Below are 109991 nucleotides of genomic sequence, written 5' to 3'. Positions count from 1 at the left end.
GCCTCGAAGGAGGGCTCCAGAACCCAACCTGCTTTCTGGAGGTCTCCTTCGAGGCCCGCTGACGCGGGCAGCTCAGGATGAGGTGGCGGATGGCAAAGCCGCAACATTGATCATTCGGCCCAGACCTGCCGATAAAGCGCCTCGATTTCCGCCGCGCTCGGCTCGATGGGATTGTTGGCCGGCGAACCCGAAGCGAGGGCTTGGCGAGCCATCACCGGCACCAGGGTCTCCCAGCGGCCGGCGTCGATGCCGTAAGTACGAGGTGTCGGTACGTCGAGGTCGTCGTTGAGCTCGACGAGGGCCTTGACCAAGCGCTCGCAAGCCAGAGTGTCGCCTTCGGTCTCGGCGGCGATGCCCATGGCGCGCGCGCAGGCGGCGTAGCGGCCGGGCGAGGCCGGGACCGAGAAACGCGTCACCGCCGGCAGCAGCATCGCGTTGGAAAGGCCATGGGCGACGTGGAAATGGGCGCCGATCGGCCGGCTCATCCCGTGGACGAGGGCGACGGAGCTGTTGGAGAAGGCGATGCCGGCCTGACACGCTCCCATCATCATGGCCTCGCGTGCCGCCCGGTCGCCGGGATCAGTCCAGACCCGGCGCAGGTTCGGTGCGATCGACCGCATCGCCTGGAGGGCGAAGCCGTCCGAGAACGGGTTGGCCTTCCGCGAGACATAGGCCTCTATGGCGTGGGTGAGCGCATCGATGCCGGTATCGGCAGTGAGACGCCTCGGCTTCGACAGGGTGAGCTCGAAATCGACGAGGGCCGCCATCGGCAGATAGGCAAGGCCGATGCAGAGCATCTTCTCGTCGGTCTCGCCGTCGGTGATGATGGTGAAGCGCGTCGCCTCCGAGCCGGTGCCGGCGGTCGTGGGAATCGCGATGATCGGCAGGCCGGGCATGTCCTGCTGGTGCGGCGCCTTGTAGTCGCGCATCTGGCCGCCATGGCGCGCGAGCACCGCCACGGCCTTGGCGGTGTCCATCGGGCTGCCGCCGCCGAAGCCGACGACGCAATCGTGGTCGCCGCGCTGCAGGGCGGAAAGCGCCGCTTCGATCGAGGCGATCGTCGGATCCGGCACGGTGCCGGAGAAGACCGCCGCCGTCACGCCACGGGCCGCGAGGCGATCGACCATCCTGTCGACGAGACCGCTCCCGGCGAGATAGGCATCCGTGACCACGAAGGGCCGCGATAGGTCGAGCTCGGACAGGATCTCCGGCAGCAGCCCAAAGGCGCCGGCGCCGATGCGCATCAAACGGGGCAGGGCGATGGGGCTGACCATGGTCTCCTCCTGGTCTTCTTGAGCCTTGATGTAGGCGGCGAGCCTGCGGATGGGAACGGTCCTATCGCGAACCCGCGAACAAAGCCTGCGCGGCCTCGACCTCGCCGGCGATGAAAGCCGCGACCTCGCGGATCGGCGCGGCCTTCCGGTTGTCCTCGTGGATATTCATGTGGAAGGCGCGCATCAGTGAGACGGCGTCCCGAAGAACGGCAACGAGTCCCGGATAGGCCGAGGCGATGAAGTCGGGAAGGATGCACAGGCCTGCGCCGCCCAAAGTCGCATGGACCTGTGCGAGGAGATTGGTGCTGCGGATGCGGGCCGAGGCCTCTGGGTCGATCAGACTGAGATAATTCAGCTCCGACGTGAACAGCATGTCCTCGATGTAGCCGACGAAAGGATGTCTGGAGAGGTCGGTCTTGCTCAGGATTTGAGGAACGCGATTGAGGTAGATGGGCGAGGCGTAGATGCCGAGCCGATAATCGACGAGCCGCCGCGTCACCACTCGCGCCTGCTGCGGGCTCGACAGGCTGATCACGATGTCGGCCTCCCGCTTCGAGAGGCTGAAGATCCGCGCCGTGGCGACGATCTCGATTTCGAGCCCGGGATGCCGTTCGCAGAGCCGGTCCATCCTGGGCGCCAGGAAGACGCTGCCGAACCCGTCCGGGGCGCCGATCCGCACCGTCCCGGCGATCGGCTGCCCGGCGCTTCCCAGCGCCGCCGTGGCGCCGACGAAAGCGCTCTCCATCGCCTCGGCCGTCGCCAGAAGGTTCTCGCCCGCCTCGGTCAGGGCATAGCCGAGATGGCTCTTATGGAAGAGACGAAGGTGAAGGCTCTCCTCCAGGGCGAGGATGCGGCGGGCTACCGTAGTGTGTTCAGTCCCCGTCTCTGCCGCGGCGCCCGTCAGGGTACCGGCGCGCGCTACGGCGAGGAAAAAGCGTAGGTCGTCCCAGTTCCGCCCCGTCCTGCGCATGGTTTCGCACCTCATCCCATTTGTGCATCGATGCACAACGGATGGGAAGAGGGGCCGCTTTCCTGTGCGTGAAGCGCTGTTAACTTGCGCCTAAAATCGGAACAGCATTGCAGCCGGCTTCCGAACGAACATCAGGAGGAACGCGACCATGCGCAAGATCGGTCATTTCATCGGCGGTCGTCACGTCGAGGGTAAGAGCGGGCGCTTCGCCGATGTCTTCAAGCCGAGCACCGGCGAAGTTCAGGCGCAGGTCGCTCTCGCCAGCGCCGCCGAGTTGCGTGCCGCCGTCGAGAACGCCGCGCAAGCTCAGCCCGGCTGGGCCGCGCAGAACCCGCAGAAGCGCGCGCGGGTCATGATGCGCTTCCTCGAACTGATCCGCGGCTACAACGACGAGCTCGCCGAACTCCTCGCCTCAGAGCACGGCAAGACTGTGCCGGACGCCAAGGGCGACATTCAGCGCGGCGTGGAAGTGGTGGAATTCGCCACCGGCATCCCGCACCTCCTCAAGGGCGAGTACACCGAAGGGGCGGGCACCGGCATCGACGTCTACTCCCTGCGCCAGCCCCTTGGGGTCGTTGCCGGCATCACGCCGTTCAATTTCCCGGCCATGATCCCGCTGTGGAAATGCGCGCCCGCCATCGCCTGTGGAAACGCCTTCATCCTCAAGCCCTCCGAGCGCGATCCCTCCGTGCCGATGCGGATCGCCGAGATCTTCCTTGAGGCCGGTCTGCCTCCGGGCATCCTCAACATCGTCAATGGCGACAAGGTCGCGGTGGATGCGATCCTCGACGACGAGGACATCCGCGCCGTCGGCTTCGTCGGCTCCTCGCAGATCGCCGAGTACATCTACGTGCGCTCGGCCCAGACGGGAAAGCGCGCCCAGTGCTTTGGCGGCGCCAAGAACCACATGATCATCATGCCCGACGCCGACATGGGCCAAGCCGTCGATGCGCTCATCGGCGCCGGCTACGGCTCGGCCGGCGAGCGCTGCATGGCGATCTCGGTGGCGGTCCCGGTCGGCGAGGCGACCGCGGATCGCCTGATGGAGCGGCTGATCCCGCGGGTGGAGAGCCTCAAGATCGGTCCCTCCCATGACGGCTCGGCCGATTACGGTCCCCTGGTCACGGCTGAAGCCGTCGAGCGGGTGAAGGGCTACATTGACACCGGAATTCGAGAGGGCGCCGAGCTCGCCGTCGACGGGCGCGACTTCCGCCTCCAGGGCTACGAGAACGGCTTCTACATGGGCGGATCGCTGTTCGACCGCGTCACGCCCGACATGACCATCTACAAGGAGGAGATCTTCGGCCCCGTCCTCTCGGTGGTGCGGGCGAAGGATTACGAGGAGGCGCTGGCGCTGCCCTCGACCCACCAATACGGCAACGGCGTCGCGATCTTCACGCAGGACGGCGACGCGGCCCGCGATTTCACCGCGCGGGTCAATGTCGGCATGGTCGGCGTCAACGTACCGATCCCGGTGCCGATCGCCTACCACACCTTCGGCGGCTGGAAGCGCTCGGGCTTCGGCGACCTCAACCAGCATGGGCCGGATTCGATCCGCTTCTATACGAAGACCAAGACTGTCACCTCGCGCTGGCCGTCCGGCATCAAGAGCGGCGCCGAGTTCTCGATCCCGACCATGCGATAGGGGGACACGATGACGGCTCAGACGATCGGCTTCATCGGCCTCGGCAATATGGGCGGGCCGATGGCGGCCAATCTCGTCCGTGCCGGCTACCGCGTCCAGGGTTTTGACCTGAGCGCGGATTCCCTGACAATGGCGGCGGCCGAGGGCGTCGTTCCTGCGGGCTCGGCCCTCGCGGCGGCAGAAGGCGCTCATGCCGTCGTGACGATGCTGCCGGCGGGTGCGCATGTCCGGCGGGTCTGGTCGGATCTCGTCGAGGCCGTCACGCCCGGCACTCTGCTCATCGATTCCTCGACCATCGACGTCGAGAGTGCAAAGGTCGCTCACGCGTCGGCCGAAGCGCGCGGGTGCCTCGCCATCGATGCCCCGGTCTCCGGCGGCACAGGCGGGGCGAAGGCCGGCACGCTGACCTTCATGGCTGGCGGGACCGCCGAGGCCTTCGCCCGCGCCGAGTCGATCCTCAAGGCCATGGGCAGAAGCCTGTTCCATTGCGGCGAGGCCGGGGCTGGGCAGGCGGCCAAGATCTGCAACAACATGATCCTCGGGATCTCGATGATCGGGGTCTGCGAGGCTTTCGCACTCGGAGAGAAGCTTGGCCTGTCGCACCAGGCGCTGTTCGACGTCGCCTCGGTCTCCTCGGGTCAATGCTGGTCGCTGACGAGCTATTGCCCGGTACCGGGTCCGGTCCCTGCCTCGCCGGCCAATAACGGCTACCGGCCGGGCTTTTCGGCGGGGCTGATGCTCAAGGACCTGCGCCTCGCTCAAGCCGCAGCTGGCTCGGTCCATGCAACGACGCCGCTCGGCGCGGAGGCGGCGCAGCTCTACGCCCTGTTCGAGGGTCTCGGGCATGGCAGCGAGGATTTCTCCGCCATCATCGGCATGCTCCGTGGCCGCGCCAGCGGAGGCGAGACCCCATGAGCGAAGCGACGATCCTCTCCGAGACGCGCGGACGCGTCCTGCTGATCACCCTGAACCGGCCTAAAGCCTTGAACGCGATCAACGCCGAGCTCACCCGCGAGCTGATCGCGGCCTCGGGCGCGGCCGATGCAGATCCGGATATCGGCTGCATCGTCGTCACGGGCTCGGCAAGGGCGTTCGCGGCCGGCGCCGATATCAAGGAGATGCAGGAGGCGACCTACGGCGAGATGTATGCCAGCGACCGCTTCTCGGAATGGGAGCGGTTCACGGCGATCCGCACGCCGATCATCGCGGCGGTGGCGGGTTACGCGCTGGGCGGCGGCTGCGAACTCGCCATGATGTGCGACATCATCCTGGCCGCCGACACCGCCCAATTCGGCCAGCCCGAGATCAAGCTCGGCGTGATGCCGGGGATCGGCGGCAGCCAGCGCCTCGCCCGCTTCGTCGGCAAGGCCAAGGCGATGGAGATGTGCCTGACCGGCCGCACCATGGACGCGGCCGAGGCCGAGCGCGCCGGCCTTGTCTCGCGGATCGTGCCCGCCGACACGCTCCTCGACGAGGCGATGGCGACGGCTGCCACCATCGCTGGAATGTCCCTGCCGATCGCCATGATGACGAAGGAAGCGGTCAACCGCTCCTACGAGACCACGCTCACCGAGGGCGTCCGCTTCGAGCGCCGCGTCTTCCACGCGATGTTCGCGACGGATGACCAGAAGGAAGGCATGGCAGCCTTCGTCGAGAAGCGGCCGCCGAAGTTTCGGCATTCGTGAGGGGCGCTATCTGCTCCTCCCGCAAACCACCTCATTCTGAGGTGCAGCGTCAGCGGCCTTGAGGGAGGGTTCCAGCCATCATCGCAATCCTTGGACCGCTCCTTCGAGGCCGCTGATGCGGCACCTCAGGATGAGGGCGAGGATGGGATCAACGAAGGTGGCCCCGACGCTACAACGGCCGCTTCGCCCAGCGCGCGATCATCCCCACGATGCCCTCGCGGAACACCAGAACGCAGACGACGAACACCACGCCCTGGATGATCGTCACCCAGGCGCCGAAGGGGGCGAGATAGTTTTCCATCGTCACGATGACGAGGGCGCCGGCGATGGGCCCGAACACGGTGCCGAGGCCGCCGACCAGGGTGATCAGGACGACCTCGCCGGACATCGACCAATGCACATCGGTAAGCGAGGCGAGCTGGAAAACGATCGCCTTGGTCGCCCCGGCGAGGCCCGCAAGCGTCGTCGAGAGGACGAACAAGGCGAGCTTGTAGTGATGGGTACGGTAGCCGAGCGAGATCGCGCGGGGCTCGTTGTCGCGGATCGCCTTGAGCACCTGCCCGAAGGGCGAGTGGATGATCCGGTAGATCAGCAGCAGGCCGCCGAAGAAGATCGACGCCACGAGGACGTAGAGCACCCGGTCGTCGGCCAGACTCACGAGGCCGAACAGGTGCCCGCGCGGCACCGCCTGGATGCCGTCCTCGCCGCCGGTGAACTTCGATTGCAGGGCGAAGAAGAACACCATCTGGGCGAGCGCCAGGGTGATCATCGCGAAATAGATGCCCTGCCGCCGGATCGCGAGGGATCCGAAGACGAAGCCGAGGACACCCGCCGTGGCGGTGCCGCACAGGATCGCGAGTTCGGGCGTCAGGCCCCAGATCTTGGCTGAATAGGCGCTGAGATAGCTCGCCATCCCGAAATAGGCGGCGTGGCCGAAGCTGAGGAGGCCGCCGTAGCCGAGGAGCAGGTTGAAGGCGAGCGCGAACAGCGCGAAGCACAAAACCTTCATCAGGAAGACGGGGTAGAGCACGAAGGGCAGCACCACGAGCGCCACCGCAATGCCGACGAACACCATCCGGTGCAGGGCGCGCGCGTCCTTCGATTCCGGAAGCGTCGGGGCGATCGGGGCGGCCTCGATCGCCGGGGCTAGGGTATCGGCCATGGCGCGGTCCTCAGGCGGGTTTGCCGAACAGGCCGGCGGGCTTCACCAGCAGCACCAGCACCATGATGACGAAGATCGCCGTGGCCGAAGCCTCCGGGTAGAACACCTTGGTCAGCCCCTCGACGAGGCCCAGGGAGAAGCCGGTGATGATCGATCCGAGGATCGAACCCATGCCGCCGATGACGACGACGGCGAAGACCACGATGATGAGATCCGCCCCCATATTCGGGTTCACCGAATAGACCGGCGCGGCGAGGACGCCGGCGAGGGCGGCCAAAGCCACGCCGAAACCGTAGGTCAGTGTGAGGAGCAGGGGGACGTTGACGCCGAAGGCCTGGACCAGGGTCGGGTTCTCGGTGGCGGCTCTCAGATAGGCGCCGAGCTTGGTCTTCTCGATCACGAGCCAGGTCGCGAGGCAGATCACAAGAGAGAATACGACGATCCAGCCGCGGTAGTTCGGCAGGAACATGAAGGGCAGGCGCTGGCCGCCGGTGAGCTCGGCGGGAATGGCGTAGGGCAGGCCGGAGACGCCGTAATAGTTGCGGAACAGCCCCTGGATGATGAGGGCGAGGCCGAAGGTGAGAAGCAGGCCGTAGAGGTGGTCGAGCTTGTACAGACGGGCGATCAGCCCTCGCTCGATCAGGATGCCGAGGCCGCCGACGATGACGGGTGCCAGCACCAGCGCCCACCAATAGCCGAGACCCGTATAGTTCAGCAGCATCCAGGCGACGAAGGCGCCGACCATGTAGAAGGCGCCATGGGCGAAATTGATGATGTTGAGGAGCCCGAAGATGATGGCGAGCCCGAGCGAGAGCATCGCGTAGAACGAGCCGTTGATGAGGCCGAGCAGGAGTTGGCCGAACAGAGCCTGGCTCGGGATGCCGAAGATCGTCGTCATGGCTGGCCCGAACCCATGGCCGCACCTCGCGGCGTTCTTACGTGCATCCTGTCCTCCCGCAGGCGTGTCCGCCGGTCTCGCGCCGGCCTCGAACCTGGTATGTCACACGCCGAGATAGGCGTGCAGTTTCGCGATATTGGCGTCAAGCTCCGCGTTCGGGATCATGTCGACGACCCGGCCCTGCTCGACGACGAAATGCCGGTCCGCCACCGTCTGGGCAAAGCGGAAGTTCTGCTCGACCAGGAGGATGGTGTAGCCCTCGCCCTTCAGCTTCTGCAGTGTGCGGCCGATCTGCTGGACGATGACGGGGGCGAGCCCCTCGGTCGGCTCGTCGAGCAGGATCGTCTTGGCACCGGTGCGCAGGATGCGGCCGATGGCGAGCATCTGCTGCTCGCCGCCCGAGAGCTTGGTGCCCTGGCTCGCGGCCCGCTCCTTCAGGTTGGGGAACAGCGTGTAGACGTCCTCCACCGACAGCCCGCCGGGCTTCACCCGCGGCGGCAGCATGAGGTTCTCGTAGGTCGAGAGGCTGGAGAAGATGCCGCGCTCCTCGGGCACGTAGCCGATCCCGAGCCGGGCGATCCCGCGCGAGGTCATGCCGATGGTCTCGACCCCGTCGAACCGGATCGAGCCGCTGCGCTTGCCCAGGATGCCGATGATCGCCCTGAGCGTCGTGGTCTTTCCGGCGCCGTTGCGCCCGAGCAGCGTCACGACCTCGCCGCGGCGGATGTCGAAGCTCATGCCGTGGAGCACGTGGCTCTCGCCGTACCAGCCCTCCAGTCCCTCGACGGTGAGGCTGCCGGCGGCGGAATGCGGTGTCGTCTCGACCGTGGCGGCGCTCTCACGCATGACCGGCTCCGATATAGGCCTCGATCACCTGCGGGTCGCGCGACACCGTGGCGTAGTCGCCCTCCGCCAGGATACGCCCGCGGGCGAGCACGGTGATCCGATTCGAGAGCGAGGCGACGACCGAGAGATTGTGCTCGACCATCAGGATGGTCCGGCCCTCCGAGACGCGCCGGATCAGCGCCTCGGTGCGCTCGACATCCTCGCGACCCATGCCGGCCATCGGTTCATCGAGGAGCAGCATCTCGGGGCTGAGCGCCAGGGTGGTGGCGATCTCCAGCGCGCGCTTGCGCCCGTAGGAAAGCTCCGACGCGATCGTCTCGGCAAAGCTCGACAGCCCGACCGCCTCGACGAGTTCCAGCGCCTCGGAATCGAGGGCGTTGAGCACGCTCTGCGAGCGCCAGAAATCGAAGCTGTCGCCGCGGCGATGCCGCTGCAGGGCGATGCGGACGTTCTCCTTCACGGTGAGGTGCGGAAACACCGCCGAGATCTGGAACGAACGCACCAGCCCGAGCCGCGCCACGTCGGCCGGCTTCGTCCTGGTGATGTCGCGGCCGTTGAAGCGGATCGATCCCGCCGTAGGGGTCAGGAACTTCGTCAGGAGATTGAAGCAGGTGGTCTTGCCCGCGCCGTTCGGGCCGATCAGCGCATGGATGCTGCCGCGCGCGACTTTCAGCGCCACGTCGCTGACCGCGCGGAAGCCCTTGAACTCCATGGTCAGGCCGTCGGTCTCCAGCGCGAGATCACTCATCCATCCTCCCGATGTCATGCTCTTGGCGGTTCCGGCGCGCCGCGCCGGTGCCGCTTACCTTGGCGGATGCATGATGTCATCGATCCTCGCATTGTCGAGGAGGCACTGGACCACATCCACGCTCGATGTTCCGAGGCGTAAACCCGAACCGGTCGCCAAGGGCCCGAGGGTATGCTAGGCGCGTGGCCCGATCGAACGAGGCCGCCGGCCGGACGCGGTGCGGCATGAGACGACATGGCTGAGAACAACGAGTTCATTCGCGAGGTCAACGAGGACTATCGCCGGGATCAGGTCGCCGAGATCTGGCGCCGCTACAGCGGCGTGATCATCGCAATCGCGGTACTGGTAGTCGCCGCCGTTGGCGGCTGGCGCTATTGGCAGGCTGATCAAAAGAGCCGCGCCGAGACCGCATCCGAGTCGTTCGACAGCGCGAACAAACTCGCCCGCGACGGAAAAGCCGACGAGGCCGACAAGGCCTTCTTGGAGATCGAGAAACAGGGTCCTGCCGGCTACGCGCTCCTTGCCCGTTTCCGCTCGGCGACAGAAGCGGCGAAGCGCAATCCTGCCGCGGGCGCGGCCGAGTACGAAGCGCTCGGCGCCGATCCCAAACTCAGCAACGGCCTGCGCGACCTTGCTCGCCTACGGGCCGCCCTCCTGCGCATGGATCTGCCGAACCCCGATCCCGCGCTCGCGGTCCTGCAGGGGCTTGCCGCGCCGACCGGCGCCTTCCGCCACACCGCCCGCGAGATGCTCGGCCTCGCTGCGCTGAAGCGGGGCGATTATGACGGCGCCGGCCGCTGGTTCGACCAGCTCAGCGCCGATCCGCAGACGCCGCAGAACCTGCGCCAGCGCATCGAGGTCTATACCGCTCTCGTCGCCGGCGGTCCCGTGACCGTGACGGAGCCCGTGGCGCAGCCCGCCGCGCCGCCGCCGGCCACCCGCTGAGGACTGGCCTCGGCACTCCTTTTTTCTTAAGTGTCCTCAAGGCGGTGCCGGGTCCCGTGACCCTTCATCGCCCGATCTGCGTTTCCGTTCGCGGGACGCCCCAACCTGAACTGGCCCACCTCATGGATATGCCGACCGTCGCGATCATCGGACGGCCGAATGTCGGCAAGTCGACGCTGTTCAACCGGCTCGTCGGCAAGAAGCTCGCCCTCGTCGACGACCGCCCTGGCGTCACCCGCGACCGGCGCGAGGGCGACGTGAATTTCGGCGGCCTCGTGTTCCGCATCATCGACACCGCAGGCCTCGAAGAGGCGGATTCGGCTTCGCTCGCCGGTCGCATGCGCGCCCAGACCGAGGCCGCGATCATGGCGGCGGACGTCATCCTGTTCGTCATCGACGCCCGCGCCGGCGTGCTCCCGGCCGACCAGCCCTTTGCAGAGCTCGTCCGCCGCGCCGGCCGGCCGGTCATCCTCATCGCCAACAAGGCCGAGGGCGGCGTCGGCCTCGGCGGTGCCTACGAGGCGTTCTCGCTCGGGCTCGGCGATCCGATACCTTTCTCGGCCGAACACGGCGAAGGCATCGGCAGCTTGCACGACGCCCTTCTCGAAGCCCTGCCCGAGCAGGACGAGGAGGATGACGAGGAAGGCTCCGAGCGGTCTCTAAAAGTCGCCATCGTCGGCCGGCCCAATGCCGGCAAGTCGACCCTGATCAACAACATGCTCGGCGAGGACCGCCTCCTCGTCGGGCCTGAGGCCGGCATCACCCGCGATTCGATCTCGCTGGATTGGGAATGGCGCGGACGCCGGATCAAGCTGCACGACACCGCCGGCATGCGCCGCAAGGCACGCATCGACGACAAGCTCGAGAAGCTCGCGGTCTCCGACGGTCTGCGCGCCGTGCGCTTTGCCGAAGTCGTGGTGGTGCTTCTGGATGCGACGATCCCGTTCGAGAAGCAGGATCTGACCATCGTCGACCTCGTCGAGAGCGAGGGCAGGGCGCTGGTCATCGGCCTCAACAAGTGGGACCTCGTCGCCGACCAGAACGGTCTCTTGAAGACCCTGCGCGAGGATTGCACACGCCTGCTGCCGCAGGTGCGCGGCGTCTCGGTAATCCCGCTCTCGGGGCTCGCCGGCCAGGGCATCGACAAGCTGATGCAGGCGGTGGTGGACGCGGCCGAGGTCTGGAGCCGCCGCATCTCGACCTCGCGGATCAACGACTGGCTCAGCGAGGCGACGCAGCGGAACCCGCCGCCGGCGGTGGCGAGCCGGCGCATCAAGATCCGCTACGCCACCCAGGTGAAGGCGCGCCCGCCGCATTTCGCGCTGTTCGGCAACCAGCTCGACGGCCTGCCGAAATCCTACACCCGCTACCTCGTCAACAATTTGCGCGAGGCCTTCGATCTGCCCGGCACCCCGATCCGGCTGTCGCTGCGGACCTCGAAGAACCCATTCGACAAGGAGAACAAGGGCTGACGCCAGAAGCGCGAGCAAGCCGACGATCGCCCTCGCGGAAGGCCGTCAAGCGACGAAGGAACCGGCAGACGTTCGCGCCAGCCAATCCACGACGCCGTCGAGCGCCTGCCGGTTGCTGAGCCCCGCCTTTCGGCCTTCCTCGAACACGGCGATCTGACGGTCGGCGCTGGTCCCCTCGCGAAAGATTCGACGGGCGTTCTCGACCTCGGGGCCGCAGCCCAGCGCATCGGCATCCTGGTCGATCAGGCTCAGCAGCGCGTCGAGGGCATCCGCGAACGGGACGGCGTCTTCGCTGGCCTCGTCGATCAGCTCCGCCTCGGTGCCGCTGCGCTGCGCACGCCACAGATTCTCCTCGGTGAGCGCCCGCGAGATTCCATCGAGGCCGGCATTGAGATCGGGCCGGCGCACGACGAGGCGGACGAGGCAGCGGAACACGGCAGCGATGGTGAGCGCGTCCTCGAGCCGGGTGCAGGAATCGGCGATTCTCAATTCGAGGGTCGGGAACTTGATGGAGGGGCGCAGGCTCCACCACAGGAAGCTCGCATCCTCGATCGAGCCGGCTTTCTTCATGATGCGCAGGTAGCGCTCGTAGTCCTCTCGGCTCGCCACAAGCGGCGGCAGGCCGGTCCGCGGCAGTTCTCCGAAGGCGCTGAGGCGATAGGCGGTGAGCCCGGTCGGCTTACCCTGCCAGAAGGGTGAGGAGGCCGAGAGCGCCATCAGCAGGGGCTGATACGGCAGCAGCCGGTTCATCAGGTCGATGCGGGCGTCGGGGTCCGGCACCTCGACATGGACATGCATGCCGCAGATCAGGCTGCGGCGTCCGGCGAGCCCGACATCACGCAGGATGCCGCGGTAGCGCTCGCCTTTCGTCGGCAATTGCCGCGCCCAGTCCGCCACCGGGTGTGTGCCGGCGGCGAAGACAAGAAGCTCGTGCCGCGCCGCGAGTCGGCTGAGCTCGGATCGCTGGCTGTAAAGGACCTCGCGGGCCTGCGCAAAATCCGTCGACGGCGGCGTGCATACCTCGACCTGACATTGCAGGAGCTCGCGGCCGATCTCTGGCAAGCGCTCGCCGGCTTCCGTGTGGAACGGCTTCACGGAACGCCGCGGCGTCCCCCGCGTCTCGGCATCGGCCAAGAAATACTCTTCCTCGATGCCGAAGCGGTAGCTGTGTGCGGTCATGGTCGTTCTCTGCGGAGGGCGTGCCGCTCAACTCGCGGAGCATGACCTTTGTGCCCTGGGGAGCGATCGGTTCGGCCGACCTGACCCGGCGCCACAACGCCGAGGCGCACTCAGCCAACGCGAAGCCACTCGCAATGGGCATTCGAGCCTCAGCGCGAAGGCTAGGTGTCCGCCTGCGTCGTGGAGGGATCGTTGGTCAGAAGTGCCGCAAGGAACTGGTGTCGAGATGAACCCCCTTCCCTCGCCTTCGTCTCGCATCCGGCTGGCGAGCGCCCCTGCGTCCTCCGATAGCTCACACGAAACGACGCGGCGTTGCGCCGACCAGTCGAGAACGAGTGCCCTAATGGGGCGTCCGGCCTTCGCGACGGACCACAACCGGACGATCGGACCAATCTCCCGCGTGATCACGATTCTGTTGCCCGCCAGCGCAGGGTCGATGACGTCGGAGCGACGGCTCTCTTCGTCGGCGACATGTGCTCGCGCATTGACGTCATGAACGCGGCTGAGCTGCAGGATTGTCCAGCCGGGTCAGCCTCGCCGCAGCGCCCCACCCACCAGCCACGCCGGATCGAACCACCGGTCCGCCTCGCCATCGTAAGGCAAGCGAGTAATGTCCCAGTGCTGGATGTACTTGGCGTAGACGTTCCAGACCGAGATGCCGCCACCGACGAAGATACGCCTGCCCGGATAGCGCGAGAGCACCGCTTCCGGATCCTCGTGGCTGCGGATCACCTCGATGGTGCGGTCCTTGAAGGCGAATTCCGGCACGGAGGCCACGGTCTTCGGCCCCGCGATGAGGACGTGGCCCATGGTCAGCGCGAAGAACCGCGTCACGTCCTCGACGAAGAGCGGGTCGGTATTGCCCTCCCAGGGCAGCTGCCCGTTCAGGCCGAGCTGGCCGCGCAGGCCGATCGCGCAGATGCAGCGGACATCGATCATCCTGGCGTTCCTCGATGCGTCAGGCCGGGGCCTGCAAACCAACGACCTTGTCGGCCGGAAAATCGTAGATCCTGCCGGATTCCGTCCAATCCGGGCTCGCGAGGCGCAAGAAGGCGGGCGCGAGGTCTTCCGGCGTCTTCAGCGTGTCGGGGTCTTCGCCCGGCATTGCCGCCCGGCGCATGGAAGTACGTAATGGTCCCGGATTGAGGAGCATCGCGCGCACCGGGGTCGGTTCCGTTTCGGCCGCATAGGTGCGGACCAGGGCATCGAGGGCGGCCTTCGAGACCGCGTAAGGACCCCAGTAGGCCCGGCACTTCTGCGCCGCCGCCGAGGTCACGAAGACGGCGCGGCCTGCATCGGAGGCACGAAGGAGCGGATCGAGGGAACGGATCAGGCGCCAGTTCGCCGTCACGTTGATGGCCATCACCTGGTCCCAGACCTTCGGCGTCACGTGGCCGAGCGGGGTCAGGTTGCCGAGGATGCCTGCATTGCCGATGAGGATGTCGAGGCGCTTCCAGCGTTCGAAGATCGCCCCGCCAAGGCGGTCGATCCCCTCGTAATCTGTGAGGTCGAGGGGCACGAGGGTCGCGCTGGAGCCCGCTGCCTCGATGGCATCGTCGAGTTCCTCCAGCGCACCTTGGGTTCGGGCGACGGCGATGATGTGGGCGCCGGCGCCGGCCAAAGCCAGGGCCGCTGCCCGGCCGATGCCGCGCGATGCACCGGTGACGACGGCGACGCGACCGGCGAACGGCTTGTCGGGGGACGCGATCATAGAAGCCTCAATCCGCTTCGGCCAGCATGGCGAGGCGCCGCGGGCTGGCGATGGCGAGGTCGCTCAGGGCGGTCGGGTAGTCGCCGGTGAAGTAATGGTCGGTGTATTGCGGACAACCCGGATTGCGCGCCTCCTCGCCCATGGCGCGGTAGAGGCCTTCGATCGACAGGAACGCAAGGGTATCCGCGCCGATATAGCGGCGCATGCCTTCGAGATCGTGGGTCGCGGCGAGCAGCTTCTCGCGCTCGGGTGTGTCGATCCCGTAGAAGTCCGGATAGGTAATCGGCGGCGAGGCGATGCGGAAATGCACCTCGCGGGCGCCGGCCTCGCGCATCATCCTGACGATCTTCACCGAGGTGGTGCCGCGCACGAGGCTGTCGTCGACGAGGACGATGCTCTTGCCCTCAACCGCGGCGCGGTTGGCGGAGTGCTTCATGCGCACACCGAGTTCGCGTACCGACTGTGTCGGCTGGATGAAGGTGCGGCCGACATAGTGATTGCGGATGATGCCCATCTCGTAGGGCAGGCCGGTCTCCTGCGCGAAGCCGAGCGCCGCGGGCACCCCGGAATCGGGGACCGGGATCACGATGTCGGCCTTCGCTGGCGCCTCGCGCGCGAGTTCGACGCCGATATTCTTGCGCACCGCGTAGACGCTCTTGCCGTTCACGACGGAATCGGGTCGGGCGAAATAGATGTACTCGAAGATGCACGGCCGCATCGGCTGAGCCGGAGCGAAGCGGATCGATTCGACACCCTCTTCGGAGATCACGACGATCTCGCCGTTCTCGACGTCGCGGATGAACTTCGCACCGATGATGTCGAGGGCACAGGTCTCGGAACACAAGATGTAGCGACCATCGAGCTCGCCGAGCACCAGCGGGCGGATGCCAAGCGGGTCGCGGGCGCCGATCAGCTTCTTGTTGGTGAGGGCCACGATGGCGTAGGCGCCCTCTATCCGGCACAGGGCCTCGGTGAAGCGTTCGACGATGCGCGGAGCGCGCGAGCGGGCGGCGAGATGCAGGATGACCTCGGTGTCGGAGGTCGATTGCGTGATGGCCCCGTCGCGCACGAGGTCTCGGCGGATCGAGAGGGCGTTGGTGAGATTGCCGTTATGCGCCACCGCGAGTCCGCCGCTGGCGAGTTCGGCGAAGAGTGGCTGCACGTTCCTCAGGATCGTGCCTCCCGTCGTCGAGTAGCGCACGTGGCCGATGGCAGCGCTGCCTTCGAGGTGCTCGATCGTCGATCGGTCCGAGAACGAATCCCCGACGAGGCCTGGCCGGCGCTCGGAATGAAACACGGCGCCGTCGAAGGAGACGATGCCGGCCGCCTCCTGGCCTCTATGCTGGAGGGCGTGCAGCCCCAGCGCGACGATGGCGGAGGCGTCGGGATGCCCGAATATTCCGAAGACGCCGCATTCCTCGCGCAGGGTATCGCCGTCGCGGTCCATCCCGTCGGCGACCTCCAGGGAGGAGCGCTCGGTCACGCTACGTTTGGACATGGTGATGCCGTTCCCTCTCGGTCGCAGTCCCAAGCATAGAGACGAGCAACCGGCCTTACCGTCACGAAACGGTTATGTAATCGGCTGACGCGGTGCAACCAACCGCCGCCCAGCGCAGGTCAGCGCCGCTGCGCTGGCACGGCTTGCGCCGGGACCGGCTGAGGCGGCTTGACCGCGTCGCTGCGGCGCGCGGGCGCCTCGCCCTCGGTTGGCGGCTCAGCCGGCTCGGCGGACCCGTCGGTCTTGGGCTTCTTGAACTGTTTGAGGATGCCCTCCGGATTCTCGGGTAGTTGGGCCACCAGGGCGTCGCCGGATTTCTCCAGGAGCGGCCGGCTCTTCGCCTGCGAGGCCCAGTCCGGCATCTTGCCCTGGACGAGCCAGGCCAGGAACACCCAGCCGATCACGCAGATCAGGAACCCGCGCCCGGCTCCGAACAGCAGGCCGAGGGAGCGGTCGATGGCTCCGATCCGCGAATCGAGGATGATGTCGGAGATCTTCACGGTGATGATCGAAACGACGATCAGCGTGCCGAGGAAAATCGCCGCGATCGACGCGACGAGGGCCACCGTGGCGTTCGTCACATGCTGCCCGACCATGGGCAGAATTAGCGGGTAGAACTTCCAGGCAACTGCGGCCGCCGCGACCCATGCGATGATCGCCAGGACCTCACGCGTCGCCCCGCGAACAGCCGCGAGCAGGGCGGAGACCGCGATGATCCCCAGCACGACGAGGTCCAGAATCGAAAACGGCATTGAGGACGCGGATCACACGGGCAGAGCGGACGACGATCAGCGGGCTGCGCGGCTGCCCCTGGCCGCGCGGCCTGTATATCGTGCGGAATCCCGGGCGTCACCCTCACGCTCCGCATCGTCCTCATCCCAATCGTTTCGCCTCTCCGAACGGGCCGCAATCCCGGCCACGAGATCCGCGATGTGGCGCAAGGCTTCCGTCGGGAGCGCGCCGTCGCCGCCTTCGCCTCGCCCTTGCGGAGTCACCGCCTTGGCGAAACCGAGCTTGAGCGCCTCTTTCAGCCGCGCGGGCGCCTGGGCCACCGGGCGGATTGCGCCGGAGAGTCCGATCTCTCCGAAATACGCCGTCTCCGGCGGCAGGACGGAGCCCGACAGCGAAGAGACGAGGGCGGCCGCGACCGCAAGGTCGGCGGCCGGTTCGGTGATTCGCAATCCGCCGGCGACATTGAGGTAGACGTCGTGGGTGCCGAGCCGGATGCCGCCGTGAGCCTCCAAGACGGCCAGGACCATCGACAGCCGGTTCGGGTCCCAGCCGACCACGGCCCGGCGCGGCATTCCGAGGGAGGAGGGCGCCACCAGCGCCTGGATCTCGACGAGGAGCGGGCGCGTGCCCTCCATCCCGGCGAAGACCGCGGTGCCGGGCGCGGCGTGGTCGCGGCCGGCCAGGAACAGGGCGGAGGGGTTGGGCACCTCGGCGAGGCCACCGTCGGTCATTTCGAACACGCCGATCTCGTCGGTGGGACCGAAGCGGTTCTTCACCGCGCGCAGGATGCGGAAATGGTGGCCCTGGTCGCCCTCGAAGGAGGCGACGCAATCGACCATATGCTCGACGACCCGTGGGCCGGCGATCTGCCCATCCTTGGTCACGTGGCCGACGAGGATGACCGCAGTCCCCGATGTCTTTGCGAAGCGGATGAGGGCCTGGGCCGAGCTTCGCACCTGCGTGACCGTGCCGGGCGCCGATTCCACCGTCTCGGTCCACATCGTCTGGATCGAGTCGATGATGGCGAGGGCCGGCGGGCGACCCTGCGAAAGGGTCTCGACGATATCCTCGACATTGGTCTCGGCGGCGAGTTCGACCGGCTGGGCGGCGAGGCCGAGGCGCTCGGCGCGCAGGCGCACCTGCGCCACCGCCTCCTCGCCCGAGATATAGACGACACGCTCGCCGGTGCCCGCCATGGCGGCCGTGGCCTGCATCAGCAGGGTCGACTTGCCGATGCCGGGGTCGCCGCCGAGCAGGATCACCGAACCGCGCACGAAGCCGCCGCCTGTAACGCGGTCGAGCTCGCCGATGCCGGAGGGGATGCGCGGCGCCTCCCGCGCCTCGCCGGTCAGGCCTTCGAGCGGAAAGACGCGGCCGCGCGCCCGGCTCGGCCGCGTCGCCGCAGGCCCGGCTTGGGGACCGGCGGTACCGGTCTCCTCGACGATCGAGTTCCAGCCGTTGCAGGCCTCGCAGCGCCCGCGCCAGCGATTGTAGACCGCCCCGCAGGATTGGCAGACGAAGGTCTGATGTATCTTGGCCATCGCGGTTCCGGTGGAGCGGCCAGTTGGCCTCCAATCACCCTACATAATGGCGAACATAACGGGAACCCAAACTCGTCAGAATCTCGTAGCCGATCGTCCCGGCCGCCTTCCCGACGGTGTCGATATTCAGGGAGTCCCCAATGAGGACCGCCATCTCGCCGCGCGCTGCGGCAGGAGCCTCGGTGACGTCGAGGATGATCAGGTCCATCGAGATCAGGCCCACGATGGGGCAGAGGGCGCCGCCGACGAGAGCGTGTCCGCGGTTGCTCGCGGCACGGGGATAGCCGTCGGCGTAGCCGAGGGAGACAGTGGCGAGCCGCCGCGGCTCGGGTGCGGTCCAGCGCGCATTGTAGCCGGCGCTCTCGCCCGCCTCCACGTGGCGAACCTGCGCGATCGCCGCCTCCAGCCGCACCACCGGCCTCATGGCATTGGGCTGCCCCGGCTTCGGATTGCCGCCGAACATGGCATAGCCGGGTCGCAGCAGGTCGTTGTGGGAGCCGGGGCCGAGGAAGCAGCCGGAGGAGTTTGCGAGCGAGGCCGGGATGCCGGGGAAAGCTTTCCTTACCCGCGCGAAGGCACCGATCTGGCGGGCATTCACTGCCTCGTCCGGCAACTCCGCGCTGACGAGATGGCTCATCAGGAGGCCTATTCCTGCCGCCGCGACGACTGGATCTCCCGCCAGCGCAAGCGCCTCCGGTACTGTCAGGCCGAGCCGGCTCATGCCGGTGTCGACGTGCAGGGCGGAGGACCGACGTCCGGTCTCGGCCCATTCAACGAGTTCTTCGCGCGACCCGAGCACGGGGCGCAGATCGTGGGCGAGGAGGCTCGCTGCCGTACCGGGCAGGAGTCCGTTGAGCACGTAGATGGTGGCCTCCGGCAGGAGCGCGCGGGCCGCGATGCCCTCGCTCAGGTGGGCCACGAAGAAGGTCCGGCATCCGGTCTGCCAAAGGGCAGGCGCGACCGCGGCGAGGCCGCAGCCATAGGCATCGGCCTTCACCACCGCAGCGCAGGGAATGCTCGGAGCCTCGGCGCCGAGGCGCTGCCAGTTCTCGGCGATCGCGGACAGATCGATGGTCAGGCGAGCGCCGTGCCCGACCGAGGAAGCGTCTAGCGGTCCGATCATATCCTCCATCGACGAGTCGTCGTTTTGCCTCGCTGCACGGATCGCGCAGGCGGGTTCGCGAAACGATCCGTGGTGGCTTTCCCCATCCTTCGTGGCTTTCCTATGCACGATCGCGGCCGGAACCTGCCATTCGATTCCGCAAATGAAGCTGCTCGGATGACTTGGCCGGCGAGGTGGTCTATCCGCCGCTGCGGGGGACGTCGCACGGATCGGAAAGGGACCGGGCCGAATCGATGATTCGAAGTCTGACGAAGACATGGCGCCGGCTTCGTCCGGCTGCCGGAGGACCGACGACCCATCTCATCGACGGTCGCGATCTGGGTGAGCGGATCGCGTCCTTCCGAAGCCTCGGCGGGAACTGCGAATTCGGATTCGTACAGCGCTATTGCGGCATCGAGCCTTCGGGCCTGTTCCGGTTCGCCTACACTGATATCGAGCCACTGACCCATGCCATCGCGGGTGGGCTGGAGAGATACGGATCGCCGGGCGACCTCAGGCTCGAGGAGACCGAGAGCGGCATCTATTACTGCGTAAGCAGCTGTTACAACTTTTGGTACAACACTCAGCGCCGTGCGGACGAGGTCGATAAGAATCTTTTTCTCGAAGACCAATACGGCAAGGTCGCTCATCTCAAGGGAGCCTTCCTCCGCGACCTCGCGACGGGCGACAAGATCCTCGTCCGCAAGCCGCACCCGGGCGAGGCCAGGCCCGCCTTCATGGAGCTGGCGCAGGCGATCTGGCGCCACGGGCCCTCGACGATCCTGCGCGTGACCGAGGACGAGACGGGTCCGCCGGTCGTCCAAAGGACCTCCGAGCGGCTGCTGGAGGGCACCGTCAAGCGCTTCTCACCGCAGGAACGTAACTACGAGACCGATCTCGACTCCTGGATCGGGCTCTGCGATGCGGCTTACGCCGTCCACCATGGCCTTCCGCCTGATCATGCTCGACCGGTCCCGCCGCGAGCACGGCGCCGCGTGTCCCGACCGAAGCGCCACGGGACACGGCGGCCCGGATCGGTGCTCAATGCCTATACCGACCTCCTCGATACGAGCGCTTTCGATCCCGAAGCTGTCTATGTCTTCTCGGCCTGGGTCTGGCTCCCTGCCGAATTCTCGGCCTCGCGCCTTTTCGCCGTGGTGGGACGCGAGCGCCTGGGCTGGTGCGACGCCGACCTCGACCGTCGCGAATGCTGGCAGCGCGTCTGGGCGGCTGGCCGCGTGGCGGTGGAGGGGGCGGCCCGGCCAAGCGCCGGCCTTGGTGTCGTGGCCGAGCCGGGACAGCATTTCTGGTCCTGGGGTTCGGAGCTTCGCGAGGGACCGATCCCGTCGCCGTCCGAGGTCCCGACGGTATCGATCGAGGCGCCCTTCGTGCAGCGGCTGCTTCGCCGGTAGCGCGCCGTACGCCTCACACTCTACATCCGCGCTGGTATCCGATCGTCCGCGGCGAGGTTCGAGAAGCGGGTGATGTTGGCGTCGAATTGCAGTTCCACGGTGCCGGTCGGACCGTGGCGCTGCTTGCCCAGGATCACCTCGGCCTTGCCGTGGACGCGGTTCATCTCCGCCTCCCAGGCGAAGAATTCCTCGGTGCCTTCGCGCGGCTTCTTGTTGTTGACGTAGTACTCCTCGCGGAACACGAACATCACCACGTCGGCGTCCTGCTCGATCGAACCGGATTCGCGCAGGTCCGAGAGCTGCGGCCGCTTGTCGTCGCGGTTCTCCACCTGTCGCGACAGCTGCGACAGCGCGATGATCGGCACGCTGAGTTCCTTCGCCAGCGCCTTCATGCCGGTGGTGATCTCGGTCATCTCCTGCACGCGATTGTCGCTGCGCTTGCCCGATCCGGAGAGCAGCTGGAGGTAATCAACGATGAGCACGTCGAGTCCCTTCTGGCGCTTCAGGCGGCGGGCCCTCGCGGCAAGCTGCGCGATGGAGATGCCGCCGGTCTGGTCGATGTAGAACGGGATCGTCTGCATATCTCGCGCAGCGTCGGTGATCTTGTAGAAATCCTCCGGCCGGATGTCGCCGCGGCGGATCTTGTAGGAAGGCACGCCGGACTGCTCGGCGATGATGCGGGTGGCAAGCTGCTCGGCCGACATTTCGAGAGAGAAGAAGCCGACGATGCCGCCGTTCTTGGTCTCGATGCGCCCATCGGGCTGCTTCTCGCCCTGGTAGGCCTTGGCGATGTTGAAGGCGATGTTGGTGACGAGCGAGGTCTTGCCCATGGCCGGGCGCCCCGCGAGGATGATCAGATCGGAAGACTGCAGGCCGCCCATCTTGGCGTCGAGATCGGTGAGGCCGGTGGCGATGCCCGAGAGCTTCCCGTCGCGCTGGTAGGCCTTGGCGGCCATATCGACGGCGGCGGTCAGCGCTTCGGAGAACTTCTGGAAGCCGCCATCGTACTTGCCTGACTCGGCGAGCTCGTAGAGCCGACGCTCGGTCCCCTCGATCTGGTCGCGAGGTGAGGATTCGACCGGCGCCTCGTAGGCGCCGTTGACGAGGTCCTCGCCGATGGTGATGAGCCGGCGGCGGATGGCTAAGTCGTAGATCGTGCGGCCGTAATCGCCCGCATTGATGACCGTGGTCGCCTCCGCCGCGAGGCGGGCGAGGTACTGCATCACGGTCTGGCCGCCGAGATCCGCGTCGCCGAGATAGGTCTTGAGGGTGATCGGCGTCGCAAGCTTGCCCGCCTTGATCAGGGAGGCTGCGACCTCGAAAATCTTGCGGTGGACGTCCTCCATGAAGTGCTCGGGCAGGAGGAAATCCGAGATCCGGTAATAGGCGTCGTTGTTGACGAGGATCGCGCCGATAAGCGCCTGCTCCGCGTCGATGTTGTGCGGGGCGACGCGGAATTCCTGGGACACCTGTTGCAGGTTCGCCGTCAGGGCATTGGGCAGGGCCATGGGCTGACTCGAAGCTCCGACTCGTCAAAAACCGCGCGGCCGCCGCCGCGTCTCGTCACTAGCGGGCGACCATGACCCCGGCATGGTTAAGCGGAGCCTTCTTCGATGGCGAGCGCCCGGGACTCATGTCCGAGCCAGCCTCAGTCAAGATCATCGATACGAAAACGCCCGCCGATTCTCGCGAACCGGCAGGCGTCCATGCTGGAACAAATAAGGAACCAGTCAACCCCTTCGGTCGACGATCCCCGTTGTTCACTGTTCCGAGTCTTACTCGCGGTCGTCGCCGGCCTCGGCCAGGGCTGCTCCGACTTCGAGACCGAGATCGTCCAGGTTGAAGGCCTCGCGCTCGGTGGTCGACTCGCCGCGCGCCTGACGCTCGGCCTCCTCGGGGGAGCGGGCGACGTTGACGGTGACGGTGACTTCGACCTCGGGGTGCAGGACGACGGGCACGACATGCAGGCCGAGGGTCTTGATCGGCGCGTTGAGGGCGAACTGATCGCGCCCGACGCTGAAGCCTTCCGCCGTGACGACCTCGGCGAGATCGCGGGTGGAGACCGAGCCGTAGAGCACGCCGGTTTCGCCAGACTGGCGGATCAGCACGAAGTTCTTGCCCTCAAGCGTCTCGGCGACGGCCTGTGCCTCGGTCTTGCGCTCGAGGTTGCGGGCTTCGAGCTGCGCGCGCTGGGTCTCGAAATGCTTCTTGTTGTTGGAGGTGGCGCGCAGAGCCTTGCCGCGGGCGAGAAGGAAATTGCGGGCGTAACCCGGCTTCACGTTCACGGTCTCGCCCATCTGGCCGAGCTTGGCGACGCGCTCGAGGAGGATCACTTCCATGGTCTTCGTCCTTACTGTCTAGGGGTTGGTCAGCATCCGCCGCACCTCGCGGTTCTGCTGGGGTTCTCAGGTACGTCCTGCGCCCTCCGACGAGCGCCGCAGGTTGAGCACGGTGTCGGCGATGCCGAACAAGGTCAGCGCCACGAAGGCGACACCCTGGGTGAGGAACAGGATCAGGTAGAGACCGAAGAGCAGCGCGGTACGGCCTTTTCGCCCGCGGCTGCGGTCGTGGAACGCGGCGAGCCCCTGCAGGGCGAAGGCGGCGCTCAGCGCGCCAGACATCGCGACTCCGAGCACGCCGATATATCCCGGCGTCAGGGCCAGCAGGACGGCTGCAGTGAGGATGAACAGCACCCGTCGCGGCATCACGGTAGAGGGGATGTCCGGCCAGGGACGCGGCAGGCGCCCCGAGATCTGAACGATCCTTGCGGCGGCCCAAAGATAGAAGGTCAGGAGCAGCGCCAGTCCCTGCGCCGCGAGTCCGGGTGCGACCGCCGCGAGGGCGTCGGCAACCTCATTCTTTGCGTCCTTTGCGTCGGGAGGCGATGGTACGGCTTCCGGCTGCTGTGAACCAGGATTCTCGGCTGTCGGTGCCTCGACGCGGCTACCCGGCTGACGGGTGCTCACCTGTGCCTGCGTCGTCAGCATCGTGCGCGTCATTTCGCGCAAACGGGTCTGAAAGGTCTCGTAATTCGGCGAGGCGATCACCGCGATGGCGACGAAGGCCAGGGCTGCGGTACTCGCCGTCCAGGCGAGCAGCCGGCCGGTCGGGTACCATTCCATCGTGCCGTCCGCATTCGGCCGGCCGAGCAGCGCGAGATAGGCGAGCCACCAGGCGGGCAGCGCGAGATAGGCGAGGAATCCAAGGCCGAGGAACGGCGCGATCAGCAGGCCGAGGACAAGGCTACCCGTCGCGGCGGCAACGAGCGCGGCCTTGTGGCTCCAGCCGAGCCCGACGATGAGGATCGGCAGGGGTGCGAGGAGGTACAGCACGATGGCAAGCGCCGTCGCCTTCAGGAGCACTCCGAACAGGAGTGCCGAGACGAGGCCCGCGCCGATGCCGATTCCGAGATATTGTCTCATCAATCCCGCTGTCCCGCTGTCCCGAATAGGGCAGGGTTAGAGGCGAACCGCCCCAACGACTCCCGGCAGCGAACGCGCGACCGGTACGAAATTCAATCCCGCCGCTGCGGCGGCGGACGCCCTGGTCCGGCAAGGCCGGACCAGGGCAATATCGTTACTTGATCACGTAGGGCAGGAAGCCGAGGAAGCGGGCGCGCTTGATCGCCTGGGCGAGCTCACGCTGCTTCTTGGCCGAGACCGCGGTGATGCGCGACGGCACGATCTTTCCGCGCTCCGAGACGTAGCGGGAGAGCAGCTTGACGTCCTTGTAGTCGATCTTCGGGGCATTGACGCCCGAGAAGGGGCAGGTCTTCCGACGACGGAAGAACGGGCGGCGTCCACCGCCGCCGGCAGCACCACCGGCCGCGGGGGCCGCACCTGGTCCAGCACCGAATGCCATGATTAAGCCTCCCCGCCGAAGCTGCGCTCGGGCCTGTCGCCACGATCGCGGTCACCACCGAAACCACCACCGCCGAAACCGTCTTCGTCGCGGCGGCGTCCGCGCTCGCGATCCTTGCGGTCGTCGCGGTCGCGCTTCTGCATCATCGCGGACGGCTCGGATTCGAGCTCCTCGACGCGCACGGTCATGAACCGCAGCACGTCCTCGGAAATCTGCATCTGGCGTTCCATCTCCGTCAGCGCCGCCGGGGGGGCGTCGATGTTCAGGAGCGTGAAATGCGCCTTGCGGTTCTTCTTGATGCGGTAGGCGAGGGACTTCACGCCCCACATCTCGATCTTCTCGACCTTGCCGCCATTGGCTTCGATGACGCCCTTGTAGGTCTCGACCATGGTCTCGACCTGCTGGGACGTCACGTCCTGGCGCGCCAGGAAAACGTGTTCGTAAAGAGGCATTACGGGCCCTTCATATCAAAAGGGGCCCGACGGCACGGGTTTAGCGCGCTGGGAAGAAACGTCGGGCCGGCTCACACGCATTTGCCCGGCGCCAAGCCCTTCGAGCCGTATGAGAGGCCCGAGCGGTTGATCGAAGGCGGAGACACGGGACGCGAAGGGGAAACCCCGAACCGGACAAGCCGGCACCGTCCGTTCAGCCCCCAGCCGGAGCGAACGCGAGGTGCGGCGGATAAACGAGTTCGCGCAGGATGGCAAGGACTGACCGGTGCGATCCGGTTCCGGAACCTCAGCGGATCGATGCGGCAATGGCCTGCTGGATGGCCATGATGTCGGCGCCGCGCTTCAGCGTCTTCTGGATCGGCTCGGTCCGGCCCGAGACCCAGACCTTCAGCTCCGATTCGAGATCGAAACTGCCGGCATTCTCCACCGAGAACGAGGTGATCGCCCGATAGGGAACGGTGAGATACGAGACCTTGCGCCCGGTCAGCCCCTGCTTGTCGACGAGGATCATCCGGCGGTCGGTGAAGACGATGAGGTCACGGACCAGTTTGAATGCGACGGAGACGGTTTCGCCCGCCGTCAGGACGCCCTGCAACTGCGCATCGACATCCGAGGCGGAGAGGTCGCTTCCGTGTCCCAGAAGCCCATCGAGAAATCCCACGTGCCGTCCCCCATCCCCGCGGCCGAATGCCTACCCCATCTAATGGTGGCCGGACCCGTGCTTTTCCAGCACAAGGCCGCCTTGCCTGTTGGAGATGGTCGACGATGCAGAGCTCTTCCTTGCGCCTCGGCGTGAACATCGACCACGTCGCCACCGTCCGCAACGCCCGCGGCGGCCGGTACCCCGACCCGGTCAGGGCGGCGCTCATGGCTGTGGAAGCCGGCGCCGACGGGATCACGGCCCACCTGCGCGAGGATCGCCGCCACATTCGCGATGCCGACATGGAGGCGCTGAAAAGCGTGCTTCCCGTGCCCCTCAATTTCGAGATGGCCGCCACCGACGAGATGGTGGCCATGGCCATGAGGCTGCGCCCCCACGCCGCCTGCCTCGTGCCCGAGAAGCGCGAGGAGCGCACCACGGAGGGAGGCCTCGATATCGTCGGCGCCCGCGATCATCTCGCCCCACGCATCGCGGCGCTTTGTGAGGCGGGTATCCGAGTCTCGCTCTTCGTCGAACCGGATGAGCGCGTGATGGATATGGCGCGCCGGCTCGAAGCTCCCGTGGTCGAACTCCATACCGGCAGCTATTGCGAGGCGGTGGCCGAGGGCGATGCGGCACGTACCGCTCACGAACTCGCCCGTATCGCGAGGGCTGCCGAGTATGGCGCTGGCCTCGGCCTCGAGATCCATGCCGGCCATGGCCTTGCCCTCGACAGCGTGGCGCCCGTGGCGCGGCTGCCAGAGCTGGCCGAACTCAATATCGGGCACGCCCTCATCGGCGAGGCGATCTTCGTCGGCCTGGCCCAAGCGGTGCGCGACATGCGTGCGGCGATGGAGGCGGCGCGGGCATGATCCTCGGCATCGGCTCCGACCTCTGCGACATCCGCCGCATAGAGAAGTCTCTGGCGCGCTACGGCGACCGCTTCACGCACCGCATCTTTACAGAGGGTGAACGGACGAAGTCGGATGCACGGGCGGCACGCGCGCCATCCTATGCGAGGCGCTTCGCCGCGAAGGAGGCCTGTTCCAAGGCGCTCGGCACCGGCATGAGCCAGGGAGTATTCTGGAGGGACATGGAGGTCGTGAACCTGCCTGGCGGCCGGCCGACTTTGCGCCTTTCCGGCGGCGCCCTTGAGCGGTTGAATACGATGGCCCCACGAGGTCACGAGATCAGGATCCATGTCACGCTGACGGACGACCCGCCGCTTGCCCAGGCTTTCGTGATCATCGAGGCGGTGCCCACCGTCCCAGGCGCGAATGGATCGTGACCGGACCGAGCTGCGCGTTGCGGCACCCCCGCGCTTGGTCTAGACCGCCGGCTACCGCTGACACGCGCCGGATCTCGCGCGTCCGGCCGGAGGCAGCCGCGAGATGAAGCCAGTGCGCGTGGATCAAGAAACGAAACGCGATCTGAAAGTCGCGGAGACAGGGGCATGGGCGAGCATCAAGGAAACGCTGAAGGTCGGCATTCAGGCGCTGCTGATCGCCCTGGTCGTGCGGACGCTGCTGTTCCAGCCCTTCAACATACCCTCCGGCTCGCTCGTACCGACGCTGCTGATCGGCGATTATCTCTTCGTGTCTAAATACGCCTACGGCTATTCGAAATACTCACTTCCCATGAGCGAGTACCTGCCGTTCGAGGCCCAAGGCCGGGTCTGGGCGGCGGTGCCGAAGCGTGGGGATATCGCCGTCTTCAAACTGCCGAAAGACAATGCCACCGATTACATCAAGCGGGTGATCGGTCTCCCCGGCGACAAGATCCAGATGAAGGCGGGCCTGCTCTACATCAACGACGTCCCGGTCAAGCGCGAGAAGATAGCCCCGTTTGAGACGACCGGCCCATACGGCGAGCAGGCCAAGGCCGAGCAGTACCGGGAGACTCTGCCGGGCGGCGTCACTCACCTCGTGATCGAGCGTGACGGAGATAACGGCTACTGGGACAACACCGAGCCCTACATCGTTCCGGCCGGCAGGTTCTTCATGATGGGTGACAACCGCGACAACTCGACCGATTCGCGCGATCTCGCCAGCGTCGGGTTCGTGCCGTTCGAGAACCTCGTCGGACGGGCCGAGATGATCTTCTTCTCAATCGACGAAGGCACTCCGGCGTGGCAGATCTGGCAATGGCCGGCGAAGGTGCGCTGGAATCGCCTCTTCACGGCCATCAACTAGAGCATGACCGGAGCCGAGGAAGCCGCGCGCCCGTCCAGCAGGGCGCGGCGCGCGCAGCGCCCGCGGCCGGGACTGGACGCCCTTGAGGCGCGCATCGGACACGTCTTCACCGACAAGACGCTGATCGGCCGGGCGTTGACCCATGTCAGCAAGGCCGGCGGAAATGGCCGGGCCGGAAGCTACCAGCGTCTCGAATTCCTCGGTGACCGGGTCCTCGGCCTCGCCATCGCGGACCTCCTCTACGAGGCCTTCCCGCAGGCCGACGAGGGCGAACTGTCGCGCCGTCTTGCCGGCCTCGTCAGACGGGAGACCTGCGCCTCCATCGCTCAGAGCTGGGATGTCGGCCCGCATCTCGCGCTGGGTCCGGGCGAAGTCCAAGGCGGCGGACGCCGCAACCAGACGATTCTTGCCGATGCCTGCGAGGCAATCCTGGGCGCCGTGTTCCTCGACGCCGGCTACCCGGCCGCCAAGGTCATCGTCGAGGCCGCCTTCGCTCCGGCGAGGGAGACGGCTGCGCCGCGGGGGCGCGACGCGAAATCGTCGCTCCAGGAATGGGCGATGGCGCGCAGCCTCCCTATTCCCCTCTATGAGGTCGTTGAGCGATCAGGGCCGGACCATGCCCCGCGCTTCCGGATCGCCGTCCAGGTCAGCGGTATCGAACCGGGCCTCGGAGAGGGGCCCTCGAAGCGGCTCGCCGAGCAGGAAGCCGCCCGGATCGTCCTCGAACGAGAGGGCATCGGCGACACGCCAGGAACCTCGGAGACCCCGGAAAGGTCGACGAACAAGGATGAAGGACAAAGCCCCGATGCCTGATCAGGACGACGATTCGGGGGAACCGCACGGTGAGGTTGCCGCCAGGCTCACGATGCCGGCGGCCACGGAGGGGATGAGCGCGGGATTCGTCGCCCTCATCGGCGTGCCGAACGCCGGAAAGTCGACCCTCCTCAACAGCCTGGTCGGCACCAAGGTCTCTATCGTCTCCCGCAAGGTCCAGACGACGCGCGCGCTCGTGCGCGGTATCGTCATGGAGGGCGGCGCACAGATCATCCTCGTCGACACGCCAGGCATCTTCGCCCCGAAGCGCCGGCTGGACCGGGCCATGGTCCATTCCGCCTGGAGCGGTGCCGCCGATGCCGATGCCGTCGCTCTCCTTGTCGACGCTCGAAAGGGAATCGACGACGAGGTGGAGGGGATCCTCTCGCGGATGCCGGAGCTGAAGCGCCCGAAGATTCTCATCCTGAACAAGATCGATCTGATCCAGCGCGACAAGTTGCTGGCCCTCGCTGCGGCTCTCAACGAGCGGGTGCCGTTCGCCCACACCTTCATGATCTCGGCGCTCAAGGGAGACGGCATCGAAGCGCTGCGCAAGGCTCTCGCGGGGATGATGCCAGCCGGGCCATGGCTTTATCCGGAGGATCAGGTCTCCGACGCTCCGCTGCGGATGCTCGCCTCCGAGATCACGCGCGAAAAGATCTACGACCGTCTTCACGAGGAACTGCCCTACCGTTCCACGGTTGAAACGGACCAGTGGCAGGTCAAACCGGACGGTTCCGTGCGTATCGAGCAGACCATCTTCGTGGAACGTGAGAGCCAGCGCTCGATCGTCTTGGGCAAGGGTGGTCAGACCATCAAGGCGATTGGTCAGGCGGCTCGGATCGAGATCGCGGAAGTTGCCGAGACCAAAGTACATCTGTTCCTTCACGTGAAGGTCCGTGAGAATTGGGCAGATGATCCAGCCCGTTACCGTGAAATGGGTCTTGAGTTTCCACGTGGCTAGTAAAGTGAATTACAAGAATAATCTTCGGTGTTAGTAAGACGATCTGATGTGAGGCCTGTATAGTGCCCTTCAATTTTCGCGTCGCACCGTGTCCAAATAGGATTATTGCAGTGCGATCGAAATTATTTGGCGGAGAGCCAAGTCAACGACTTGACAGTATCTTTCCGCATGATTCTCTCGCGTCCATAAATATTTTGGGTGTTGCGAAGAAGATCTTTCATCTTGCGGCATCGCCGGCTACGTATCAGGAGCCGGACCCGATTCGAGTCGCGGCATCGCTCATCCTTTCTTCCCACGCCAGACCAATGAGGCGCGCTCCTGCGCGCCGGACGCGTCATGATATTGCCGATGCCCGCTCCTGATGCCGTCTACGGATCGCCGCCGCCTGATCTCGTCGAGGTCGCGGCGGATGCGGCCCAATTGTCGCCGCTCATCCCCGGCTCGGTCCGGCTCGAGGATCTCGATGCCGGCAGCCTGGATCGGGTCGTGATGGTGGCGCCCGCCGGGACGCTGGAGCGGCGCTACGCGCTGTCGCTGTCGCTCAGGGCGCTTCGCCCTGGCGGGCGGCTGACCGCCATGGCGCCGAAGGATCGCGGCGGTGCTCGCCTCGGGCGCGAACTCAAGGCATTCGGCTGCGAACCGGCCGAGATCGCCAAGCGCCATCACCGGATATGCGACGTCGCGCGGCCCCCATCCCTCATGGCCCTCGACGAGGTGATCCGCGATGGCGCGCCCCGCCACATCGACAACCTCGCCTTGTGCACCCAGCCGGGCGTCTTCTCCTGGGATCGGCTCGACCCTGGGACAGCCCTTCTCCTCGCCCACCTGCCGGCGCTATCGGGCAGGGGAGCCGATTTCGGCTGCGGCATCGGGGTGCTTGCCCGAGCGGTGCTGGCCTCCCCGGCCGTCACCGCCATGACCCTGGTCGACATCGACCGTCGCGCCGTGGAGATGGCCCGTCGCAACGTCGCGGACCCGCGTGCCGACATCCGCTGGGCCGATATCCGTGCGGCCGATTCCACTCCGGATCGGCTCGACTTCGTGGTGATGAACCCGCCCTTCCACGACGGCAGCGTCGAGGACCAGGCGCTCGGCCAGGTCTTCATCCGGCGTGCGGCAGAGGCTTTGCGGCCGGGAGGCACGCTCTGGCTCACGGCAAATGCGCATCTTCCCTACGAAGCGCCCCTCAAGGGTGCGTTCAAGAGCGCGACCCTCGTGGCCTCCTCGGGGGGCTACAAAATCTACGAAGCCCGGAAGTAACGCTGCAAGGCGGGGCCGCCGCCCCTCGCGTCCCGCTTGCTGAAGGCAGTGCGGCGGCTCCAGGTTAGCCGACGCTGCCGGCGCCGAGGGTTCCGTCACCGAAGGTGAGGCGCCCCTCATAGATGCCGAACTGCAGGTAATGGGTCATGGGGTCGATGCCGGCCGCTCGCACATCCGCATAGGCCGCGAGATAGGCCGAGCTGTCGAAGCCGGCCGAGGGATCGCGGCCCTCGCGGAAGCCGAATTGCGTGTAATGCGTCAGCGGATTGATCCCGGCTGCGGCGACGTCGTTATAACGGGCCAGGTAGGCGTCCGTGTCGAACACGGAGTTCGGGTCGCGGCCCTCGCGCGCACCGAGATTGCCGTAGTGGCTGCGGGCGAACGCGAAGCTGTCGCCGCCCGCGGTGATCGCCGCGCGCGCCACGTCGGCGTTGGCGAGCAAGTAGAACTCGGCATCGAAGCCGCGTGCGGCACCGATGTCGCTTGCCCGCCCGATCGCGGCGTTGATGGAACGGCCTTCGGCCTGGCCGAACTCGAGATAGTGGGCGAGCGGGTCGACGCCGGCAGCTCGCACGTCCGGATTGGCGGCGTAGTAGAACTCGTTGTCGAAGCTCGCTCCCGGATCGCGGCCTTCGCGAAAGCCATTGGTGTCGTAATGGTTGAGTGGATTCACGCCGGCGGCGCGCACATCCGGATTGGCGGCGAGGTACCCGGTCGTCGAGAAGAAGGCGTTCGGGTCGCGGCCCTCGCGGAAGCCGAACTCGGCATAATGCGCGTCCGCGTCTCTCCCTGACCGGAACACGTCCGGATTGTTGGCGAGATAGAACAAGTCGTCGACCAGTGGAGACCCGTCGTCGAGCGTGATGGCCGCATCGCTGAACACCACCCGCTCGAAGCCCGACACCGTGTCGGTACCTTCCTGACCGGTGACCGTGGTCTGGCCCCGGAGTTGCCCGACCTGAAGGTTCGCGAAGCTCGCATTGTAAACGAGCGTGTCGATTCCCGCGCCGCCGCGCAGGACGTCGTTACCGAGGCTTCCGGTGATGGTGTCGTTGCCGGCGAGGCCCGAGATCCGGTCGTTGCCGGCGGTCCCGGTCAGCGTATCGTTACCGGCGGTGCCGGTGAGCGAGATGCCGCCGCGGGTCACGACTTCATAGAGGGTCGTGGTGTTGCCGACCTCGTTGGCGCTGACGACGAGGGCAGTGCCGGTCGGGCTATCGGCGGCGCTGATGAAGGTGAGGACCTCGGGGCCGGCATCGGCGACGAGGGGACGCTCGTAGGTGACGAAGCGGGCATTGGCCGGATCAGTGACGTCGTAGACCATGACGCCTCCGGTCCGCTCCAGGCCGACGAATGCGTAGATGCGGCCGTCGACCGTGCCGATCGTGACGCCCTCGGGCTCCGGCCCCTTGTCGTCGGAGCGGTTATCGACCTGGCCGTTGCCCTGGTTCTGGTTGAAGATGTCGGGGCTAAGCGCCGCAGTGATCCGCTCGAACTCGCCGCCGGTCTCGCGCACCTTGGTGATGCTGCCGTCGGCCTCCTGGCGGAAGATGGTGATGCCGCGCCCGCCATAGGTGAAGAGTTGGTCGATGTCGCCGTCTCCGTCGGTGTCTCCGACCCGGGTCAGGACGTTGAGGCGGCCGAGATCGGAGTTCGCCTTCAGCGCCGCTGCGTTCGGGAAGGCCGTTGGGTCGAGGCGGACGCTCGCGCTGCTAAGCCGAGCGATGTCCTGCTCCTCGAGCCCGGTGCCGACGCGCCCGTCGCCCTCGTTCGCCGTGACAAAGTAGGTCGCGCCGCCCACGGAGAAGGAGGCGATCGCGTCCGGCTGGAGAAGGCCGGTCACCGCGGCGTTGCGCAGCGAGATCCCGTTCTGGTCGTTCGGATCGAACAAATTGCCGGGCAGCGAGCGGTCGACGCCGCCGAGCGGCTGGATCGCAATCGGCCGGCTCGCATTCGGGTTGGTAAGGTCGATGATCGCGACGCCGTTCACCTCCTGCAGGGTGACATAGGCGCGGGTGCCGTCTGGAGACACCGTGACGTATTCGGGCTCGATATCTGCCGCGGCGCTCTGGCCCGGGAAGATCGCCAGGCCGCGGGCGCGCAGTGCCGCCTCGGAGCCGTTCAGCGAATCGAAGGTGATGGTGTTGGTGACGCGGGCACTCGCCGCGCCGTTCTCGAGGCTGATGATGCTGACGGTGCCGTTCGGGTTGTTGGTCGTGGAGGCCGCCTCCGCCTCGTTGGCGACGATGATTCGCTGGCCGTTCGGCGTGAAGGCGAGCTGGTCGGGAAGCGATCCGACCCGCACCACGGATTGCAGGCTCCCGCTGGTGTTGAACAGGGCGACGCTGCCCTGATCCGTGGCGTTCGGAGCCTGGTAGGCCACCGCGACCACGCCGTTGCGGACCGCGACCGAGTTCGCTGCACCGAAATTGGCGAGACCCGTCAGGGGGATCGTTCCCGCCGCGGTCAGGCCGCCCACCGCATCGATCTGGACGATGTCGATGCGGCCGGCGGTGGCGTTGAGGATGAAAAGGCGGTCGCTGATGGGATCGAAGGTCACGACCTCGGCATTGCCGCCGGCTGCCGAGAAGGCGCCGAGGCGCACAAGGTCGACGGCGTTCGAGCCGGCCGGGGTCGTGACCGCTCCTTGAAGCGAGGGCAGTTGCGTCCGGACGTCGATGGGGGCTGGATTTGCGATTCCGGACGACATGGTGGGCGTTTCCCCGTTCTGTTGTAGTGGGACGGCGCCGGGAGGCGGCTTCGTCGGGAGTCACCCCGCACTGATGGAACCGCTCGTAGGAACCGCGAGTGACACTGAGATGACGGCACCGCACAGATCTCGCTACGCCAAGCCCGGCGCTCGCAACGCCGCCGGAATGGCCTGCGACCTCGCTGTTCTGAATGACGTTTCCGCTTGGGCATGCCGCGTCGCCGAGGCAGCCCAGTCAGGGTCCCGCATGGTCGTGTTCCAGTGGTGAACAAGGCGCCGACAGTCCGTCTCGATCGTCTGCTGGCGAATCTCGGGTACGGGTCGCGCCGCGAGATCGGCCTTCTCGCCCGTGCCGGGCTCATCGTTCTCGATGGCGCACCGGTAACGGATGTGGGCCAGCGCCTGGCGGCCGGTCCGGATCTGCCCGTGCGTCTGCAGATCGACGGCGAACCGCTCGATCCACCGCCGGGACTGACTCTGATGTTGCACAAGCCCCTCGGCGTCACCTGCTCGCACAAGGAAGCGGGCCCGCTCGTTTATGGTCTCCTGCCCGAGCGCTGGCGCCGTCGCGACCCAGCATTGTCGACGATCGGCCGCCTCGACAAGGAGACCTCCGGCCTTCTGCTGCTTACCGACGACGGTGCGCTGCTGCACCGTGTGATCTCGCCGAAATCGAACGTCGCCAAGCGTTATCAGGTGACCCTGGATCGCCCTCTACGCGGCGACGAGGCGGGCATCTTTTCCAGCGGAGCGCTGATGCTCGAAGGAGAGGAAAAGCCGCTGCTGCCGGTCTCTCTCGACGTTCACGGCGCCAACCATGCAGCCGTAACGCTGCACGAGGGCCGTTACCACCAGGTCCGCCGGATGTTCGCGGCGGTCGGGAACCACGTCCTGGCGCTCCACCGAGACCGTGTCGGAGGTATCGCTCTGCCGGCTGGCCTGAAGGCTGGGGATTACCGCATCCTGAATACAGAAGAGGTCGGCCAGATATTCGACTGAATTGAATGTCTGTAGTGTCGTTTGCGTCGATCTTTCGGGAATGTCATTTACCGAATGCGTCAATTGTGCGGTAACGCAATGGCCCTAACAAGGAGCAATCGAAGGGGTTTTCAGTCCATGCCGCGAGTTGAGACGCAGGCGATATCCGTTGAGGAGATCGAGCGGGAGATCGCATCTGGCTCGCGTCGGCTCGTATTCTCTCCATCGATCGAGGCGGTCTTTGAGAACTACTCTGCGCGTCCTAGACTACATATGATGATGACGGCGGGCGTCGTCGCGATGATTTTATATGATCTATTTCTTATCGTCGATTTCGTGACTTTAAATGATATGTTTCATGTCATGATTTTTCTGCGAATTGGCATTTTTACGCCAATTGTACTATCGATGGTTGTAACGAGCTATTACTTTAAACCTTCAGCCTTCATACTGGAGAGCTTGACCCTTGCTGCAGGATTCGTCGCAGTGGCGCTGCCGACAATTGCGATGATGTTTAGCGAAAGCTCCTACAGATTGAACTACCAATATGGCAGCCTCTTGGTCATGATGTTCTCGACAATTGTAAGCCGCCTTCGTTTTCGGTTTGCAGTAGCCGGGCTCGTCAGCATGCTGTCAATTCAATTGGCCACGACGTACATCTCCGGCGCTTTCGATGCCGAAACCTACCTCGGCATCGTCATGTTCTTCGCGACGGCGTGTGTGCTGATCACGCTCACCACATACTATCTCGAACACGGCGAACGGCGCAGCTTTCTTTTCGCCCTCCGAGGACAGCTCCTGCGCGAGCAAATCGAAGCCTCCGCGCGGACCGATCCGCTGACGGGGCTGTTCAACCGTCGCCATCTCGCCGAGACCGGCGACGGGATATGGCAAGACGCCGTCGATCTACCCCGTGCCGTGTCGGTTATCCTGCTCGACATCGATCACTTCAAAGCCTTCAACGACAGCCAAGGCCATATCGCGGGAGATTCCTGTCTTCGCACGGTGAGCCGGTGCATCTCTGAGATCGCCGAGGAGCGGCACGGTCTCACGTTTCGTTTTGGCGGAGAGGAGATGTTGGTTCTTCTGCCGGGGGCGGGCGTCGCCGAGGCGATGGTGACCGCCGAATTCATGCGTCGTGGGATTGAGAACGCTGCGATACCGCACCCCGGGGTCGGTGGGTTCGTGACCGCCAGTATCGGGGTCGCGAGCGGTATCGCGCCGGAGACCGACATCGCTTCATTGATTGCGGCTGCCGACCACGCCCTCTACGCCGCCAAGCATGCGGGTCGGAACCGCGTGATGGCCGAAGCCGTAAGGGCGGCGGCTGAGGAAGCGGATGTCCTGGCGGCGGCATGAAGCCATGAGCGGGCTGCAAAGTCACGCCAAACCCTTGCTGACTCACGATCGTGCCGAACAGCGCCCGACTTTTCGCGCAGAGGCCCCTCGGCTACTCCGATGCCTGTGAGGAGCTCTTGTCTCTTCATCCCGGCTCTGGTAAGGCCCCGGCCATTCCACACGCGGAGCCGGCCTCATGCCTGAATGAGGCGTTTCCGGTGGTCTTCGCCCCTAGGCGTCGATCGCTTCCTCCGCGGCGGCATCAACCGGAAGAGAAGAAGCATCATGGCCGTCGACTTCACCATGCGTCAGCTCCTCGAAGCGGGCGCGCACTTCGGACACCAGTCGCATCGCTGGAACCCGAAGATGCAGTCCTACATCTTCGGGACTCGCAACAACATCCACATCATCGATCTCGCCCAGACCGTGCCGGCGCTGCACCAGGCGCTGCAGGCGGTGAGCGACACCGTCGCAAAGGGCGGCCGCGTGCTGTTCGTCGGCACCAAGCGCCAGGCAGCCGACACCATCGCTGAGGCCGCCAAGCGCTCGGCGCAGTACTACGTCAACTCCCGCTGGCTCGGCGGCATGCTGACGAACTGGAAGACCATCTCGGGCTCGATCCAGCGCCTGCGCAAGGTCGACGAAACCCTTGAGGGCGGGGCCGTGGGCCTCACCAAGAAGGAGCGTCTCATGCTCGCCCGCGAGAAGGAGAAGCTCGAGAAGGCCCTCGGCGGCATCAAGGACATGGGCGGCGTGCCCGACCTGTTGTTCGTGATCGACACCAACAAGGAGCAACTCGCGATCAAGGAGGCTCAGCGCCTCGGCATCCCGGTCGCCGCCATCGTCGATACCAACTGCAACCCCGACGGCATCACCTACGTCGTGCCCGCCAACGACGATGCCGGCCGTGCGATCTCGCTCTACTGCGACCTCGTCGCCCGTGCGGCCATCGACGGAATCTCGCGCGGCCAGGGTTCGAGCGGCGTCGATCTCGGCGCCTCGGAGGAGCCCGTGGCCGAGGAACTCCCGGCCAACGACGACGTCGCGCATTCCGTGGAATCCGACGCGATCTCGGCGGCGGACGTCGCCGCGCTCGTCGAATCGACCGAGCATTTCGAGCTCCTCTCGGCTCCGCGCGGCGCCCCCGACGACCTGTCGAAGCTGCACGGCGCCGGTCCGCAGATCGTTCAGAAGCTCAACGATGCCGGCATCTACCATTACTGGCAGATCGCCTCGATGAGCGATGCCGACGTCGCCAAGGTCGATACCGACCTCAAGCTCAACGGCCGCATCGGCCGCGACGGCTGGGTCGACCAGGCCCGTGGGTTCGTCGAGGCTGCCGCCGCCGCCTGATGCGCAACGGCCCGTCTTGCGGCCGTGATCGACGGATTTGATCTTCAACGGAAGCCCGGTGCCTTGATGGCGCCGGGCTCTCGACCTTCTGGAACCCTACGCTAGAACCCTACCGAGAGAGGACCGGCCATGGCCAACATCACCGCCGCACTGGTGAAGGAGCTCCGCGAGAAGACCGGCGCGGGCATGATGGACTGCAAGGGCGCGCTCAACGAGACCGATGGCGATATCGAAGCCGCGGTCGACTGGCTGCGCAAGAAGGGCCTCGCCAAGGCCGCCAAGAAAGCCGGCCGTGTCGCGGCCGAGGGCCTCGTCGCCGTCGAATCCTCCGGCCGTCACGCCGCGATCGTCGAGGTGAATTCCGAGACCGACTTCGTCGCCCGCAACGACAGCTTTCAGTCCTTCGCCCGCGAGGCCGCCAAGATCGCCCTCGACACCGACGGCTCGCTCGAAGGCCTTGAGGCGGCGCACTTCCCCGGCGGCTCGGCGACGATCAAGGAGACGCTCTCCAACCTCATCGCCACCATCGGTGAGAACATGACCCTGCGCCGCGTCGCCAAGCTCGACGTGACTAAGGGCGTCATCGCCTCCTACGTCCATTCGCCGGTGAGCACGGGCCTGGGCAAGATCGGCGTCCTCGTGGCGCTGCAATCCGAGGGCGACGTCGAGGTGCTCTCTACACTCGGTCGCCAGATCGCGATGCATGTCGCCGCCACGAATCCGGTCGCTCTCGATGCCGCCGGCGTCGACCAGGCGACCCTCGAGCGCGAGAGCAACATCCTGCGCGAGAAGAACGCCGGCAAGCCCGACCACGTCCTCGCCAAGATCGTCGAGAGCGGACTCAAGAGCTACTACAAGGAGGTCACCCTTCTGGAGCAGCCATTCGTGCATGACGGCTCGAAGACCGTCTCTCAGGTGCTGAAGGAGGCCGAGGGCAAGGCCGGCGCGCCCGTCAAGCTCACGGCATTCGTGCGCTACGCCCTCGGCGAGGGCATCGAGAAGGAAGAGGGTCCCGACTTCGCCGCCGAAGTCGCGGCGATGTCGCGCTAAACTCCACGACGCCGCAGCATCCCGCTCAAAGGAGGGCCGAATGCTGCGGCGATCAGACTATTTGGCAGCCTTGGCGTCTGGTGCGTCCTCCCAGGTCTTGCCGGTCCAGATCCTCGCGGTCACTGAGACGCGACCGGCGTCGATCGTGATCCGGTTATAGGCATTCGGCTCGTTCCCCCTGAGGCGAGTCGATGTTGCTGAGCCGGCCTGGACCGCCAGGAGACGCCCCTTTCCATGGTCCGGCCGTGATCCGTCAGTCTGGACGCCTCCGGTGCCGGCTTGCGCGAACCGGGCGTAATGGCGATGCAGGTGGCCTGCTAGGGTCAGGCCGACCCCGCATTCCCGAAAGGCGGCCAGCGCCTCAACCGCATGGCCGACGATCCGTGCCTCCTCGTCCCAGGGCGGCGGCATGAAGGGGTGATGGCCGACCACGATCCTGAACAGGTGCGGCGGCATCGCGTTCAACCGCGACGCCGCTCTGAGGATCTGCCTGCGCCCGATCCTGCCCTGCGACCAGTCCCGCTCGGGCGCCCAGCGGCGCACGGTGTTGAGGCCGACCACGCCGATCTCATCGTCCTCGAAGACCGGTTCCGTTTCAGGGCAGATGTACCGCCGGTATCGGGCGAACGGCTTGAGGAAGCGCTGGGTGATGTGATAGGGCGAGAGGTCGTGGTTGCCCGGCACGGCGATCCAGGGGCGCGGCAATCGTGCGAGGAAGGCACGCGCCTCCTCGTACTCGCGTCGTCGGCCCGCCATGGTGAAATCGCCTGACGCCACGATGAGGTCCGGCGGTTCCCCGTTCAACTCCGCCACGAGGCCCTCGACCGCCGCGGGATCGGTTCGCCCGAAATGGAGGTCGGAAATCTGGCTGATGCGCCTCATCGGGGTTTCCCGTCGCGCGGCAGGATCACCGCCAGCGCACGGCGCTTGACCGTGTAGCGGAGCGGTGAGGGGAGCACGCGGACTTCGCCGTCATTCATGACCCTCAAGGCTCGACATCGGGCCGCGATCGTGAGTTCGGTGACATCGTGCCGCTCGATTCCGGGCAGCCGGCGCCAGTCGCCAAGAGCCAGACCCAAGGCGAGGCGCAGTGAGCGCGACACCGAGAGGCGTGCAAGGACGTAGAGCGTGAGCTGGCCACCATCGAGGGTGTCCCGCACCAGGATGCGGCCCGGCGCCTCGACGTAGTCGTTGTTGACCACCGCGAGAAGTCGGAAGCGCAGACGCCGCTCGACGCCGTCCGTCGTTCCCGTCACCGAGAGCTTTGGATAGCGCTGCAGATGCCGGATGGCGCTCACGACCCAGCGTAGGGCGAGGCGGGGATCGAAGCCGCCCCTCAGGGCCTCCCGGTGCCTCGCCACCCTGGCCGGCATGCCAAGGACCGAGTTGATCAGGAAGCTGTGCCCGTTGACGTCGCCGACATCGATCCGGCGCGTCTCGCCGCTCGAGATCGTCGCGATGGCTTCGTCGAGATCCAATGGGAGGCCGAGATCCTTGGCGAGCAGGTTCATGGTCCCGAGGGGCAGCACGCCGAGCGGCAGTCCTTGGCCGATCATGACGCCCGCAGCGCAGGCGATCGTGCCGTCTCCGCCGCCGACCACAAGGGCTTCGACGCCCGGGAGGGCGGCTGCGGCGCTGAGGCGGTCGGACAGCGGCAAGGTTTCGTCCGGCTCTACGGCGACCTCAATGCCGGCTTTTGCGAACCGCTCGCGAATGTCGTTCGGTGGAAGGCCTGCCGCGCCGGCCGTCGCGTTGATTACCAGGGCGACCCGCATGGCGTGTATCGGTCTCCGTCCTCGCCGCCGGGATGCCACGCTTGTGCGTCGGTCCGGTGTCGGATCGTGAGGAATGTCGCTCCAGCCCTCGACGCCGCGCCTCCCCCTCACGTATGAGCACCGCAATATTCGGGTCGCGCCCGCGGCTCGACGACGAGGAGGTGGCGCGATGCCCGAGACGACGTCCTTCCGCCGTGTCCTCGTGAAGCTGTCCGGCGAGGCGCTCGCCGCCCCCGACGGCTACTGGCTGCATCCGCCGACCCTTGCGAGCCTCGCGGACGACATCGCCCGGACCCTCGACAGCGGCATTCAGGTTGCCCTTGTGGTCGGGGGTGGAAACATGATCCGCGGCGCGCGGATATCGTCCGCCGGCTGGATCGACCGAGCCACGGGCGATTCCCTCGGCATGATTGCCACGGTGATGAATTCCCTGGCGCTGGAGACCGCCCTCAACGCCGCGGGGGTCCAAGCCCGCACCATGTCAGCCGTCTCGATGCCGACGATCTGTGAGACCTTCGCCCGCCAGCCGGCCCTTCACCACCTCGACAAGGGCCAGGTCGTCGTGCTCGCTGGCGGCACCGGCAACCCGTATTTTACCACCGACACCGCAGCCGTCCTTCGCGCGGCGGAACTGCGTTGCGAGGCCGTGCTCAAGGCGACGCAGGTGGACGGCGTCTACTCGGCCGACCCCAAGAGCGATCCTTCCGCGATCCGCTACGACCGCCTCACCCATGACGAGGCGATCCGGCGCGACCTGAAGATCATGGACACCGCCGCCTTCGCCCTCGCCCGCGAGAGCCGGCTCTCCATCGTGGTCGGCTCGATCCATGCGCCGAGTTCGATCACCGCGATCCTCACCGGCGCCGCGCCGAGCACTCACGTGGTGCCCTGACGGCGCCGACCAGTCGGCGACACTGAGAGGTCTTCAGTTTTGTTATGTTCGCCGGCGTTGAGCCCTGGGGCCAGCCCGGTCCGCCCCGATATCCCTGTCCCCGATCCTGTTCTACGGCAGCGATCAGGCGACGGTGAACCGCGGCTCCATGCGTGATATGGTGCGGAATGTCCTCGCTCCATGCGGCCGAGACGATCACAGCACCGGTTCGCGAGGGCGCTCGTCTTCAACGACAAGGTCTTCCTGCAAGCCATCGTAGGGGACCGGAGCACGATCGCCGAGCGGCTCTGGGGCCTGGTAACGGATAACCTCCTTAGCGGGATCGTGGTGCTCTCGGCACACGCCATCAATCGCCGTGACTGCGAGGATGGTGTGGTCGGCTTTGACGGGCACACGCCCGCGCTGGATGACATCCACATGCGGTACGGGACGCAGCCGAAGCTCGACCTGCTGCGATGAGGGCGGAATCTCACTCGGTCCGCTGCGCGCCTTACGGGATCTCGATGGGACGCACGATGTCCAGAAATCCAAAGCCCGCACTGCGCCGAAGGAAACCGTCCGCCGGGTCAGCATCTGATCTGATCGCCTGGCCGTAAACCTGAAGGGTCGGTGCGAAGGTCATTTGCGACCATTCGGGTTTTGGTTCATTGAAGCCACGAACCGGCCTCGCGGCCTGGCTTTCTTCCCCTGTTCGCGTTGGGATTCTTGACGCATGGCCATTCCGGACTTCGACCTGAACGATATCAAGCGCCGTATGCAGGGCGCCGTCGCCTCGCTGAAGGGCGATCTCGGCTCGCTCCGCACCGGCCGCGCCACCCCGAGCATCCTCGACCCCATCACAGTCGATGCCTATGGCGCCGCAATGCCGATGGCGCAGGTCGCCACCGTCAGCGTGCCCGAGCCCCGGCTCCTCTCGATCTCGGTCTGGGACCGCGGCATGGTGAGTGCCGTCGAGAAGGCCATCCGTGAATCCGACCTCGGCCTCAACCCGCAGACGGAAGGCCAGACCATCCGCCTGCGCATCCCGGAGATGAACGAGCAGCGCCGCAAGGAGATGGTCAAGGTTGCTCACAAATACGCAGAGGAGAGCCGCGTCGCCGTCCGCCACGTCCGCCGCGACGGCCTCGATCACCTGAAGAAGCTCGAGAAGGACGCCGCCATCAGCGAGGATGACGAGAAGCGTCAGGCCGCCGAGGTCCAGAAGGTCACCGACCAGCATATCGCCGAGATCGATGGCGTGCTCGCGGCCAAGGAAAAGGAGATCATGCAGGTCTAGGCGTGCGGTCGGAGAACGGAGACAGGCGGCACAGGATGGCGGTCCCGCACGACGGCTCGCGTCATCGAACCGACCAGGGGATGAGGGAGAGACGCGGTGGATCGCCTCACGAGCGCGCGTCGGATCAAGGCAGCGATGACGTCTGAGGTCGAGATGATGGCGCCTGCCGGCGCGGGACAGGGCACCTCGCGGATCGAACCGGCGGTGCTGGAAGCCCGTGAATCGGAGCATGCCGATTCACCGGCGCCGTCAATCGGCCGTCTGCCCATCCCGGCCCATGTGGCGATCATCATGGACGGCAACGGCCGCTGGGCCGCCAGCCGCGGCCTGCCGCGAGTCGAGGGCCACCGCCGCGGCGTCGAGGCGGTGCGACGCGCGGTACGGTCGGCCATCGAACTCGGCATCACCTACCTGACGATCTACGGCTTTTCCTCGGAGAACTGGCGCCGCCCTCCCACGGAGGTCGCGGACCTGATGGGGCTCCTCAAGCTGTTCGTGCGCCGCGATCTTGCCGAACTGCACGCGAACAATGTGCGCGTGCGCATCATCGGAGACCGGGACGGCCTCAGTCCGGATATCGCCGGCCTCTTGGCCGAGGCAGAGACGCGGACCCGCGCGAATACCGGCCTGACCCTGGTGGTGGCCTTCAATTACGGCGGCCGTCAGGAGATCCTGCGCGCAGTCCGTTCGATCGCACGAGCCGTCGCCGAGGGATGCATACGCCCCGACGAGATCGGGATGGATAGCGTAGCCGAGGCCCTCGACACCGCCGGCATCCCGGACCCCGACCTCGTCATCCGTACCTCCGGGGAACAACGCCTGTCGAACTTCCTGACGTGGCAGACGGCCTATTCCGAATACGTGATGGCGCCTGAGTTCTGGCCGGACTTCGACCACGACACCTTCCGTGCGGCGATCAACGAGTACCATCGCCGGGACCGCCGCTTCGGCGACCTGAGCGGCAAGGCCGGCTGATGCCGGCTGGAGGCGGCTCGGCGCCGTCGGCATCGCGACGGCGCGACCGTCTCGGCGGAAGCGAGTTCCGGCTCAGGGCCATATCCGGCGTGATCCTGGCAGTGGCCGTGGTGGCCGCGCTGTTCATCGGCGGCTGGCCCTTCGCCCTCGTCTGGCTCGTGGCCGGCATCGTCGGCGCCGCGGAGTGGATCGCGATGTCCCGCCTCGCACCGGGGCGGGGTCTTCTGGCCGTGACTGTGGCGGCGCTCATCGGGCTCGTGATCTGTGCGCGGCTAGAGGCGCCGCTCCTCGCCTCTGCTTTGCTTGTGATCGCCGCCTCCGCTGTCCTCGTCGTGCTGGCGAAGGGTATCACGTCGCGGCTACAAGCCGTCGTCGGCCTCCTCGGCGCGTCGGTGATCGCCGTCGTCCCCTCGGCCTTGCGGGACGATCCCGGGATCGGCGTGCTCGGGCCCGCCTGGATGTTCGCGGTGGTCTGGTCGACGGACGTCGTCGCCTACATCACAGGCCGGATGATCGGCGGCCCAAAGCTGATGCCTCGGGTAAGCCCCAACAAGACTTGGTCTGGATCGCTCGGCGGCCTCTCGGCCGGCATCATCGCTGGCACTAGCCTGGTCCTGGTGGCGCGTGCCCAGGGCTGGAGCGCCTTGGCCGAAACGTCCCTGATTCTGGTCGCCCTCGCCAGCGCCCTGGCCTCCATCTCGAGCCAGGCCGGCGACCTCGCCGAATCCGCCCTGAAGCGGCATTGGGGCGTCAAGGATTCCGGCCGCTCCATCCCCGGTCACGGCGGCGTCATGGACCGCCTCGACGGGTTCTTCGCCGTGGCCGTCCTCGCCGGCCTCTATCTCGTCGCGCGCCGTATCGCGGCCGCCTGAAGGAAATGATCCGTTGAGTCTCACCGTCACCGTCCTCGGCGCCACGGGCTCCATCGGCCGCTCCACCACGGATCTGCTCAAGCAGCACCCGGATCGCTTCCGCGTCGGCGCCCTCGTCGGCGGCCGCGATGCCGCCGCCCTCGGCCAGCTCGCCCGAGAGCTGAACGCCGAATTCGCTGCTCTGGCCGACGAGAGCGCGGGCCCTTCGTTGCGAGAGGTTCTGTCTGGCTCCGGAATCCCTTGCGGCGCTGGGGAGGGGGCGGTCCTCGAAGCGGTGGCCCGCGAAGCCGACATCGTCGTCGCGGCGGTGAGCGGAGCGGCGGGCCTTCGCCCGACCCACGCGGCTTTGCGGCTCGGGCGGACGGTGGCACTCGCCAACAAGGAGAGCTTGGTCTGCGCCGGCGATGCCTTCATGCGCGACGCCGCCCGTTACGGCGCGAGGCTGCTGCCTGTGGATTCCGAACACAATGCGCTGGCTCAGGCGCTGGGCGACGGCCGTGTCTCCGATGTCGCCAAGATGACGATCACGGCCTCCGGCGGCCCGTTCCGGACCTGGGAGATGCAGCGCATCGCAGGGGCTTCACCGGAGGAGGCGGCCAACCATCCGACCTGGTCGATGGGGATGAAGATCAACATCGATTCGGCCTCGCTGATGAACAAGGGCCTCGAACTCATCGAGGCGCACCACCTGTTCGGCATCGAGCACGAGCGTCTCGACGTCATCGTGCATCCCCAATCCGTCATCCACGGCCTCGTCTTCTGGCATGACGGCGCGGTGACCGCGGGCCTCGCCATGCCCGACATGCGGGTGCCGATCGCCCATTGCCTCGGACTTGGCGATCGCCTGACCATCGCGCGCGGCCGTCCCCTCGACCTCGCAGCGGTCGGGAGCCTCACCTTCGAGGCGGCGGACGAGACCCGCTTCCCTTGCCTGCGCATCGCCAGGGCGGCGCTGCGAGACGGAGGGGCCGCACCCACCGTCATGAACGCCGCCAACGAGATCGCTGTGGCCGCCTTCATCAAGGGTGCCATCCCGTTCTACGGAATCGCCGAACTCGTCGAGCGAGCCTGCACGCGTTTCGCCGGCATTCATCGCGCGGCGCCTGCGGACGTCGACGAAGCGCTGGCGATCGACGCCGAGGTGCGGCGCTGGAGCGAGCATGCCGTGCCGCAGATGCAGGTGGCGGGCTGAAGCGATGGCAGGGCGGGTACCGGCTTTCGAATTACTTCGCTGCCAAATCCAGGACAATGCCCGAAGCGCGAGCAAGGGCATTCATCCAACCCGGACACCATGATGCGACAAGGGGGCGCCGTCCCGGCGGTTTGCGTTGGCGGTTCCTCGGTCCGATCTGATAGGGTGACCGGGTGCGGCCGTGCGAGAGCGGCCGAGAGGAACGATGCATGGAATTCCTGAGTGCCATGGGCGGTACCGCCACCGGGTTCTTCGGTGCGGTCATCCCGTTCCTCATCGTTCTCACCATCGTGGTGTTCATCCACGAGATGGGCCACTTCCTGGTCGGACGCTGGTGCGGCGTCGGCGTACACGCCTTCTCGATCGGTTTCGGACCGGAACTCGTTGGTTTCAACGACCGGCACGGCACTCGCTGGAAGCTCTGCGCGATCCCGCTCGGCGGCTACGTCAAGTTCCACGGCGATGCCAACAGCGCCAGCGTTCCGGATACCGAGACGTTGGCACGGATGAGCCCGCAGGAGCGGGCGACGAGCTTCCCGACACAGCCGGTCGCGAAGCGCGCCGCCATCGTGGCGGCAGGACCGATCGCCAACTTCATCCTGGCTATCCTCGTCTTCGCGGGGGCGATCTATTTCGGCGGGCGCTACGAAACGCCGGCCCGGGTCGAGGGCGTGGTCGCCGGAAGCGCTGCCGAGCGCGCCGGGTTTCAGCCAGGCGACGTGATCCGGTCGATCGATGGTTCGCCCGTCGGCAGCTTCACGGACATGCAGCGCACCGTCACCGGTAGCGCTGGAAGCGCCCTCAAGGTCGTCGTCGAGCGCGCCGGGGAGCCTAAAGAGCTGACAGCCGTCCCCGAGGTCGTGGAGGAGCGCACGCCCTTCGGGCAGCATCGCTTCGGCCGTCTGGGCCTCAAGGGACCCCCGGGCACCGAAGCGAAGCTTGTTCAATACGGCGCGCTGCAATCGCTCAATCTCGGCGTCTACGAGACCTATTTCGTCGTCGAGCGGACGATGAACTATCTCGGCAAGCTCGTGACGGGCCGCGAATCCCCCGACCAGCTCTCGGGTCCGATCGGCATCGCCCGGGTATCGGGCGAGGTCGCCAAGGTCGGCGGCGTCGGCGGCCTGATCAGCCTTGTCGCCCTGTTGTCGGTGTCGATCGGCCTCCTGAACCTGTTCCCGGTCCCGATGCTCGATGGCGGACATCTCATGTTCTACGCCTTCGAGGCGCTGCGCGGCCGGCCCCTGAGCGAAAAGGCTCAGGAGATCGGCTTTCGCATTGGCCTGGCCCTCGTGCTCATGCTCATGCTGTTCGCGGGATGGAACGACATCCTGAATCTCGCGGCTTCCTGGAGCCGCGGCACCTGACGCAGCCGGGCAGGCTGCCCGGCCGGCTTCAATGTGCCGTTCTGCACGTCGCCCGCAGGTGCCCTCTCAGGGCACCTGCGGGCGTTTTTACGCTTCGTACACCGTAACTCCCGGTCGTCTGGAACCGTTAAGTGACCGGAAGGCCACGTCCCCCCAAAATCCCCTTGAGCCTAGGGAGTGGAACGTTTGCTTCGCTTCCGAAACTCGGTAGAAGCTGGACCAGAGACCAGGTTTCGGGACGGCCGGTAAACGGCCGCTCGTCCGCGGGCGATAGCCCGTGCTGACAAGAAAAGAGACGGGCTATTACATGATGTCGATGACGACGAAGCGCCGGCGCAGGCCGGCCGAACAGGCCCTGGTCCTCGTCGCCGCCACGGCGGCCGGGCTGGCCCTGGGCGGCGCCGCACAGGCGCAGCAGATCGTCGTTCAGGGCAACCAGCGCGTCGATTCCGACACGATCCGGTCCTACGTGACCGGGACCGCCTCGGGCTCCCCCGAGGAGGCGCGCCGCAACCTCCTTGCCACCGGGCTATTCTCGGATGTGAAGGTTTCGCGCAGCGGCCCGAACACGGTCGTGAGTGTCCGTGAGAACAACGTCATCAACCGCGTCGTTTTCGAAGGCAACAAGAAGGTCGAGAAGGCCACCCTCGAAGGTCAAGTCGAGGCCAAGGGCCGGAGCGGCTTCAACAAGGCCGTCGTCGAGGCCGACCTGCAGCGCATCCGCGAGGTCTATCGCCGGGCTGGCCGCGGCGGCGCTAAGGTCAGCTACCGCACCGTCGACCTGCCGAATGGCCGGATCGACGTGATCTACGTGATCGACGAAGGCGACAAGACCGGCATCAAGCAGATCAATTTCGTCGGCAATCAGGTCTATTCCGAGGGCAAGCTCAAGGAGCTGATGTCCTCGTCGGAGATGAACTTCCTCAGCTTCATCAAGACCTCCGACGTCTATGATCCTGATCGCATCACCAACGATCTCGATATCGTCCGTCGCTACTATCTCAAGAACGGCTATGCCGACTTCCGCATCGTCAACGCCGATGCCCGCTTCGTCGAGGGCGAGGATGCTGGCTGGGTCATCACCGTCACGGTAGAAGAGGGCGCGCAGTACAGGGTCGGGGCGGTCGCCATCGATTCCCGCCTCTCCGGTGTCGACACCGCCGTGCTTGACGGCGAGGTCCGGACAGCGGTCGGCGACGTCTACAACGCCGAGGATGTCGAGAAGACGCTCAACGGTGTCACGAACCAGGTCGCCCGCCAGGGCTTCCCGTTTGCACAGGTTCGCCCGACCGGCCAGCGCGACCGCGCCACCCAGACCGTCTCCCTCGGCTTCGTCGTCGAGGACGGCCCGCGCGTCTACGTCGAGCGTATCAACATCCGCGGCAACACCCGCACCCGCGACTATGTCATCCGCCGCGAGCTCGATATCACCGAGGGCGACGCCTATAACCGCGTGCTGACGGATCGCGCGGAGCGCCGGCTCAACGGCCTTGGCTTCTTCAAGAAAGTCCGCTTCTCGAACGAGCCGGGCTCGTCCGCCGATCGGGTGATCATCAACATCGACGTCGAGGATCAGCCCACGGGATCGTTCTCGGTCGCGGGCGGATACTCGACCCAGGACGGAATCATCGCGGAGGTTTCGGTCTCGGAGTCGAACTTCCTCGGCCGCGGCCAGTACGTTCGCGTGGCGGGCACCGCCGGCCAGTACTCGCGCGGCGTCGACTTCTCGTTCACCGAGCCGTACTTCCTCGGATATCGCCTCGCGGCAGGCTTCGACGCCTTCTACAAGTACAGCGATCAGACCCGCTACTCGCGCTATGAGACGACCGTCTATGGCGGCCAGCTCCGCCTGGGCTTGCCGATCACGGAAGAGTTCGGCGTGACGTTGCGCTACTCGCTCTACAACACCGAACTCAAGGTGCCGAACACCATTCGGCGACCCTATAACGACTGCTCGATCCCGATCCCCGGCTATACATCGACCTACGGACCCAACACGTTCAGTCAGAGCGTCGGCGGACGAAGCGTCAGCGGGCAGGCCGCCTACCCCGCCTGTGCCTTCGACGGCGAGGCCTCGATCGCCCTCAAGGGATCTCAGGGCAACACCCTGACCTCACTGGCCGGCCTCACGCTTGCGTACTCGACCCTCGACAGCCTACAGCTTCCCCGCAACGGCCTCTATGCCGAGCTGAAGCCCGATATCGCAGGCCTCGGCGGCGACTCGAAGTTCTTCCGCGTGACGGGTGACGCCCGCTACTACAAGGAGATCACCGAGGACGTCGTCGGCTTCGTGCGCTTCCAGGGCGGTCACATCTCGTCGCTGAACGACGAGAAACTGCGCATCACCGACCAGTTCTTCCTTGGACCGTCGCTGGTCCGCGGTTTCGCGCCGAACGGCATCGGTCCGCGCGATATCGGCATCAACGACAGCCGTTCCAACGCAATCGGTGGCACCACCTATGTTGGCGGTACTGTCGAAGTTCAGTTCCCGATCCCCGGCATTCCGCGTGATCTCGGATTGAAGGGCGCCGTCTTCGCCGATGCAGGTACGCTGTTCGGCTACAAGGGACCGAGCCAGTTCAACGTGAACGGCGACGCATTCATCAACGGCATCGCGCCGGGCGGGCTCTGCAACTACTCGTCGATCGGACCCAACGCGATCGCCGTCGAGCCAGAATGCGTGAACGTTCGCGACAAGATGACGATCCGCTCCTCGGTCGGCGCATCGATCCTGTGGAACTCGCCGCTCGGACCGATCCGCTTCGACTACGCATACGCCCTATCGAAGGACGAGGGTGAGCGGGTGCCGGGCACGAACTTCCGCGTCGGCAAAGACCAACTCCAGGCCTTCCGCTTCTCCGGCGGTTCGCGCTTCTGACCGATCCGCTCCGCTTGCTCAGGCAAGCGGAGCCATCGCGGTATGACCGATCCCGTTTTCTTCACGGCCCGCACGACCCTGAGCCTCGGCGCCATCGCCGAGGCTTGCGGCGTCTTGGTTCCCGACGGAGCCGACAAGGACGCCGTCTTCGTCGATGCGGCCCCGCTCGAGAATGCCGGGTCGGCTCACATCGCCTACATGGACAATGCGCGCTACGTCGATGCGCTGTCCGCGACGCGGGCCGGACTGTGCCTCGTTTCGCGCCGGTTCGCCGCACGGGTGCCCGGAAGTACGGTCGGCTTGGTGATCGCCGACCCTTACCGCGCGTATTCCAGGCTCCTCGCGATCCTTCATCCCGACGCCATGCGGCCGGGTTCGCTCTTTGATGCCGCAGGCGTATCTCCGGGGGCGCATGTCCACTCGGAGGCGCGTCTGGAGGCCGGTATCGTCGTCGATCCCGGGGCGGTGATCGGTCCGGGCGCCGAGATCGGATCTGGCAGCGTCATCGGCTCGAACGCGGTCATCGGGCCGGGCGTGCGGATCGGCCGGGATTGCGCCATCGGAGCAGGTGCGACGCTGACCCACGCTCTCGTCGGCAACCGCGTCATCATCCATCCCGGCGCTCGCCTCGGCCAGGACGGCTTCGGTTTCGCCATGGGCGCGGGCGGGCATCCGAAAGTACCGCAGATCGGCCGTGTCATCATTCAGGACGACGTCGAGATCGGCGCCAACACGACGATCGATCGGGGTGCCAGCCGCGACACGGTCATCGGCGAGGGAACGAAGATCGATAACCTCGTCCAGATCGCCCACAACGTCGTCATCGGCCGGCACTGTGTCATCGTCTCGGGTGTCGGCATATCCGGCTCGACGACGCTCGAGGATTACGTCGTCCTCGGCGGCCAGGTCGGGGTCGTCGGGCATGTGCGCATCGGCATGGGCGCGCAGATTGCCGGCTCCTCGAACGTCAACGGGGACGTACCTCCCGGGAGCCGCTGGGGCGGAACTCCGGCCAAACCCGTGCGTGCTTGGTTCCGCGAGCTCACCACGCTGGCGCGTCTCGCCGAGCGGTCGGGTCGCGATGCGGAAGGGTCGAGCAAGGCGGGGCCGCCGCGCGACGACTGAGGCACTTCCTCTGACGGTTGCGGCCCGGCATCGATGGCGGGCCTTGCAATGGCCCTGATTTCTTCAGAAGAGAGCCCCGCGCCGTTCAAGACGGTCGTGAGGGACAGTCGGGCGTTCGGGGACGCCGACGCGGGCAGCGAAGGTACGGGGCGCGATGGGCGAGATTCTGCGAGAGGCGGGCGGACAGGACGTAAGGCAGGAACTCGCCTCGGCCGACATCCAGAAGGTGCTCGAACTCCTTCCGCATCGCTATCCTTTCCTGATGATCGATCGGATCGTCGAGATCGACGGCGACAAGTCCTGTATCGGCATCAAGAACGTGACGATCAACGAGCCGCAATTCACCGGGCACTTCCCCGGCCTGCCGGTCTTCCCCGGCGTGCTCCTGATCGAAGGCATGGCTCAGACGGCCGGTGCAATCTGCTGCCGCCACATCATGACCGACGAGGTTCGCACCAAGCAGGTCTTCTTCATGACCATCGACAAGTGCAAGTTCCGCAGGCCGGTCGTCCCCGGTGACACGGTGCGCTACCACATGACCAAGATCAGCCAGCGCAAGACGATGTGGTGGTTCCGCGGCGAGGCGCGGGTCGGCGACGTCCTGGTGGCGCAGGCCGAGATCGGCGCCATGCTGGTGACGGAGTGAGCGCCGGCATCCATTCGAGCGCGGTCGTCGAGGACGGCGCCGAGATCGGCGCGGATGTCAGGATCGGGCCGTTCTGCCATGTGGGGCCTGAGGTCAAACTCGGCGACGGCTGCGAGCTCTTCGGCCACGTGGTCGTTGCCGGGCGGACGACGATCGGCCCGCGCACCAAACTCTATCCTTTCGCCTCGATCGGCCATCCTCCTCAGGATCTGAAGTATCGCGGTGAGCCCTCGACCCTGACGATCGGCGCGGATTGCATGATCCGTGAGGGCGTCACCATGAATCCCGGCACGGAAGGCGGCGGGATGGAGACGGTGGTGGGCGACCGCTGCGCCTTCCTGGCCAACTCGCATGTCGGCCATGATTGCCATGTCGGCGATGGCGTCGTGTTCTCCAACAACGTCATGCTCGCGGGCCATTGCAGCGTCGGCGATTATGCGATCATCGGCGGCGGCGCCGCGGTGATCCAGTTCGCTCGCGTCGGCGCACATGCGTTCGTCGGCGGTCTGTCTGGGCTGGAGAACGATTGCATCCCCTATGGCATGGCTCTCGGAAACCGCGCTTACCTGTCGGGCCTCAACATCATCGGGCTCCAGAGACGAGGATTTGCCCGCGACGACATTCACACCCTTCGTAGGGCCTATCGCCTGCTCTTCGGCCCGGAAGGCACCCTGATGGAGCGCCTGGAGGACGTGGCAGCGGAGTTCGAGAGCCATCCCGCCGTCGCCGACATCATCGCCTTCATCCGTACGGGCGGGAAGCGCTCGCTCTGCACGCCTCGCGGCACGCCGAGCGCCGCGTGAGCTTGGCCGATAGGCAAAGATCGTGACGGCTGCCGCGATCTCGGCGTCCGCCCCGGAACTGCCCCTGGTACTGGTCGCGGGTGCTGGCCGGTTGCCGGAACTCGTCGCCGCGTCCCTGGAGCGCGCGGGCAGGCCGTTCCGTGTCCTGGCGATCCGCGGCTTCGCCGAGGCGCCGATGCGGGTACGTGCCGAGGCCAGCGCAGACCTCCTCGACATCGCAGGCATCCTGAAGATCCTCGACGCCTGGGGACCAGCCTGCATCCTTCCCGCAGGCGGCGTCGCGAGACCGAGGCCCGCCGCGATCCTCAATGCCGCCGCGGCCCTTCGCAATCGCGATATCCTGCGGACGATGGTGAATGGTGGCGATGACCGATTGTTGCGCGGTGCCCTTACCCTTCTCGAGGAGAACGGGCATCGCGTGATCGGCGTCCATACCGCCGCGCCAGATCTTCTCAGCCCTGAAGGTCGGCTGGGCCGCCACGTGCCCGATGCGGCGGCCGATCTCTCGATCGCGACGGGTCGCGCGCTGCTCGGAGCCTTGTCGCCCTATGACGTCGGCCAGGCGGCGGTCGTCGCCGCCCTTCGCGCCATCGCGGTCGAGGGTCCGGAGGGAACGGACCGCATGCTCGCCCGCGCCCGTAGCCTCGGCCGGCGGCCTTTCGGCATGGGCAAGGCGGAAGCCGGCACCGTCCTCGTCAAGCTCGCCAAGGAGGGCCAGGACCTGCGCGTCGACCTGCCGGCGATCGGGCCGCGCACGATCCGGAACGCCGCCGCTGCTGGCTGCGCCGGCCTCGCGATCCAGGCGGGCCTGACCCTCATCATCGACCGCGAGGCGACGGTGGCCGCAGCCGACCGGGCCGGCCTATTCCTGGTCGGCCTGAGGATCAGGACATGAGCGTCGTATCGCCGAAGATCTGGCTGGTGGCGGGCGAGGATTCGGGCGACCAGCTCGGCGCCAAGCTGATGGCCGGCTTGCGCGAGATCGCCGGCGGCCCGATCACCTTCGGGGGGGTCGGCGGCGAGGCCATGATCGCTCAAGGACTCTCGTCGCTGTTCCCGATCGATGATGTGGCGGTCATGGGCTACCTGCCGGTGGCGGCCCGCCTGCGCACGCTCCTGCGCCGCATCCGCCAGACCGTGCGCGACGTCGTCGACGCGAAGCCCGACGTGCTCGTCATCATCGACAGTCCCGGCTTCACCCACGCGGTCGCCTCGCGCGTTCGCAAACGGATGCCGCACCTGCCGATCGTCGATTACGTGTCGCCGAGCGTCTGGGCCTGGCGGCCGTGGCGAGCGGCGAAGATGCGGCCGTTCATCGACCATATCCTGGCCCTGCTACCCTTCGAACCGGACGCGCATCTACGCCTCGGCGGCCCGGCCTGCACCTATGTCGGCCATCCGTTGATCGAGCGCCTGTCGGAGCTTCGCCCCGGTTCCGAAGACACGCGCTCGCGCGAGGCGCATCCGCCGACGGTCGTCGTCCTGCCGGGATCTCGCCGCTCCGAGATCGAGCGGCTGATGCCGGTCTTCGGGCGCACCCTGGCGCTGCTCACGGCCGAGATCGGCCCGCTCGAGGTGGTGCTGCCGGCCGTATCGCGCCATCGCGCGATGATCGATCGCCTGGCGCTCGGCTGGAGCGTGCCGGTGCGCCTCGTCCACGGCGAGGCCGCCAAGCATGCCGCCTTCCGCAAATCGCGGGCGGCGCTTGCCGCCTCCGGTACCGTCACACTGGAACTGGCGCTCGCCGGCGTGCCGATGGTTGTGGCCTACAAGGTCTCGAGAATCGAGGAGACGGTGGCGCGCCGCCTCATCCAGGTGCCAACCATCGTGTTGCCGAACCTGATCCTCGGCGAGAATGCCATGCCGGAATTCGTTCAGGCCGAGTGCACGCCCGAACGGCTCGTCCGCGCCCTTCGGCCGCTCGTCACGGGTGGACCGCAGCGGGACGCCCAGGTTTGCGCCCTCGATCGCATCGACGGCCTGATGCGACTTGGCGGGGACGACGTGCCAAGCCGCAAGGCCGCCAGGATCGTGCTGGGCGCGATCCCGGCGACGTAGCGGGTTTTATTGCTGCGCGGAGCGGCGCGAGAGCGAGACCGCGTAGGCCGGCGAGCGGATCGCGAACATCGGGTCGTCCGTGGGCCCGGCGATGCCGTCCGGCAGGTCGACCACCGGATCGAAGGTCGCCGCGTCGCAGGTGGCGTTCGGCTCGATTGCGGCGATCGCCAATGTGCCGAGCTTGACGCTCTTGCGACTCTCTTCATTCGGCCACATCGCGGTTGCGTCGGTGGTCGGATCGCCGGCCTCGCCGGGGATCGCCACGAGGTCGAAACTCGCCGGCCCTTTCGCCAGCCGCTCCTTCAACTCGTCCGCGTAGAAGCTGTCCGGCTTTGCCTTCAGTTCGTCGTCCGTGAGGCCAAGCTGGCCGGCCGTGGCAACGGTCTTGAGCTTGACGACCTTCGCTTCGTTCTTGGCGTTGGTCAGCGTGTAGGCGTGGACGCCCCAGTAATCGACGCCGGCAAAGCTCGCCGGGACCGGCCGTGCGTTGAGCCAGGCGGCCTGTTTCGTCGTCTCCGGGTTTGCGGCCGAGAATGCTTTGATCTTGTCCGCGTCGGGCTTGCCGTCGGGGCCAGGCATCCGGACGGTCGCGAAATCGAGGAGCTGCTTCGGGGTCTTCGTCGAGAAGACCGGGGCCGAGATGATCACCAGCACGAGGTCGCCGGAGGGATCGGTCATGCGCATCGCAAAACCCCGCGTGACGGGCTTCACCTTGTCCGAGATCTTGGCATTGCTGCCACCCATGGAGAAGCGCGCGGTGACCGGTACGGTCTTGGCGAAATGCGGCGCCTTCGACAGGCTCGGCGCTTCGGCTGTGGGGGTGAAGGTGCCGGTGACGCAGATGCCCTTGGCACCGCTGGCGCGCACGCCCTTCTGGTTGCCGGCGAGGGCGAACTGCGCGTCGACGATGGCCTGCGGGTCGGCATCCTGGCCGAGGGCGGAGGTTGCCAAGAGGCAGCTGAAAGCGAGAAGGGCGCTTCGCCCGATCGTAATGGATGACATGATCTTTGATCCCCCGAACGCCAGAACCTGCGATCGGCGAATCGCCGTTCGCCGCCAAGCTTTCAGGCGTTACATTCGCAGGCGATCATTGGGGCACAACTCACTTGAGCGTGTGGCGAACGTCTTTTTCGCGCTCGGCCCGTCAGGCCGGGCGGTTGGCCGTACCGCCGAGATGGAAGACGCGGTGCGGGACGAGCTCGCCCCGCTCGACATCTCCGACCGCCACGAGGATGCCGCCACAGGTCGCGAAGGCCTTGCCTTCCATCGGCGCGTCCCGGCCACGCAGAATCACTGGCTGACCGCGCATGAGTCTGAGCGCCATGTCACGTGAGACCGGCACCGATGGGATTGCGTCGAGGGCGGTCTCGACGGAGTGCAGATGCGGGCCGTTGCCGTCCGGGCCGGCAGCTTCGAGGGCCGCCACGGTACATGAATCCGCTTCCGTGAAGGGGCCGACGCGGGTGCGACGCAGGGCCGAGACGTGGCCGTAGCAGCCGAGCATCCGTCCGAGGTCGCGGGCGAGCGCCCGGACGTAGGTACCCTTGCCGCATTCGGCCTCTATCACCGTACGGTCCGGCGAATGTTCGACGACGGCAAGCAGGTCGATCTGGACGGAACGCGCCACGAGCTCGACGATCTCGCCGTCGCGGGCGAGGTCATAGGCCCGCTCGCCGGCAATCTTGATCGCGGAGTAACGCGGCGGCACCTGCTCGATGGAGCCGACGAAGTTCGGCAATGCCGTTTCGACCGCCTCGCGGGTAGGGCGTTCGTCGCTCGTGGCGACGGGGCGTCCCTCGGCGTCGTCGGTATCGGTCTCGATGCCCCAGGACACCGTGAACCGATAGGCTTTGCGCCCGTCCATCACGAAGGGCACGGTCTTCGTGGCCTCCCCAAGCGCGATCGGCAAAATTCCTGACGCCAAGGGGTCGAGGGTGCCCGCATGCCCCGCCTTCTTGGCGTTGAAGGCGCGCTTCACGACCGCGACCGCGTGGGTCGAGGTCATGCCGACGCCCTTGTCGAGGATGACCCAGCCGCTGACGTCGCGCTTCTTCGGGCGGTCTGGGTTCGGAGCGCCCCGGCCCGGACGGCGCTGCCCACGCGGCTGCGCCGCGTCCGACATCTCCTGGAGCGGGGAGGGGGGCTCGATGGTCGCGTCGTCGATCATGGTGTCCTCGCTCGATGAACCAGCGCGGCGTCTACGGTTGTGGTTCCGTGGGCGCGCGAATCCATCCGGTCGGTCAAGGATGGCGCCTGGCGTTCAGGCGGCGTCGGTAGGGTCGGAGTCCGGCTCGGCCGTGTCGAGATCCCGACGGACCTTGTCAGACCGCAGGATCGCGTCGATGCGGCCGAACTCGTCGAAGGTCTCGTCGCGCCGGAACCGGAGATCGGGGGCGAATTTCAGATTCACGCGGCGGGCGACTTCCTGACGTAGCACCTTCTTGTTCCGCTCCAAGGCCGCGATCACCGGCGCCTCGTCCTTGCCGCCGAGCGGCATGATGTAGGCGGTGGCAATCTTGAGGTCCGGCGACATTCGCACCTCCGGCACGGTGATCACGTGCGCACTCAGCACCGGATCCTGCACGTCCCCGCGCTGGAGCACCTCCGCAATGGCGTGGCGGATCAGTTCGGCGACGCGCTGCTGGCGCTGCGATGGGCCGGTCTGGGCGGGTTTCTGGGCCATGGTCAATCTTCAAAAGGAAACGGCGGCTACAGCAGGGCTGCAGCCGCCGTAAAATTGGTGCCGAGCCAAAATCAGAGCGTGCGACGGACCTCTTCGACCCGGTAGCACTCGATGGTGTCGCCGGCCCGCATGTCCTGGAAGTTCTCGAAGGACATGCCGCACTCATAGCCGGAGATGACCTCCTTGGCGTCGTCCTTAAGGCGCTTGAGCTGAGACAGCTTGCCCTCGTGGATCACGACGTTGTCGCGGATCAGGCGGACATGGGCGCCACGCTGAACCACGCCGTCGGTGACGCGGCAGCCAGCGATCTTGCCGACCTTCGAGACGTCGAAGATCTGCAAAATCTGCGCCTCGCCCAAGCGCTCCTCGCGCAGGGTCGGCGGCAGCATGCCCGACATCGTGGCTTTGATGTCGTCCACGAGGTCGTAGATGATGTTGTAGTAGCGGATCTCTACCCCGTTGCGCTCGGCCGCCTCGCGCGCTTCCTTATGGGCGCGCACGTTGAAGCCGATGACGACGGCCTTCGAGGCTTCCGCCAGTGTGATGTCCGACTCGGTGATGCCGCCGACGCCTGCGAGCAGGATGCGGGCGGAGACCTCGTCGTTGCCGAGCTTCTCGAGGGCGCCGGTGATCGCCTCGACCGAGCCCTGCACGTCGCCCTTGACCACGAGGGCGAGTTCCTTGCGGCCCACGCCTTCCTTGAGGTCGCGCATCATGTCGACGAGCGAACGGTTGGCGCCGCCGGTACGGGCAGCGATCCGCTCGCGCTTCTGGCGGGCACGGTACTCGGTGACCTCGCGAGCACGGGCTTCGTTCGGCACCACGGCGACGCGGTCGCCGGCATCAGGCGTGCCGTTGAAGCCGAGCACCTCGACCGGCACCGAAGGGCCGGCATAGGAAACGTTCTCGCCCTTGTCGTCGATGAGGGCGCGGACGCGGCCCCACTCGGCGCCCGCGACGACGATGTCGCCGGTGAAGAGCGTACCGCGTTGGACCAGTACCGTCGCCACCGGGCCGCGGCCACGATCGAGCTTGGCCTCGATGACCGTACCCTCTCCGTCGCGGGTCTCGTTGGCACGAAGGTTTAGGATCTCGGCCTGGAGCTGCAGACCTTCGAGGAGGTCTGGGAGGCCGTCGCCGGTCTTGGCCGAGACCTCGAATTCGAGGGTCTCGCCGCCCATCGACTCGACCTGGATGTCGTGCTGCAGCAGCTCGGTGCGGACCCTCTGGGGATTCGCCTCGGGCTTGTCGATCTTGTTGATCGCCACGATCAGCGGCACGCCGGCCGCCTTGGCGTGGGAGATCGCCTCGACCGTCTGGGGCATGACGCCGTCATCGGCCGCAACCACCAGCACGACGACGTCCGTCACCTTGGCGCCGCGGGCGCGCATGGAGGTGAAGGCGGCATGGCCGGGCGTGTCGATGAAGGTGATCATCTCGCCCGAGGGCGAGGCGACCTGATAGGCTCCGATATGCTGCGTGATGCCACCGGCCTCGCCCGAGACCACGGTGGTCTTGCGGATCGCGTCGAGGAGCGAGGTCTTTCCGTGGTCGACGTGGCCCATGATGGTCACGACCGGCGGACGCGGCTCGAGATCCTCCTCGAGATCGGGCTCGTCGTCGAACAAGCCTTCCTCGACGTCGGATTCAGCGACGCGGCGCACTGTGTGGCCGAGCTCTTCGGCGATGAGCTGCGCGGAGTCCGAGTCGATTACGTCGGTGATCTTGTGGATCTGGCCCTGCTTCATCAGCAGGCGAATGACGTCCACCGCCCGCTCCGACATGCGGTTGGCGAGTTCCTGGATCGTGATCGTCTCCGGGATCGTCACCTCGCGGGAGAGCTTCTCCTTCTGCTCGACCTGGCGATTGCCGCTCATCCGCTGCTGGCGGCGCCGGAACGAGGCAACGGAGCGCGTGCGCTCTTCCTCGCCTGAGGTGGCGGTGGCGATCGTCAGGCGGCCGCGGTTGCGATCGCCGCCCGGCTGCTTCGGGGTTTTGGGCGGCGTGATGATCTTGAGCGGCATGCCGGGGCGGCGGATCACGCGCTTCTGCTCGCTCTCCTCCTCGGCAGCCTGGGGACGACCCGCTACACGGGCTGTCGGCGTCGCGCCGGCCGGACGTGCGGCGGTCGCGGCGGAGGGTGCCGTCTCCGGCTCCGGTGCCGGCGCCGGACGGGCCATGAAATTGAGATCCCGCGGCTTGCGGGTATCGGCCGTGATCGTCTTGCGCGGCTCGCTCGGCGCCGGCCGTGCGGTCAGCGGCGGACGGGCTGCGGGGGCAGCCGGGCGTGACGCAGGTGCAGGAGCCGGAGCGGCTGCCGCAGGGCTGGCGGGAGCGACACGGGCGGTGGGCGCTGCCGCCATGGGACGGACGGTCGTCGGAGCCTGAGGCATCGGCGTCGTCGCCTTGGACGAGACCGGTGCGGCCGCTTCCTCGCTGCTGCTCTCCTCGGCGGCACGCTGGCGCGCCTCCTCGGCGGCGCGGCGCTTCTCTTCCTCTTCGGCACGGCGGCGCTCGTCCTCGGCGCGCTTGCGTGCCTCAGCGGCCTCACGCTCGCGCTGCTCGGCGAGTTCCTGCGCGCGGCGCTCCGCGGCCTCCTGCTCGGCGATGCGGCGGGCTTCCTGCTCGCGGCGCTGGGCATCGGCGAGGGCGGCGGCGCGTGCGTCGCGCTCCTGCTCGCTCAGCGTCCGCAGCACCACGCCGGAAGCAGCGCGCTGGGCCGGGCGCGGCGGCGTCGGAGCAGCCGGAGGGGCCGTCCTCGAAGGGGCAGCCGGGATCGTCTCGCGAGGCGGCGTCGCAGCGGCCGGCGAGGCCCCGATGACGCGGCGCTTCACCGTCTCAACCACGACCTGCTTGGTGCGGCCATGAGAGAAGCTCTGGCGGACCGTGCCCTGCTCGATCGGACGCTTCAACGACAGCGGCTTCGCCGGAGGCCTCGTCTGTGTCTTGTCGCCCGGATTGTTCGTATCGCTCATTCAGTCCAAACCCTGAGGGGTTCCATCGTCCCGTGAACCGGCGGACCGCTGTGCGCCGGGTAAATCTGTCTGGTCGCCGTCATGCAGATCGGAGTCGGTTCGCCCTGGGCGGGTCGCACCGGCCTCGTCGGCCGTCGTCGCCAAGCCCTCGAAAAAGCGAAGCCGACGCCAACGCGCAAGGCAGCCGGTACTCCCGACTCCTGCGACGAGCGCCGCATGTATCACATGATCCCGGCCCAAGGCCATGTCCAATTCTTCACTGGACAAATCATCGATGACCGGGACCCGTGATATGGCATCGCCATAGCGGCGGTGCAATGCCGCGGCGATCTTGCGACGACCATCGGCACTGCCGTCGGAAGCCTGAACGATCCCGGCGACTCCGGCCTTATCACCGATCGCCGCTTCGACCTTGGCGAAACCGGCGACGACGCAGCCGGCCTTGTTGGCCAGCGACAAGGATTGGCGCAGATCTGCGCGCAGACCTGCGGCGATCTGTTCGGCGAGGTTCGCGGCGATCTTCGCGTCCTTGGATTTGAAAGCGCGCAGGAAGAGCTTGCGCTTGACTGCGGTTTCCACCGTCGCGCGGCTCACGGTCACCCAGGCGCCTCGACCAGGCAATTTGGCGCGCAGGTCAGGGACGACCATGTTGTCCGGCGACAGGACGAAGCGGATCAGCCGGCGCGGATTCTGGGCGACGCGCGTGACGATGCACGTGCGCTCGGCGTCGGCCCGTCCGCGACCGGGGCCTGGATCGAGGACGTCGTCCGGCATGTCGTCCGAGGGGTCGCCGGTCATACGGTCACGTCGTCGAGTGAAGAGAAGGAGATTGGTCGAGCCCTAGCGCGCAGTCCCCTCCCCGCACCAAAGTCGGGTCTACGCGACTCGGGCAATCGGGCTGCAGATCTCGGGCAATCCCGAGATCTGCGGGGAGAAGGCACGATGTTCAAACCGCCTGGGGCTCCCCCTCGTCCTCGGTCGCCTCGGGCTCGGGCAAGGCCTCGATCCATCCGGCATGGAGGCGGGCCGCCATGATCATGGCCTCGGCCTCGGCGCGGGAGACCTCGAAACCGTCGAGATAGCCCGCATGGCGGGTGGCCTCGGGGCCGCGGCCCTCGGTGTAGCCGACGAGGTCGTCCGTGGCGCAGCCGGCGAGGTCCTCGATCGTCTTCACGTCGTTCTCGCCGAGCGCCACCAGCATCGGCGTGGTGATGCCGTCGATCTCACGCAGCTCGTCGGCGACGCCGAGTTCCTGACGCTTGGAGTCGAACTCCGATTCGATCCGGGCGAGATGATCCTGGGCACGGGCCTGGATCTCGGTGCCGCTCTCCTCGTCGAGGCCCTGGATGTTGGCGAGTTCGCCCGGCTCGACATAGGCGATCTCCTCCACGGTGCGGAAACCTTCCGCGGCAAGGAGCTGGCCGACGGTCTCGTCGACGTCGAGCGCTTCCATGAACACCTGGGTGCGCTCGGCGAATTCCTTCTGGCGGCGCTCGGATTCCTCGGCTTCGGTCAGGATGTCGATGTCCCACCCGGTGAGCTGCGAGGCGAGACGCACGTTCTGACCGCGGCGGCCGATGGCGAGCGAGAGCTGATCGTCAGGGACGACGACCTCGATGCGGTCGGCCTCCTCGTCGAGCACGACCTTGACGACCTCGGCCGGCTGCAGCGCATTGACGATGAAGGTGGCCTGGTCCTCGGACCAGGGAATGATGTCGATCTTCTCGCCCTGGAGCTCGCCGACCACGGCCTGGACGCGCGATCCCCTCATACCGACGCAGGCGCCCACGGGATCGATGCTGCCGTCGCGCGAAATGACGGCGATCTTGGCGCGCGAGCCCGGATCGCGGGCCACCGCCTTCACCTCGACGATGCCGTCGTAGATCTCCGGCACTTCCTGGCCGAAGAGCTTGGCCATGAACTGGGGATGCGAGCGCGAGAGGAAGATCTGCGGCCCGCGCACCTCGCGGCGGACATCGAACAGGTAGGAGCGGATACGGTCGCCGGGGCGGAAGGTCTCGCGCGGGATCATCTCGTCGCGCCGCACGATGCCCTCGCCGCGGCCGAGATCGACGATGACGTTGCCGTACTCGACGCGCTTGACGAGGCCGTTGACGATGTCGCCGATGCGGTCCTTGTACTCGTCGAACTGCCGGTCGCGCTCGGCGTCGCGAACCTTCTGGACGATGACCTGCTTGGCCGATTGCGCGGCGACGCGCCCGAAATCGAAGGGCGGCAGCGTATCGGAGATGACGTCGCCGACGAGGGCCCCCGGATTGTAGCGCTGGGCCTGCGCCAGGGTGATCTCGCGGGCGTCGTTCTCGACCTGGTCGACGACGAGGAGGTGGCGCGACAGGCGCAGTGCCCCGGTCTTCGGGTCGATCTCGGCATGGACGTCGGTCTCGGCGCCGTAGCGCGAGCGGGCGGCCTTGGCGATGGCCTCCTCCATGGCGTCGATGACGATGGAGCGGTCGATCACCTTCTCGCGGGCAACCGCTTCGGCGATCTGCAGGAGTTCAAGCCTGTTGGCGCTGACGACAGCCATCGGTTTCGTCCTTCTCTACGTCGTGAGACTTCTGGAGCCGTCCCGCATCGGCGGGCCGTCTCGGTTCTGCTAGTGGAGCTTGCCGTCTTCCTTGACCCGCACCGCCTTGGTGCGGACCGGCTTGGCCTTGTTCTTGGCCTTGGCCGCGAGGCTCGCCTCGGTTTCGATCTTCTCCGGCTTCGGCTTTGCCGAGGCCTTGGGCTTCAACGGCCGCGAGACCTTCTTCTTCAGGGGCTCGGGCGCGGCCTCGATCTCCTCCGCGTCCTCGGCGTCCTCGTCGTCGGTCGGCGGCCCACCGCGGCGGAGCGACTCGCGCACGAGCTCGTCGGTGAGGACGAGGTAGGCGTCGCCGAGATCGCGCAGAGGCAGGTCGATCCGGCTCGGCAGGCCCTCCTTCACGTCGGGCAGGTCGATCGGCACCGTGCGCCCGTCGGGGTTCGGCGCCCCGATGATCCCGCGGAACCGCTTGCGGCCGTCGAGCGGCACCGCGAGTTCGATCTTGGCCTCGTAGCCGGCCCAGCGCTCGAAATCGCAGGCCCGCACCAGCGGCCGGTCGATCCCCGGCGACGAGATCTCGAGATAGTACGGCTTGCCGATCGGGTCGTCGAGATCGAGGAGCGGCGAGATCGCCCGGCTCACGGTCTCGCAATCGCCCACCGACATGGTCCCGTCCGGCCGCTCGGCCATGATCTGGACGGTGCAGCCATTGGCGCTCGTCACCCGGACGCGAACCACCCGAAACCCCAGACCCACGATCGAGGCTTCGATGACCTGCACGACGCGCGCGGCGACCCCGGTCTCGGTGATCAGCCGCTTCTCGTCGATGTCGCTGTCTGGAATGTCCGCCATGCCGCGTTCGAAAATCCGGTCGTTCTGGACGTCCCGGTGCGCCAAGCGTTGCGGCAATAAAAAAGAGCGGACCCGGTGGGGCCCACTCCCGAACCGCAGCCTTGCGACTGCAACCAGAACTGATACCCTGTAACTAGCCTGCCCTCGCGAAAAGTTCAAGGATTTTCGCAGGTGCGCTCGTCGAGAAAACAGAGCTCACTGGGGAGCCCGCTCACGATCTCGCCGCATCTCGACGTTTCAAGCGTTTGCCAGAGACGATCCTTGACGAGATGCACCGATGCCAGCCGATCCGCGCTTCGGACCCGATCCCGACACACTGCACCCGATTCCCGGCCACGAGCGGGTCGTCTTCCTCCGCAACCTCGATCTGCCTCCTAACATCGAGGTCGGCGCCTATACCTATTACGACGATCCCGCCGGCCCACGAGCTTTCCTCGACGCGATCCTCTATCACTTCGCCTTCCTCGGTGATCGTCTCCGGATCGGCCGGTTCTGCGCCATCGCCGCTGGAACGCGCTTCCTCATGAATGGCGGGAACCACCGCCTCGATGCGCTGACGACCTATCCGTTCGTCATCTTTCAGGGCGCCTGGGCGGGACGGTTTCCGGACGAGGCGGCATTCCCTCATCGCGGCGACACCGTGATCGGCAACGACGTCTGGCTCGGCTTTGAAACCCTGATCCTGCCGGGCATCACCATCGGGGATGGCGCGGTCGTGGCGGCCGGGTCGGTGGTGACCAGCGATGTGCCGCCCTACGCCATCGTGGCCGGGAACCCGGCGAGGATCGTCTGCATGCGATTCCCGCCGGAGGTCATCGATCGCCTCCTGGCCATCGCCTGGTGGAATTGGGATGCCGAACGGATCACCCGCAGCCTACCGGCGATCAGCGGCGGCGATGTCGCGGCCCTGGAGGCCGAGTCCGCATGACGGACTACCGCGTGGCCGCCGCGATATCGGTCGAGGGCGGCGCGAGGCGAGGTTTGCCATCGGCGGCGATGATGGCGAAGAGCCAGCCCATCGACAGGATGAGGAGCAGGCTCTCGATAGCGCCAGGACGCGATCCCTTCTCAGCTTTCGGCGGACGATCCGGCACGGCGATCGACGATCCTCGGATTGGACGCCGTGTTCGCTATCGCCGTCATGTTGCTCGTCGATGCGCGAATGTTTCCGAATGCTGTCCGGATTTAAATTAGGACGTAGTGCCTGCTTCAACGCTGCGAGGGGTGCAGAGGGCTAACGCGAAAGGTCGGCCCATCCCGGACCTTACTGGTCCAGTTCCAGCGGAAGCGGACTCGGCTCCCAGTAGGGTTCAAGCGGGCTTCCGTTGACGTTCTCCGCCGCCCAGCCATTCAGGATCGCGGCGAGCGCCGCGCGGTCGTTGGCCATGAGCGGCTCGTCCAGCAAGCGATACCGAGGGAAAGTGGGCGCATAATCCCATTCCGAAGGGATACCTCGCCGATAGTAGCTGCCCATCTCCGCCCATATCTCCCTCGCCCGATCGAGTTCTCCCAGGGCTATCGCGGCGATGAGATGCCATTTCGGCCCCAGATATCCATCGGATGGTAGATGGGTCCTGGCAAATTCCAGGCATTTGCGCGTGGTGTCCAAGGGCCGGAGAACCGCGATCGCATCGGCCTCGACTCGGGTGATGAAGTCATCCATGATAGTTGGATCCGTCCAGTACCAACCCGTCCCGCCATAGAAGCCTTCAGAACGGGCGATCCGTTCTTTGCATCGCCCGAGGCTGTCCCAGGTACTGTTATCGGGCATAAAGAGCTCGGTGAGGTGCCATCGTACGGCGAAGCAAATTGCCCGCCCGGTTCGGTCGATCAAGATCTGGCGGCCTACAAGCCCGATCGGGCGAAGCCAGAGGAAATTTCCCCCGACATGGATGACATCAGTGTTTCGTTCAAGCAGTGAATGTACAAGATCTCTGATCTGGCGTGCGGTCGTCATTTATTGATTCTCATTTTCGGCTTGTTTGGCTTTACCTGTACCATGATGATGCTTTTCGCATCTGGATAGTGAAATTTCGCTCTTCTCGCCAAAAATAGGGCACGTATTGCGCCGAACTCCGCATTACCCGTCTTATAATCGTATACACAAACAGTTTTGACTGGCGTTCGTTCAAACAAATCGAGGCGGACAGAACCTTTCCTACCGTATGTAACTTCATCTCCATTCGCATCAAGCGATAGCTCCGGAATCATGTTTGGATCGTTCTGGAACTTGAATGTCCCTGCAACATCGAAGTGAAGTAGATTTCCAAGTCGATTTCCAGTGAGCAGGGGATTCAATGCCGTGAGGCGGGCGTATGCTTCGTCGGTCACCGCTTGCACCTCGGCGTTGCGCGGACAGGCGGCATCCAGGGCCGCCTGATCGATGCGGCCGACCCATGCGAGACGAAAATCCTTATCGGCGCTTGGTTCGAAATCGTATTGCTGTGCCGTCATTCCGAGTACCGTCCCGAACCCATCTTTGCGGGCGGACAGGACGGTGAAGAGGAGCGCGAGCGCCTCGATCGTCGTGGAGACGACGGCCGGCGTGGCAGGAGCCAATGCGGGGAGGAACGCTGACTGTACCGCGGCTTCCGGCTCGATTCCCGATATGGTGAACGTGCTGCGCGACAGCACCTCTCCGGATTCCCCATCGCGGATCGTCTGCGTCGTGCCCGATGTTTCGAAAACCCTGCTCTCGCCGTCCGGAAGGACGACGGTGTGCTGCTCGTCCCAATCCCTCCGTCCGGCGCTGATGCGGATCGAGAGAACGCTCCCATCGTCGGTGACCGTGCGTTCCGTGGCAGGTACGATTCGATCGGCTTCGCCGTTCGGAGAGGCCCACTGTCCGCTGTCGCGATCCGGTCGATCGATCGACCTGCCGCCTCCATCCTCTGAAATCCACTGCCCGCCATTCGACTGCCCAGCTGATGCCCGGGGCTGATCGGGGTCGTACTTAAGGTTCAGGCTCTGCCCGAGCCGCAGCAGCTTCGCTTCCACATTGAGGGCGGCGAGCTCATGCCGCAGAGAGTCGATCTCGCGCCGGTGCTGGGATGGAAGCCACATCAAAGACACCTATGTTCATGATTTGTTCCTATGTAGCGCTTTATAGGAGAAATTTCAAGATAGCAAGACTTTCATCCTAACGCCTGGACTGGCCTTGGCTCCGACGAAAAACGCCGTCCCGTTGAACGGGACGGCGTGGATTAAGGTGTCGCCTCAGAGCCTGAGACGATTTGGACGTGGCTTAGCTCAAGCGGCCTGACGGCTCGCTCCGATGAGCTTCCGGTTGATCAGCATCTCGGCGATCTGCACGGTGTTGAGTGCCGCGCCCTTGCGCAGGTTGTCGGACACGCACCAGAACGAGAGGCCGTTCTCCACGGTGGAGTCGGAGCGGATGCGCGAGATGTAGGTCGCATCCTCTCCCGCCGCCTCGTGCGGGGTCATGTAGCCGCCGGGCTCGCGCTTATCGACGACGAGGATGCCCGGCGCCGCGCGCAGGATGGCGGTGGCCTCCTCCGGCGAGATCGGATGCTCGAACTCGACATTCACCGCCTCCGAATGGCCGATGAAGACCGGCACCCGCACGCAGGTGGCCGTGAGCTTGATCTTGGGATCGAGCATCTTCTTGGTCTCGGCGACCATCTTCCACTCTTCCTTGGTGGAGCCGTCGTCGAGAAAAACGTCGATCTGCGGGATGACGTTGAAGGCGATCCGCTTGGGGAACTTCTCCATCGTCATCTGGCCGGCGGTGAAGACCGAGCGGGTCTGCTGGAACAGCTCGTCCATCGCTTCCTTGCCGGCGCCCGAGACCGATTGGTAGGTCGAGACGACGACGCGCAGGATCTTGGCGACGTCATGCAGGGGCTTGAGCGCGACCACGAGCTGCGCCGTGGAGCAGTTCGGGTTGGCGATGATATTCATCTTCGAGAAGCCCGAAAGCGCCTCCGGGTTCACCTCGGGCACGATCAGCGGCACGTCCTGATGGTAGCGGAAGGCCGACGAGTTATCGATGACGACGCAGCCGGTCTGACCGATGCGCGGCGACCATTCCTTCGAGGTCTCGCCGCCAGCCGACATCAGGCAGATGTCGGTATCGGAGAAATCGTAATCGTCGAGCGCCTTCACCTTCAGGATCTTGTCGCCGAAGGAGACCTCCTGGCCCTGACTCCGGCGCGAGGCGATCGCGACGACCTCGTCGGCCGGGAAGGCGCGTTCGGCGAGAATGTCCAGCATCTCGCGTCCGACATTGCCCGTCGCACCGACGACGGCGACCTTGTAACCCATCTCATTCACTCCGCTTCGTGAGGGCGCCGACCCGCGGCCAACCGGCCGAGACGCCTTACGGCGCCGAGCGCTCCCTCCTTCTTCCTGACCGCTGCGCCGACGGGCCTGTTCGGGCCGCGACGTTCTTGACGGACCGGCATGCCCGCCATCGGGCAACAGGATCGGCCCCACACACCATGTGGTGCCGAGGCCAAAGCGCACCAAGACGCCTCGGCTCACCGACTGTCAAGACTTTCCCGGCCCTACGCGGCCGGTCCTCGGGCAGGCAACGATCCGTTCACCGCGTCACCCGAAACAATCCGGCCTGCATGAGCTTCGAAACCCGATCTCATTCCTTCGTGACCGATACGTGCTCCGGAACCGTGAGGAGCGAGCGATCACAAGAGCCATGACACGCGATGCCAAGCCGGGAAGCGACGAGGTGGGCCATCATGCGCCGACGAGGGCGTTCATGCGGGCAGGCTTTGCGGTTCTGGCGATCGGAGCGCTCAGCCTCCTTGCCTGGAAACGACCGGCGCCTTCTCCCTCGATCGCTATCGGAGAGGATGCCGGACTGGCCCTCGCCTTCGTCCCGAAGGCGTCAGCTGCGGCTCGTCCTGCGATTCCTGTACGGCAGGACGGACCGCGCTATGTTCTTCACGGGTCGCAGGATGTCGATCAGCTACGAGCTGAACCGCCGCGCCTCAACGCTGCGAACGGGCTGCGTGAAGACATCCTCAGCCGCGGCGAATTCCCGGCGATCGAGACACCCCATCTGCGCCTCGCGATCAGCGAAGGGCCGGCCGGTCACGCAGCGCTCTTCGTCACTCTGGTTCGCCGCGCGGCGGATGGACCCGGCCTGTTCATCTCCCGCACCGGCGAGCGAGGTCGCATCGACAGCAAGTTCGGCCCTGTGGAGACCGTCGAGACGACCCTCAAGGCGCTCTCTCGGGATGGCGGCAGCCGGATGTGCACCGGCTTCGTCACGCGCCCGCCTGCCAGAGTGAACATCGATGGATGGCTGTGCGCCCCCCTCGGCCAGCCGCCAGAGCCTCGCGCCATCACCTGCGCCCTCGACAATCTCACAAGGAACGGCCAAGCTTCTTCTGCGTGGGACGATGCGCCCGGCGACGTGCAAGCTGCTGCTCGCGCGGCTGCCGAGTGCGGAACGGCGTCGTTCGTTGCAAGCCAGACCGAGTGGATCGGCGGCGGGCGACCTCGGAATGAGGCGAAACTGCGGCGAACTGCGCAAGCCAGGCCTTAATTGCGGAACCGCGCCCGCGCTTGAACGTCATCCAATTATGAGAGGCTGGCGTCTGCCGCCCGGCCTCACCGGATCCTAGACCGTCGTATTTCAGAACGAGGTGCCATCATGCGCTCTGCCACCGTTGCCCTCCTTGGGACTTTGACCGTCCTCGGCTCCCTGTCCGGCCCCGGCGCCGTTTCGCCCGTCGAGGCACAGCCCCGCTTCGTCGAGCGCGTCGGTCCGGCCCTGCCGATCCGCATCCGTCCGCGCAGCTGGCTCGACGGAGGCAACGTCGTCGAGCCTGGCAACGGCTCCGTGAGCAACCCGGCCACGAACCCGCAGTTCATCGCGGCATCGAACCAGCTGAACCCGGTCTATGGCCGCAACGACCGTTTCGGCGGCGGCATTCTGCCCGACCCGATCACCAACGGCCCCTTCATCGGCGCCCGGTCGGCAGCTCTTCGGAACGTGGACTTTTCCGGCATCGACGCGATCGACTCGACTTCGTACGTCGCCCGCTACGGAAACCCATACTGAGTCCAATCCGATCGGGATTGAGTGTGAAAAGGGCGCCGATCCGCGAGGGTCGGCACCCTTTTCATTTGGCCGTCCTCCAAAATCAGCGCAGGCGCGACCGGAGGCTCGCCGTGACCGCCTCGCCCATGGCCGTGGTCCCGATCGGCTTTGCGCCCGCTCCCGCGATGTCGCCGGTCCGGGCCCCGGCCGCCAGGGTGTCGGTGATGGCTGCCTCCACGAGATCGGCTGCCTCCCCGAGACCGAAGGAGTAGCGCAGCGCCATCGCCAGGGACCCGATCATGGCGATCGGGTTGGCAAGGTCGCGCCCGGCGATGTCGGGCGCCGAGCCATGCACGGGCTCGTAGAGCGCCTTGCGGCTGCCCTTGGCATCGACGGCACCGAGTGAAGCGGAAGGCAGCATGCCAAGCGACCCAGTCAGCATCGCCGCCACGTCGGAGAGCACGTCGCCGAAGAGATTGTCGGTGACGAGCACGTCGAACTGCTTGGGTTTGCGAACGAGCTGCATCGCGCAGTTGTCGGCGAGCACGTGTTCGAGAGCGATATCCGGATAGTGCTCGCCATGAACGCGGGTGACGACCTCCTTCCAGAGGACGCCGGACTTCATTACGTTATGTTTCTCGGCCGAGGCGACCCGGCCGGACCGCTTGCGGGCGAGATCGAATGCAACATGGGCGATCCGTTCGATCTCAGCGGTGGTGTAGACCTGGGTGTCGACGGCGCGCTTCGAGCCGTCGGGCAGGACCGTGATCTCCTTCGGCTCTCCGAAATAGACTCCCCCTGTGAGCTCCCGCACGATCATGATGTCGAGGCCCTCGACGAGGTCGCGCTTGAGGGCCGAGGCATCGGCCAGGGCCGGATAGCAGATCGCCGGGCGCAGGTTGGCGAAGAGCCCGAGATCCTTGCGGAGGCGCAGGAGCCCGGCCTCGGCGCGGATCTCGTAGCGGACGCCGGCCCATTTCGGGCCGCCGACGGCGCCGAGCAGGATCGCGTCGGCCGCATCCGCACGGGCGAGGGCGGCATCGGTGAGGGGAACGCCATGCGCATCGATGGCGCAGCCGCCGACGAGGTCGCGCTCGATCTCGAACTTCGCAAGGCCGGCCTCGCTCAGTACGGCGAGCACGACTTCGACTTGAGCCATGACTTCGGGACCGATGCCGTCACCGGGGAGGAGCAGGAGCTTGTAGGACGTCATGGGGTCAACTCGCTAACATGGTTGTCTGCGGAAACCTCGCCCGCAGCCGTGAGGGCCGATCCGTCTCACACCTGACGCGCAACGGTGAACCGCGCCGCCTGGCGCAGGGTTTCGGCCCTGTCGCCCCAGGCGGCGACGGCCTCGTCGCAAACTCCGACCAGCCGGTCGCATTCGGCACGCGCGCCATCGAGGCCTAGGCGGTCGACGAGGGTCGCCTTGCCGGCGTCTTTGTCCTTGCCCGTGGCCTTTCCCATCGCCTCAGGGGACGCCTCGCGGTCGAGGATGTCGTCGGCGATCTGGAAGGCCTGTCCGAGGGCGAGGCCATAGCGCAGGAGCGCTTCGCGCTGATCGGGCGTGGCACCGCCGACGAGGGCGCCGGCCTCCACCGAGAAGGCCAGGATCGCGCCTGTCTTCATCGCCTGAAGCTGAAGCGTGTCCTCGACGGTGAGCGAGACCGTACCGAAGCGTCCCTCGGCCCCGAGGTCGAGGATCTGGCCGCCGACCATTCCGCCGAGGCCCGAGGCACGGGCGAGACCGAGCACCAGGTCGGCGCGGATGGCGTGATCGTGCTGCCAGGTTGAATCGGCCAGGATCTCGAAGGCGAGGGTCTGCAGGGCGTCACCGACGAGGATCGCGGTCGCCTCGTCATAAGCCTTGTGGACGGTGGGCTTGCCGCGGCGCAGGTCGTCGTCGTCCATGGCCGGCATGTCGTCGTGGACGAGGGAGTAGCAATGGACAAGCTCGATCGCCGAGCCGGCGGCCAGCGCCCCGGCCTCGTCACCACCGAGCATGCGCGCGGTTTCCACAGCCAGGAACGGCCGCAACCGCTTGCCGCCGCCGAGGACGGCGTGACGCATCGCCTCCATCAGCCGAACCGGCCGTGCGATCTCGCCGGGCTGAGTCTCGGCTCCGAGCCGCTCCGCGAGGAAGGCTTCCACCGCGTCGGCGACGGCGCTGAGCTTGTGGGTAAAGTTGTCCCCGGCCGCATCCAGCTTGACCGAAGCGTGCGATGGTTGCGTTGAGCTCATGGTCGGTCAGGCTTTCGAGAGTCGCAGCGAGGCGAGTGTGACGTGTTGCGTGCGGAGAAGCGTGATCAGGTCGGAGAGGACCATGTGGAGCGGCCATTGATGCCGGTGCGGCGGCAGACCAAGCGGCTGCGGCGCGTCGTCGGCGTCATCATGCTCCTCCCCCTCATCGTGTTGGCACTCTTCCTTGGCCTCGCGCTCGTCTATAGCGCGCTGCCGCCGCCCTCAACCCTGATGCTCGGGCGATGGTTGACGCTGCAGCCCGTCACCCGAGACGCGGTGGGGCTCGACGCGATCTCACCGCTGCTGGTCCAGGCAGTGATCGCCTCGGAGGACCAGCGCTTTTGCCAGCACGGCGGCGTCGACTGGGACGCTCTTCGCGACGTCGTCGACGATGAGGAGGGCCCGAGCCGCGGCGCCTCCACGATCTCGATGCAGGCGGTCAAGAACGTCTTCCTGTGGCCAGGCCGGTCCTTCATCCGCAAGGGGCTCGAGATCCCGCTCGCACTGATCGTGGACACCCTTTGGGGTAAGAGGCGGATGATGGAAGTCTATCTCAATGTCGCCGAATGGGGGGAAGGAGTGTTCGGGGCGCAGGCCGCCTCACGGCACTGGTTCGGCAAGAGCGCCCGCGATCTCAGCCGCAACGAGGCCGCCCTGCTCGCCGCGGTGCTGCCGAATCCGAACCTGCGCTCGGCCGGCAAGCCCTCGCGCGGGGTGAGGGCGGCGGCCGCCCGCATCACCGCGCGGATGAACGGAGTCGGCGGGCTGATGGGGTGCCTGAAGGACTAGGATACCGACGACAACCCGTTTTGCGAGATGCCCGATGGTTGAGACGAAAAGAGTCTATGTCGCCAACCATCGCGGTGGCAGAGTGATGACATCCCCCGCCGCCGCTCCGGCGCCGCCTCTTCTCTTCAGTGTCGTCCAGCCATGATCAAAGCCGCGATCCGCACGTCGTGCATGGTCCTCGCCGCACTGATGTCGGTCTCAACGACCGTCCCGGTTCGAGCCAACGACAGTGCCGCCGAACTCGACGCCGGCGGCCTCGTCCTCGTCAAGGATCCCGATGTCAGCCTCGTTCGTGAGGATCTCCGCCTCGGTCTCGATCGCATCACCGTACGCTACGTCTTTCGCAATCGTTCGACGAGCCCTCGTACCCTTCGCGTGGCGTTTCCGCTCCCGCCTATCGACGGTGCCGAACTCGTCACGTCGGCGCAAAGCCTGCCAGACGAATCCACTTCCAACTTTGTGGGCTTCTCCGTTTCGGTCGATGGCACTGCGCTGACCCCCGCGCTCGAGGAGCGCGCCTTTATCGGGACCCGCGAAGTCGGCGACGTGCTGCGGAAGCACGGCATTCCACTGAACCCTATGCGACGGACCGACGTCGAAGCGGCTTTGGCCAAGCTCGCTCCGGCGGCGAAAGCCGAACTCATTGCCGCCAGGCTCATCCCGGAAGAGGAGGGCCCGGAAGGCGGATTATGGCGCAGCGAGGCCAAATTCCATTGGGATCAGACGTTTCCGCCCGGGCGCGACCTCGTCGTCGAACATGCCTACCGTCCGGTGAACGGCAGCCTCCTCATCGGGCGGAGCGATCTGACTGACCGCTCGTTCCGCGCCCGCTACTGCCTCGACGATTCGGGCGTCGCGGGCCTGAAGCGGCTCCTCGTCGGCAAGGGACGCGACGGCCTCCTCAACGCCGCGGTCGTCCCCTACATCGTGACGACCGCACGCAACTGGGCCGGTGCCATCGGCACCTTCGTCCTGACCATCGACAAGGGTGCGCCGACCACCCTGGTGAGCCTGTGCCGTAGCGGTCTCGTCAAGACCAGCCCGACCACCTTCACCTTCACGGCCACCGACTACGTTCCCGACGAAGACCTGCGTGTGCTCTACGTCTCCCCTGATGCGAAGGCGCTCGGCATCCGGTAGACGACGTCGGAAAACTCCCTTGGAGATCCCGATGACCGAGCCGACCTTCGAATTGACCCTGGAGCGGATCGCGCTGATCCGCCGGATGGTCGTCGCGTGGAATCGGACCGCCGCCGGTGCGCCGATCATCCATCCCGATGCGCCCTACGGCAGCACCGACCGCGACGGCGATATCTTCAACGTGACAGGCGATGATGACGGTGCCGACGAGGAGCACCGTGCCCTGGGTGATGCGCTGGCGGTGTTCTGCCGGAACGCCGTGCTCAAGCCGGGTCGCTACGCCTACCACAACACCCTCGCCAAGCTCTCCTCCGAGGATGTCGGCGACGTGTTTCGCGATGAGGAGACCGGGGAGACCCCGGAGCACGTTACCTTCGATGTGAAGGCCGAGCATGTCGCGCTGATCCCGGCGCTCGCCATCGTCTGGGACAACGCCCGCGACGTGCCGGCGATCGATGCGGCGGAGCCCTATGGACCGCACCGCGCGGTGGCCGACCTCGGCGCCCTGCATCACGAGATGCAGCCGGCACTTCAGATTTTTCTGCGGTATGCCGATCTCGGGCCGGGGCTTTTCGTCGGTTTCGGCGCCAGTCCCCAAGCCGATCAGGGCTGACGCAGCGATCCAAGCTTTCAAGCGCGATCATTCGCTCCGATCGATTATTTGCGCACCTTGGGTTTCCCGCCTGAATTGTTGTCTGATATTTGTCCTCTTGACTAATTTTAAAATCTAATCACTATAGATTTTATCAGTCAATAGGATCCAGTCATGCTTCAAAAGATCGAGGTTCTTTTGAATGCCCTCAATAGAATCGCGCTAAAGTTTTTGGATATTCGCGATCCTTCCCCGCTTTTGAAGGTCACTTTCGTCTCTGTACTAATTTTAATTGGTGTGTTATTTGTAAGTAAATTAGCTTCAACGGAGAGTTTTTTGGGTACACTGGCTGGCGCTTTCATTGGAGCCGCTGTCAGCGCAGTTTGTGGGTTTTTGACGACTGAGAAAGGGCTGTCGCGCGAAGAGCTTACAAATGTGGTGGATCATGCTTTGGCAAATCCGAAAGCCGGCAGACGGCCGATCGATATCGATGAGATCCGAAAACTAAAGTACTTTTACTACCATACCAGCGATGCAAATGGCCCCTTTTGGATGCATCTAAAGTTCGAAAACTATAAACTGACGTCTCCGTTCAATGCCTCGATCTCGGTGGATATACCGAAGAGCAGAAACGTTCACAAATATAATTTTGAAATATTCATTTCCGAACCAAATCTCATACTCAGAGTAAAATCAGATGACGACCGCGAAAAAACTGCGCTGCATGTCATTTTCGATTACTGCGTCAAACTCAGCAGCGAGAACGGAGGCTATTTCGGCTTTCATAGTCACTTAAATTGGAACCGAAAGGATAGGATAAATCCTCTGCTCTTACTTGAAGATCCTCTGCCTGGAACCGTAGGGATCGGCCGACAGCCCGCAGAAACTGGCAGCCTGATATTCCGTAAGTGGCTCCAGCTAGCGGACAATAGCCTGGACGATATAGGATTTCTGCTCAAGGAAAGTGCTGCCGAGTAACGGCGACACCTTATGATCGGCGCCTTGCGGAATAGTTACTCGCTCAAAACCTTTTTCCGCCGCTGCGCCAATGTCCGCAGCCTGAGTGCGTTGAGCTTGATGAAGCCCGCCGCGTCGCGATGGTCGTAGGCGACGGCGCCTTCCTCGAAGGTGACGAGGTCCTGGTCGTAGAGCGAATTCGGGCTGGTGCGGCCGATCACGTGGATGCCGCCCTTGTAGAGCTTCAGTCGTACCTCACCGGTGACCATCTCCTGGCTTTTGTCGATGAGCGCCTGCAGCATCTCGCGCTCGGGGCTGAACCAGAAGCCGTTGTAGATCAGCTCCGCATATTGCGGCATGAGCTGGTCCTTGAGGTGCGCCGCGCCGCGGTCGAGGGTGATCGACTCGATGGCGCGGTGGGCCGGGAGAAGGATGGTGCCGCCCGGCGTCTCGTACATGCCGCGGCTCTTCATGCCGACGAAACGATTCTCGACGAGGTCGAGCCGGCCGATGCCGTTGTCGTGGCCGAGTTGGTTGAGCTTGGCGAGGAGATTCGCCGGGGAGAGCCGCTCGCCGTCGACCGAGACCGCATCCCCCTTCTCGAAGCCGATGGTGACCACGGTCGGCGTGTCGGGCGCCGCCTCCGGCGAAAGGGTGCGCGAGAAGACGTAGTCCGGCACCTCGTCGGCGGGGTCCTCCAGCACCTTGCCCTCGGAAGAGGCGTGCAGGAGGTTGGCGTCCACCGAGAACGGACTCTCGCCGCGCTTGTCCTTGGCGATCGGAATCTGGTGCTGTTCGGCGAAGGCGATCAGGGCCTCGCGGGACTTCAGGTCCCATTCGCGCCAGGGCGCGATCACGGTGACGTCGGGCTTCAGGGCGTAGTATCCGAGCTCGAACCGGACCTGGTCGTTGCCCTTGCCGGTGGCGCCGTGGCAGACCGCGTCGGCCCCGACCCTCTCGGCGATCTCGATCTGCTTCTTGGCGATGAGCGGGCGGGCGATCGAGGTGCCGAGGAGATAGACGCCCTCGTAGACGGCGTTGGCGCGGAACATCGGAAAGACGTAGTCGCGCACGAATTCCTCGCGCAGGTCCTCGATGAAGATGTTCTCGGGCTTGATACCGAGCAATTCCGCCTTCTTGCGCGCCGGCTCCAACTCTTCGCCCTGGCCGAGATCGGCCGTGAAGGTGACGACCTCGCAGGCATAGGTGGTCTGCAGCCATTTCAGGATGATCGAGGTGTCGAGGCCGCCCGAATAGGCGAGGACGACCTTCTTGACGGACTTCTGGGTATCGGCTGCCATCGGTCTCGCTTCGCTCACCGGTTCGAGGGTCGGCGCGGCTTATCAGCCGAGCACTGTGGCGTGCAACCGGCATGCCGTCCGGGGCGTTCGATGAACTTGCCAGTGGCGCGACGCCGTCTTGCGGGAAACTACGCGTCGCGTCACGGTGGCTTCCGAGAAACGAACGGAGACGCGACGCATGGCGCGACGGCCGACTCTCGAATTCTGGTATGAGTTCGCGTCCACCTATTCCTACCTCGCCGCCATGCGGATCGAGCGACTCGCCGAGGAAGCCGGCGTCGAGATCCGGTGGAGGCCCTTCCTTCTCGGGCCGATCTTCGCGGCGCAGGGCTGGAACTCCTCTCCCTTCAACCTCTACCCGGCCAAGGGCCGCGCCATGTGGCGCGACGTCGAGCGCGAGGCCGCCCGGCTCGGCCTGCCGGCCCTCAAGAGACCCGATCCCTTTCCGCAGAACAGCCTCAGCGCCACCCGTGCCGCCACCTACGGCATGGATCACGACTGGCTCGTGCCGTTCTCCAAAGCCGTCTTCGAGAGCGCCTTCGCCAAGGGGCAGTCCATCGCCGAACCGCCGGCCATTGTGGCCCTCCTGAACGACCTCGGCCTCGACGGCACCGTGATCTTGAAGGCCGCCGCCTTGGAAACGAACAAGGGCCGCCTGCGGGTGAACGGCGAGGAGGCACGCTCGCGCGGCATCTTCGGTGCGCCGACCTTCCTCACCGATGACGGCGAGCTGTTCTGGGGCAACGACCGGCTGGAGCAGGCGCTGGCCTGGGCCGTGGGCGACCGGCCGATCGGGATCCGATAGGCCTGCAGCGCTGCGCATGCTCTCCCCGGCACTGCCCCTCGCCGCAGAGAGGCGAGGGTCTGCGCGCCCTCACGCCGCCCGCAGCGCCACGTAGCGGCCGTCGTCGGTCTCGACGATGCGGCCGTAGAGGGCGAGGCGGCCGAGGCTCTGCGTGACGCGGGCCTCGATGCGCTTGCCGCCGCGCTTGAACCCGCGCGCCACCTCGGCCGGTGCCATGGGTTTGGCCGCCGCGCGCAGAAGCGCCTCCACCGCGAGCGGCTGGTCGTAGCGGTCCTTCGGGAAGTCGGGCAGGCCGGTCCCGGATCGCCGGATCGCGTAGGTCCTCGAGGAAGATTCGGAACCCCTTGCGGTCGGGGAACTGGACATAGGCCCGGCCGGTGCCGGTGAAATCGGAGAAGATCTCGAAGCCGTGGCCGACGTCGCAGGTGATGAGGAAGGGCGGGGCGGCGTGCTCGGAATCGAGCAAGAAGACGTAGCCTTCCGCCTGCCGCCGCGCGTTCTGCATCATCACGTCCCAGCCGCGGGCGGCGGAGCGGCGCCCGAGGTGCTCGGGCTCGTCGGCGAACAGGTTCGGCTGCGTCTTCAGGGCGTTCTTCTTGCCCGGCAGGCGCGATTGCTTCGCCTCCAGGATGAAATGCCCGCGCTTGTAGAGGTCGATGCGCTTGGGCGCCGTGCCGCCGTCGCTCTCGCGCGGTCGCACCGCTCGCTCGAACACGTAATCATTGCGGGCGGTGTCGGCCCCAGCGGGGTCGGGCGGCTTGACGCCAAGGATGCCGCACAGCTCGGTGAGGAACATCTGGTAGTTCGCGCGCTCGGCGCCGCCCTCGCGCGCCGTCCAGCGCGTGATGAAATCCTCGACGTCCACGCCCGCTCCCCTCAGCTTTGCCGCCACAGAAGCAAACTCGCGCGGGATCGGCAAGGCGGATACCGATACAGGCAGCGGTTGAAGTCGTCGGCGGAGTCGATGCTCGTTTGGCGAAACCTCCCGTTCACGGTATGTGCTTAAGGCTTGCCGGCCGAACAGCCCGAAGGCTCTCCATGATCACGCCCGTCCGCCTGCTCGGCATCGATCCGGGCCTTCGCCGTACCGGCTGGGGTGTGATCTCGGTGACCGGGACCAAGCTGACCTTCATCGATTGTGGTGTCGTGACCTCGGATGGCGACCTGCCGCTGGCCCTTCGCCTGCGCGAATTGCACGAGGGCATCACCCGCGTGGTGCGGGATTTCGCGCCGGACGAGGTCGCCGTGGAGGAGACCTTCGTCAACAAGGACGCGCAGGCGACGCTCAAGCTCGGTCATGCCCGCGCCATCGCCCTGCTGGTGCCGGCGCTCGCCGGGCTGCCGGTCTCGGAATACGCGGCCAATCTCGTCAAGAAGACCGTGGTCGGCTCCGGCCATGCCGAGAAGGCGCAGATCCAGGCCATGGTGAAGTTCCTGATGCCGAAGGCCGAGTTCCGCACCGCCGACGCCGCCGACGCGCTGGCCATCGCCATCACCCATGCCAATCATCGCGGCGCCCAGGCGATCCGGCGCCATCACGCGGCCGGCCCGGTCGGAACGCTCGCGGCCGCCCGCATCGCGGCCGCGCTCGCCAAGGGATAGGGCGAGGTCGCTTCGAGCCGGTCAGGTCGGCGCGAGGCGCGTCCCCGCGCGATCCGGCCGCTCGGCACGGGCGAGCGCGATGGCGAGGCCCGACATCGTCAGGACGTCGCAGGTCAGCCCGAAGACCGAGCCGACGAGGAGGTTGTGGCCGGCCCAGCTCAGGCTCGCGCCGAGAAAGAGATGCCGCATCGCCCGCGCGTCGCCCTGCAGGCGCGCCGCCGTGGCGAGGAGCGCCCCGATTCCGGCGCAGGCCGAGGGCCATCCGTTCCAGGTCGTCAGCGTCAAACAGGCGGCGAGTAGGCTCGTCGCCGCGAACAGGGGCGCGACGAAGGCCGCCCGCCGGTCGGGGCCTATCGCCGTCGCGGCGACGAGGCTCTGAAGCATGGAGACGGCGCACATGGCTGTGCCGGTGAGTGCTCCAAGTTTCAGGAAGTGAAAGCCGAAAGCGGTCGCGCACGCAGCCGAGGTCAGAAGCATCCAGCTCCGACGCGGCATGATACCGGCAGCAAACCCAAGGCAAAGGCCTGTCATTCCAAAGATGTCGAGGTGAGCCTCGGCTGCCTTCCAAGACGCTTCAACGAAATCCAGGGGTGCCATGATCTGCGCTCGACTGGCGCCCGATCGCGCCCGATACAGTCGAGGCGGTATTCCGCCATGGTAACCGGTTCGTTAACGGTTCGGTCGCCGACGCGCGATGTGGCGCCCGCGCCATACCCGTGAACCATAGCCGAATGTGGCGTCGGGCGGTGCGGCCCTGTAGGCAGCCTATATGCCGATGGCTCGGCGCCGGCACGCACTCAACCCAGGCACGGACCCGCACGATGATCGGCAAGCTCAAGGGCGTGGTGGATTCCTTCGGCGAGGATTTCGTCATCCTCGACGTCAACGGCGTTGGCTACGTCGTGCATTGCTCGGCCCGCACCCTGCAGCGGCTCGGCAAGGAAGGCGAGCCCGCCACACTTTCCATCGAGACCCATGTGCGCGAGGACATGATCCGCCTCTACGGCTTCCGCTCTGACGCCGAGCGCGAGTGGTTCCGACTGCTCCAGGGTGTGCAGGGGGTCGGCGCCAAGGTGGCGCTCGGGGTGCTTTCGGTGCTGGAGCCCGGCCCCCTCGCCACCGCCATCGCCACCGGTGACAAGACCGGGATCAGCCGTGCGCCGGGCGTCGGCCCTCGTCTCGCCGCGCGTCTCGTGGCGGAACTGAAGGACAAGGCTCCCGCCTTCGCGGCCATCGACCCCGCGGTGATCGCGCTCTCCGGTGCCGTTCAGGACCGGACGGCACCGCAGGCGACGGCGGACGCGGTCTCGGCTCTGGTCAATCTCGGCTACGCCCCGGTCCAGGCCTCCTCCGCCATTGCGGTGGCCCTGCGCGAGGCGGGGGAAGAGGCGGAGGCCAAGGTTCTGATCCGGCTCGGGCTGAGGGAGCTTGCGCGCTGAGAAGGCCTGGGTTAAGTTGTTGAGAATAAAGCAGTTTTCAACAATTCCAATCTAGTGTGCAACGCCGTGATGTTCTTGGATTTTTTGCCCTGCCTGATATCGTTCCGTTGCACCTGTCCCGTCGCCTCGGGGGTGTGAGGCGGCCATGATCGTATGTTCCTGTAACGTCCTGTCGGACGGTGCCGTGCGCGCCTGCCTGAGCCGCGGCCCCGACTGCCCGCGCACGCCTGCCCAGGTCCATGCCTGTCTTGGATGTAGCCCGAAATGCGGCGGCTGTGCCCGCACGATCCGCTCGATCATGCAGGCTGCGTTGCAAGGCGCGGCGAAAGAGTCGCTCGGCCATGCATGCGGCGAGGGTTGCGCCAGCTCCTGTAGTTTGGTTCTATTCCAAAGTGCGGAGGAGGGAATCACGGCCTGATCGGTCTCCTTCCGTGGTGAAGGAGAGTACGACGTGAAGGGTGACACCAAGGTAATCGAGTATCTCAATCGAGGTTTGCGCAGCGAGTTGACGGCAGTGAGCCAGTATTGGCTCCATTTCCGCATGCTGAACGATTGGGGCTACATCGATCTCGCCAAGTTCTGGCGCAAGGAATCGATCGAGGAGATGAACCACGCCGATCGCTTCGTCGATCGCATCCTGTTCCTCGACGGCTTCCCAAACCTGCAGCTTCTCGATCCGTTGCGGATCGGTCAGAATGTCGAGGAGATCATCGCCTGCGATCTCGCCGCCGAGAACGAAGCCCGCGCCCTCTATCTCGAAGCCGCCCAATACTGCGATTCGATCAACGACCGAGTCTCGAAGATCCTGTTCGAGACCCTGGCCGCCGACGAGGAGGGCCATATCGACTTCCTCGAGACCCAGCAGAACCTGATTGCCCAGATCGGCCTGCCGCTCTACTCGCAGAAGCATATCGGCGGGCTCGAGGCGATCGCACCGGAAACGGATTGATCGACTGATCGAAAGACCGCTCTTTCCCGGATCGCCGCCGCTCGGGCGCCGGATATCCGTGGGAGAGCGGGGATGGGATCGGGATCAGGCTGTTCCGTCCTCGACTTTCGCGGTCGGCCGGTCGTCGCCCTGGGCGGTCTCGTCGTGCCAGGCGCCGGCTTCGTCCTGGTAGCGGATACCTGTCGTGGAGCCCGGCACCTGCTGCTCGGCCGCCGCGGCCTGGGCCGCCTGGAGCGCGTCCTCGCGGCTCGGAAAGGTCTCGGAGAAGGCGTCGCCGACCTTGTAGGCGTATCCGCCGTCATGCTCGACGATGCGATAGGTGACTTCGCTCATGGCGTTCCCTCTGGCGTTGACACTCTCGTCAGCGCGAACGGATCGGGGGCCGTGGGAGTTCCGCTCAGTGCCGGGCGAGGACCGGCCAGGCGGTCACGGCGATGGCCGCCTCGCAGGCGGCGATGAGCGAGCCCCGCTCGTCGGCAGGATCGTATCCGGCGCCGTCGGCAAGCGCGAGAAGCTGGGTTGCGTCGTCGTCCTCGCGCCGGATCCGGCACAGCCAACCTTCTGGTGTCCGCTCGAAACCGATGGTGAAGGTCTTGCCGTCCCGCTCGATTTTGTGGGGTCCCATCGCGCCGCTTCCTCGTTAAGGGCCTGAGCTCGAGCCGACAGCCCCCCTGCGTGAGGACTTCCTATGCTACGACCCGCTCTTGTCCTGCTGGCCTTCGCCCCGCTTGCCGGCTGTGGAACGCCTTCCGAGAGAACGCCCGGTTCCGCTGCGCCAACGAACCCCTTCGCCTCGAACTACGCCTCGGACCAACGGGATGCGACGCCGGCACAGAAGCGCAGGGCGGCGGAGGACGAGCGACGCTCGGCCCTCGCACCGCCCCGCGCGGTCGTGCCTTAGGCGAGCTCGTTGGCGATCGCCGTCACGATGCGCGGATCGTTGGGTTCGACGAAGGATGGGTACGCACCGACGATCGTGCCATCGCGACCGATCAGGTATTTGTGAAAGTTCCAATTGGGGGTCGATCCCGGCTTCTCGCCCGCGGCCCAGCGGTAGAACGGATGGGCCTGCGGTCCGCGCACGTGGGTCTTGGCAACGATCGGGAAGGTGACCCCGTGATTCTGCCGGGCCGCCTCCGCGATGGCGATCCCGTCCAAGGGCTCCTGATTGCCGAAATCGGGCGAGGGCACCGCGATCACAGTGAGGCCCCGGCCGCCGAAGCGGGTCCACAGCCCCTGCAGACCGGAGAACTGTCCGGCATAGCCGCAGGCGGTAGCGGTGTTCACGACGAGGATCGGCTTGCCCGCATGGGCCGAAAGCGGCAGTGCGCCGCCCTCAGGTTTCACGAATGTGAAATTAGCAGCGGTTTCGCCGGCACGTGCTGAGCCGGAGGCGAGGCCGAAACCGAGGAGCAGGAGGGCCTGGCGGCGTAGGATCGACATGGACGACTCCCTAGGAACACTCCGCCAGGCGAATGGCGGGCTCGCGGCGAAGATAGGCCGATCCGCCACGGCTTCCATTGTCCTGTCGCCGCAGGGGGAACTTTCCCGTCATCCTAAGCTTGTGCGAGGGCCATCGCAGACGAACGGAAAGACCACGACCATGCGCAACCTGTTGCTGGGAACGCTCCTTCTCGCCGGGAGTACGGTTAACGCGCTCGCTCAGGGGCCAGCGCCCGCCCCCGCTGCTCCGGCGACCCTCACGAACGACTTGCGCCCGACCTTCGTCGCGCAAGGTCCAAACGACCGGGTTGCCACGAAGCTCATTGGCCTCTCGATCCAGAACGGGGCGAACGAGACGATCGGCCAGATCGCGGACCTGGTCCTCGATGAGCAGAGCACCGTGAAGGCCTGGGTCGTCGGCGTCGGCGGGTTCCTCGGAATCGGCACGAAATACGTCGCCGTCGATCCGACCGCGCTCAAGCTCACCCGCGCCGACGAGAAGACCCTCAAGGCCTCGATCGATACGACCAAGGACCAGCTTCGCGCCGCGCCGGAATACGTCTATCTCGGGTCCAACAAGCCGGCCTCCACCGGAAGCACCGAGACGAAGAGCGAGACCAAGACCGCTCCAGCCGATTCCACGACGTCACCTGCCGGCACTGGCAACACCGCTCCGGAAGCCAGATAGATCGGGATTGACAACACCGCCCGATTCCGTCTCAGGCCCGGGTCGTCAGCGCCTCGCGAACGGTGCTGGCGACGGCATCCGCCCGCGGGTCTGGAGCCACGAACAGGGATCTCGGCGCCAGACCCTCGGTTTCGCGCCAAGCCCTGTCGGTGAGATCGCGGGCGAAGACGATGCGAAGGTCGGGGCGCAAGGCCCGCGCCTCCACGGCGAGCTTGGCAGAGCAAAGTTCGCCCTGCAGCGTGACGTCGGTGACGAGAACGTCCACGGGCAGGCCGAGGGCCAGCACCGTCATCGCATCGATGCCACAATCAACTGTCGTCGCCACGTAGCCGGCTCGCCGGATCTGACAGGCGACCTCATCACGCCAATGCTTCTGGCGTCCCGCGATCAAAACCTGAACGCCATAGGCTCCCCCAGGGGAGCTCGACGAACCCAGGGTTGAGATGTCTCGCGCGTGCTTTGACATTCCCGTGCTAATCACCTCGATTGAGTTGCGGTGCAGCATGGTATGTTACTCGGTCTCGCCGACACAAGACCGTCATGGTGTGAGAATCAGGCAGAGTCTGGTGAATTCTTGGGCAGATGGAATCGTTCCGGCGGTTGACGGTTCCTGCGCCTCCGGGGCAACACCGGCCGCGCCGCCGATCGCTCGGATCGCCCGCGGCAGGAAGAGCGGAGCCTCGCCCACGATGTCCTCAGCGAAAGCCGTTCCCGTCTCCCCGCTTGCCCCCACGACCTATCCGGACCTGCCGGCCATCGCCGGTGTCGGCATCGCGACCGCGCAAGCCGGCATCCGGTATTCCGGTCGCACCGACGTGCTCTACGTCGCCCTCGCTTCGGGGACCGAGGCCGCGGGCGTCTTCACCCGCTCGAAATGTCCCTCGGCGCCGGTAGATTGGTGCCGCGCGGCATTAGGCTCGCCGGGGGCGCGCGTGCTCGTCGTCAATTCCGGTAACGCCAACGCCTTCACCGGAGCGCGCGGCCGTGACGCGGTGGAGCTGACGGCAGCGATCGCCGCACGTGCCGCCGATTGCGCTCCCGAGGAAGTATTCATTGCATCGACCGGCGTCATCGGCGAACCGCTCGACGCCAGCAAGTTCGAGGGCGTCTTCGCCGATTGCGCAGGCCGCACGGAGACGGGTGCCTCCGCCTGGGCGTCGGCCGCGCATGCGATCATGACCACCGACACATTCCCGAAGCTGGCCACACGCCAAGCCGAGATCGACGGCGTCACGGTAACGATCAACGGCATCGCCAAGGGCGCGGGCATGATCGCTCCCGACATGGCGACGATGCTGTCCTTTGCCTTCACGGATGCGGCTCTCCCGCGGTCCGTGCTCCAGGCACTGCTCTCCTCCGGCACGAAGACGAGCTTCAACTGCGTCACCGTCGACGGCGACACCTCGACCTCGGACACGCTGATGCTGTTCGCGACGGGCGAGGCCGGCAATCGCCCGATCTCGGACTCCGCCGACCCGGCCCTCGCCGGGTTCAAGGCGGCCCTCAACGACCTGTTGATCGAGCTCGCCCAACTCGTCGCCAAGGACGGCGAGGGCGCACGGAAGTTCGTCACCGTCGAGGTCGGCGGCGCAACCGACGATGCTTCCGCCCACCGCATCGCCCTCTCCATCGCCAACTCGCCGCTGGTCAAGACCGCGATCGCCGGAGAGGACGCCAACTGGGGCCGCGTGGTCATGGCGGTCGGCAAAGCGGGGGAACCGGCCGACCGCGACCGCCTCTCGATCTGGTTCGGCGACATCCGCGTCGCGCATCAGGGCGCCCGCGATCCCGCCTACAGCGAGGAGGCGGCCAGCGCCGTCATGCGCGAGCCCGACGTTACCGTCCGGGTCGATATCGGCCTCGGCAGCGGGACGGCGCGGATCTGGACCTGCGACCTGACCTCCGGATACATCGCGATCAACGGCGACTATCGCTCGTGAAGCTCCTCCTGGTCGTCGCCGTCGCCCTCGTCGATGCCGACGGAAGGGTCTTGCTTGCCCAGCGCCCGCCGGGCAAGCAGCTCGCCGGCCTGTGGGAGTTCCCAGGCGGCAAGGTCGAGGCCGGCGAGCGGCCGGAGGAGACTCTGATCCGCGAACTCGCCGAGGAGCTCGGGATCGTCGTGAATGAGGCTTGCCTCGCGCCGCTCACCTTCGCGAGCTATCCGTATCCTGATTTCCACCTCCTGATGCCGCTTTATATTTGCCGGCGCTGGGAGGGCATCCCGGCGCCTCTTGAGGGGCAGGGCCTGAAATGGGTGCGCCCGCGCGACCTCAAGGACCAGCCGATGCCGCCCGCCGACGCGCCGCTGATCCCGTTCCTCGTCGATCTTCTCGGTCCTTGATCCAGGCTGGCGCGATGGGGCAGCCTGTCGGCCGAGCGAGGGAGAAGAGTTCATGGCGCGAAAGGCGTCCGCCGCGCCGAAGATGCAGCCGCCGGCCGAGAAGCCCAAGCGCGCCTCGCGCAGGACGACGCCATCACCCGAGACCCTCTCGGCCCTCGGCCTCGAGCGCCTGATCGCGGTCATTCTCGACGAGACGGCCCAGAACCCGGCCTTCCGGAAGCGGGTCACCGCCGCGATCGCCAGCCTGCAGGGTCCGGACGCGGTGGCGGCCCTCATCGACCGGCGCCTCACCGCCCTGGAGCGGGCGGGAGGCTTCATCGACTGGCAGAAGCGGCGCGCCTTCACCGCCGACCTCCGGGCGACGATCGCCACCATCACCCGCGAGCTCGTTCCCCTCGACCGCGACCAGGGCCTCGACCGGCTCGTCCGCTTTCTCCTCGGCGCGCCCGGCGTCCTCGGGCGGGTCGAGGATGCCAATGGCCGGGTCCTCGGGATCTACGAGGACGCCACTCACGCCGCCGCCGACATCGCCGCGACGCTGCCCCCGGATCAGGTCGGCGTCTTCGCCGCCCGCCTCGTCATCTATCTGAAGTTCGATCCTTTCGGGATCATCGAGGCCCTGCTCCTCACCCTGGTGCCGGGCTTGCCCGCCGCGGCCATCCCCGGCCTCGACCGGGATCTCGCGGAAGCGGCGGACGCCGCCAAGCCGAAGGCATCGAGGGACTGGAATGCGGAGATGCGCTGGATGCGCCTCGTCCGCCTGCGCCAGGCCTTGGCCGACCGGCAGGGCGATGTCGACGGCTTCATTGCGCTGGAGACGATGGTTTCCCCCGAGCGGCCGAACCGGATCGCGGTAGCGAGCCGGTTATTGACCGCAGATCGGCCCGGGGAAGCCCTCGACTGGCTGCGGCGAGCGCAGAAGCCCGGAATCCGCGTTCTCACCCGAGAGGCGATGATCGGTGGGAACCCACAGCCTGAGGAGCCGGAACGGGAACGTCTCGCCCTCGAGGCCGCCATCCTCGACGCCCTCGGCCGGAATGCCGAGGCGCAGGCCCTTCGCTGGGCGCGGTTCGAGGAGACGTTGGATGCCGAGATCCTGCGCGACTATCTCGCCAAGCTCCCGGATTTCGAGGACGAGGAGGCGCTTGAGCGGGCCTTCGACCACGCCGCCACCCATCCTCAGCCCTACCGGAGCCTCAACTTCCTGATCCGCTGGCCCCATCTCGACCGCGCCGCCCGCCTCGTCGAGGCGCGTGCCGCGCTCTGGGAGGGCGATCGCTACGAGGTCCTGGGCCCCGCCGCCGAGGCCCTGGCGCAGGACCATCCCATTCCCGCGAGCCGGCTCTATCGCCTGCTCGTGGAAGACATCCTCGAATCCGGCCGCTCGGCCGCCTACGGCCACGGCGCCAGCTACCTGGTGCAGCTCGACACCCTGGCCGATGCGCTCCCGCCGGGAAGCCTGACGCCCGACCATGCCGCCTGGCGCCAAGGACTTCGCAAGGCGCATGGGAGGAAGGCGGCGTTCTGGTCGCTGGTGGGGCGGTGATGGGGGCGCAAGCCTCGGAATCAGGCTGCCGTCGTGTCGTGCGGCGGTACTGCCAACCCCCCGTCATCCCGGGTTCGCCTTCGGCGCCCCGGGATGACAGTGAATCGTGATTAAGTGCGTCGAACTATTGGAAGCGCTCTCCCTAGTCCCGACTTCGGGCCAGGAGCCTCACCCCCGTGCCACCTCCTCGATCCCATCGACGCGGCTCGGGTAGAACGCCAGGTGATCCTTGATCGCCGCGACGGCGGGAATCGGGTCCTCGTAGCTCCAGACTACGTCCGGCTTCGTCCTCCCGTTGACGCTGACGGCGTAGTAGCTCGCCTCGCCCTTGAACGGACAGCTGGTGCGGGTCGCGGTCTTCGTGAAATGCTCCCAGCGCGCATCGGAGCGCGGAATGTAGAGCACCGGCGGCGAGCGCCCCTCCACGAGGCTGAGTGCGGCGTCGGTTTCGGCGATGATGGTGCCCCCGAGGCGGACCGTGACGCGGTTGGGGCTCGGGGTGATGGTGATCGCGCTCATGGCTCTCTTTTCGAGTCGAGGAAAGGAACGTGCTCGGTGGTACCTAGGGCGTCGGCGAGGCGGGCGCCGGCGCTGCCGGGCTTGAGAGGGACCTGCTGGCTCTCGTGCGGGGCCCAGCCGGAGACCCAGACCAGTTCGAAGCTCGCCCGGACCCGCCCGTCCGGATCGGAGAACCGCTCGGCATAGAGCGCGGCGGCGCGCATCAGAGTCGCACGACGCAGGGGCGTGCGGCGGCGCTCGGTGAGCACGTTGGTCATCCCCATGGCCCTGAGGTCGCGCATGAGGGCGAAGGGGTCGGGATACCGCACGGTGACGAGGTCGGTATCCGTCACCGGAAGAGCAAAGCCCGCCCGCTGCAGCAACCCGCCGACGTCGCGCAGGTCGGCGAAGGGAGCGACCCTCGGGCTGATCCCACCCTCCACCTCGCTCTCGGCCTCACCGAAGGCCTGGCGCAATTCGATGAGGCTGCACCCGCCGAGGAAACAGCCGAGGAACAGACCGTCCGGCTTCAGGCACCGGCGCAGCTGCACCAGCGTGCCGGGCAGGTCGTTCACCGCGTGGAGCGCCAGGAGCGAGACTGCCAGGTCGAACCGAGCGGGCGCCAACGGCAGTGCCTCGGGATCGCCGATGGCCAGTAGCCCGCCCGATGTCTCCGGTGCGGAGGCGAGGCGCAGCACCGTCTCGGCTCGATCCGACAGCCGCAGGCGCTCGGCCACCATGGCGTTCGGCGTGGCGAGGTCGACCGCGACGGTGAAGCGCCGCAGGATGGCGCCGAGCCGGTCATCGAGGTCGTCGACGGCGCGGGCGAGCAGGAAATCGGCATAGCCTGCGCGGCGCGCCCGGATCAGGCGACGCCGGGCGAGCGCGGTGTCGAACAGGGGCGGCGGTACGGTCATGGCGCTCCGGTTTCTGGGTTCCTAACGCTTCGTCCTCAGAAGAGATTGGTTGTGGCTTGCTCGTGAAACATCGCCGGGCCGGATCGAGGGCGAATTGCGCGTCGGCTCGCTTGTATCGTCGCCACCGAGTCGAACCTCGTCGCGCGAAATCTCCAGTGCTTTCCCGCGAGTTGCCAATTCAGATGCTGTGGTCAGGTTACTATGTCCGATGGCGGCCTGACGGAATGGGACCATAAGCCTCCATCGCCGCGCGCACGCTCGGAAAATCTTTGTCTGTGCCGTTGGCGCTGAGGGTCAGGTCGCCGTAGCCGAGCAAGCGGTTCACGTATCTCAGCAAGCCGTTGACGGTCCTGGCCGGGTGACGGTCGGGCTCGCGCAACCAGATCGTCACGTAGGGGAGGCCGAAGGTCCGGCCCACGCGCCAGCGCTCGATCTCTGCCCAGGGGATCCGCGTCTGCGACCACCGCCGCCACAGCACGCCGCGTTCGTCGATCTCGATCAGCGGTTCCCGCAAGAAGAAGAGCTTCAGGCTGATCCCGAACCAGACCAGGATCGGCGCGAGGATTAGGAGCCCGACGATGCGAAGCACGATTGGTGCGCCGGGCAAAAGGACGAGATTCATGAATCCAGCGGCAGCAACCGGAAGAAAGCATGCCGTCACGGCAAGTGCCTGGAGCCTTGACGCGTAGGCGACGAAGACCGGCTTCTCATGTTGCTTCATACAGGGACCTTCGTTCCGATCCGTTCACTCATCGGAGGTGCCACGATTTGGCCTGTCGGGTGTCGCAGATCCCATGAGGTAAGCCTACAGCCAAGCGGAGCACTCCAAATGCGTGCGAGATTAGCCTTCATCGCCTCGGCGGTGCTCATGGCCTCGACAACCGCATGTCCTGCCGAGGCCGAGCAGCGGCGCGGACCAGACCGTCAGGTGGAACTCCCCGCAGATGCCGGCCTCGTCGTGGGGCATCAGGCGCGGCAGGGCCGAGCGGTGCTGGTCGAACTCGTCCCGCCGGGCGAAACCGTGCAGCGCTTCACGCGCATGGTCACCCTTCAGAGCCTCGTCGGCCTCGCTCACGTGCCGCAGCAGCAGGTTCTCGACCGCTTCTCCGCACAGTACCGCGCCAAGTGTCCTCGCGGCGTCGCGGCACCGTTCGGCGTGGAGGGACGCTTCGACGGCGTTCGGATCGACTGCCCGCTCCACCCCGCCACCGGCCGGATGGAGACGGTCTTCGCCCGCCTCGTCGATCTCTCGCCCAACATGGCGATGGTCCAGATCACCATGACGCGGGTACCCACTCCCGAGGAAAGCCGTTGGGCGCGCGACTACCTCGCCCGCGTCACGGTCCGCTGAACGAAGCCGGTTCGTCAGAAATTGAGCTTGAGGCTGACGGCGATCACGGCGGCGCTCACCAGCACCGAGGAGATGCAGAGGCCGATCGTGGCCCAGACCTTCAGCGTCTGTTCGGCCTGCGGATTGGCGGCGAAGTAGCCCCTGGACAGCCACCGCCCGAGAGCCTTCAGCAGGCTCCCGAGCCCGAGAAGGACTAGGATCGCCACGGGCCCGAAGAGGTCCGCCAAGGAGTCCGCCCCGCGCCGGGCCGGGAACAGCAGCGCGGCGACCATGGCGAGAAGCATGAGGAGGAGCAGGAAGTAGCTGACCCGCAACTGCTTCCAGCTGATCTCGTCCCTCTGCATCACCACCGACCCATGACATCGTCCGTCAACGTATGGAAGAGAATGTCAGACCCCGGCTTGGCAGGCTACCTGTCCGGTCATCGACGCCGCGATGGACAGGCGGGTGTGCCGCCTCTATCGCCCTTGAGCCCAATGCACCGTTCGCGCCCAGCCTTCCCGCACCTAACGCCCATGCCATGCGCGCGTTGATCGACCTCGTCCGCATCTTGCGGCCGCATGAGAGGCACCGGCTCGCGCTCCTGACGGTCGGCCTTGCGCTGGCCGCCCTGTTCGAGGTGGTGGGCATCGCCTCGGTGGTGCCGTTCCTCACCCTCGTCGGCGATCCCTCGGCCGCGTCCCGCGTGCCCTATCTGGTGGCGACCCGGGAGGCGACCGGGCTGACGGAGGACCGCGCCTTCCTGATCGCCATGGGGGCGGCGGCGCTGCTGGCGATCGTGACGACGAGCCTCGTCAACGCGGGCTTGACCTTCGCGACCCTGCTCTTCACCAACCTCACCGGCTACGGCCTCGCCCGGCGCCTGCTCGCCCGCTACCTCGACCGCGAGCGCCTGTTCTTCGCGCAGGCCAACAGCGCCGAGCTCGCCAAGAACGTGCTCAGCGAGACAGACCGGCTCGTGGTCGGGGTGCTGACGCCCGCCACCGTCATCGCCTCGCGGGCCTTCTCGGCGGTCGCCGTGATCGGCTTCCTCCTCGCCTATGCGCCTCGCCTCGCCCTCATCCTCGGCGGCGGATTCGGCGGGCTCTATGTCGGGCTCTACCTTGTCATGCGCGCGCGTCTCTCCCGCCTCGGCGCCAAGGCGGTGGCCGACAACGAGCGGCGCTACCGGGTGGTGCAGGAGACCTTCGGGGCGCTCACCGAACTCAAGCTCTACGGCCGCGCCGAGACTTTCGCCGGCGGGTTCGACGTCCCGGCCCGCGCCTATGCCTGGGCGACGGCGGCAAGTCTCCTCACCGGACAATTGCCGCGCTTCGTCATGGAGGCCCTGGCCTTCGGCGGGGTCGTCGCCGTGGTGATCTTCGCGCTGTCCCAGGGGCTCGACACCGCCGGGCTACTGCCGCTGCTGGGCCTCTTCGCTTTCGCCGGCTACCGGATGCTGCCGGCCTTCCAGAACATCTTCCTGTCGCTATCGCTGCTGCGGTTCTACCTTCCGGCGGTACGGGTGGTGGTGGACGAACTCGCCGGAGAACGATCCGCGCCGCCACGGACGCGCGAAAAACTGCCCTTCGCCTCCGAGATCCGGCTCTCGGCCGTGTCATTCGATTACGAGCCGGAGCGGCCGACCCTCGCCGGCCTCGACCTGACCATCCGGGCCCATACCACGGTCGGCCTCGTCGGCCGCACCGGCTCGGGCAAGTCGACCCTCGTCGGCCTCATCCTCGGCATCCTGACGCCGAAGGCCGGTTCGATCAGGGTCGATGGCCTCCTCCTCGACGAGGCGAGCCTGCCGGCCTGGCAGAACCGCGTCGGCTACGTGCCGCAGGACGTCTTTCTGGTCGACGGGACCGTCACCGAGAACATCGCCCTCGGCATCCCGCCGGATTCCGTCGATCACGCCGCAATCCGCCGCGCAGCTTCCCTTGCGGGGCTCGACGACGTCATCGCCGGTTTGCCCCAGGGCTACGGGTCCAGCGTCGGCGAACGCGGCGTGCGTCTCAGCGGCGGCCAGCGCCAGCGCCTCGGTATCGCCCGCGCGCTCTATCACGACCCCGATGTGATCGTGTTCGACGAGGCGACGAGCGCCCTCGACGGCGAGACCGAAGCCGCCGTCATGGCAGCCCTCGATGCACTCTCTGGTCAGCGTACCCTGATCCTCATCGCCCACCGCCTTGCCAGCCTGGAGCGGGCGGATGTGGTCCATGTGCTCGACCAAGGACGCGTCGTCGCCTCAGGGCCGCTATCGGCCGTGATGCCCGCCTTGTCGCGGGTCGATCCGGCCGCTTGAAACACCTTATGCGGAGAGGTATCGCCTCGGCATCGACGCGGTGCGTAAAACTCGCGAGGTGATTCCCATGACCGAGATTCGCCCCCGTCGCAGCGTCTTCTCGATGCCAGGCTCGAATGCCCGGGCGCTGGAGAAGGCCCGCACGCTTCCCGCCGACGTCGTCATGATCGATCTCGAGGACGCGGTCACGCCCGAGGCGAAGGCGAGTGCCCGCCAGGCCGTCACGGCAGCCATCGCCAGCGGCAGCTTCGGGCGCCGCGAGGTCGTCGTGCGGATCAACTCGCCCGATACTTCGACGGGAGAGGCCGATCTCGCCGCCATCGCGCCCACCGGGCCCGACGCCGTCGTCGTGCCGAAGGTGAACGGACCCGACGTGCTCGTGAGCGTCGGCTCGCGCCTGTGGCGCCTCGGCGCGCCGGAGCGGACCAAGGTGTGGGCGATGATCGAGAGCCCGATGGCGATTCTCGAGATCGGCGCCATCGCCAGCGCCGCGCGCGATATCGACTCGCGCCTCGCCTGCCTGGTGATGGGTCCGAACGATCTGGCCAAGGGGAGCCGCGTTCGCCTCGGCGTGCCTGGTCGGCCTGCCCTCGTGCCGTGGCTGATGAGCGGCGTCGCCGCCGCGAGGGCGTACGAGATCGACATCCTCGACGGTATCTACAACGCCTTCGAGGATGCGGATGGCTTTCGTCACGAGTGCGAGCAAGGCCGCGATTGCGGCTTCGACGGCAAGATGCTGATTCATCCGAGCCAGATCGAGCCGGCCAACGCGATCTTCGGCCCGAGCGGCGAGGAGGTTGCCGAGGCCCAAGCCATCATCGCTGCCTTCGCGCAGCCGGAGAATGCCGGCAGAGGCGTCATCCCGTTCCGGGGCCGGATGGCGGAGCGGCTGCACGCGGCCGAGGCGGCTCGAACGCTCGCCATAACGGACGCCATCGCGGCGCTGACGGCGTGAGCGGTCCGCCCGCCGATCTCCGCGTCGCGATCCGGCTCCTCGACCCGCGCCTGGCCGAATGGGGATTTCCGCGATGGGGCTCTGCCTCCGCGGCGGGCCTCGACCTCCACGCCTGTCTCGATGAGCCCCTGATCCTCGCTCCGCAGGCGCCGGCAGTGCTGATCCCGACGGGGCTCTCGGTGCGGATAGGCGACCCGGCCTGGTGCGGCCTCGTCGTACCGCGCTCCGGCCTCGGCCACCGTGGCGGCCTCGTCCTCGGAAATACGATCGGCGTCATCGACGCCGATTACGAGGGGCCGCTGATGATCTCCGTATGGAACCGCAACCCGCCGCACCTCGCCGACGCCGCGGTGACGATCGCACCGGGCGATCGCATCGCTCAGTTCGTCTTCACCCGTGTGACGCGGCCGGATTTCACGATCATGGAGGGCGCGGAGGACGAGGACGAGGCGAGCGGGCGCGGCCAGGGCGGCTTCGGGTCCACCGGGCTTCGCGGATGAAAGTCACCCGGCCTGCCGAAAGGCGCGGCCGGAACGATGCACTTCCGGTCAGACGATGCCGGCGCTGAGGAGGTCGTGGATGTGGAGGATGCCGACCGGGCGGCCCTCCTCCACCACGTACATCGCCGTGATCCGGCTGCGGCTCATCAGTTCGAGGGCGGCGCTGGCAAAGCCACTCGGCGCAGTGGTGATCGGCGAGGCGGTCATCACGGCCTCCACCGGCGTCTGTAGCAGGTCGACGCCCATGTGGCGCCGCAGGTCGCCGTCCGTGACGATGCCGACGAGGCGTCCGGCCTCGTCGACGACACCGGTGCAGCCGAACCGTTTGCTCATGATGGTGAGGATGGCATCCGACATCGGGATGCCGCGATGGACCAGTGGCATTTCCTCGCCGACATGCATGAGCTGACCCACCGACTTCAGCCGCGAGGCGAGCTTGCCGCCGGGATGGAAGCGTTTGAAGTCGCTCGCCGAGAAGCCGCGCCGTTCAAGCAGCGCAACCGCAAGGGCGTCGCCGAGGGCCAATTGCATCACGCTCGACGAGGTCGGCGCGAGGTTGTGCGGGCAAGCCTCCTTCACCGAGGGCAGCGGCAACAGGATATCGGCGGCAAGGCCGAGGGTGCTGTCGGGGTTCGCCGTGAAGGCGATCAGCGTCACGGCGAAGCGCTTGCAATAACTGACGATGTCGCCGAGTTCGGTCGTCTCGCCGGACCAGGACAGGGCGATGACGCTGTCCTCTCGCGTGATCATGCCGAGGTCGCCGTGGCTCGCCTCGGTGGGGTGGATGAACGAGGCCGGCGTGCCGGTGGACGCGAGAGTCGCGGCGATCTTGCGGGCGATATGGCCGCTCTTGCCGATGCCTGCGACGAAGACCCGGCCGGTGCCCGAATGAAGCATGTCGACGGCGCGGCCGAACCCGGCCTTCATCTCGCCGTCGAGGGCGCGGGCCAGCGTCACCAGCGCCTCGGCCTCGGTGCGCACCGTCCGGATCGCCGAGAAATGCGCGGCCTCGACGACCTCGCCCGACCGACCTGCAATCCCGACGACGTCGATCGAGCCAGCCATTGTCATGCCATCCCTGCGTCCACGCTACACGGCGCGGCGGCCGAACCGCCTCGCCCACCCGTCTGATCCGCGATTTAAGGCGAGAATCGGTATGACGATGCTGTCCTGTCGCATTTTGCGGGATCGCCCATCGCCGCCGCTACGGTTTTGCAGACGCGCCAACAGGGTCGCCGCCCTCAGGCGCTTCGCTCGACGGCTCCGTCCACCCTGTGAATCACCCTATGAATCGCGGCGAACAGCTCTTCGCGCCGGAACGGCTTGCCGACATGATCGTTCATGCCGGCTGCGCGGAACTCGGCGACCTGGGCAGGCATGACGTTGGCCGTCATCGCGATGATCGGAATGGCGGCATCCGGCCGTTCCATCATCCGGATGTGCCGGGTTGCCGTGATCCCATCCATCCCCGGCATCTGAACGTCCATCAGGATCAGGTCGTAGCGCCGGGCATAGACGGCGGCGACGGCCTCGAAGCCGTTGGTCGCGATATCGACCTCATGGCCGCCGCGCTCCAGGACGGCGCGGGCGAGCTCCTGATTGATCTCCACATCCTCGACAAGAAGGATCTGGAGAGACGGCCCGGCCAGGACCTTCGGCGCAGGCGCAGGAAGTGCCTCTTCGTCGCCCTCCGGCAGGGGTACCGAGAACCAGAACGAAGACCCTTCCCCCGACACGCTGTCGACGCCGACGCGGCCGCCCATGGCCTCGACGAGGCTCTTCGAGATGGCGAGACCCAAGCCGGTTCCTCCGAACTCTCGCCGGATCGACCCGTCAACCTGGCTGAAGCGGCGAAACAGCAAGTCCTGCTGGTCTTTCGGAATTCCGATCCCCGTATCCGAGACGGCAAAACGAAAGTCGGAGGTCGCGCCGGGGCCCGCAATGCGCTCGACCGACAGGATGACGCCGCCACGGCGCGTGAATTTGACGGCGTTGTTGAGGAAGTTGAGTAGGATCTGCCGCAGCCGTCCCTCGTCCGCGACGAGGCTCGACGGCAATCCGGGCGTCATGACGACCTGGAGCGATAGACCTTTTCGCTCGGCGAGGCCGCGTACCATTGTTGCTGTGCTATCGACGAGGGCATCCAAAGCGAACGTCTTGAGGTCGAGGTCGACACGGCCCGCCTCGATCTTGGAGAAGTCCAGGATGTCGTTGACGACGGTGAGGAGCGCTGAACCCGCGAATTGAATCCGCTCGACCAGAATCCGCTGCTCGGACGCTAGTGACGTGTCGTCCAGGAGAAAGTCGGTATAGCCGATGACGCTGTTGAGCGGCGTCCGGATCTCATGGCTCATCGCGGCGAGGAAGTCGGTCTTGGCTTGGTTGGCCTGCTCGGCCTGAAGGCGGGCCGCCTCGGTGTGACGGCGCGCATCGAGGAGGGCGGCCTCGGTGGCCTTGCGGACGGTGACGTCGCGGGCGATGTCGATGATGCCCAGCGGACGGCCCGTTGCCTCGTCGAACAGGACGCTCGGATTGACCTCGAGCCAGATGTAGCGCCCGTCCTTGTGGCGCATCCGATACTCGAACTTGGCCCGCGCCCCGGGACCCGCCACGACGAGAGTCCTAAATTTCTCGAGGACGTCCTGCACGTCGTCGGAATGAATGAAGTCGGCGGCCTTTCGGCCCAGCATCTCCTCCGGCGCGTAGCCGACTACCGTGGCAACCGCAGGCGACAGGTAGTGCAGCTTCCCGTCGAGATCGAGGCGCGCGATGATGTCGCTCGTCGTTTCGGCGAGGATGCGATGCCGGACCTCGCTCTCGCGCAGGGCAATGTCGGCCGCCCGTCGCGCGCCGACGTCGCGGGCGGTGACGACCACCGCCTGATCGGGCATTCCGGCATTGGTGAGGTGGAACTCCGCCTCGACCCAGATGTAATGCCCGCCTTTATGGCGCAGGCGATGTTCCGAAGTCAGGCGCGGCTCGGCCTTCGTCAGAGAAGCGAACTCCGACGAGACGCGAGCGAAATCCTCAGGGTGGATGTAACCCTCAGGCGGAAGATGCGTCAGCTCCTCCGGCTCCCAGCCAACGACCCTTGGCGACGATGGAGACACATAGGAGCGTCGTCCCTGGAACGACGGTTTGAGGACGATGAGGTCGCTCGCGTTCTCGGCAAGCAGCCTGTACCGGTCCTCCGCGCGCTTCTGGTCGGTAATGTCCGTGAAGGTCTGGATCATGCCGCCGTCGTCGGTCGGGATTGTCCGGACCTCGAGGACCTGACCGTCCTCGTTCCGGCGCTCGCTCCGGCTGTCGCCACGCGCCTCGCCATCGAATGGCCATTGCACAGGCCCGTCCGAGACGAGACGTCCCCACCGTTTCGCGCGCCTGACATGGTTCCGGAACTCGCGGTAGCTCGGACGTGCGGCGAGCACCGCCTCGGGAAGGTCGAGGAGCTCCATCGCGCGTCTGTTGGCGACCTCGACGGTACCGTCGCCGCCGACGAGGATCAGCCCCTGATCCATGCAATCGAGAGTTCGCGAGAGCAGCGCCGAGGTTCGGACTACGTCGGCCTGAGCTTGCCGGTGCTCGGTGACGTCGAGGACGGCGCCTACCATCGCTAACACGCGGCCGCCGGCATCCCGCTGGATGAGGCTGCGAACGAGGATGACCTTCGTCTCCCCCTTTGGGGTCACGATTCGATGCTCGCAGGGCGTTCCGTCGCCCGCCGCGAGCTCGCCCCGCCACCAGGCGTCGATCCGCTCCACGTCCTCGGGGTGGAGCATCGCCCCGAATGTCGCGTGCGAGGGGACGAAGGTCCCGGGGGCGATCTCGAAGATCCGGTAGAGCTCGTCGGACCAGCGCATCGTCGGATTGCCGGGCTCGAAGTGCCAGTGGCCGACTTTTGCGAGGCGCTCGGCGGCCGCGTGGAACTGGTTCGCCTGACGGAGAAGGGCTTCTTTCGAGGCCAGAGCCTCGTGTGCCTCGACCAGCATGATCCTGCGGTGGCGCCGGCCCTCGAGCTCCAACACGAGAAGCGCCAGGGCCGCCATCAGGAGCAAGGTCGTAACGGCTCCGACCGCGATGACGCGATGACGCTCGGTGTGGAAGGGCATCATCACCTCGTCGAGGGACTTGCCGACGACGATGACGAGCGGGTGATCGCTGAACGCCCGATAACCGACGATGCGGGCGATGCCGCCATCGGCGCTCATCGCCTCGTAGCTGCCGACAGGGCCTCGCTCGATGCTGGCGAATAGGTCACTGCCATTGGGGCCAAGATGCGCATCCCGGTCGTACATCCCATCCACCACAGGATGCCTGGCGCGGATGTATCCGTCGCGCCCGAACAGCGCGACATCGCCGAGGGCGCCGACATCCACGCCGCTGAATTGCTGGGCCAGGTAGTCGGGATCGACAGAGACGACCAGAACGCCCGCGAAGCTCCCGTCGGCGAGGTCGAGTCGGCGGACCATCTGCAGAACCCGACGTCCGGTAATTCGCCCCGCGAGGGTCCTGTCGATGTAGAGGCCTGCTCCCGGCTGGCCGGCGAGGGCTTGGAAATATGCGCGGTCGCGGACGTGGAAGCGCGGCATTGCGGGAGGGAGCGGTGTCTTCGAGGCGAGGAACTCGCCCCTCGCATCGTACATCGAGATCTGATGAACGACCGATTGCAGAGACGTCGCCCGGCGTACCCAAACGTCGAAGACGAACGATTCGGGGCCGCTCGTCGCGAAGTCGTCCTGGATGAAGCGCATCACCTGGTCGACGTTAGCAATGAGGCGCTCGACCTGTTGCTCCAGCCCCCGCGACAGGTTCAGCACGTCGCGGTGGGCCTGTTGACGGATCGTCTCCTGACGCAGCGCCAAGTGATAGGCGATGCCGGCCCAGATCAGGCAAAGGGCGGCCACGCCGCCAATGAGGATGGCCAACTGGAGGCGCCGGGTCGGGCGATGATCGGGCATTCGCTGAACGCGCATCCGATCCAGGCCCGCGATCCCGCCCTGAAACATGTGAGGACACCCATCACCCGGCATCTCGCATGCCGACGACACCGCAGAACCCGTTGGACGACACGTATACAAGAAACGCAAACGTTGCGTTCACGCGGCGGACTTCCCGGGAGCGACGACCTGCGATGGTAATCGATGCTCTGAGATCATGGCAGAATCCGCCGAGCGGGTTGCCGTTGCAAGGGCGGCGACCGACATGGGGATCGCCGGCGCGTCCTGCCGGTCGAGCGAGGTTTCGCCGCCGATGTACCCCGATACCGATCTGCATATCGCTGGCGCATGGACCAAGGGGTCTGGGTCCGAGACCATGCCAGTCCTCAACCCGGCGAACGGCGAAACTCTGGGGCGGCTCGCGGTGGCGACGAGGGACGACCTCGACCGCGCCCTCGACGCGGCGCGACAGGGGTTCTCGGAATGGCGCACGGTCTCGGCCTTCGCCCGCGGCAAGGTCATGCGCAAGGCGGCCGAGCTGCTGCGCGAGCGCGTGGACGACATCGCCCGGATCATGACCCTCGAACAGGGCAAGCCGCTCGCCGAGTCGCGGATCGAGACCCTGGCGGCGGCCGACGTGATCGACTGGTTCGCGGAAGAGGGTCGGCGCGCCTACGGCCGCGTCATCCCGGCCCGCGCCGAGGGCGTCATGCAGATGGTCCTGCGCGAGCCGATCGGGCCGGTCGCGGCGTTCACGCCGTGGAACTTCCCGATCAACCAGGCGGTCCGCAAGATCTCGGCGGCGCTCTGCACCGGCTGCTCGGTCATCCTCAAGGGCCCCGAGGATACTCCGGCGAGCTGCGCCGCCCTGATAAAAGCCTTCCTCGACGCGGGTGTGCCAGGTGATGTCCTGTCTCTGGTCTTCGGCGATCCCGCGGCGATCTCGTCCTACCTCATCCCGCACCCCGTCATCGCCAAGATCTCCTTCACCGGCTCGACGGCGGTAGGCAAGGAACTCGCGGCGCTTGCCGGTCGGCATATGAAGCGCGTGACGATGGAGCTCGGCGGTCACGCCCCGGCGCTCGTCTTCGACGACGCCGATGTCGGCGAGGCGGTGAAGGTGCTCGGCGCCAACAAGTTCCGCAATGCCGGCCAGGTCTGTGTCGCCCCGACCCGATTCCTGGTGCAGGATTCCGTGTTCGATGAGTTTCGCGACCGCTTCGTCGCCCACGCAGAGGGCATCGCCGTCGGCGATGGCATGGTGGACGGCACCGGCATGGGACCGCTTATCCATGGGCGACGCCTCGAAGCGATGGAGTCGCTCTGCGCCGACGCGATCGGCCGCGGCGCCAAGCTCGAGACCGGAGGCTCCCGCATCGGCAACCGTGGTAATTTCTTCGCCCCGACGGTGCTCACCGACGTGCCCCTGGATGCCCGCATCATGAACGAGGAGCCGTTCGGGCCGGTGGCGCTGATACAGCGCTTCTCCGAGGACGAGGCCGCCCTCGAGGAGGCCAACCGCCTTCCCTATGGTCTCGCCGCCTATGCCTGGACCCGTTCTGCGGCGCGGGCGACGAAGGTAGCAGCCCGGGTCCAAAGCGGGATGCTCGGCATCAACCATCACGGTCTTGCCCTCCCCGAGACCCCATTCGGTGGCGTCAAGGATTCGGGTTACGGCAGCGAGGGCGGTTCGGAGGCGATCGAGGGCTACCTGACGACGAAATTCGTCAGTCAGGCGGGTCTCTGAGCCAGGCGTCCGAAGCGGGCTTGCCCGGCTTCAAGAGCGGACTTCGCGCTTGGCGACGAAGTTGAACTCCTCGACCAATACATCCTTTACGACCTCCGAGCCGAGGCGTTCGTTGACCTTTGCGCGGACCTCCGCAAGGCGCTTCGTGACGTTGTAACGTGTGAGGCGGCGAAAATCGATTTCGGGGTCGCTGTAGATCTGCCGGAAGGCTTCATCGACGACGAACGAATTCGGCGGCACTGAGAGCGTATGCATCAGTCGGGCGTCAGCGGTGAAGACCAGGATCGCCACGATGTACCCGGTGACCTTGCCCTCGGAAAGGATCGGAATGTTGATGGGCGGCAGCTTCTGGTACTGCAGACCTTCGAGATAAGGTTCGGTCTTCTTGCCGATCAGACCGCCGCCCCATGTCACCGCGCCGTAGCACGACGCGATGGTGAGCGCGCAGATCCAGAGGCCGGTGACGAGGATGCGCATGGCGTGGCGGGGGCTCGCGGTCGTGGGATGTCAGCGGCGCCGCCGGGCCGAATAGGTCCCGTCGGATTCGGCGTACTGGATCGCGTCGTTGATGAGGCCGGAGATCTCTTCGACGGCGCGCAGGTGGAGGCCGACGACCTCCTGGTTGCGCTGAAGCGTAAGGCGAAGGCGGGCAAGCTGATCCGCGACCTCTGGCTCTACGTCGTCGGGATCGAGGCCGCGGGTGAGGCGGGTCAGTTCGAGGAGGCTCTGGCTTTTCCGCCGGTTGACCGCGTCCTGGTCGATGATGCGGTGGGCGATGAGCGCCTCGGTCTCGGCCGCGACGGTGGCTTCGAGGCGCTTGAGGGATGCGATCAGCATGGTGGGCCCTTGGTCGAGCGTTGCGAGATGGGCGCGGATCAGGATTCGACGGAGCGCTTGCTCTGCAGGAGCGCCGCTGCGGCTGCCGCCGCCTGCTTGTCCGCTGCAGCCTTTTCGGCGGCCTGAGGCCCCGCAAGGATGCGGGCTATACCGAGGCCGCCGGCCTTGGTGACCTCCGATCCGATCTGCTCTGCGAGCATCGATTTCCAGAAACCGCCGGCATTGCCCTTGCCGAACACCGACTTGGCGTTGTCGGGCATCATCTTCTCGACGAACTGGCGCAGGACGAAGGCCTCGAACTGCTGGTAGGGGCCGCTCTTGCCGACGCTTCCGGTCATCGCGGAATCGCTCTGGAGCATCGTCAGCGTCGCCCTCGGGTCGAGGGGCATGTGGATCGATGCGCCCGCGACCCGGACCGCTTCGGCGAAAGCGGCAGGATCGGCCCCGCCAGGCGCCGAGAGCTTGGAGGAGGCTTCCTGGTAGCGCGCCGGGTCTGCGGCTCTGGCGACGTCGAGGACGATGTCGGAGGGTGGTTTGATGCTCATCGGCGATCGCGGGGTTCTGAAAGGCTGCCGGTGAGGATCGCGCTGCCCCGGCGAAAGACCCTCTGACGATCGGAATAATCTCCGTGGCTTACGGGAGGCTTGCGTCGCCACGAGCAACGAGAAGGTCGAGCTGCTCCTGTACGTCCCGGCGGCCCTCTTCCTCGTGAAGCTCCTTGGCGAGGCCTTTCGCCCAGCGCTCTGTACGCTTCTCCGCCAGCCCGCAGGCGAGGACGTTCGCCTCCTGGCTCGAGGCGGTGGCCTTCAGTTCGGCCGCCCTCCCGGCGATTCGCCGGAGGTGACTCGATGCGGCATCAAGGAAGAGACCCTGCATCCGCTCTTCAGAGAGGACTCGCAGCAATCCGGCTCGCTCGACCTCGGTTCCGGCAATGTCGCGGCGAGTCGCGGCGAGGTCGCGCTCGGCGAGACGCCGCATCTGCTCCTGGACCGCGACCAGGCGCTTGGCGCGAGCGAGGCGCAGGCTCGGCGTCATCGGCTCAGCCCCTCCTCAAGTATTCGACATAGCCGGCGAGGAACTGCGTCATAAATTCATTCGACATGTAGTAGAGCATCATCAAGCCGCCGAACATGATGAACGGCGTGGCGATGAAGTAGACCGGGATCTGCGGCGTGAGTTTATTGGCAAAGCCCGCCGCGAGGTTCACCGCCACGGCGTAGACGATGAAGGGAGAGGTGATCCGGAGGCCGAGGATGAAGGATGTCGTCACCTGATCGACGATGCGCACCAGCGCGGTCTGCGAGCCGATGCCCTGGCCCGGCGGGATGCGGGCGTAGGAATCGACGATGCCGCGAAACAGCTCCCAATGCATGTCGGCGGCGAAGATGAGGGCGGCGGCCGACATCATGATCAGCGCCTCCACGGCGGGAACCGGGTCGACGCCCTCCGCCACGGCGCCCGGCATGCCGCCGAAGCCGACCATGGTCGAGGCGGCGTTCATGACTGTCTCCAGGACGAAGAAGAAGATCCGGCCTAGAAAGCCGATGACGAGGCCGGTGAGGCTTTCGCCGACGATCCAGTACAGCGTCGTGCCGGGGCTCTGGTTATCGATCTTGCCCTGGAACAGCGGAAGCAGGAGTGGACTCAAGGCCAACGAGACCGACAGGGCGATGAGGAGGCGGACCTGGGCCGGCACGCGCGGGCTCGAGAAACCCGGCACCATCAGCAGGCAACCGCCGACCCGGCAAAAGATCATGAACACCCCGAGGAAGCTTTCCGGGGCGAGGGCGATCACGAGATGGTGCCCAGCGACTTGATCTCGACGCCGCGCGCGATCTCGAGATGGGAGAGCACGGCGAGCGTCGGATAGAGCCGCTCGATGATCATGCGGACGTAGGGGCGTGCGTCGGGTGCGGTGACGAGGGCGAAGTTGTGGGTCTCGCGCATCCGGGTGCGGATCGCCTCGGATGCCTCGGTGCCGAACTGCTCGACGAGGCGCGGGTCGATGTCGAACTCGATGACCTCGCCCTTGGCGTCGCGCTTGAGGCTCTGGTGGAAGGAGAGATCCCAGGCGCCGCCGAGGCGAAGCACGTTGAGGACGCCGTTTTCCGCCAGGTCTCCGCAGATCTGCTGGGCGATGCGCATGCGGACATGCTCGACGATCTGCTCGGCGCGGCGCACATGCGGCGTGATCTCGGCGATGGCCTCCAGGATGAGGTGGAGGTTGCGGATCGAGACCCGCTCGGCGAGCAGGAGCTTCAGCACCGCCTGCAGGCCCGAATAGGAGATCTGCGACGGGCAGATCTCGTCGAGCAGGCGCTTGTACTCGGGGTCGAGACGGTCGAGGAGGCCGCGCATGTCCTTGTAGGACAGGAGCTGGGGCAGGTTGTTGCGGATCACCTCGGAGAGGTGCGTCAGCAGCACCGAGGCGCCGTCGATCGGCTCGAAGCCGCCGCGGCGGACCTCGGCGCCGTAGGAATCGAGCACCCAATGTGCCTTCATGCCGAAGGCGGGCTCGCGCACGGGATCGCTCGGCACGTCGGGCGAGGGCCCCTCCCCGACGACGACGAGGAGTTCGCCCGGCCGGATCTCCTGGGTCGCCGCCACGGTGCCGTGAATGAGGATCTGATAGCTTTTCGGCGCAAGCGCGAGGCTGTCGGTGAGCTTGATCTCGGGGACGACGAATCCGTACTGGCGCGCGAACTTGCGCCGCATCTTGGCGACGCGATGTGGCAGCTCGGAGGTCGCGGTCTGCATCTGGGCGGAGACCTGGCGGCCGAGGCAGACCTCGATCTCGGGGGTCTTGAGCGATTCCTTGACCGATTCGCGCGCCGCGACCTCCTTCTTCATCTCCTCCGCCGCAGCCTTGGCGGCGACCACCGCCTTCGCCTCGGCGAGCTTCTTCGGGATCGCATAGGCGACGAAGGCCATCAGGCCGGACAGCACCATGAAAGGCACGAAGGGCAGGCCCGGCATCAGGGCGAACAGGAGCATCAGGAACGACGACACCCAGAGGGCGCGCGGATAGGCGCCGAGCTGACCGATCACCGCCTGTTCGGCGGTACCCTTCGTGCCTCCTTTCGAAACGAGGAGGCCGGCGGCCAGCGAGACGATGAGCGCCGGAATCTGCGAGACGAGGCCGTCGCCGACCGAGAGCTTGGTAAAGACGTCGGCCGCGTGGCCGAGCGGCATACCGTGGCGCGTCGTGCCGATGATGATGCCGCCGAAGACGTTGACAGCGATGGTGATGAGCGAAGCGATCGCCTCGCCGCGCACGAATTTTGAGGCGCCGTCCATCGAGCCGAAGAAGGCGCTCTCCTCCTCGAGCTCACGGCGGCGGCGCTGGGCCTCCTTGTCGTCGATGAGTCCGGCATTGAGATCGGCGTCGATCGCCATCTGCTTGCCCGGGATGGCATCGAGGGTGAAGCGGGCGCCGACCTCGGCGATACGGGTCGCGCCTTTGGTGATGACGAGGAAGTTCACCGTGATCAGGATCAGGAAGACCACGATGCCGATCACGAAGTCGCCGCTCATGACGAACTGCGAGAAGCCCTGGATGACGTGACCGGCGGCGCCGACGCCGTTCTGGCCGTTTGCCAGGATGAGGCGTGTCGTGGCTATACCGAGCGCGAGGCGCAGCAGGGTCGCGATCAGGAGCACGGTGGGGAAGGCGGAGAATTCGAGGGGCTTCTGGATCCAGAGGGCCACCATCAGGATCAGCACCGAGAGGGCGATCGAGAAGGCGAGGCCGATGTCGAGGAGGATCGCCGGGACCGGCAGGAACAGGATCGCCAGGATCGCGATAATGCCGAGGGCGAACCCGATATCCCGTTGCGTCCTGCGTTCCAGGACGATCGCCTCGCTCGCCACCGCCATCTCGCGCGCCGCTCCACCGCGTCAGGCGACGTAGGTCCCCTGCATCTCATCAGCGGGGTTCTGACTGTCGAAGCTTGCGCGAGGATGGGGAGGCCGGCCGCCGCGGATGAGCCAGATGCACAGATAGTCGCCTGAGTCTGGAATGCGCCTAGCGCAGCAAAGCCGGCGGGTCGCCGACGACCGAGACGGCCAAGACATCCTCGATGGTGATCGGCTGCGTCGCCTTGCTGCACAGGTGCAGAAGGGTGGATTGCCGGAAGCGCAGATCGGCCGTCACCTCTTCGCCGACCCAATCCGGTTTGTCGAAGGCTTGGTCCTCCTGCTCGAGCTCGACCTCGGCCAGCACGATCCCGTCGAGCGAGCCGCGGAACACGTCGACCTCCCAGACGAGACCGGCATGGGGCACGCAGAACCGGTCCTTCTCGATGAGGCAGCCGGTGCAGACGGTTCGCAACATGGCTTCCGCATCGTCTCGGGGGATCTCGTACTCGAATTCGGGCCGCGCGATGCTCTCGGCCCGCGCCCCCTTCACGGTGAGCCAGGCTCCGTCATCGTCGAGGCGCACGCGGACCTTGCCGCGTCCGAACTGACCGATCAGACCGTCCTTGAGATACCGGACCCGTGTCGCGGCCTTGCGCCAGCCATCGTGGGCGACGAGAAATTTCCGTTCGATCTCAAAGCGCATGCAACACGTTGGTCATCTAAGCGATCAGTGGATCTAACGTTTCATGGTCCATGCGCAATCTTCGCGGTGCGACAGAACGGCGGGATCGTAGCAGGTGCGCTCTGATGGGTCACTCAATCGGCCGATCCGCATCGTCGCGTCCGTAGGGTTGAGCGATGCGATGAGCGGACGTGCCTGTTCGAAGCGTCGGTTGTTCGGCTGCCAAGGCGCATGGGTCATGCTGTACCGCAGCGCATCGGTACCGCAGCGCATCGGTACCGAAGCCAGTCGATCGAGTGAACCGACGGATCCGAGGAGGCCCGTTGTCAGCCCGAAAGCGCCCATGATGCGCGGCTGAGAGTGATTTTTCCCATCATAAGGCAATGTCCATGAAGTCTTCGATCCTGCCGTTGCGCCGGCTGGATTTGTCGAGACCGTAATCGCGGGAACCGATCAGAAGGCTGAGGAGAGTTAATTTATCTGCCGGGCTGCCATCGAGTTCCGACAACTCAAAAAACCACCTTAACCAAACAACGCGTCAGTTAAGAAATGTAATGATAAAGTTTGCAAATCTGGACGCGACGCCGGTTGACCGATCCGTTTGCACCGCCGGCAAGATCACAGTGCATCGCGATACTAATCATTGCGACAAGCGAAAATTAGCATCTGAGCAGATAACGTCCTCCGCCATAATGGTACAAGACAATGACTGATGAGCACTCGGCGGATGCCGATCTTATTGGTGGTCGACTGTCAGTCTGTGCTTGGCGCCGTAAGAGCCATCCTCGAACCTATTGGTGTCAGCCAGATCGACGAGGCTGATGATGGCTTGACCGTGCTTTAGCGCTTCAAGGGTCGAGAATACGGTCTCGTGATCTCCGATTGGACCATGCGGCCAATCGACGGCTACGAATTGCTGAAGCATGTTCGGGCTAACGAGATCCTATGCACCACTCCCTTCTTCATGATGACGACGGAGCGCCAGGCCTCCTTCCTCGTTAAGGCGAAGCAAGCCAGCCTCAATCACCTGATCATCAAGCCGTTCACTCCAGCAGCCCTTCGCGAACTTATCGAGTCCATTTGCGGAGAGCTTCAGCTGCAGGACATCGTATGACTGCAGTCGCCTCGTTTCGTCTCGCCGATATCCCATCGAACAGGAGAAATTTCGACCGTACGCGGATGAACCGTCCAGTCGTGATTTTCTGCGAAGCCGGAATACGATCGGGAGACTATACCATGAAGGACATGTCTGCTCGCGGCGTACGTATTGTCGACTGCCCTGATCTAGTGATCGCGGGGGTGGTCATTCTACGAATGCCCGAAGAGGGTGTTCGGTGGCGTTGTGAGGTGGTACGCAAGAGTAATCGGGAGATCGGTGTCGAATTTATCTGATCTCAGTCTGTCCCAATGGATTTTGCCAATGGCAGACGAGGCGAGGAATCGGCATCGTTGATCCGGCGAGCTGGGAAGGTTCGGAAGCAAGCGAACGTTCCGGTCGGCTGACCGAACCGTTTCGGCGATCGAGCGTTGCCTCCTCTCATCTGCAGTCCAGTGAATGTGGAGCCTCACATGCGTAAGATCCTGATCGTGACTGCAGCGTTGGGCATGCTGATCATCCAAGATGCGCCGAGCTTTGCTCAGGGCTTTCGCGTCGGACCTGGAGGCGTTGAGATCGACGACGGCCGTGGCTATCGAGAAGAGCGCGAGGAGCGCCGCTATCGACGGATGTGCCGCGAATTGCGCGATGCCTGCGAGAACAGGGACATCTACGGGGAGCAGGGCCAAGGTAACTGCCGGCGCTATCGCCGCACCTGCGGCTGATCATGGCGGGCCTGGAGGCGAGAATTCCAGCCCGATGCGATCTCCAGCAGGCCTATCAAAGATGGAAGTGACGGTTCGGTCGGCAGAGCCGGTGGTTGATCGCGCCGTTGCGCGCTGGCGCTAGGAGAACGCCGAGGATGAAGACGCTTAGGCTCGCGGTACTGGTGGGCGTGAGTCTCACCGGCATGATGGACGTTGCGACCGCCCAGCGTGGCGGTCAGGATTACGGCTACGAAGATGACCATTTTCAAGGTCGCGATGACAGCGACGATGATGATGATCAATCCGTCGAGCGCAGGCGAGGTGACGATGGCGGCCGAAACGATCGGCGCTGGCGCGACGATGACGCCGACCCGGGACGGAAGCGCGATCGGCGCTACCGCGAAGAGCCCCATGCGGATTTTGATGAGGACGAGTACTTGCGCTGCCACCCCGATGTTCGTCGGGCGGTCGAACGTGGAGAAATGAAGTCCGGGAAGTTCCATTACAGACAGTTCGGGCGCCGCGAGGGGCGGCGCCTCACCTGCGTGATGAAAATCTAGCCCTTCGGATGAACGTAGATGGGGAGCGTCTCTGCGCAAGAGCGGCTGTCGCCAGTTCAACGGCAATCATAAGCCCCGCATCTGACCTCGGCCTCTCGCTCTTTCCAAGGCCATCGCTATGGTCGCCATCGCGATAATCGGAAGGTCCTTCGTGCCGGCGTTTCGGTGCTCGTACGAAAGATTGCTAGGCGTGACACGCCCCTGATCCGCCGGCGCGTTCTTGGCGAGACGCAATGTGATTTCGGTAAGGCCTCACGCTTCCAAGCCTCGTTGTCATCTATCGAGGAGGCGTCGCGATGCTTGATTGCCCCCTATTGGACGCCTATCGCTCAGCCTGCGTCAAGCGCAAGTCGCTTTTCGCGGAAAACCCATCCGGCAATGGCTTAGCAGTCAGCTTCGGCCTTCGGAGGTTCATCGACGGTTCCCATCCTGAGTCGCACCGGTCCGCGGCGCAGCTGCGGCGTCTTGCTCGCCCATCTCCGTCAGTCTTCCGATCGTCAGTTCGTCGACGCGAAGCCGTCCGATATGCGCCTCGCGAATCGACACCCGCCTGACCGACAGGCGGCCGATGGAGAAGGCGCTGATGGCGACAGCTCCGAAGGCTAAGGCACCGATGGCGAGGGCTCCGACGGCGAACCCGCCGATCGCCTTCGCGCCAGTGGCAGCCGCTCCGGTAGCTTCAGCACCGAGCGCTTGCGATCGTATGCTTCGCTGACGTGTCGATGGCGAACCTTGGGCGTGCGCAGTCTCGGTAGCATGGTCGGGCATCGCAATGATCCTTCGGGCAAATCGTTAGCGGGACGGCAGCGGTCTTCGCCAGCTGGTCACTCGGCCGCCCATATGGCCTTTCGCCGTTCCACTCTTCGAACTTGGGGCCGAACGGTTTCGAATGTGACCCCCGCCTTCTAACCCTCGACCCTCACGTTCCGGGCCGAAGTGACTACCCTTGGAGCTCGACGGTCAGGAAATGGGCTGGCAGATTCCCGCCGAACGCTGATCTTTGAACGCGGGATTGGAGAACGCTGATGCCCAACGGGTACTGGATCGCCCGTATCACCGTGACGGACCCTGAACGCTACGGCGCTTACGCCGAGGCACTTCCGGCTTTCGTGGAGCGCTTCGGCGGACGATTTCTGGTCGTCGGCGGGCGGTACGATGCCGTTGAGGGCGAGGGGAGGCCTCGCAACGTCGTGATCGTCTTCGACGACTACGAAATGGCCCGCGCCTGCTGGCATTCGCCGGATTACGCCGAGGTCGCGCGACTGAGGCAAGGTTCGGCGTCGGTCGATGTCGTAATCGTCGAAGGTGTCGGCCCGTAGCGTGGCTCTATGGCCCGACAGGCAGCGTCATCCTTCATCGCCTTCAGGATGATCGACATTCATCTCGGCCTCGTCATAGGTGTAACCTTCAAGCCAGTCCGCGCTCTGCTGCGAGCCGGAAGGATAGGGGTTCGCGAGGTGAGGCGCCCCGGCAACCTTGGCCGCCTTCCCCTCTGTCATAGCGGGCGTATCCGTGACTGCCATGTTATCGCTCCTCGTGAAGAAGCCCTGAACATAGGCCAGCCGGAGGATCGGGCGAGCCGTTCCTGCGATCACGAACGCAGCAGTTATGGATCGCGCGCTAGCGCGGTCCTAAAGGCGAGTTTGCTCCGCCATCACCCGTCTGCTGCCGGGCACGAACGTCACCGTCGTTCCAAAGCGGCTTTCGACACGACGTTGAAGCTCAGATCTCCTTGATCGGGGCTGGGGAGCATGGCGCTGATTTGTCTCGGGGACATCCTGAGGTAGCGTCCGCGGACGAGGTGTAAATTCGAGGACCGCTTTGGCGGGGATTGGGGTGGCCATCGGGCCATGCGGCTA

Annotated in this window: 112 protein-coding genes and 2 pseudogenes; 55 read left to right on the top strand and 59 right to left on the bottom strand. The window is 66.1% G+C overall.

All coding sequences use genetic code 11. The features are described 5' to 3' along the window. Positions 1-110: 110 nt before the first annotated feature. Positions 111-1274 carry an iron-containing alcohol dehydrogenase gene (locus K2Y56_RS08080; RefSeq protein WP_292506824.1) on the bottom strand — a complete coding sequence of 388 codons (1164 nt, stop codon included), beginning with the start codon at positions 1272-1274 and terminating at the stop codon, positions 111-113. 61 nt (positions 1275-1335) lie between these two features. Then, positions 1336-2244: a LysR family transcriptional regulator gene (locus K2Y56_RS08075; RefSeq protein WP_292506822.1), complete on the bottom strand. Its 909-nt coding sequence runs from the start codon at positions 2242-2244 to the stop codon at positions 1336-1338. 148 nt (positions 2245-2392) lie between these two features. On the opposite strand from K2Y56_RS08075, the gene K2Y56_RS08070 reads away from it, so the two are divergent. The 3 genes from K2Y56_RS08070 to K2Y56_RS08060 are packed head-to-tail and all read left to right on the top strand — an operon-like array spanning position 2393 to position 5574. Next, entirely contained in the window at positions 2393-3889 is a 1497-nt protein-coding gene (locus tag K2Y56_RS08070) for a CoA-acylating methylmalonate-semialdehyde dehydrogenase (RefSeq protein WP_292506820.1), read from the top strand. 9 nt (positions 3890-3898) lie between these two features. Further along, positions 3899-4804, top strand: a complete 906-nt coding sequence (mmsB, locus tag K2Y56_RS08065) for a 3-hydroxyisobutyrate dehydrogenase (RefSeq protein ID WP_292506818.1) — start codon at positions 3899-3901, stop codon at positions 4802-4804. Beyond that, positions 4801-5574 (top strand): enoyl-CoA hydratase, encoded by a 774-nt coding sequence (locus K2Y56_RS08060; protein ID WP_292506816.1) that lies wholly within the window; start codon positions 4801-4803, stop codon positions 5572-5574. The genes mmsB and K2Y56_RS08060 overlap by 4 nt, the downstream gene beginning before the upstream one ends. 169 nt (positions 5575-5743) lie before the next feature. Here K2Y56_RS08060 and K2Y56_RS08055 read toward each other — a convergent pair whose 3' ends face one another. The 4 genes from K2Y56_RS08055 to K2Y56_RS08040 form a co-directional block, all read right to left on the bottom strand. Then, positions 5744-6736, bottom strand: a complete 993-nt coding sequence (locus K2Y56_RS08055; protein WP_292506814.1) for a branched-chain amino acid ABC transporter permease — start codon at positions 6734-6736, stop codon at positions 5744-5746. 10 nt (positions 6737-6746) lie between these two features. After that, entirely contained in the window at positions 6747-7634 is an 888-nt protein-coding gene (locus tag K2Y56_RS08050) for a branched-chain amino acid ABC transporter permease (RefSeq protein ID WP_292506813.1), read from the bottom strand. 102 nt (positions 7635-7736) lie between these two features. Next, entirely contained in the window at positions 7737-8480 is a 744-nt protein-coding gene (locus K2Y56_RS08045) for an ABC transporter ATP-binding protein (RefSeq protein ID WP_292506812.1), read from the bottom strand. Then, positions 8473-9228, bottom strand: a complete 756-nt coding sequence (locus K2Y56_RS08040) for an ABC transporter ATP-binding protein (RefSeq protein WP_292506810.1) — start codon at positions 9226-9228, stop codon at positions 8473-8475. The genes K2Y56_RS08045 and K2Y56_RS08040 overlap by 8 nt, the downstream gene beginning before the upstream one ends. 234 nt (positions 9229-9462) lie before the next feature. Here K2Y56_RS08040 and K2Y56_RS08035 point away from each other — a divergent pair, with 234 nt between their 5' ends. Both K2Y56_RS08035 and der read left to right on the top strand, forming a co-directional pair. Then, entirely contained in the window at positions 9463-10173 is a 711-nt protein-coding gene (locus tag K2Y56_RS08035; protein WP_292506808.1) for a tetratricopeptide repeat protein, read from the top strand. A gap of 122 nt (positions 10174-10295) precedes the next feature. Further along, the gene (der, locus tag K2Y56_RS08030; RefSeq protein ID WP_292506806.1) at positions 10296-11645 is read left to right on the top strand and encodes a ribosome biogenesis GTPase Der; all 1350 of its coding nucleotides are present in this window, start codon (positions 10296-10298) and stop codon (positions 11643-11645) included. 45 nt (positions 11646-11690) lie between these two features. On the opposite strand, the gene K2Y56_RS08025 is transcribed toward der, so the two are convergent. The 7 genes from K2Y56_RS08025 to alr form a co-directional block, all read right to left on the bottom strand. Then, entirely contained in the window at positions 11691-12824 is a 1134-nt protein-coding gene (locus tag K2Y56_RS08025) for a carboxylate-amine ligase (protein ID WP_292506805.1), read from the bottom strand. A 528-nt stretch (positions 12825-13352) separates the two neighbouring features. After that, positions 13353-13763 carry a dihydrofolate reductase gene (locus tag K2Y56_RS08020; RefSeq protein WP_292506804.1) on the bottom strand — a complete coding sequence of 137 codons (411 nt, stop codon included), beginning with the start codon at positions 13761-13763 and terminating at the stop codon, positions 13353-13355. Positions 13764-13782: 19 nt separating this feature from the next. Further along, positions 13783-14535, bottom strand: coding sequence for an SDR family NAD(P)-dependent oxidoreductase (locus K2Y56_RS08015; protein ID WP_292506802.1), 753 nt, complete (start codon positions 14533-14535; stop codon positions 13783-13785). A 7-nt stretch (positions 14536-14542) separates the two neighbouring features. Further along, positions 14543-16033: an amidophosphoribosyltransferase gene (gene purF / locus K2Y56_RS08010; protein ID WP_292506800.1), complete on the bottom strand. Its 1491-nt coding sequence runs from the start codon at positions 16031-16033 to the stop codon at positions 14543-14545. Positions 16034-16152: 119 nt separating this feature from the next. After that, a complete protein-coding gene (locus K2Y56_RS08005) occupies positions 16153-16785 on the bottom strand; it encodes a CvpA family protein (RefSeq protein ID WP_292506799.1) in 633 nt (210 codons plus the stop codon). Between the two features lie 36 nt (positions 16786-16821). Then, a complete protein-coding gene (gene radA, locus K2Y56_RS08000; RefSeq protein WP_292506797.1) occupies positions 16822-18306 on the bottom strand; it encodes a DNA repair protein RadA in 1485 nt (494 codons plus the stop codon). Positions 18307-18340: 34 nt separating this feature from the next. After that, on the bottom strand, positions 18341-19429 hold the full coding sequence (gene alr, locus K2Y56_RS07995) for an alanine racemase (protein WP_292506795.1): 1089 nt from the start codon (positions 19427-19429) through the stop codon (positions 18341-18343). A 233-nt stretch (positions 19430-19662) separates the two neighbouring features. Here alr and K2Y56_RS07990 point away from each other — a divergent pair, with 233 nt between their 5' ends. Next, positions 19663-20820 (top strand): hypothetical protein, encoded by a 1158-nt coding sequence (locus K2Y56_RS07990; protein WP_292506793.1) that lies wholly within the window; start codon positions 19663-19665, stop codon positions 20818-20820. Between the two features lie 20 nt (positions 20821-20840). Here K2Y56_RS07990 and K2Y56_RS07985 read toward each other — a convergent pair whose 3' ends face one another. The 6 genes from K2Y56_RS07985 to K2Y56_RS07960 all read right to left on the bottom strand — a co-directional run bounded on the left by K2Y56_RS07985 (position 20841) and on the right by K2Y56_RS07960 (position 25794). Next, on the bottom strand, positions 20841-22328 hold the full coding sequence (locus K2Y56_RS07985; protein ID WP_292506791.1) for a replicative DNA helicase: 1488 nt from the start codon (positions 22326-22328) through the stop codon (positions 20841-20843). Between the two features lie 267 nt (positions 22329-22595). Continuing rightward, positions 22596-23159, bottom strand: a complete 564-nt coding sequence (gene rplI / locus K2Y56_RS07980; RefSeq protein WP_292506789.1) for a 50S ribosomal protein L9 — start codon at positions 23157-23159, stop codon at positions 22596-22598. A 66-nt stretch (positions 23160-23225) separates the two neighbouring features. Then, on the bottom strand, positions 23226-24242 hold the full coding sequence (locus K2Y56_RS07975; protein ID WP_292506787.1) for a DUF2232 domain-containing protein: 1017 nt from the start codon (positions 24240-24242) through the stop codon (positions 23226-23228). Between the two features lie 154 nt (positions 24243-24396). Beyond that, positions 24397-24681, bottom strand: coding sequence for a 30S ribosomal protein S18 (gene rpsR / locus K2Y56_RS07970; protein WP_292506786.1), 285 nt, complete (start codon positions 24679-24681; stop codon positions 24397-24399). A gap of 2 nt (positions 24682-24683) precedes the next feature. Next, on the bottom strand, positions 24684-25133 hold the full coding sequence (gene rpsF / locus K2Y56_RS07965; protein ID WP_292506784.1) for a 30S ribosomal protein S6: 450 nt from the start codon (positions 25131-25133) through the stop codon (positions 24684-24686). 286 nt (positions 25134-25419) lie between these two features. Next, on the bottom strand, positions 25420-25794 hold the full coding sequence (locus K2Y56_RS07960; RefSeq protein WP_292506782.1) for a PH domain-containing protein: 375 nt from the start codon (positions 25792-25794) through the stop codon (positions 25420-25422). Positions 25795-25898: 104 nt separating this feature from the next. Here K2Y56_RS07960 and K2Y56_RS07955 point away from each other — a divergent pair, with 104 nt between their 5' ends. From K2Y56_RS07955 to K2Y56_RS07930, 6 genes are all read left to right on the top strand, one after another. Next, entirely contained in the window at positions 25899-26645 is a 747-nt protein-coding gene (locus tag K2Y56_RS07955; RefSeq protein WP_292506780.1) for a pyridoxine 5'-phosphate synthase, read from the top strand. Next, the gene (gene acpS, locus K2Y56_RS07950) at positions 26642-27061 is read left to right on the top strand and encodes a holo-ACP synthase (protein ID WP_292506778.1); all 420 of its coding nucleotides are present in this window, start codon (positions 26642-26644) and stop codon (positions 27059-27061) included. The genes K2Y56_RS07955 and acpS overlap by 4 nt, the downstream gene beginning before the upstream one ends. 103 nt (positions 27062-27164) lie before the next feature. Next, a complete protein-coding gene (gene lepB / locus K2Y56_RS07945; RefSeq protein ID WP_292506777.1) occupies positions 27165-27965 on the top strand; it encodes a signal peptidase I in 801 nt (266 codons plus the stop codon). Positions 27966-27968: 3 nt separating this feature from the next. After that, positions 27969-28778: a ribonuclease III gene (gene rnc, locus K2Y56_RS07940; RefSeq protein WP_292506775.1), complete on the top strand. Its 810-nt coding sequence runs from the start codon at positions 27969-27971 to the stop codon at positions 28776-28778. 52 nt (positions 28779-28830) lie between these two features. Beyond that, complete coding sequence (gene era / locus K2Y56_RS07935) at positions 28831-29742, top strand: GTPase Era (protein ID WP_292506887.1); 912 nt, start codon at positions 28831-28833, stop codon at positions 29740-29742. 348 nt (positions 29743-30090) lie between these two features. Then, on the top strand, positions 30091-31002 hold the full coding sequence (locus K2Y56_RS07930) for a class I SAM-dependent methyltransferase (RefSeq protein ID WP_292506773.1): 912 nt from the start codon (positions 30091-30093) through the stop codon (positions 31000-31002). Positions 31003-31066: 64 nt separating this feature from the next. Here the strand turns inward: K2Y56_RS07930 and K2Y56_RS07925 are convergent, their stop codons facing one another. Further along, a complete protein-coding gene (locus tag K2Y56_RS07925) occupies positions 31067-33712 on the bottom strand; it encodes a choice-of-anchor I family protein (RefSeq protein ID WP_292506771.1) in 2646 nt (881 codons plus the stop codon). A 264-nt stretch (positions 33713-33976) separates the two neighbouring features. On the opposite strand from K2Y56_RS07925, the gene K2Y56_RS07920 reads away from it, so the two are divergent. From K2Y56_RS07920 to tsf, 4 genes are all read left to right on the top strand, one after another. After that, positions 33977-34711, top strand: a complete 735-nt coding sequence (locus K2Y56_RS07920) for a pseudouridine synthase (RefSeq protein ID WP_292506770.1) — start codon at positions 33977-33979, stop codon at positions 34709-34711. A gap of 117 nt (positions 34712-34828) precedes the next feature. Next, on the top strand, positions 34829-36049 hold the full coding sequence (locus K2Y56_RS07915; RefSeq protein WP_292506768.1) for a diguanylate cyclase: 1221 nt from the start codon (positions 34829-34831) through the stop codon (positions 36047-36049). Between the two features lie 264 nt (positions 36050-36313). After that, positions 36314-37381 (top strand): 30S ribosomal protein S2, encoded by a 1068-nt coding sequence (locus tag K2Y56_RS07910; protein ID WP_292506754.1) that lies wholly within the window; start codon positions 36314-36316, stop codon positions 37379-37381. A gap of 129 nt (positions 37382-37510) precedes the next feature. Next, complete coding sequence (gene tsf / locus K2Y56_RS07905) at positions 37511-38431, top strand: translation elongation factor Ts (RefSeq protein ID WP_292506753.1); 921 nt, start codon at positions 37511-37513, stop codon at positions 38429-38431. 57 nt (positions 38432-38488) lie between these two features. Here tsf and K2Y56_RS07900 read toward each other — a convergent pair whose 3' ends face one another. Continuing rightward, entirely contained in the window at positions 38489-39313 is an 825-nt protein-coding gene (locus K2Y56_RS07900; RefSeq protein ID WP_292506751.1) for a metallophosphoesterase, read from the bottom strand. Next, positions 39310-40206 carry a diacylglycerol kinase family protein gene (locus K2Y56_RS07895; RefSeq protein ID WP_292506749.1) on the bottom strand — a complete coding sequence of 299 codons (897 nt, stop codon included), beginning with the start codon at positions 40204-40206 and terminating at the stop codon, positions 39310-39312. The genes K2Y56_RS07900 and K2Y56_RS07895 overlap by 4 nt, the downstream gene beginning before the upstream one ends. A gap of 169 nt (positions 40207-40375) precedes the next feature. Between K2Y56_RS07895 and pyrH the strand changes: the two genes are divergently transcribed. The 13 genes from pyrH to lpxB all read left to right on the top strand — a co-directional run bounded on the left by pyrH (position 40376) and on the right by lpxB (position 54290). Beyond that, on the top strand, positions 40376-41098 hold the full coding sequence (pyrH, locus tag K2Y56_RS07890) for a UMP kinase (RefSeq protein WP_292506747.1): 723 nt from the start codon (positions 40376-40378) through the stop codon (positions 41096-41098). 180 nt (positions 41099-41278) lie between these two features. Continuing rightward, positions 41279-41557 carry a hypothetical protein gene (locus K2Y56_RS07885; RefSeq protein WP_292506745.1) on the top strand — a complete coding sequence of 93 codons (279 nt, stop codon included), beginning with the start codon at positions 41279-41281 and terminating at the stop codon, positions 41555-41557. A 253-nt stretch (positions 41558-41810) separates the two neighbouring features. Then, a complete protein-coding gene (gene frr / locus K2Y56_RS07880; protein ID WP_292506743.1) occupies positions 41811-42374 on the top strand; it encodes a ribosome recycling factor in 564 nt (187 codons plus the stop codon). 135 nt (positions 42375-42509) lie between these two features. Next, positions 42510-43349 carry an isoprenyl transferase gene (locus tag K2Y56_RS07875; RefSeq protein WP_292506741.1) on the top strand — a complete coding sequence of 280 codons (840 nt, stop codon included), beginning with the start codon at positions 42510-42512 and terminating at the stop codon, positions 43347-43349. Beyond that, positions 43349-44221, top strand: a complete 873-nt coding sequence (locus K2Y56_RS07870) for a phosphatidate cytidylyltransferase (protein ID WP_292506739.1) — start codon at positions 43349-43351, stop codon at positions 44219-44221. Before K2Y56_RS07875 ends, K2Y56_RS07870 begins: the two co-directional genes overlap by 1 nt. A gap of 13 nt (positions 44222-44234) precedes the next feature. After that, positions 44235-45413 carry a 1-deoxy-D-xylulose-5-phosphate reductoisomerase gene (gene dxr, locus K2Y56_RS07865; protein ID WP_292506737.1) on the top strand — a complete coding sequence of 393 codons (1179 nt, stop codon included), beginning with the start codon at positions 44235-44237 and terminating at the stop codon, positions 45411-45413. A gap of 209 nt (positions 45414-45622) precedes the next feature. Next, a complete protein-coding gene (rseP, locus tag K2Y56_RS07860; protein ID WP_292506735.1) occupies positions 45623-46780 on the top strand; it encodes an RIP metalloprotease RseP in 1158 nt (385 codons plus the stop codon). Between the two features lie 307 nt (positions 46781-47087). Continuing rightward, the gene (gene bamA / locus K2Y56_RS07855; protein ID WP_292506885.1) at positions 47088-49658 is read left to right on the top strand and encodes an outer membrane protein assembly factor BamA; all 2571 of its coding nucleotides are present in this window, start codon (positions 47088-47090) and stop codon (positions 49656-49658) included. 42 nt (positions 49659-49700) lie between these two features. After that, positions 49701-50783 carry a UDP-3-O-(3-hydroxymyristoyl)glucosamine N-acyltransferase gene (gene lpxD / locus K2Y56_RS07850; RefSeq protein ID WP_292506733.1) on the top strand — a complete coding sequence of 361 codons (1083 nt, stop codon included), beginning with the start codon at positions 49701-49703 and terminating at the stop codon, positions 50781-50783. A 154-nt stretch (positions 50784-50937) separates the two neighbouring features. Next, on the top strand, positions 50938-51429 hold the full coding sequence (fabZ, locus tag K2Y56_RS07845; protein ID WP_292506731.1) for a 3-hydroxyacyl-ACP dehydratase FabZ: 492 nt from the start codon (positions 50938-50940) through the stop codon (positions 51427-51429). Further along, positions 51426-52232, top strand: a complete 807-nt coding sequence (gene lpxA / locus K2Y56_RS07840) for an acyl-ACP--UDP-N-acetylglucosamine O-acyltransferase (RefSeq protein WP_292506730.1) — start codon at positions 51426-51428, stop codon at positions 52230-52232. The genes fabZ and lpxA overlap by 4 nt, the downstream gene beginning before the upstream one ends. A gap of 22 nt (positions 52233-52254) precedes the next feature. After that, entirely contained in the window at positions 52255-53127 is an 873-nt protein-coding gene (lpxI, locus tag K2Y56_RS07835; protein ID WP_292506729.1) for a UDP-2,3-diacylglucosamine diphosphatase LpxI, read from the top strand. After that, a complete protein-coding gene (gene lpxB, locus K2Y56_RS07830) occupies positions 53124-54290 on the top strand; it encodes a lipid-A-disaccharide synthase (protein ID WP_292506727.1) in 1167 nt (388 codons plus the stop codon). Before lpxI ends, lpxB begins: the two co-directional genes overlap by 4 nt. Positions 54291-54296: 6 nt before the next feature. Here lpxB and K2Y56_RS07825 read toward each other — a convergent pair whose 3' ends face one another. The 7 genes from K2Y56_RS07825 to rimP all read right to left on the bottom strand — a co-directional run bounded on the left by K2Y56_RS07825 (position 54297) and on the right by rimP (position 63342). After that, the gene (locus K2Y56_RS07825; protein WP_292506726.1) at positions 54297-55292 is read right to left on the bottom strand and encodes a catalase family peroxidase; all 996 of its coding nucleotides are present in this window, start codon (positions 55290-55292) and stop codon (positions 54297-54299) included. Between the two features lie 142 nt (positions 55293-55434). Then, a complete protein-coding gene (truB, locus tag K2Y56_RS07820; RefSeq protein ID WP_292506883.1) occupies positions 55435-56412 on the bottom strand; it encodes a tRNA pseudouridine(55) synthase TruB in 978 nt (325 codons plus the stop codon). A gap of 138 nt (positions 56413-56550) precedes the next feature. Continuing rightward, positions 56551-56973, bottom strand: a complete 423-nt coding sequence (gene rbfA, locus K2Y56_RS07815) for a 30S ribosome-binding factor RbfA (protein ID WP_292506725.1) — start codon at positions 56971-56973, stop codon at positions 56551-56553. Between the two features lie 71 nt (positions 56974-57044). After that, positions 57045-59948 carry a translation initiation factor IF-2 gene (gene infB, locus K2Y56_RS07810; protein ID WP_292506723.1) on the bottom strand — a complete coding sequence of 968 codons (2904 nt, stop codon included), beginning with the start codon at positions 59946-59948 and terminating at the stop codon, positions 57045-57047. Further along, positions 59949-60746 carry an RNA-binding protein gene (locus K2Y56_RS07805; protein ID WP_292506722.1) on the bottom strand — a complete coding sequence of 266 codons (798 nt, stop codon included), beginning with the start codon at positions 60744-60746 and terminating at the stop codon, positions 59949-59951. A 148-nt stretch (positions 60747-60894) separates the two neighbouring features. After that, entirely contained in the window at positions 60895-62493 is a 1599-nt protein-coding gene (nusA, locus tag K2Y56_RS07800) for a transcription termination factor NusA (RefSeq protein WP_292506721.1), read from the bottom strand. A gap of 69 nt (positions 62494-62562) precedes the next feature. Then, positions 62563-63342, bottom strand: a complete 780-nt coding sequence (gene rimP / locus K2Y56_RS07795; protein WP_292506720.1) for a ribosome maturation factor RimP — start codon at positions 63340-63342, stop codon at positions 62563-62565. Positions 63343-63619: 277 nt separating this feature from the next. Here rimP and K2Y56_RS07790 point away from each other — a divergent pair, with 277 nt between their 5' ends. Next, positions 63620-64270, top strand: a complete 651-nt coding sequence (locus K2Y56_RS07790) for a CatB-related O-acetyltransferase (protein ID WP_292506719.1) — start codon at positions 63620-63622, stop codon at positions 64268-64270. Positions 64271-64274: 4 nt separating this feature from the next. Here K2Y56_RS07790 and K2Y56_RS07785 read toward each other — a convergent pair whose 3' ends face one another. The 4 genes from K2Y56_RS07785 to K2Y56_RS07770 form a co-directional block, all read right to left on the bottom strand. Further along, on the bottom strand, positions 64275-64436 hold the full coding sequence (locus K2Y56_RS07785) for a hypothetical protein (protein ID WP_292506718.1): 162 nt from the start codon (positions 64434-64436) through the stop codon (positions 64275-64277). 170 nt (positions 64437-64606) lie between these two features. After that, positions 64607-65299 carry a hypothetical protein gene (locus tag K2Y56_RS07780; RefSeq protein WP_292506717.1) on the bottom strand — a complete coding sequence of 231 codons (693 nt, stop codon included), beginning with the start codon at positions 65297-65299 and terminating at the stop codon, positions 64607-64609. Next, the gene (locus K2Y56_RS07775) at positions 65296-66405 is read right to left on the bottom strand and encodes a hypothetical protein (protein WP_292506715.1); all 1110 of its coding nucleotides are present in this window, start codon (positions 66403-66405) and stop codon (positions 65296-65298) included. The genes K2Y56_RS07780 and K2Y56_RS07775 overlap by 4 nt, the downstream gene beginning before the upstream one ends. Positions 66406-66591: 186 nt before the next feature. Next, a complete protein-coding gene (locus K2Y56_RS07770) occupies positions 66592-67626 on the bottom strand; it encodes an aspartate-semialdehyde dehydrogenase (RefSeq protein ID WP_292506713.1) in 1035 nt (344 codons plus the stop codon). Between the two features lie 388 nt (positions 67627-68014). Between K2Y56_RS07770 and K2Y56_RS07765 the strand changes: the two genes are divergently transcribed. Together K2Y56_RS07765 and K2Y56_RS07760 are read left to right on the top strand one after the other, a co-directional pair. Next, complete coding sequence (locus K2Y56_RS07765; RefSeq protein ID WP_292506711.1) at positions 68015-68869, top strand: hypothetical protein; 855 nt, start codon at positions 68015-68017, stop codon at positions 68867-68869. Between the two features lie 108 nt (positions 68870-68977). Beyond that, entirely contained in the window at positions 68978-69388 is a 411-nt protein-coding gene (locus K2Y56_RS07760; RefSeq protein WP_292506709.1) for a hypothetical protein, read from the top strand. A gap of 82 nt (positions 69389-69470) precedes the next feature. On the opposite strand, the gene leuB is transcribed toward K2Y56_RS07760, so the two are convergent. Together leuB and K2Y56_RS07750 are read right to left on the bottom strand one after the other, a co-directional pair. Further along, a complete protein-coding gene (gene leuB / locus K2Y56_RS07755; protein WP_292506708.1) occupies positions 69471-70580 on the bottom strand; it encodes a 3-isopropylmalate dehydrogenase in 1110 nt (369 codons plus the stop codon). Positions 70581-70645: 65 nt separating this feature from the next. After that, the gene (locus K2Y56_RS07750) at positions 70646-71608 is read right to left on the bottom strand and encodes a polyprenyl synthetase family protein (protein ID WP_292506706.1); all 963 of its coding nucleotides are present in this window, start codon (positions 71606-71608) and stop codon (positions 70646-70648) included. Between the two features lie 99 nt (positions 71609-71707). Here K2Y56_RS07750 and mtgA point away from each other — a divergent pair, with 99 nt between their 5' ends. The 4 genes from mtgA to K2Y56_RS07730 all read left to right on the top strand — a co-directional run bounded on the left by mtgA (position 71708) and on the right by K2Y56_RS07730 (position 75107). Then, positions 71708-72397 carry a monofunctional biosynthetic peptidoglycan transglycosylase gene (gene mtgA, locus K2Y56_RS07745; RefSeq protein WP_292506704.1) on the top strand — a complete coding sequence of 230 codons (690 nt, stop codon included), beginning with the start codon at positions 71708-71710 and terminating at the stop codon, positions 72395-72397. Between the two features lie 141 nt (positions 72398-72538). Next, positions 72539-73537 carry a DUF4424 family protein gene (locus tag K2Y56_RS07740; protein ID WP_292506702.1) on the top strand — a complete coding sequence of 333 codons (999 nt, stop codon included), beginning with the start codon at positions 72539-72541 and terminating at the stop codon, positions 73535-73537. A gap of 31 nt (positions 73538-73568) precedes the next feature. Then, positions 73569-74150 (top strand): hypothetical protein, encoded by a 582-nt coding sequence (locus tag K2Y56_RS07735; protein ID WP_292506700.1) that lies wholly within the window; start codon positions 73569-73571, stop codon positions 74148-74150. Positions 74151-74303: 153 nt separating this feature from the next. Further along, a complete protein-coding gene (locus K2Y56_RS07730) occupies positions 74304-75107 on the top strand; it encodes a hypothetical protein (RefSeq protein ID WP_292506698.1) in 804 nt (267 codons plus the stop codon). 35 nt (positions 75108-75142) lie between these two features. Here K2Y56_RS07730 and K2Y56_RS07725 read toward each other — a convergent pair whose 3' ends face one another. Further along, positions 75143-76387: an argininosuccinate synthase gene (locus K2Y56_RS07725; protein ID WP_292506697.1), complete on the bottom strand. Its 1245-nt coding sequence runs from the start codon at positions 76385-76387 to the stop codon at positions 75143-75145. Positions 76388-76565: 178 nt separating this feature from the next. Between K2Y56_RS07725 and K2Y56_RS07720 the strand changes: the two genes are divergently transcribed. After that, a complete protein-coding gene (locus tag K2Y56_RS07720; RefSeq protein ID WP_292506695.1) occupies positions 76566-77192 on the top strand; it encodes a 2-hydroxychromene-2-carboxylate isomerase in 627 nt (208 codons plus the stop codon). Between the two features lie 69 nt (positions 77193-77261). On the opposite strand, the gene K2Y56_RS07715 is transcribed toward K2Y56_RS07720, so the two are convergent. Together K2Y56_RS07715 and K2Y56_RS26455 are read right to left on the bottom strand one after the other, a co-directional pair. Beyond that, positions 77262-77558, bottom strand: a complete 297-nt coding sequence (locus K2Y56_RS07715; RefSeq protein ID WP_292506693.1) for a hypothetical protein — start codon at positions 77556-77558, stop codon at positions 77262-77264. A gap of 13 nt (positions 77559-77571) precedes the next feature. Next, positions 77572-77988: pseudogene (locus tag K2Y56_RS26455) on the bottom strand (type IIL restriction-modification enzyme MmeI); the annotation flags it as partial. 242 nt (positions 77989-78230) lie between these two features. Between K2Y56_RS26455 and ruvC the strand changes: the two are divergent. Further along, positions 78231-78794, top strand: a complete 564-nt coding sequence (ruvC, locus tag K2Y56_RS07705) for a crossover junction endodeoxyribonuclease RuvC (protein ID WP_292506689.1) — start codon at positions 78231-78233, stop codon at positions 78792-78794. Positions 78795-78815: 21 nt separating this feature from the next. Here ruvC and K2Y56_RS07700 read toward each other — a convergent pair whose 3' ends face one another. Next, a complete protein-coding gene (locus K2Y56_RS07700) occupies positions 78816-79391 on the bottom strand; it encodes a YgjV family protein (protein ID WP_292506687.1) in 576 nt (191 codons plus the stop codon). 224 nt (positions 79392-79615) lie between these two features. Between K2Y56_RS07700 and ruvA the strand changes: the two genes are divergently transcribed. The 3 genes from ruvA to bfr all read left to right on the top strand — a co-directional run bounded on the left by ruvA (position 79616) and on the right by bfr (position 81182). After that, the gene (gene ruvA / locus K2Y56_RS07695; protein ID WP_292506685.1) at positions 79616-80233 is read left to right on the top strand and encodes a Holliday junction branch migration protein RuvA; all 618 of its coding nucleotides are present in this window, start codon (positions 79616-79618) and stop codon (positions 80231-80233) included. 145 nt (positions 80234-80378) lie between these two features. Continuing rightward, positions 80379-80651 (top strand): (2Fe-2S)-binding protein, encoded by a 273-nt coding sequence (locus K2Y56_RS07690; RefSeq protein WP_292506683.1) that lies wholly within the window; start codon positions 80379-80381, stop codon positions 80649-80651. 33 nt (positions 80652-80684) lie between these two features. After that, positions 80685-81182, top strand: a complete 498-nt coding sequence (gene bfr / locus K2Y56_RS07685; protein WP_292506681.1) for a bacterioferritin — start codon at positions 80685-80687, stop codon at positions 81180-81182. Between the two features lie 84 nt (positions 81183-81266). Here the strand turns inward: bfr and K2Y56_RS07680 are convergent, their stop codons facing one another. The 3 genes from K2Y56_RS07680 to K2Y56_RS07670 all read right to left on the bottom strand — a co-directional run bounded on the left by K2Y56_RS07680 (position 81267) and on the right by K2Y56_RS07670 (position 82625). Next, entirely contained in the window at positions 81267-81515 is a 249-nt protein-coding gene (locus K2Y56_RS07680) for a DUF2188 domain-containing protein (protein WP_292506679.1), read from the bottom strand. 64 nt (positions 81516-81579) lie between these two features. Continuing rightward, on the bottom strand, positions 81580-81807 hold the full coding sequence (locus K2Y56_RS07675; RefSeq protein WP_292506678.1) for a hypothetical protein: 228 nt from the start codon (positions 81805-81807) through the stop codon (positions 81580-81582). Between the two features lie 272 nt (positions 81808-82079). After that, positions 82080-82625 (bottom strand): glutathione peroxidase, encoded by a 546-nt coding sequence (locus K2Y56_RS07670; protein ID WP_292506677.1) that lies wholly within the window; start codon positions 82623-82625, stop codon positions 82080-82082. 160 nt (positions 82626-82785) lie between these two features. On the opposite strand from K2Y56_RS07670, the gene K2Y56_RS07665 reads away from it, so the two are divergent. Beyond that, a complete protein-coding gene (locus K2Y56_RS07665) occupies positions 82786-83313 on the top strand; it encodes a PRC-barrel domain-containing protein (protein WP_292506676.1) in 528 nt (175 codons plus the stop codon). 31 nt (positions 83314-83344) lie between these two features. Here K2Y56_RS07665 and K2Y56_RS07660 read toward each other — a convergent pair whose 3' ends face one another. After that, positions 83345-83638 (bottom strand): histidine kinase, encoded by a 294-nt coding sequence (locus tag K2Y56_RS07660; RefSeq protein WP_366848441.1) that lies wholly within the window; start codon positions 83636-83638, stop codon positions 83345-83347. 364 nt (positions 83639-84002) lie between these two features. Here K2Y56_RS07660 and argJ point away from each other — a divergent pair, with 364 nt between their 5' ends. From argJ to K2Y56_RS07645, 3 genes are read left to right on the top strand one after another with little or no spacing between them, the layout of a single operon-like run. Beyond that, positions 84003-85253: a bifunctional glutamate N-acetyltransferase/amino-acid acetyltransferase ArgJ gene (gene argJ, locus K2Y56_RS07655; protein WP_292506673.1), complete on the top strand. Its 1251-nt coding sequence runs from the start codon at positions 84003-84005 to the stop codon at positions 85251-85253. Next, positions 85250-85654 (top strand): (deoxy)nucleoside triphosphate pyrophosphohydrolase, encoded by a 405-nt coding sequence (locus K2Y56_RS07650; RefSeq protein WP_292506672.1) that lies wholly within the window; start codon positions 85250-85252, stop codon positions 85652-85654. The genes argJ and K2Y56_RS07650 overlap by 4 nt, the downstream gene beginning before the upstream one ends. A 52-nt stretch (positions 85655-85706) precedes the next feature. Beyond that, the gene (locus K2Y56_RS07645; RefSeq protein ID WP_292506670.1) at positions 85707-87200 is read left to right on the top strand and encodes a DUF6880 family protein; all 1494 of its coding nucleotides are present in this window, start codon (positions 85707-85709) and stop codon (positions 87198-87200) included. Positions 87201-87368: 168 nt separating this feature from the next. On the opposite strand, the gene K2Y56_RS07640 is transcribed toward K2Y56_RS07645, so the two are convergent. From K2Y56_RS07640 to K2Y56_RS07630, 3 genes are all read right to left on the bottom strand, one after another. Beyond that, on the bottom strand, positions 87369-87719 hold the full coding sequence (locus K2Y56_RS07640; RefSeq protein ID WP_292506669.1) for a DUF427 domain-containing protein: 351 nt from the start codon (positions 87717-87719) through the stop codon (positions 87369-87371). After that, a complete protein-coding gene (locus tag K2Y56_RS07635; protein ID WP_292506668.1) occupies positions 87716-88615 on the bottom strand; it encodes a methyltransferase domain-containing protein in 900 nt (299 codons plus the stop codon). Before K2Y56_RS07635 ends, K2Y56_RS07640 begins: the two co-directional genes overlap by 4 nt. Positions 88616-88814: 199 nt before the next feature. Beyond that, positions 88815-89336, bottom strand: coding sequence for a hypothetical protein (locus K2Y56_RS07630; protein ID WP_292506666.1), 522 nt, complete (start codon positions 89334-89336; stop codon positions 88815-88817). Positions 89337-89444: 108 nt separating this feature from the next. On the opposite strand from K2Y56_RS07630, the gene K2Y56_RS07625 reads away from it, so the two are divergent. Continuing rightward, a complete protein-coding gene (locus K2Y56_RS07625) occupies positions 89445-89966 on the top strand; it encodes a hypothetical protein (protein ID WP_292506665.1) in 522 nt (173 codons plus the stop codon). Positions 89967-89980: 14 nt separating this feature from the next. Here the strand turns inward: K2Y56_RS07625 and K2Y56_RS07620 are convergent, their stop codons facing one another. After that, positions 89981-90316 carry a hypothetical protein gene (locus K2Y56_RS07620; protein WP_292506663.1) on the bottom strand — a complete coding sequence of 112 codons (336 nt, stop codon included), beginning with the start codon at positions 90314-90316 and terminating at the stop codon, positions 89981-89983. 170 nt (positions 90317-90486) lie between these two features. Here K2Y56_RS07620 and K2Y56_RS07615 point away from each other — a divergent pair, with 170 nt between their 5' ends. The 3 genes from K2Y56_RS07615 to dut all read left to right on the top strand — a co-directional run bounded on the left by K2Y56_RS07615 (position 90487) and on the right by dut (position 93708). Further along, a complete protein-coding gene (locus K2Y56_RS07615) occupies positions 90487-92253 on the top strand; it encodes an ABC transporter ATP-binding protein (RefSeq protein WP_292506662.1) in 1767 nt (588 codons plus the stop codon). A gap of 67 nt (positions 92254-92320) precedes the next feature. After that, entirely contained in the window at positions 92321-93208 is an 888-nt protein-coding gene (locus K2Y56_RS07610) for a CoA ester lyase (RefSeq protein WP_292506661.1), read from the top strand. Next, positions 93205-93708 (top strand): dUTP diphosphatase, encoded by a 504-nt coding sequence (gene dut, locus K2Y56_RS07605; RefSeq protein ID WP_292506659.1) that lies wholly within the window; start codon positions 93205-93207, stop codon positions 93706-93708. The genes K2Y56_RS07610 and dut overlap by 4 nt, the downstream gene beginning before the upstream one ends. 48 nt (positions 93709-93756) lie before the next feature. On the opposite strand, the gene K2Y56_RS07600 is transcribed toward dut, so the two are convergent. Both K2Y56_RS07600 and K2Y56_RS07595 read right to left on the bottom strand, forming a co-directional pair. Beyond that, entirely contained in the window at positions 93757-94773 is a 1017-nt protein-coding gene (locus K2Y56_RS07600; RefSeq protein WP_292506658.1) for a KpsF/GutQ family sugar-phosphate isomerase, read from the bottom strand. A gap of 176 nt (positions 94774-94949) precedes the next feature. After that, a complete protein-coding gene (locus K2Y56_RS07595) occupies positions 94950-98666 on the bottom strand; it encodes a PAS domain S-box protein (RefSeq protein ID WP_292506656.1) in 3717 nt (1238 codons plus the stop codon). Positions 98667-98958: 292 nt separating this feature from the next. Here K2Y56_RS07595 and K2Y56_RS07590 point away from each other — a divergent pair, with 292 nt between their 5' ends. Continuing rightward, the gene (locus tag K2Y56_RS07590; protein WP_292506881.1) at positions 98959-100392 is read left to right on the top strand and encodes an NAD-dependent succinate-semialdehyde dehydrogenase; all 1434 of its coding nucleotides are present in this window, start codon (positions 98959-98961) and stop codon (positions 100390-100392) included. A gap of 30 nt (positions 100393-100422) precedes the next feature. Here the strand turns inward: K2Y56_RS07590 and K2Y56_RS07585 are convergent, their stop codons facing one another. The 8 genes from K2Y56_RS07585 to K2Y56_RS07550 all read right to left on the bottom strand — a co-directional run bounded on the left by K2Y56_RS07585 (position 100423) and on the right by K2Y56_RS07550 (position 106277). Continuing rightward, a complete protein-coding gene (locus K2Y56_RS07585) occupies positions 100423-100869 on the bottom strand; it encodes a hypothetical protein (protein ID WP_292506654.1) in 447 nt (148 codons plus the stop codon). 30 nt (positions 100870-100899) lie between these two features. Next, the gene (locus K2Y56_RS07580; RefSeq protein ID WP_292506652.1) at positions 100900-101229 is read right to left on the bottom strand and encodes a flagellar protein FlgN; all 330 of its coding nucleotides are present in this window, start codon (positions 101227-101229) and stop codon (positions 100900-100902) included. A 38-nt stretch (positions 101230-101267) separates the two neighbouring features. Further along, positions 101268-101774 (bottom strand): rod-binding protein, encoded by a 507-nt coding sequence (locus K2Y56_RS07575; protein ID WP_292506651.1) that lies wholly within the window; start codon positions 101772-101774, stop codon positions 101268-101270. 88 nt (positions 101775-101862) lie between these two features. Next, complete coding sequence (locus K2Y56_RS07570; protein WP_292506649.1) at positions 101863-102264, bottom strand: hypothetical protein; 402 nt, start codon at positions 102262-102264, stop codon at positions 101863-101865. A gap of 4 nt (positions 102265-102268) precedes the next feature. Then, on the bottom strand, positions 102269-103024 hold the full coding sequence (gene fliR / locus K2Y56_RS07565; protein ID WP_292506648.1) for a flagellar biosynthesis protein FliR: 756 nt from the start codon (positions 103022-103024) through the stop codon (positions 102269-102271). Beyond that, positions 103021-105105, bottom strand: coding sequence for a flagellar biosynthesis protein FlhA (gene flhA / locus K2Y56_RS07560; protein WP_292506646.1), 2085 nt, complete (start codon positions 105103-105105; stop codon positions 103021-103023). Before flhA ends, fliR begins: the two co-directional genes overlap by 4 nt. A 148-nt stretch (positions 105106-105253) precedes the next feature. Further along, a complete protein-coding gene (locus K2Y56_RS07555) occupies positions 105254-105790 on the bottom strand; it encodes a CYTH domain-containing protein (RefSeq protein ID WP_292506644.1) in 537 nt (178 codons plus the stop codon). 352 nt (positions 105791-106142) lie between these two features. Continuing rightward, the gene (locus K2Y56_RS07550) at positions 106143-106277 is read right to left on the bottom strand and encodes a hypothetical protein (RefSeq protein ID WP_292506642.1); all 135 of its coding nucleotides are present in this window, start codon (positions 106275-106277) and stop codon (positions 106143-106145) included. A 354-nt stretch (positions 106278-106631) separates the two neighbouring features. Here K2Y56_RS07550 and K2Y56_RS07545 point away from each other — a divergent pair. The 4 genes and pseudogenes from K2Y56_RS07545 to K2Y56_RS07535 form a co-directional block, all read left to right on the top strand. Further along, positions 106632-106883: pseudogene (locus K2Y56_RS07545) on the top strand (response regulator); the annotation flags it as partial. Continuing rightward, positions 106880-107161 carry a PilZ domain-containing protein gene (locus K2Y56_RS26450; protein ID WP_366848435.1) on the top strand — a complete coding sequence of 94 codons (282 nt, stop codon included), beginning with the start codon at positions 106880-106882 and terminating at the stop codon, positions 107159-107161. The pseudogene K2Y56_RS07545 and the gene K2Y56_RS26450, both read left to right, overlap by 4 nt. 177 nt (positions 107162-107338) lie before the next feature. Continuing rightward, positions 107339-107590 carry a hypothetical protein gene (locus tag K2Y56_RS07540; protein WP_292506640.1) on the top strand — a complete coding sequence of 84 codons (252 nt, stop codon included), beginning with the start codon at positions 107339-107341 and terminating at the stop codon, positions 107588-107590. 137 nt (positions 107591-107727) lie between these two features. Then, positions 107728-108132, top strand: a complete 405-nt coding sequence (locus tag K2Y56_RS07535) for a hypothetical protein (protein ID WP_292506639.1) — start codon at positions 107728-107730, stop codon at positions 108130-108132. 411 nt (positions 108133-108543) lie between these two features. Here K2Y56_RS07535 and K2Y56_RS07530 read toward each other — a convergent pair whose 3' ends face one another. After that, positions 108544-108900, bottom strand: coding sequence for a hypothetical protein (locus K2Y56_RS07530; RefSeq protein WP_292506637.1), 357 nt, complete (start codon positions 108898-108900; stop codon positions 108544-108546). Between the two features lie 257 nt (positions 108901-109157). Between K2Y56_RS07530 and K2Y56_RS07525 the strand changes: the two genes are divergently transcribed. Beyond that, positions 109158-109451 (top strand): DUF1330 domain-containing protein, encoded by a 294-nt coding sequence (locus K2Y56_RS07525; protein ID WP_292506636.1) that lies wholly within the window; start codon positions 109158-109160, stop codon positions 109449-109451. 27 nt (positions 109452-109478) lie between these two features. On the opposite strand, the gene K2Y56_RS07520 is transcribed toward K2Y56_RS07525, so the two are convergent. Continuing rightward, the gene (locus K2Y56_RS07520; RefSeq protein WP_292506634.1) at positions 109479-109655 is read right to left on the bottom strand and encodes a hypothetical protein; all 177 of its coding nucleotides are present in this window, start codon (positions 109653-109655) and stop codon (positions 109479-109481) included. Positions 109656-109991 lie beyond the last annotated feature (336 nt).

Source organism: Methylobacterium sp. (assembly GCF_019745455.1).
Classification (GTDB): Bacteria; Pseudomonadota; Alphaproteobacteria; order Rhizobiales; family Beijerinckiaceae; genus Methylobacterium.
Note: the sequence above shows the minus strand (reverse complement) of the source record. Positions and strands in the feature narration are given on the sequence as shown.

What these genes read in the sequence shown, in the direction of transcription:
- K2Y56_RS07775 (WP_292506715.1), bottom strand. Translation starts at nt 66,405, where the DNA reads ATGTGGCTTCCATCCCAGCACCGGCGCGAGATCGACTCTCTGCGGCAT.
- rimP (WP_292506720.1), bottom strand. Translation starts at nt 63,342, where the DNA reads ATGGCGGACATTCCAGACAGCGACATCGACGAGAAGCGGCTGATCACC.
- infB (WP_292506723.1), bottom strand. Translation starts at nt 59,948, where the DNA reads ATGAGCGATACGAACAATCCGGGCGACAAGACACAGACGAGGCCTCCG.
- K2Y56_RS07595 (WP_292506656.1), bottom strand. Translation starts at nt 98,666, where the DNA reads ATGCCCGATCATCGCCCGACCCGGCGCCTCCAGTTGGCCATCCTCATT.
- K2Y56_RS08080 (WP_292506824.1), bottom strand. Translation starts at nt 1,274, where the DNA reads ATGGTCAGCCCCATCGCCCTGCCCCGTTTGATGCGCATCGGCGCCGGC.
- K2Y56_RS08035 (WP_292506808.1), top strand. Translation starts at nt 9,463, where the DNA reads ATGGCTGAGAACAACGAGTTCATTCGCGAGGTCAACGAGGACTATCGC.
- K2Y56_RS07875 (WP_292506741.1), top strand. Translation starts at nt 42,510, where the DNA reads ATGACGTCTGAGGTCGAGATGATGGCGCCTGCCGGCGCGGGACAGGGC.
- K2Y56_RS07730 (WP_292506698.1), top strand. Translation starts at nt 74,304, where the DNA reads ATGCTTCAAAAGATCGAGGTTCTTTTGAATGCCCTCAATAGAATCGCG.
- rnc (WP_292506775.1), top strand. Translation starts at nt 27,969, where the DNA reads ATGACCGGAGCCGAGGAAGCCGCGCGCCCGTCCAGCAGGGCGCGGCGC.
- rseP (WP_292506735.1), top strand. Translation starts at nt 45,623, where the DNA reads ATGGAATTCCTGAGTGCCATGGGCGGTACCGCCACCGGGTTCTTCGGT.
- bamA (WP_292506885.1), top strand. Translation starts at nt 47,088, where the DNA reads ATGATGTCGATGACGACGAAGCGCCGGCGCAGGCCGGCCGAACAGGCC.
- lpxB (WP_292506727.1), top strand. Translation starts at nt 53,124, where the DNA reads ATGAGCGTCGTATCGCCGAAGATCTGGCTGGTGGCGGGCGAGGATTCG.
- K2Y56_RS07735 (WP_292506700.1), top strand. Translation starts at nt 73,569, where the DNA reads ATGACCGAGCCGACCTTCGAATTGACCCTGGAGCGGATCGCGCTGATC.
- K2Y56_RS08060 (WP_292506816.1), top strand. Translation starts at nt 4,801, where the DNA reads ATGAGCGAAGCGACGATCCTCTCCGAGACGCGCGGACGCGTCCTGCTG.
- lpxD (WP_292506733.1), top strand. Translation starts at nt 49,701, where the DNA reads ATGACCGATCCCGTTTTCTTCACGGCCCGCACGACCCTGAGCCTCGGC.
- K2Y56_RS07555 (WP_292506644.1), bottom strand. Translation starts at nt 105,790, where the DNA reads ATGCGCTTTGAGATCGAACGGAAATTTCTCGTCGCCCACGATGGCTGG.
- rplI (WP_292506789.1), bottom strand. Translation starts at nt 23,159, where the DNA reads ATGGAAGTGATCCTCCTCGAGCGCGTCGCCAAGCTCGGCCAGATGGGC.
- K2Y56_RS07825 (WP_292506726.1), bottom strand. Translation starts at nt 55,292, where the DNA reads ATGTCATCCATTACGATCGGGCGAAGCGCCCTTCTCGCTTTCAGCTGC.
- K2Y56_RS08015 (WP_292506802.1), bottom strand. Translation starts at nt 14,535, where the DNA reads ATGATCGCGTCCCCCGACAAGCCGTTCGCCGGTCGCGTCGCCGTCGTC.
- K2Y56_RS07530 (WP_292506637.1), bottom strand. Translation starts at nt 108,900, where the DNA reads ATGCCCGACCATGCTACCGAGACTGCGCACGCCCAAGGTTCGCCATCG.
- K2Y56_RS07985 (WP_292506791.1), bottom strand. Translation starts at nt 22,328, where the DNA reads ATGGCCCTGCCCAATGCCCTGACGGCGAACCTGCAACAGGTGTCCCAG.
- tsf (WP_292506753.1), top strand. Translation starts at nt 37,511, where the DNA reads ATGGCCAACATCACCGCCGCACTGGTGAAGGAGCTCCGCGAGAAGACC.
- rbfA (WP_292506725.1), bottom strand. Translation starts at nt 56,973, where the DNA reads ATGGCCCAGAAACCCGCCCAGACCGGCCCATCGCAGCGCCAGCAGCGC.
- K2Y56_RS07570 (WP_292506649.1), bottom strand. Translation starts at nt 102,264, where the DNA reads ATGACGCCGAGCCTGCGCCTCGCTCGCGCCAAGCGCCTGGTCGCGGTC.
- K2Y56_RS08040 (WP_292506810.1), bottom strand. Translation starts at nt 9,228, where the DNA reads ATGAGTGATCTCGCGCTGGAGACCGACGGCCTGACCATGGAGTTCAAG.
- flhA (WP_292506646.1), bottom strand. Translation starts at nt 105,105, where the DNA reads ATGGCGGTGGCGAGCGAGGCGATCGTCCTGGAACGCAGGACGCAACGG.
- K2Y56_RS07805 (WP_292506722.1), bottom strand. Translation starts at nt 60,746, where the DNA reads ATGACCGGCGACCCCTCGGACGACATGCCGGACGACGTCCTCGATCCA.
- der (WP_292506806.1), top strand. Translation starts at nt 10,296, where the DNA reads ATGGATATGCCGACCGTCGCGATCATCGGACGGCCGAATGTCGGCAAG.
- pyrH (WP_292506747.1), top strand. Translation starts at nt 40,376, where the DNA reads ATGCCCGAGACGACGTCCTTCCGCCGTGTCCTCGTGAAGCTGTCCGGC.
- K2Y56_RS08075 (WP_292506822.1), bottom strand. Translation starts at nt 2,244, where the DNA reads ATGCGCAGGACGGGGCGGAACTGGGACGACCTACGCTTTTTCCTCGCC.
- K2Y56_RS07780 (WP_292506717.1), bottom strand. Translation starts at nt 65,299, where the DNA reads ATGACGACCGCACGCCAGATCAGAGATCTTGTACATTCACTGCTTGAA.
- K2Y56_RS07990 (WP_292506793.1), top strand. Translation starts at nt 19,663, where the DNA reads ATGATTCGAAGTCTGACGAAGACATGGCGCCGGCTTCGTCCGGCTGCC.
- K2Y56_RS07955 (WP_292506780.1), top strand. Translation starts at nt 25,899, where the DNA reads ATGCAGAGCTCTTCCTTGCGCCTCGGCGTGAACATCGACCACGTCGCC.
- argJ (WP_292506673.1), top strand. Translation starts at nt 84,003, where the DNA reads ATGTCCTCAGCGAAAGCCGTTCCCGTCTCCCCGCTTGCCCCCACGACC.
- ruvA (WP_292506685.1), top strand. Translation starts at nt 79,616, where the DNA reads ATGATCGGCAAGCTCAAGGGCGTGGTGGATTCCTTCGGCGAGGATTTC.
- K2Y56_RS26450 (WP_366848435.1), top strand. Translation starts at nt 106,880, where the DNA reads ATGACTGCAGTCGCCTCGTTTCGTCTCGCCGATATCCCATCGAACAGG.
- K2Y56_RS07740 (WP_292506702.1), top strand. Translation starts at nt 72,539, where the DNA reads ATGATCAAAGCCGCGATCCGCACGTCGTGCATGGTCCTCGCCGCACTG.
- K2Y56_RS07575 (WP_292506651.1), bottom strand. Translation starts at nt 101,774, where the DNA reads ATGAGCATCAAACCACCCTCCGACATCGTCCTCGACGTCGCCAGAGCC.
- K2Y56_RS08045 (WP_292506812.1), bottom strand. Translation starts at nt 8,480, where the DNA reads ATGCGTGAGAGCGCCGCCACGGTCGAGACGACACCGCATTCCGCCGCC.
- K2Y56_RS07670 (WP_292506677.1), bottom strand. Translation starts at nt 82,625, where the DNA reads ATGTCGATCCTACGCCGCCAGGCCCTCCTGCTCCTCGGTTTCGGCCTC.
- K2Y56_RS07895 (WP_292506749.1), bottom strand. Translation starts at nt 40,206, where the DNA reads ATGCGGGTCGCCCTGGTAATCAACGCGACGGCCGGCGCGGCAGGCCTT.
- K2Y56_RS08070 (WP_292506820.1), top strand. Translation starts at nt 2,393, where the DNA reads ATGCGCAAGATCGGTCATTTCATCGGCGGTCGTCACGTCGAGGGTAAG.
- K2Y56_RS07725 (WP_292506697.1), bottom strand. Translation starts at nt 76,387, where the DNA reads ATGGCAGCCGATACCCAGAAGTCCGTCAAGAAGGTCGTCCTCGCCTAT.
- K2Y56_RS07930 (WP_292506773.1), top strand. Translation starts at nt 30,091, where the DNA reads ATGCCCGCTCCTGATGCCGTCTACGGATCGCCGCCGCCTGATCTCGTC.
- lepB (WP_292506777.1), top strand. Translation starts at nt 27,165, where the DNA reads ATGAAGCCAGTGCGCGTGGATCAAGAAACGAAACGCGATCTGAAAGTC.
- K2Y56_RS07580 (WP_292506652.1), bottom strand. Translation starts at nt 101,229, where the DNA reads ATGCTGATCGCATCCCTCAAGCGCCTCGAAGCCACCGTCGCGGCCGAG.
- K2Y56_RS07900 (WP_292506751.1), bottom strand. Translation starts at nt 39,313, where the DNA reads ATGAGGCGCATCAGCCAGATTTCCGACCTCCATTTCGGGCGAACCGAT.
- K2Y56_RS07585 (WP_292506654.1), bottom strand. Translation starts at nt 100,869, where the DNA reads ATGCGCATCCTCGTCACCGGCCTCTGGATCTGCGCGCTCACCATCGCG.
- K2Y56_RS07525 (WP_292506636.1), top strand. Translation starts at nt 109,158, where the DNA reads ATGCCCAACGGGTACTGGATCGCCCGTATCACCGTGACGGACCCTGAA.
- mtgA (WP_292506704.1), top strand. Translation starts at nt 71,708, where the DNA reads ATGCCGGTGCGGCGGCAGACCAAGCGGCTGCGGCGCGTCGTCGGCGTC.
- era (WP_292506887.1), top strand. Translation starts at nt 28,831, where the DNA reads ATGCCGGCGGCCACGGAGGGGATGAGCGCGGGATTCGTCGCCCTCATC.
- K2Y56_RS07690 (WP_292506683.1), top strand. Translation starts at nt 80,379, where the DNA reads ATGATCGTATGTTCCTGTAACGTCCTGTCGGACGGTGCCGTGCGCGCC.
- K2Y56_RS07720 (WP_292506695.1), top strand. Translation starts at nt 76,566, where the DNA reads ATGGCGCGACGGCCGACTCTCGAATTCTGGTATGAGTTCGCGTCCACC.
- K2Y56_RS08005 (WP_292506799.1), bottom strand. Translation starts at nt 16,785, where the DNA reads ATGCCGTTTTCGATTCTGGACCTCGTCGTGCTGGGGATCATCGCGGTC.
- K2Y56_RS07770 (WP_292506713.1), bottom strand. Translation starts at nt 67,626, where the DNA reads ATGGGTTACAAGGTCGCCGTCGTCGGTGCGACGGGCAATGTCGGACGC.
- K2Y56_RS07750 (WP_292506706.1), bottom strand. Translation starts at nt 71,608, where the DNA reads ATGAGCTCAACGCAACCATCGCACGCTTCGGTCAAGCTGGATGCGGCC.
- K2Y56_RS07540 (WP_292506640.1), top strand. Translation starts at nt 107,339, where the DNA reads ATGCGTAAGATCCTGATCGTGACTGCAGCGTTGGGCATGCTGATCATC.
- K2Y56_RS08025 (WP_292506805.1), bottom strand. Translation starts at nt 12,824, where the DNA reads ATGACCGCACACAGCTACCGCTTCGGCATCGAGGAAGAGTATTTCTTG.
- K2Y56_RS08050 (WP_292506813.1), bottom strand. Translation starts at nt 7,634, where the DNA reads ATGACGACGATCTTCGGCATCCCGAGCCAGGCTCTGTTCGGCCAACTC.
- rpsR (WP_292506786.1), bottom strand. Translation starts at nt 24,681, where the DNA reads ATGGCATTCGGTGCTGGACCAGGTGCGGCCCCCGCGGCCGGTGGTGCT.
- K2Y56_RS07925 (WP_292506771.1), bottom strand. Translation starts at nt 33,712, where the DNA reads ATGTCGTCCGGAATCGCAAATCCAGCCCCCATCGACGTCCGGACGCAA.
- K2Y56_RS07870 (WP_292506739.1), top strand. Translation starts at nt 43,349, where the DNA reads ATGCCGGCTGGAGGCGGCTCGGCGCCGTCGGCATCGCGACGGCGCGAC.
- leuB (WP_292506708.1), bottom strand. Translation starts at nt 70,580, where the DNA reads ATGACGTCCTACAAGCTCCTGCTCCTCCCCGGTGACGGCATCGGTCCC.
- K2Y56_RS07520 (WP_292506634.1), bottom strand. Translation starts at nt 109,655, where the DNA reads ATGGCAGTCACGGATACGCCCGCTATGACAGAGGGGAAGGCGGCCAAG.
- K2Y56_RS07680 (WP_292506679.1), bottom strand. Translation starts at nt 81,515, where the DNA reads ATGAGCGAAGTCACCTATCGCATCGTCGAGCATGACGGCGGATACGCC.
- K2Y56_RS07590 (WP_292506881.1), top strand. Translation starts at nt 98,959, where the DNA reads ATGTACCCCGATACCGATCTGCATATCGCTGGCGCATGGACCAAGGGG.
- K2Y56_RS07675 (WP_292506678.1), bottom strand. Translation starts at nt 81,807, where the DNA reads ATGGGACCCCACAAAATCGAGCGGGACGGCAAGACCTTCACCATCGGT.
- K2Y56_RS07635 (WP_292506668.1), bottom strand. Translation starts at nt 88,615, where the DNA reads ATGACCGTACCGCCGCCCCTGTTCGACACCGCGCTCGCCCGGCGTCGC.
- K2Y56_RS07915 (WP_292506768.1), top strand. Translation starts at nt 34,829, where the DNA reads ATGCCGCGAGTTGAGACGCAGGCGATATCCGTTGAGGAGATCGAGCGG.
- K2Y56_RS07765 (WP_292506711.1), top strand. Translation starts at nt 68,015, where the DNA reads ATGACACGCGATGCCAAGCCGGGAAGCGACGAGGTGGGCCATCATGCG.
- K2Y56_RS07790 (WP_292506719.1), top strand. Translation starts at nt 63,620, where the DNA reads ATGCCAGCCGATCCGCGCTTCGGACCCGATCCCGACACACTGCACCCG.
- K2Y56_RS07600 (WP_292506658.1), bottom strand. Translation starts at nt 94,773, where the DNA reads ATGGCTGGCTCGATCGACGTCGTCGGGATTGCAGGTCGGTCGGGCGAG.
- K2Y56_RS07615 (WP_292506662.1), top strand. Translation starts at nt 90,487, where the DNA reads ATGCGCGCGTTGATCGACCTCGTCCGCATCTTGCGGCCGCATGAGAGG.
- fabZ (WP_292506731.1), top strand. Translation starts at nt 50,938, where the DNA reads ATGGGCGAGATTCTGCGAGAGGCGGGCGGACAGGACGTAAGGCAGGAA.
- frr (WP_292506743.1), top strand. Translation starts at nt 41,811, where the DNA reads ATGGCCATTCCGGACTTCGACCTGAACGATATCAAGCGCCGTATGCAG.
- K2Y56_RS08055 (WP_292506814.1), bottom strand. Translation starts at nt 6,736, where the DNA reads ATGGCCGATACCCTAGCCCCGGCGATCGAGGCCGCCCCGATCGCCCCG.
- K2Y56_RS07700 (WP_292506687.1), bottom strand. Translation starts at nt 79,391, where the DNA reads ATGGCACCCCTGGATTTCGTTGAAGCGTCTTGGAAGGCAGCCGAGGCT.
- K2Y56_RS07910 (WP_292506754.1), top strand. Translation starts at nt 36,314, where the DNA reads ATGGCCGTCGACTTCACCATGCGTCAGCTCCTCGAAGCGGGCGCGCAC.
- K2Y56_RS07640 (WP_292506669.1), bottom strand. Translation starts at nt 87,719, where the DNA reads ATGAGCGCGATCACCATCACCCCGAGCCCCAACCGCGTCACGGTCCGC.
- alr (WP_292506795.1), bottom strand. Translation starts at nt 19,429, where the DNA reads ATGATCGGACCGCTAGACGCTTCCTCGGTCGGGCACGGCGCTCGCCTG.
- K2Y56_RS08020 (WP_292506804.1), bottom strand. Translation starts at nt 13,763, where the DNA reads ATGATCGATGTCCGCTGCATCTGCGCGATCGGCCTGCGCGGCCAGCTC.
- purF (WP_292506800.1), bottom strand. Translation starts at nt 16,033, where the DNA reads ATGTCCAAACGTAGCGTGACCGAGCGCTCCTCCCTGGAGGTCGCCGAC.
- K2Y56_RS07760 (WP_292506709.1), top strand. Translation starts at nt 68,978, where the DNA reads ATGCGCTCTGCCACCGTTGCCCTCCTTGGGACTTTGACCGTCCTCGGC.
- K2Y56_RS07535 (WP_292506639.1), top strand. Translation starts at nt 107,728, where the DNA reads ATGAAGACGCTTAGGCTCGCGGTACTGGTGGGCGTGAGTCTCACCGGC.
- K2Y56_RS07610 (WP_292506661.1), top strand. Translation starts at nt 92,321, where the DNA reads ATGACCGAGATTCGCCCCCGTCGCAGCGTCTTCTCGATGCCAGGCTCG.
- nusA (WP_292506721.1), bottom strand. Translation starts at nt 62,493, where the DNA reads ATGGCTGTCGTCAGCGCCAACAGGCTTGAACTCCTGCAGATCGCCGAA.
- K2Y56_RS07625 (WP_292506665.1), top strand. Translation starts at nt 89,445, where the DNA reads ATGCGTGCGAGATTAGCCTTCATCGCCTCGGCGGTGCTCATGGCCTCG.
- acpS (WP_292506778.1), top strand. Translation starts at nt 26,642, where the DNA reads ATGATCCTCGGCATCGGCTCCGACCTCTGCGACATCCGCCGCATAGAG.
- K2Y56_RS07665 (WP_292506676.1), top strand. Translation starts at nt 82,786, where the DNA reads ATGCGCAACCTGTTGCTGGGAACGCTCCTTCTCGCCGGGAGTACGGTT.
- ruvC (WP_292506689.1), top strand. Translation starts at nt 78,231, where the DNA reads ATGATCACGCCCGTCCGCCTGCTCGGCATCGATCCGGGCCTTCGCCGT.
- K2Y56_RS07885 (WP_292506745.1), top strand. Translation starts at nt 41,279, where the DNA reads ATGCGGCCGAGACGATCACAGCACCGGTTCGCGAGGGCGCTCGTCTTC.
- mmsB (WP_292506818.1), top strand. Translation starts at nt 3,899, where the DNA reads ATGACGGCTCAGACGATCGGCTTCATCGGCCTCGGCAATATGGGCGGG.
- K2Y56_RS07645 (WP_292506670.1), top strand. Translation starts at nt 85,707, where the DNA reads ATGGCGCGAAAGGCGTCCGCCGCGCCGAAGATGCAGCCGCCGGCCGAG.
- K2Y56_RS07975 (WP_292506787.1), bottom strand. Translation starts at nt 24,242, where the DNA reads ATGAGACAATATCTCGGAATCGGCATCGGCGCGGGCCTCGTCTCGGCA.
- rpsF (WP_292506784.1), bottom strand. Translation starts at nt 25,133, where the DNA reads ATGCCTCTTTACGAACACGTTTTCCTGGCGCGCCAGGACGTGACGTCC.
- truB (WP_292506883.1), bottom strand. Translation starts at nt 56,412, where the DNA reads ATGTCGGACGCGGCGCAGCCGCGTGGGCAGCGCCGTCCGGGCCGGGGC.
- K2Y56_RS07715 (WP_292506693.1), bottom strand. Translation starts at nt 77,558, where the DNA reads ATGTCCAGTTCCCCGACCGCAAGGGGTTCCGAATCTTCCTCGAGGACC.
- radA (WP_292506797.1), bottom strand. Translation starts at nt 18,306, where the DNA reads ATGGCCAAGATACATCAGACCTTCGTCTGCCAATCCTGCGGGGCGGTC.
- K2Y56_RS07630 (WP_292506666.1), bottom strand. Translation starts at nt 89,336, where the DNA reads ATGAAGCAACATGAGAAGCCGGTCTTCGTCGCCTACGCGTCAAGGCTC.